Source organism: Stenotrophomonas sp. YJH_SMC_46 (genome assembly GCF_059370315.1).
Genome location: NZ_JCAFTO010000001.1, coordinates 223,440 through 337,729 on the forward strand (window position 1 = coordinate 223,440; position 114,290 = coordinate 337,729).

Consider the following 114,290-nt stretch of genomic DNA (forward strand, 5'->3'; position numbering starts at 1 on the left):
CGACGAGAGCGCCACCACCCCGGCTGCGGCGCTGCTGCTGAAGGCCACCGACACGATCTCCCTCTACACCAACTACATCGAAGGCCTCAGCCAGGGCGCCACCGCGCCGATGACCGCTGCCAATGCCGGTGATGTGTTCGCACCGTTCCGCACCAAGCAGAAGGAGCTGGGCCTGAAGCTGGACCTGGGCCGCTTCGCGCACACCTTCAGCGTGTACGAGATCAAGCGACCGAGCAGCTATACCGACCCGGTCACGAATATCTTCTCGTTTGGCGGCGAGCAACGTAATCGCGGCGTGGAATGGGGCCTCTTCGGCGCACCGCTGGACGGCGTGCGCCTGCTCGGTGGCGTGGCCTATGTGCAGCCGAAGCTGACCCGCACGGCAGGTGGCGTGAATGAAGGGCGCATCGCCACCGCCGTGGCGCAGCGGCAGGCCAAGCTGGGCGTGGAGTGGGATGTGCCGACCTTGCAGGGCCTGACCTTGACCGGCAATGCCACGGCGATGTCCAAGCAGTACATCAGTGCCGACAACAGCCTGTCGGTACCGGGGCGTACGTTGTTCGACGTGGGCGCGCGCTACAGCACCGCACTGGCCGGGCGACCCCTTGCGCTGCGGGCCACGGTGAACAACGTGACCAACAAGGCGTATTGGGGCATGCCGTTGTTGTCGAGCCTGGCGCTGGGTGCGCCGAGGACGGTGCTGCTGTCGGCAACGATGGATTTCTAAGCTGGCGTGGAACCCCTGTAGAGCCGAGCCATGCTCGGCTCCGTTTCGTCCGCTGAGCCGAGCATAGGCTCGGCTCTACAACTCGTCAGGCATTCCGCGAACGGCATCCACGCATGGCGTGGATCTACGTGTCATTCCGGATGCAGGCGATAGATGGCGTGGCTGGTCAACGCCAATGCCGCCAGCTTCAGCCCTTCCATTACGCGATCACCCACGTACTGTTCCGGGCCGCCATTCTGGCGGGCGCGTTCGGCCGCCAGCAGGATCTCCTGCACCACACGCAGCCCGGCCAGCGCACCGTCGGCGTCGGCCAACGCCAGGCACCGGCCCGGCAGCTGGTGGCGCTCGGGCCAAGGCTGGCCGTCAGAAGCCGCGCCCAGCCCGATGCTGTGCAGGAGGGCCGTCAGGTTGTTGCGATCGGGCGGGATGTCGTGCCCCTCATCGGCATTGGCCGGGGCGCGCTGATGGGGGAACTCCGATGCGTTCATGGCAGGTCTCTGTGCAAGGCATGCGGGACCACCGCCCTTAACAAAGGCGGCGGACGGTACGTGTGTGGAAACCGGTAGCTAAGCGTCATTACCCGGTGGGTTCGCTTGCGCGCACCCCACGTACCGCCCGCCATAGAACGCGACCGGAATGCCAGCCGGCGCCGCGCAAGGCGACGCCGGCTGGCAAGCGTAAACAACGCATAGCTAAACGGGTTTCCACACCCGGCCACCCTTTTTCGGTGGCAATCCATCATGTGCACAGCGGGGTGGCAGGCGCCAACAACCCAAGTGCAAAGACAGCAACGTTCACGCAGTGGCAGCATTGTCGCATATCGACAATCGCGCCGAAAATTCAATAACTTGCACCATGCCGATGGCGGCATGCTTCACCCGCATCGGCACCGCGCATTCCTTGACCGCATCCGGCATTCAGGACATGCCACATGCCAGTTCCGACATTACGCAAGCAGATGGGCAACCAATGCCAGCACCGCCAGATGCCCAACGTAGTACCCATAGAACGCCCAACGCCAGCGCGGCAGTTGCCTCGGCACCCGCGTCGCCAGCACGACCATAGGAACAGCCAGCATTGCCCAGCCGTTGTGGTTGGCCCAGCACACCGCTGCAAGCCCAACCAGCAACAGCCACCACGCTCGATGCCGGAACGCGATCCAGGCCAGCAACACGCTGCCGACACCGGCCCACTGGTAATCCACGAACATCGGCAGCACGCCGGCGGCCAGCAACAGCTGCACCGGCCGATTGTTCGCAAGCGCATGCACGGCCACCGCCGCCAAGGTGAAGGTGAGCAGGATGTTGAGCGGCAGCCAGGAACCGAACGCGAAGGCGTGCAACGGCTGCGCGATCAGCCCCCATAGCGCGAGCCGGCGGATCGATTTGCGCAGGTCGGCGCCCGGCTGGGCCAGGTTGCAGGCCATCACCAGCGCGAACAGCGGGAAGGCGATACGCCCCAGTTCGCTGACCACCGGCACGTAGCCCCCGAGCACCACCTTGGCCACGTGGTCGCCGGTCATGGCCAGCAGCGCGATCCACTTCAACAGCTCGCGCGCGCCGCTGCCGAGGCTGAGGTTGAACGTGGACGTCCCGGTCGTGGTCGCTTGCATCGCGGAAGCTTATGCGCATCGGCCAGCGCATTTCCAGCGCCGCGCAGGAGCCCGCCACTGCAAGCCGTAGATGGCGGCGCTATGCTGGCCGCCCCTGCTTGTGAGACACCTGCCATGCGCACCCTGTATCCGGCCATCGAGCCCTACCGCGAATTCACCCTGCCGGTGAGCGATCTGCACACGCTGCATATCGAAGAGTGCGGCACGCCGGAGGGCATTCCGGTGGTGTACCTGCACGGTGGCCCGGGCGCCGGTATCTCGCCGACCCATCGCCGCTTCTTCGACCCGGCGCGCTACCGCATCGTGCTGATCGACCAGCGTGGCAGCGGCCGCTCCACGCCGTTTGGCGAACTGCGCGACAACACCACGCAGGACCTGGTGGCCGACATCGAGAAGGTGCGCGAGCACCTCGGCATCGAGCGTTGGTTGGTCTACGGCGGCTCCTGGGGTTCGACGCTGTCGCTGGCCTATGCACAGGCACATCCCGAGCGCGCCACGGGCCTGATCGTGCGTGGTGTGTTCCTCGGTCGTGAGATCGAGAACCGCTGGTTCGCCGAGGCCGATGGCGGTGCGCGCTGGATCTTCCCGGAGCGCTGGGACCGCTATGAGGCTTATATCCCGGAAGCCGAGCGTGGCGACATGATCGCGGCCTACTGGACGCGCATGGATGGCCCGGATCAGTCAACCCGCATCGAAGCCGCGCAGGCCTGGTTGGGCTGGGAAGACAACGCCGCCACCCTGCAGCACGACGTGGATGCGCAATCCACCGATGATCCGCTGGATACGCTGGCCAAGGCTCGTATTGAAGCGCACTACTTCCGCAACGGCATCTTCCTGGAGCCCGACCAGCTGCTGCGCAACATCAATCGCATCCGCCATCTGCCCTGCGTGATCGTACAGGGGCGCTACGACATCATCTGCCCGCCGCGCAGCGCCTGGGATCTGGCCAAGGCGTGGCCGGAAGCCCGGCTGGAGATGGTGACCTCCGGCCACAGCGCGAACGAGCCGGCCACGGTGGATGCGTTGGTTCGGGCGACGGATGCGTTTGCCGACCGCGTCTGAGCAGATGGGTAGTGTCAGCCGCTGGCCGGCTTCCTGCCGTTCGAGGGTAGCGTCGACTGTGAGTCGACTGCTGTTGGCGACACTGCTTCGAAGCCCGCGCTGCGCGCGATAGTCGACTAACTCTACGGGGCCGGGTATCAGGTACCAGTCACGCCACCGGCTATACCAAGGTATAGCCGGGCTAACCCACGGGCCTCTAGGCCTGCCCCATTCAGGGGCGGACAATAGCGCCACTGGCCAGGGCAACCCTGGCTGGCACCCTCCCCTCATGGAGACGCAGATGGACCCCGACCCTGCTGGGCGCACCGCGCCCCGGATGACCGCTTGTTGCCTGTTCCTGGCGCCTGCCCGCCGGTCCCTGCCTGCCTGAGTGACGGGGGACCGCCAGGCGCCGCCTGCCTGGAGATCGCCCCATGTCCTACAAGATCCTCTACATCACCCTGCGCCGCCTGATTGGCGAACGCGATGTTGCCGCCCTGCGCAGCCAGCTGCTGCAGCACGGCCCGGTCATGTTCGCCCGTTCGCTGTCACTCGGTTCGCCACGCGTGGTGGCCGACGCGCTGTCGCTGCTGCCGATCAGCGAGCGCATCACCGTGCTGCGCCACCTGCCCTATCCCCTGCGCGATGCAATGAAGCCGCTGTGCATCGGCGGCAGCCAGCGCCTGCACATGCAGCCGTGGTCGCCGGCAGTGCTGGCGATGCGCCACGCCTGATCTGCCGCACCCATTCCGTTCGTGTTCCGGCTGCGGCCGGCTCTGACATTCGAGGAGCGTCCCATGAGCCTGCTCAACGCCTGGTTCAACGCCTTCCTGCGCAGCCGTCGCGCAGGCAACCTGTTCCGCCGTCGTGCGATGCCCGAGGCCGGGTTTGGCCCGGGCAGCGCCGAAGCGGCGCCGTTCGCGCTCACCACCGGCCTGGTCACGCTCGCCCAGCAGGACGAAGCCGAGCTGCTGGCCACGCTGGGCTCGCATGCCGATGGCCTCAGTCCGCATGAGGCCGAGGAGCGACTGGCCACGCTCGGCCCCAATGAGGTGGATCACGAGAAGCCGCTGCCGTGGTGGCGCCACCTGTGGCAGTGCTACCGCAATCCGTTCAACCTGCTGCTGACCGTGCTGGCGGCGGTGTCCTGGCTGACCGAGGACATCAAGGCGACGATCGTCATCGGTGCGATGGTGCTGCTGTCCACGCTGATCCGCTTCGTGCAGGAGGGTCGTTCGAACCGCGCCGCCGAGCGGCTGAAGGCACTGGTCGGCAACACTGCGCGCGTGCTGCGCCGCAATCCCGGCACCGAGGCTGCGGATGTGGCAGACCAGTACTTCGGCGCGCGCCTGCACAGCCGTCGCCCTGCACGCCTGCTGGACCTGCCGATCCGTGAACTGGTGCCCGGCGACCACGTCGTGCTGTCGGCAGGCGACATGATTCCGGCCGATTGCCGCGTGCTGAACGCCAAGGACCTGTTCGTGGCGCAGGCGGCGATGACCGGCGAGTCGCTGCCGGTGGAGAAATTCGCGCACCCGGGCGATGGCCTGGCCGGCCTGCTGGAACAGCACAACCTGCTGTTCATGGGTACCAACGTGGTGTCCGGTACGGCCACCGCCATTGTGCTGGCCACCGGTAACCGCACCTACTTCGGCACCCTGGCCCAGCGCAGCACCGCCACCGACCGTGCGCCCACCGCGTTCCAAGCCGGCGTCAACAGTGTCAGCTGGCTGCTGATCCGCTTCGCGCTGGTGATGGTGCCGTTCGTGCTGCTGATCAACGGCTGGACCAAGGGCGACTGGACCGAGGCGTTCCTGTTCGCGCTGTCGGTGGCGGTGGGCTTGACGCCGGAAATGCTGCCGATGATCGTCACCTCCACCCTGGCCAAGGGTGCGGTGCTACTGTCGCGGCGCAAGGTGATCGTCAAGCGCCTGGATGCCATCCAGAACTTCGGCGCGATGGACGTGCTTTGCACCGACAAGACCGGCACTCTCACCCAGGACAGGATCGCGCTGGAGCGCCACACTGATGTGTTCGGCCACGATTCGGAAGACGTACTGAAGTTCGCTTACCTCAACAGCCACTTCCAGACCGGGCTGATCAACCTGCTGGACCGCGCGGTGCTGGAGCACGTGGAGCTGCAGAGTTCGCTGCGGCTGTCGCAGGACTACCACAAGGTGGATGAGATCCCGTTCGACTTCGAGCGCCGCCGCATGTCGGTGGTGGTCTCCGAGCGCGAGGACCACCACGAGCTGATCTGCAAGGGGGCGGTAGAAGAGATGCTGGCAGTCTGCATCACCGTGCGTGAAAACGGCCAGGACATGCCGCTGGACGAGCGTCGCCTGGCGCGGGTGCGGCAGACCACCGAGGAACTGAACGAACAGGGCCTGCGCGTGGTGGCGGTGGCGATGAAGGAGACCGCCGCAAGCCAGACCACCTATTCGCAGGCCGACGAATGTGGCCTGACCCTGTTCGGCTACGTCGCCTTCCTGGACCCGCCGAAGGAATCGGCAGCGCAGGCGCTGCAGGCGCTGGCCGCGCATGGCGTGGAGGTCAAGGTGTTCACCGGCGACAACGAACTGGTGACCGCCCGTGTCTGCGCACAGGTGGGGCTGGACGCGGACACCATACTGACCGGCCCGCAGATCGAGCGCATGGATGATGGCGCGCTGTCGCGGGCGCTGCACCACCATCGCGTGTTTGCCCGGCTGACGCCGCTGCACAAGGAGCGGCTGGTACGCGAGCTGCGTGCGCAGGGCAAGGTGGTCGGCTTCCTCGGCGACGGCATCAACGATGCACCGGCGCTGCGCGCGGCCGACATCGGCATCAGCGTGGACAGCGCGGTGGACATCGCCAAGGAGGCGGCCGACATCATCCTGCTGGAAAAGAACCTGATGGTTCTGGAGGAAGGTGTCATCCAGGGCCGGCGCACGTTCAACAACATGCTGAAGTACATCCGCATGACCGCCAGCTCCAACTTCGGCAACGTGTTCTCGGTGCTGGTAGCCTCGGCCTTCCTGCCGTTCCTGCCGATGCTGCCGCTGCAGCTGCTGGTGCAGAACCTGCTGTACGACATCTCGCAGATCGCCATTCCGTTCGACAACGTGGACGAGGAACTGGTGCGCAAGCCGCTGAAGTGGAACCCGGCGGACATCGGCCGCTTCATGGTGTTCTTCGGGCCGATCAGCTCGATCTTCGACCTGACCTGCTTCGCGCTGATGTGGTACGTGTTCGATGCGCGCACCGCCGGCGGCCAGAGCCTGTTCCAGTCCGGCTGGTTCGTGGTCGGCCTGCTGACCCAGACCCTGATCGTGCACATGATCCGTACGCCGAAGGTGCCGTTCCTGCAGAGCATCGCCGCGCCGCCACTGCTGCTGATGACCGGCCTGATCATGGCCATTGGCGTGGCCCTGCCGATGAGCCCGCTGGCCGGCTACTTCAAGCTGCAGGCGCTGCCGGCCGGCTACTGGCCGTTCCTGGTGGCGATCCTGTTCGGCTATGCGGTGCTGACCACCGCGCTGAAGAAGTTCTACATCCGCCGGTACGGCTGGCAGTAAACGCCCGCCGCTTGTCCAGGGAGAAACACAATGGACATCAATCCGAACCTGCCGGCGTTCAACGCCGGCGCAACCCTGAGTTCGCTGATCAGCCTGTCGGTGGCGTTCGTGCTGGGCACGGCCATCGGCCTGGAACGGCAACTGCGCCAACGCACCGCCGGCCTGCGTACCAACACGCTGGTGGCGGTGGGAGCGGCGGTGTTCGTCGATCTGGCCGTGCGCTTCCATGACCTGTACGGTGGTTCACCCTCGCCGCTGCATGTGGTGGCCTATGTGATCTCCGGCGTCGGCTTCCTCGGCGCCGGCGCGATCATGAAGGACGGCGCCCAGGTGTCCGGCCTGAACACCGCCGCCACCCTGTGGGGCTCGGCGGCGGTGGGTGCGTGTGCCGGTATCAAGCTGCTGCCCGAAGCGGTGCTGGCGGCAGTGTTCGTGCTGGCCGCCAACACCCTGCTGCGGCCGGTGGTGAACCGCATCCAGCGGCAGCCGCTGCCGGAAGCGTTCAGCGAGGCGACCTATGCGATCAACGTGGTCTGCCAGCGCGAGCAGCAGGCCGAGGTACTGGACCGGTTGTTGCTGCTGCTTGAGCAGGCGCAGTACCCGGTGCGCGCGGTGGACCAGCGGCCATTCGGCGAGCGTGACGTGGAGATCGAAGCGGTGCTGTATGCCACCACGGTGGATGCCGGTGAGCTCGATGCCGTGCTGGCCACGCTGGCGACCACGCCCGGCGTACTGCAGGGCTTCTGGAACGCCAGCCTTGAGGAGTAGTGCCGGCCGCCGGCCGGCAACCCCATGATCCCCGGACGCACCGTGCATCGCTTTGGTGGGTGCCGACCGTTGGTCGGCACAAACCCTCATCGCCCCCGCCATTCAATTGCTGTGCCGACCAACGGTCGGCACCTACCAGGAGTCGGCACCCACCGCACGAGAGCACGCCGACCAAGGTCGGCATCCAACGGTGATGGCTTTGCTATCCTTTTCCCCCACACCAGGGAGCTCCCCGATGCCATCGCTGTCGCCCCGCCGCCCGCTGGTGCTGCTGGCCCTGATCGTCGTGATGGCGGCGATCTTCCTGATCGACACCGTCACCGATTATGCGGTTGCCGCGGCCTGCTTCTATGCAGCGGTCATCCTTGCGGCGTCGCGCGTGCTGGGCGCGCGCGGGCTGATCACCCTGGCCATCGCCTGCATCGCGCTGACGGGGTTGAGCTTCTTCCTGACCCGCTTCGGCACCTACCGCATCGGCCTGGTCAACTCGGTGATCGGCATGCTGGTGATCGGCATCACCACCTATCTCGCTCTGAACATGGAAGCGGCCAAGGCCGCAGTGCAGGAAGCGCAGGGCCGCCTGCTGCGGGTGGCACGCGCGTCCACCGTAGGCGAGCTCACCACCTCCATCGCCCATGAAGTCAACCAGCCACTGGCCGCAATCGCCAGCAGCGCCGAAGCCTGCCAACGCTGGCTGGCGCAGGACCCGCCGAACGTGGACAAGGCCCGGCAGACCGTGGCCCGCATCCTCGCCGACGCGCACCGCGCCGGTGACGTGATCGCCCGCATCCGCGGCCTGACCCAGGGCGCGGCACCGGAACGACGCGCCTTCGACCTGAACCAGGCGGTGGAGGAAATGCTGGCGCTGTCGCGCAGCGAACTGAACCGGCATGGCGTGGCCGTAGCCCTGCTGCTGGACCCCGACCTGCCACAGGTACACGCCGACCGCGTGCAGGTGCAGCAGGTGATCGGCAACCTGATCCTCAATGCAGTGGATGCAATGGAAGCCATACCCGCAGGCGACCGGCGTCTGTCGCTGCTGACCCGGCGCGACGGCCAGCGTGTCAGCCTCAGCGTACGCGACCGTGGCGTCGGCCTGCCCGCCGACCATCCCGAACGCGTCTTCGATGCGTTCTGGACCACCAAGTCACACGGGCTGGGCCTGGGCCTCAGCCTGAGCCGTTCGATGATCGAAGCCAACGACGGCCAGATCCGCGCCGAACGGCCGGCAGGCGGCGGTGCCTGCTTCGTGTTCGACCTGCCCATCGTCACGGATGCCCAACATGCGTAGGCCCGCTACCCCTGCCGTCGATCCGGCACCCATCGTGTATGTGGTCGACGACGATCCGTCGGTGCGCGCGGCGCTGGAAGACCTGCTGGCATCGATGGGCTTGCGGGTGCACGCCTTTGCATCCACCCAGGCGTTCCTTGAACACGACCTGGTAGACGCACCGGCCTGCCTGGTGCTGGACGTGCGCATGCCCGGCCAGAGCGGCCTGGAATTCCATCGCACGATGAGCAGCCAGGGCCTGCAGCTGCCGGTGGTGTTCATCACCGGCCACGGCGACATCGCGATGGGCGTCAACGCGATCAAGGACGGCGCCATCGAATTCCTGACCAAGCCCTTCCGTGACCAGGAACTGCTCGATGCCATCCACAGGGGCATCGAGATCGACCGCCAGCGCCGCCGCGACGGCGACGTGCTGGGCGCCCTGCAGCAGCGCTGGGATTCATTGAGCGCGGGCGAGCGCGAGGTGGTCGATGGCGTGGTGCGCGGCCGCCTCAACAAGCAGATCGCCGCTGACCTCGGGGTCAGCGAGATCACGGTCAAGGTGCGTCGTGCGCAGGTGATGCGCAAGATGGGCGCGCGCACCCTGGTTGACCTGGTACGCATGTACGACCGCCTGCAGGCGGGGACGCCATGAACGCCTACGTCGCCTTGCTGCGCGCGGTCAACGTCGGCGGCACCGGCAAGCTGCCGATGCGCGAACTGGTGGCGATGTGCGAGGACGCAGGCTTCGCCGATGTCCGCACCTACATCGCCAGCGGCAACGTGGTGTTCCGCAGCTCGCTCGACGAGGCGGGCGTGCGCCAGGCCCTCGGCGAGCGGCTCAAGGTCTATGCTGGCAAGCCGGTGGGCGTGCTGGTGCGCTCGGCCAGCGAGATCGCCGGCGTGGTGGCGCGCAATCCATTTCCGCAGGCGGCCGGCAACCGTGTGGTCGCCCTGTTCCTCGACGGCAGCCTGCCCGCCGATCCGCTCGACGGCGTGACCGGCCTGCGCGACGAACAGCTCGCACTCGGCACGCGCGAGATCTTCATCCATTACGGAGACGGCATGGCCGGCTCGCGCCTGCGGATGCCCTATGCCCAGCAAGGCACTGCCCGCAACATGAACACGGTGGGCAAGCTTGCCGCGATGGCCGCCGCGCTGGCCTAGCCTGCCAGCACTTCTTGTGCAGCGGTGCTGAAGTCGAGTGTCAATCGACTGCTCAGCGCTTGCGCTCGATGGCGGCTGGAGCGCTTTGCTGACGCAACGGATCACGCCCGCTGCAGGCGACGCTTCAACCGCGTATCCATCAACCCCACGGCCAGCAGCACCGCACTGGTCAGCCAACCGGCGGCCAGCAGATGGCTGTGCGGCAAGACCGCGCCCAACACGACCAGCGCCATGGCACCGAACAGATGCGAATACGGGGCGCGCCCGTACACAACGCGCTTGTAGAGGGCGCTGCCAAGCAGGTAGATCAACGGCCCGGCGGCCAGCACCGCTGCATATACCGGCGTCACCGCCGCTTCCGGGTGATCCATCACCAGGTCGTTGCCCACCGCGGTGGCGATGATGCCGGCGATCAGCAATGCATGCACATAATGGAAGTTGGCCCCCATCCGTCCAGGGTCTTCCGCGTGGGTGATGGCCTCTGTGGCATCGTGGCTGGAGATGCCAAAGTACAGCCACCACATCGCAATCGTGCCGGCGAAGGTGGCCAGCACCGCCGATACCACTTCAAGGCCCCAGTGCTCGACGTCGCTGAGCACACCCCCGGTGGCCAGCAACGTCTCACCCAGTGCGACGATGACGAACAGCTGGCAGCGTTCGGCCAGGTGACCCCCCTCAATGGTCCAGTCGCGAGTGTGCGAACGACCCATGCCCGGGAACGCGAAGCCAAACATCGGCGAGATGTATTCGCAGGCCACCGCCATCGCCCACAGTGCCAGCCGCAGGTGGCCCTCGGCCGCCGCGCCGGCCAGCCAGAAGCAGGCCGACACGCTGACCCAGGCCAGCATGCGGCGGAAGTTCGGCGCCAACGGATGGTTACGGCCGACCTCCAGCAACACGAACGCGGTGCGTCCGACCTGCATCGTGGCGTACGCCCCGGCGAAGATCCACGCACGATCGGCGAATGCCTCGGGAATGGACGAGGACATCAACAACGCCAGCAGCATGGTGGCGAACATCAGGCCCCGGATGCGCGGCGCCTCCGGGTCGAACCAGTTGCTGACCCAGCACGCGTATTGCCAGCCGAGCCAGACCGCGAACCACAGCACCAGGGTCTGCAGCACGCCGGCCAGGTCCAGGTGATGCAGCAGATGGTGGCTGAGCTGGGTGACCGCGAACACGTAGACCAGGTCGAAGAACAGTTCTTCGTAGGTCACGCGGGCATGATGGCCATCGCGGTGGCGCAGCGCGGGCAGGCGCAGTCGGGTACTCATGCAACTCCTTCAGCGCGCCAGGCGCCAGTACAGGAAACCGGCCAGCAGCGCCGGCACGGCGAACACCAGCAGCAGGATCGGCAGCTCTTCGCGTACTGCGTAACCGGCCCTGCTGACCCCCACCCACATGTTGGCCACGGCCACCAGCAGCCAGGTGGCGATGAAGGCGATCAGCGCCGTGGGCAGCTGCGAGGTGCCCACGCTCCAGAGGCGGCCAAACAGCAGGAACACCCCTAGCAGGAGCACGCCACCCAGCATCACCATGAGCACATGCATGGTCCACCTCCTTGAGCCTGAAAGCAGGCTAGCCCCGGCCGATTCTGCGCTCCAGCCTGTGGAGATGGATTCACAATCCACAGCAAGCGAACAATCCCTGCATCGACTGCGGCGGAGCTTATGGCAGCCATGAATTATTCGCGAAACGGCCGGCGCGGCCCGCGTGCTAGCTTCATCGGCCCCAGTCCAGACACCTTTCTGCCATGCGCCTCTGCCTGACTACCCTCGCCCTGGCTGCCACGCTTGCCTTTGATGTCACTGCCGCCGACGAACCGCTGCCCCAGCTCCGGGCCTACACGGTGGACAGTTCATGGCTGCAGCCGATGGCACCGCTGCAGATTGCCGACCACACCTGGCAGATCGGCACCGAGGATCTGACCGCGCTACTGGTGCAGACCGCCGACGGTGCGGTGCTGCTTGACGGCGGCATGCCGCAGATGGCCGGTCACCTGCTGGACAACATGAAGCTGCGCGACGTGGCCCCGCAGGACCTGCGATTGATCCTGCTCAGCCATGCGCACGCCGACCACGCCGGCCCGGTCGCCGAGCTCAAGCGTCGCACCGGCGCGCATGTGGCGGCCAATGCAGAAACGGCCGTGCTGCTGGCGCGCGGTGGCAGCAACGACCTGCACTTTGGCGACAGCATCACCTTTCCGCCGGTCAGCACCGACCGCATCATCATGGATGGCGAGGTGGTCAACGTGGGCGGCATCGCGTTCACCGCGCACTTCATGCCGGGACACACCCCGGGCAGCACTGCCTGGACCTGGACCGATACCCGCGATGGCAAGCCGGTGCGCATCGCCTATGCCGACAGCCTGAGCGCGCCGGGCTACCAGCTCCAGGGCAACGCCCGCTATCCCCGCCTGGTCCAGGACTACCGACGCAGCTTCGCCATGGTGCGCGGCCTGCCCTGCGACCTGTTGCTGACTCCGCATCCGGGCGCCAGCAACTGGAACTATGCTGCTGGCAGCAACGCCAGCGAGAAGGTACTGAGCTGCAAAGCCTACGCGGATGCGGCCGAGAAGAAGTTCGACGCGCAGTTGGCCAAGGAAACGGCCACGGCACGCTGATCCTGTAGAGCCGAGCCCATGCTCGGCTTGCCGGCCAAACACAGCCGAGGATAGGCTCGGCTCTACACAAGACGCGTCGGAGAGTGCCGGTCAGGACAACCGGCACCCTCCGTCCATCAGCCGCCCTGACCGTGCTGGGCAAACGGCTCGGTGCTGCCGTCGGTGCGCACCAGCTCGACGGTGTACGGCTGCACGTAGCCGTCCGGCATTTCCATGCCCGGCGAACCGGCTGGCATGCCGGGCAGCACCAGCCCGCGCGCGGCCGGGCGTTCGGCCAGCAGGCGCTTGATGTCCTCGGCCGGGATGTGACCCTCGACCACGTAACCGCCGATCTCGGCGGTATGGCAAGAGGCCTTGCCGACCGGCACGCCCAAGCGGACCTTGATTGGATTCATGTCATCGGTGTCGCGCACATCGACCTGGAAGCCGGCGGCCTTCAGGTGGTCGACCCAGATGCCGCAGCAACCGCAGCTGGCGGTCTTGTGCACGATGGCGACCGGCAAGGCTGGATCGATCTTGGCCGGGCTGGCCTGGGCCGGTGCCGGTGCTTCGCTGGCGACCGGTGCCGCGGAGGATTCTTCGACGGCACGAGCGCAGGCGGTCGTGGCCAGCACGGTGCCCAGCAGCAGGCCGAGGGAAAGAGTACGGTTCATTGAGTGATTCCTTTGCAGAGGCGGGCAAAGCGGCCCGCCACCCACGCATTGAAGGCGCAGGTAGCGTCGAGAGAAAGTCGAACAGTCATGGCAGGCGCTTGAGGCCTGCAGGAATTCACGCGATGGGGGGACGCAACGGATCCGGCATCAACGGGGGCGCGCGTTGCTGGCTACTGGCTGGAGCGGGCGCCTCGCGCCAAAGGGAGGCTGGTGTCCCGTTCAGCGTTGCCAACATGCCCAAGCACGCCGGCGGGCATTCGCACTGGCCACTCTGGCAAGCCGCCGGACCTGCATCATCGCAACACCCCGCCGAAGCTATCCCGGCCGAGTGCGGTGCCACGCAATGGTCCTGGCTGGCCGGACCGCTGTAGGAAGACGCGGCGAGCGCCAGCGCCGGTGCATTCAGCACCAGGGCAACAAGCAGCATCCATCGCAGCAGCAGGCCAGGCGGGTTCACCCGCCGATGATAGCCGATGCACAACTGCACAGCATGGGGTGGCAGCGCCCACGCCCGCCTGGCAGCCACGCTGCCGACTTGCGCGACGGCCCCTGCTATGGCGAGATGGCGATCGTGGCCCACTGCCTTGCCATGCCCCTTTCCCTGACACGGAGCTTCTCCCATGAATGGATTCATGCGAACACTGCTTGTGATGCTGTTGTTGTCGTGCGCGACCATCGCCCACGCCGATGCATCCGGTGAAGATGAAGCAAGCGAACGCGCCGAAGTCTCCCGGCAGGCAAAGCAACTGCTGGAGAAGCAGGATTTCGCCAGACTGGAGCAACTCGCCAGTCGTTACCGGGATACGGATCGCTACTTCAGCAGCGGTGTCTGGAAGCTCTCGGCGTACTACGTTGGCATCGGCTATGCCTTCAGCATGAGCAACCGTGACCCGGCCTACTGGCAAGGTCGCGAGAAACTCGTGCAGGCATGGATCTCGCGCTACCCCAGGTCGCCGTCGGCGCGCCTGGCCATGGCTGAGATGCTCAGCCGACAAGGCTGGAGCATCCGCGGCCCCGGCTATGCAAATACGGTGAAGGAAGAGGACTGGGCACCGTTCAAGGCGCTGCAGCAGCAGGCCGTTGACTACCTGCTGAAGTACAAGGACATCGCCAGCACGGACCCGTACTGGTACGAGTCGATGGAACACCGGGCGATCGAACAGAGTTGGGATGCAGACCGCTTCTTCGCATTGCATGACGAAGGCATCGCGCGCTATCCGGGCTACTTCCCGCTCTACTTTGCTGCCGTGCGCTATTTCGCTCCGAAGTGGGGCGGCGATCCGGCTGGCCTGGAAGCCTATGCACGCAGGGTCATGGCTGCGGCCCCACCGCAGGACCAATACATGCTGTACGCCCGTATCTACTGGGTCGCCTCGCAGCGGGAGTACGAGGACCGTTTGTTCACCGAGTCGAAAGTGAACTGGCCGACCATGAAACGCGGCTTCGAAGACGTGCTGTCACGTTATCCCTCGCCATGGAACCTGCAATCATTCGCGTACTTCGCCTGCCAGGCCAACGATCCCGTCAAGGCCCGTGAACTGCTGGCGCAGATCCAAGAACCGATCGTTGGCGCCTGGCGGGATACCGCCAACTATTTCCGTTGCTCCTTTGCGCTGGATGAACCCAATCCACATGCCGGAAGCCCATAGGACTGGATTGATCCACTGCTAGGTGACCGCCGGCATCGCCCGCATCCGCACCGGGATCGACTTGGCTGCGGGGGTGCCGCTGATCCGGTCGTGGTAATCCAGCGGCAGCAACGGGTTCAGTTCGGGGTAGTAGCCGGCCAGCGCGCCGCGCGGCATCGGGTAATCGAGCACGGTCAAGCCTTCGATGCGTCGCTGCACGCCATCACTGCTGATCGTCTCCAGGCTGACCAGCGCCTCCTTCCGCAGCCCGCGCGCCAGCCGGTCCTCGATGTTCATGAACAGCACCATGCGATCGTTGTACACGCCGCGATAGCGATCGTTGTAGCTGTAGATGGTGGTGTTGTACTGATCGTGCGAGCGCACGGTGGCCAGCCGCAGCATGTCGGGGTCGTGAACCGGATCATCCACGTCCAGGCCAGGCATCACCAGGATGTTGGCCTTGCCATTGGGCGTGGGCCAGACGCGGCGACGCGGCGGGATATCCAGATGGAAGCCGTGCGGCTGCTGGATGCGCTGGTTGAAGCCGGTGTAGATCTCCGGGTACACGGCCGCGATCAACTCACGGATGTGTGCGTAGTCGTGCATGCAGCCTGCCCAGTCGACCCTGCTCCGTGGCAGCGTGGCCATCGCCATGCGACAGACGATCTCGACCTCGGGCAACACATCGGGGCTGACCGGCTCGAGTACGCCCCGCGAGGCGGTCACATTGGACATCGCGTCTTCAATGGTGATGAACTGCTCGCCGGCCGGCGTGACGATGCGCTCCGAGCGCGCCACCACCGGCAGGATCAGCGCATCGCGGCCATGAACAAGATGCCCACGGTTGAGCTTGGTAGCGATGCCCACGGTCAGGTCCAGGCCGCGCATTGCCTCGTACGCGCGCGGTGTATCAGGCACCGCATGAATGAAGTTGCCACCCAGGCCGATGAACACCTTGGCACTGCCATCCAGCATCGCCTCGATCGACTCGACCACGTGATGGCCATGCTCGCGCGGCGGGTCGAAGCCGAATATCTGCTGCACGCGGTCCAGGTAGGCCGGCTTCGGCTTTTCATCGATGCCGACAGTGCGGTCGCCTTGCACATTGGAATGGCCCCGGATCGGCCCGATGCCAGCACCGGGCTTGCCGAAGTTGCCACGCAGCAACAGCAGGTTGGCGACCTGCTGCAGCAGGCGCGAGCCGTACTGGTGCTGGGTCAGCCCCATGCCGTAGCAGATCACGGTGGCATTGGAGCGGATGTAGATCTCCGCACAGCGACGGATCTGCGCCTGCGAAATGCCGGACACCTGCACGATCTGATCCCAGTCCTGCGCCATCACGTCGTCGCGCAGCGCCTCCAGGCCCACCGTGTGTTCGGCAAGGAATGCATGGTCGAGCACACGCTCACCCTGCGCCTCGCGCTCGAACAACACCTTCATCATGCCCTTGATCAGGGCCAGGTCGCCGCCGATGCGGATGTGCACGAACTCGCTGCTGATCTCTGTCGAACCGAACGTGGCCATCTGCACCACGTCCTGCGGCTCTGCGAAGCGGATCAGCGCGCGCTCGGGCATCGGGTTGACCGCCACGATCGGAATGCCGCGTTTGCGTGCCTCCACCAGGTTGCTCATCATCCGCGGCGAATTGGTGCCGGTGTTCTGGCCAATCACGAAGATGGCCTCGGCGTGATCGAAATCCTGCAGCACGATGGTGCCCTTGCCCACCCCGATGGCCGGCGGCAGCCCGCGGCTGGTCGGCTCGTGGCACATGTTCGAGCAGTCCGGGAAATTATTGGTGCCGAACTCGCGCACGAAGATCGAATACAGGAACGCCGCTTCGTTGGGCGTGCGCCCGGAGGTGTAGAACTCGGCCTGGTGAGGACTGTCCAGTGCCCGCAGGTGACGGCCGATCAGTGCGAAGGCATCGTCCCAGCTGCACGGCACATAGTGATCGGTCGCAGCGTCGTAGCGCATCGGCTCTGTCAGCCGCCCCTGCATCTCCAGCCAGTAGTCGGTCTGCGCCATCAGCTCGGTCACGGTGTGCCGGGCGAACAGCTCACGACCGGCACGGAACTGCGTGGCTTCCCAGGCCAGTGCCTTCGCGCCGTTCTCGCAGAACTCCAGCTTCCTGCGTTCGTCGGCATCGGGGAACGCACAGCTGGGGCACTTGAAGCCACCGGGCTGGTTCATCGCCAGCAGCGCCTTCGACCCCTTGCCGATCACACTATGCTGCAGCAGCACCTTGGCGGTGGCACCAGCGGCACCCCAGCCTCCGGCCGGCTGGTTGTAGGGTTTGTAGCGCGGCGGTTTCTGCTCGGACATGTTCGGGAACCTGGCGGAAGGAACGCAACAACGAACGGCACAACGCGGTCCGGCGGTGCATTCAGTGGCACGACCAGCCGCAAAGTCAAGCACGGCCCGCGGCGCTTCGCCAGAGGGCACAGGCTGTTTTCAGCACAACCTGCCATGGCAACGGTTACAGCCGCGTCTGCGCGCGACCACTGCGCTATCCTCGAAACCGCAGGCGGTGGCCCGCCCGCGTTTCTCCCTTGTCCGGACGCGCTGCATGCCTGATTCGATCCCGCCGCACACCCCGCCTGCCGGCACCGCCCAACGCCCGTTGCAGCGCTGGCGCGGCGGCACGCAACAGCAGCAGGTCGACGTGGTGGCCGAGGAAGTGCCGGTGGCGCTGCGCTACAACGATGCCGCCTTTGCCGTGATGATGGCCACACCCTGTGATCTGGAGGACTTCGCACTCGGATTTTCGCTCAGCGAAGGCCTGATCAGCGCGCCCTCGCAGCTGCTGTCGATCGATATCCACCCACAGCTGGAAGGCATCGAGCTGCAGATGACCGTGGACGAGGCTGCGCCCGGCGCAAACCTCGACCCCGACAAGGGGCGCCTGCTGCCCGGCCGTGGTGGCTGTGGACTGTGCGGCACGCGCCAGCTGGAAGAAGTGCTGCGCCCACTGCCGCAGATCCGCGAGCGCCGCAGCTATTCCGCCACCGCCCTGCAGCGGGCGTTGGCCAGCCTGGCGCAGCACCAGCCGATGAATGCGGCAAGCGGCTCGATCCACGCCGCGGCCTGGGCCGACGCCAATGGGCGCATCGGCTGGGTACGCGAGGACGTGGGCCGCCACAATGCACTGGACAAGCTGATCGGTGCCCTGCACCACAACGAACACGCCATCGAAGGCGGCCTGCTGGTGATTTCCAGCCGGGCCAGCTACGAGATGGTCAGCAAGGCAGTGCGCGCCGGCGCCAGCGTGCTGGCAGCGGTGTCCGCGCCGACCGCGCTGGCGATCGATCTGGCCCGCAGCGCCGGCCTGTGCCTGGTCGGGTTCGCGCGGGAAAGCGGGTTCAATGTGTATACCCATCCGGAGCGGCTGCAGGCGCACGACGGCCACGCCCGCTGAGGATGGCCGGGAGCACTGCGTCCCCCGGCCCGGTACACCTCAGCGCAGCGCGACCTTCGGGAAGTCCACCGGCACGTCGAACGCCACGTTGACGTAGTTGGTGAACAGGTTGAGCGCCACATGCGCGAGGATCTCGACGACCTGCTCATCATCGAAGCCAGCCGCGCGCAGCGCCTGCACGTCGCCGTCGGCGATCTGCGCACGCTGCTCGACCACCTTCAACGCGAAGTCGAGCGCCGCCGCAGTGGCCGGGTCGCTGGACTGGCCGATCTGCGCGGCAGCCATCTGCTCGCTGCTGGCGCCGGCCTTGCGGCCCAATGCCGTGTGCGCCGCCAGGCAGTACTCGCAGGCGTTGCGGTTGGCGATGGCCACGGCGATCTGCTCGCCCAGCAGCGGCGACAGGCGACCGCCGCCCAGCGCGCCGAACGAACCCCACATGCTCTGCAGGGCAGCCGGCGAGTTGGCCACGGCGCGGAACATGGCCGGGGTGGCGCCGAAGGCAGCGTGGACCTGGCCCAGCAGGGCCTGGCGGTCGGCGGTGGTGTTGGCGGCATCGATCAGGGGGACACGGGACATGGTGGATCTCCTTGGGAAAGCGCCCGGGATTGGACGACCCGCTCATCCTAGGTAGACTCCCTGGACGCAACATCCTCAATGCGCCACATATGTTGTCCATACGTCCATGAGCATGCGCGCCGCCACCCCTGCGCCAGATCGACTCTCCTCCCTGCTGGAACGCTTCCGGGTGCAGGCGGCCCTGTTCCACAGTGGCCCGCTGTGCGGGCAGCATGTCTTCGAGCCGCAGCCCGGTCGTGCGTTCCTGCACATCCTGCGCCAGGGTGAGATGGAAGTCCGTCATCCTGGGGGCGATAGCACGCTGCCCCGGTTGAAGATCGATACACCCAGCCTCCTGCTGTATCCGCAGCCGCTGCACCATGTGTTCTTCAACGCTCCGCTGGACGGCCCGGATTTCACCTGTGCCACGCTGGATTTCGATGGTGGCGCGCGCAATCCGATCGTGCAGTCGCTGCCACCGGTGATGGTGGTGCCGCTGGCCGCGATCACCGAACTGGATGACACCCTGCAGCTGCTGTTCGCCGAAGCCGATCGCCAGCGCTGCGGGTCACGGCTGCTGACCAACCGCCTGTTCGAGGTGGCGCTGATCCAGATCCTGCGCTGGGTGGTCGACCACCCGGATGCAGCCGGCGTCAGCCACGGGTTGATGCGGGGGCTGTCCGATGCGCGGCTGGCACGCACGCTGGTGGCGATGCACCAGGCACCGCAGGACGAATGGACGCTGCCGCGCATGGCCGCGACCGCCGGCATGTCGCGCAGCGCGTTCGCGGCCGTGTTCAAGGACGTGATGCAGGCAACGCCAGCCAGCTACCTGCTGGACTGGCGGCTGAGCCTGGCCTGCGCGCAGCTGCGGGCAGGCGTGGCGGTCAAGCAGGTGGCGATCGAGGTGGGGTTTGCCGATACCGCCTCGCTGTCGAAGGCGTTCCGCAAGCGATTGGGGGTATCGCCGAGGGCGTGGCTGGCCGCGAGCGCCGCGCAGGCTGGGCAGACGCGCGAGCGGTAGAGTCGACTGTCAGTCGACTAGCGCGCGAAGCGCGGGGTTTCGTTGTCTGAGCGAAGAGCAGTCGACTGACAGTCGACTCTACAAGTGCGGTGATCCGTCAGACTTCGCCAACAGCCCGGCGATGCGCTCGGCAACACGGGCGCGCACGCCTGCATCCAGCTGGCCCTGGTACATCGCCTCGTAGATCCACAGGCCATCGGCAGCCAGCCGCGCCACGAAATTGTCGAGCGCTGCGCTGTCTTCCGCTGTACCCGCCTCCGGCGGCAGCGGTGCCCAGCGACGCACCGCCGGTCCCCACGGGCGCTCTTCGGCGTCCGGGTCGGCCGATTCGAGCATGAACATCAGCTCGGCACGGGTGGCGCTCTGGGCAGACACGCGCACGAAGGTCTGGTAACGCTCCAACGCAGTGGCCTGCTCGGCGGTCTTGCCCAGCAATGCTTCCATCGACGTCTCCCAGGCCTGTACCAGGTGTTCGTCGATCCCCCGCAGCAGTGCCTCGCGGGACGGGAAGTGATACAGCAGGCCACCACGTGTCAGCTGGGCCTCGGCCGCCACCGACTCGAAGGTCACCGCGCGCACGCCGTCACGATTGATCACGTTGACGGCGGCGTCGAGAATGCGATCGCGCTTGCTGGTTCTCATCGCTTCATTTTACGCGATCGGCCGCGCCCTCGCGGCTGCCGACGCGGCCGCGCAGCAGGCGCGCGATGATCGCCGCACCCAGCGCCAGCACCGCCGTGATCACCAGCAGCACGATCTGGTAGCCACGGTCATACGCGGCCGCAGCCAGTGCGAACCACTCGCCCTGCCCGCTCTCGCGCGCGGCATGCAGCGCCTGGGTGAAACCCTCGCGGGCAAGCGCGGGCATATCGGCCGAGACCGGCAGGAACGCGCTGTACATTGCGGCACTCAAGCTGCCCAGCATCGCCACCGCCAGCAGGCCACCGAACTCATAGGACACTTCTTCCACCGACGAGGCCATGCCCGCACGGTGCGCCGGCACGTTGTTGAGGATGGCGGTGGACGCCACCGAGATGGCCGAACCCATACCGAAGCCGGTGATGGCCATGCCAGCCACCACCCAACCAAGGCCGTGCAGGAAGCCGAACGCCACCACGCCGACGCCCAGCGCACCTGCGGCCAGGCCACCACAGATCAGCGGGCGCAGGCCAACCCGGTGCAGGATGCTGCCGCCGAGCAGCGCACTGGGCAGGCTGCCCAGTGCCGCCACCGACACCAGCAGGCCCGCCTGCAGCGGCGTGAAACCTGCCACCAGCTGGAAGCGCTGCGTGGTGACCAACTGCAGGCCGGCCATCGCGAACAGGGTGAACACCGCCGACAGCGTGCCGGCCAGGAACGCCGGATTACGGAAGATCGCAAAGTCCAGCAGCGGGTACGGCAGCTGCTGCTGGCGGCGTGCGAACACCGCACCGCTGATGACGGCCAACACCAGCGCGGCTGCGCCCAGCGCATATGAGGGCGGCGTGGCGATCAGCGACTTGATCGCCAGCACCAGGCCGGACAGTGCAGCCAATGCCAGCACTGACGACACCAGGTCCCATGGCCGCGAGGTGTCGCGCTGTCCTTCCGGCGCCAGCAGCAGCGTGGCCACGAACGCGACCACCACCACCGGCACGTTGATCAGGAACACCGAGCCCCACCAGAAGTGCTGCAGCAGCCAGCCGCCAATGATCGGGCCGAGCGCCGCACCGACGATGGCGACCGAACCCCAGATCGCGATGGCGATGTTGCGTTCGCGTTCTTCGTGGAAGCTCAGTCCGATCAACGCCAACGTGGCCGGCATCATCGCTGCGGCACCGATCGCCAGGAATGCACGCGCGGCAATCAGCTGCGTTGCGGTGTCAGCGAACGCCGCTGCCAGCGAGGCGACGCCGAACACCACCAGGCCGATCAGGAACATGCGCCGGTGACCGATGCGGTCGCCCAGCGTGCCCGCACCCAGCAGCAGGCCGGCCATCACCAGCGGATAGGCGTTGATGATCCACAGCGCCTGGCCGGCACTGGCCGAGAGTTCTTCGGTAAGGGTGGGCAGCGCGGTGTAGAGCACGGAGTTGTCGAGCGTGACCAGCAGCAGGCCGGCGGCGACGGTGAACAACAGCGCCCAGCGACGGGCACGCGACAGGGCCGGCGCACCGGCCAAGGGCTGGGACAAAGCCATGGGAGAACCTGATCGGGGGTGGAATACGGCCATAACTATACAGGATGTCCTGTATAGTTATGAAAACAGCGCCACCAATTCAGATTGGGGCCCGGGCAATGTTCATGTTGTCGTGCCCCTCATGCCGGGTCGTGCCCGGTGTCAGGGATCATCACCGGCAATCTTCCGGCAGTGCGGCAATCGCCGATACCACCACCGCCTGCATGCCCTTCCCCACGGCCATGTCCAGTTCCCCGCCAGTTCCCCCATGCTGGCGCCGCAGCTCGTCCTCGCACAGGCCGCGCACCCGCGCACGGGCATTCGCGCGCAGGCTGCTGCACCGCCAGTCGGCGCCACCCAGCGGCAGCACCGAATACACCACGCTGTTGCAGGCGTTGCCGGCACGCTGCTGCAGCGACAGTCCACCAAAATCCCGCGGTTCGCTGCTGCGTTGCGGGTCGAAGTAGCTGTCCGGAAACGTGCGCGCATACTGTTCGATGTCCACGGCCATGCTGCGCCCACCGGCCAACGGCATCTGCAGCGGCTGCCCGCACGGCGTCGCATCGGCGCGGTGCTGGATGTACTGGTAGATCGGCCGGTCCAGCGATGGGTCCTGCTGGGTCACCGCGCTGACTGCCGCCAGCACCGGCAGCGATGCACGATTGGCCATGCGCGCCAGCAGCCCCGCCTGCGCCGGCTGGCAGCGGTCGCGCAATGTTGCTGCGAGCAGGAAGAGCACGTCGTTGCGAAACGCGGGGTCATCACCCAGACGCTGTTCGATACGCTGGCTGGCATCGGACGCCGGTGCCGGAAACGCGACCGCAGGCGGCGCGGTGGGTGCGCGCTGCCGCTGCCACCACACCAGCAGCACCACCGCGCCCAGCAGCACCCCGGTAGCCATGGGCCATCGCCTGCGCATCAGTTGCGGATCGCCGTCAGCGTGGCTGCCGCGGCATCGTAGGACGCGCTGGCGATGTCCGCGTCGAAACGCTTCACCTGCAGGCGGCCGGCAAGCCGGTACGGATCCCACAGATCGCCCAGCGCGATCGGTGTCGCCAGGGTCGCGTGGATGATCTGGTTGGGTGGCGGCGGCGGCACATGGATACACGCGCCGTAGAACGGCACGAACAGCAGTTCATCGACCAGGCCGGCATCGTTGGTGCCGAGCGGCACCACGTAGCCATCCAGATCCACCGCGCGACCGTCGACAGCGTCGACCACGCGCGAGGAGCCGAACTGCTTGGCCCGGTCCGGGCTGGAATGGTCGATCTCCAGCCCCGGTGGCGTGCCCGAGCCGGTGTCGTCGATCAGGCCACCCTCGCCCTCCATGCCATTGCGTGACAGGCCGATCTGCGGGGGTGGGCGCTGGTAGCTCACTTCGTCGGGTCGCAACGCGTCCCAACGGTCGATGGGGGCTTCGGCCGTGGCGGAGGGCGCCGGCTTGTCCTGCGGCCCGACCACCAAGGCATCGCCGCCCGGCGCCGTACAGCCTGCCAACCACAGGCATCCCACCGCCAGCAACAGGTGACTACGGTTCATAGGGCCTCAGCTGTGCGTCACGCATGGTGTAGGCCGAACCGGCCAGATCGTCATCCAAGCGTTCGGCGCGCAGGGTGCCGGCCAGGAAGAACGGTGAGTACATGTCCGGCATCTCGATCGGGCGCGGCAGCACTACGTGCACGATCTGGTTCGGTGGTGGTGGTGGCACGTGGATGCAGGCGCCGTAGTACGGCACGAACAGGAATTCGGTCAGCCGCCCGTCCTGCGCGTTGGCCAGTGGCACCACGTAACCCGGCAGGCGCACCGGCCGCTGCAGGACCGTGTCCACCGTGCGGAAGGTACCGAACTGCGGCATGCGCCGGTTGCCGCTGTGCTCGACCTCCGGGCCCTCGCCCCGCTCCAGCGCGGCCAGCTCGTCCTTGGGCATCATCTGCAACCAGTCCAGCTCCTGCTCCACAGCGCCTGCAGGGTCATCGCGGTCGACGACCGGCGAGGGTGGCAAGGCCTGTACGCCGGTATCCACCGGCCGCTCACAGGCGGCCAGCGCCAGCACCATTGCCACTACCCGCATCCATCGCATGCTCAGCCTCCCGGTGAAAGGCCATCGGCCAAGGTGCGCCGGTAAGCGAGCAACGCCGGGACCAGCCCGGCTACGGCGCTGATCAGCAGCACGCCCGCAGCCCATGCCAGTTCACGGCCATCCGGCCAGACATGGGTGATCGACAGACCGAAGGTGGCCAGTACCCAGCCGCGCCCGGCAATGCTGGCGACCACCAGCAGCGACAGGGCCAGCACGCTGGCCACCGCACTGGTCGCCACCGCTTCCACCACGAGCAGGCCAGCGATGTAGCCCGGTCGCGCACCGGTGGCACGCAGGATGGCCATCTCGCGCCGCCGCTCCTGCAGGGTGGAGACCAGCAGCGCCACCAGCGAGACCATGCCCAGCAGCACCACCATTGCACTGATCAGCTGCAGGGCTCGCTCGGCGGTGCCCAGCGACTGCCACAGCTGCTGTAGGGTCACGCCGGGCAGGATCGCCAGCATCGCCTCGTCCGGATACTCGTTGATCCTGCGCTCTACCGAGAACGTGGAGATGCGCGAGTTCAGGCCGAGCATGAAGGCGGTGATGCTGGTCGGGGTCAGGTCCAGGTGGCGCGCCTGCTCGGCGCTGACGCTCTGGCTGCGCAGCTGCACGCCCGATCGCCAGTCAACATGGATCGCCTCGATGGCCGGCAGCGAGACCAGCAGCGACGAATCCACCGGCGTGCCTGTGCGCTGCAGGATGCCGGCAACGCGGAACGGCTTGTCGGCATGCGTGGCCAGCGTGACCGCGCCGGTGCCGTGCGCCAGCACGATCTCGTCGCCGAGGCCGACCTTCTGCGCGCGAGCCACCTCCGCGCCGATCACCGCGTCATACAGATCATCGAAGGGCCGCCCCTGTGCAAAGGCCAGCGCGTGGCCGGAACCATAACGATAGTGTTCAAAGTAGCCGCCAGTGGTACCCACTACCCGGTAGCCGCGCCAGGAATCGCCCAGCGACAACGGCACCGACCACTTCACCTGCGGCAATGCGGACAGCTCCTGGTAGGACTGCCAGGACACGTTGTTGGTCGGGTCGCCGATATGGAACACCGAATACAGCAGCAGGTTCACCGGTCCCGAACGCGCACCGACGATCAGATCGGTGCCCGATACGGTGCTGGCAAACCCCTCGTGCGCCTGCGTGCGTACACGCTCGACGCCCAGCAGCAGCACCACGCTGAGGGTGATGACCAGCACGGTCAGGCCCACGCTCAACGCGCGGCTGCGCATGCTGGCCCAGGCAAGCTCAAGCATGGCCGGCACCTGCCTGGTTGATCTCGGTCAGTGAAATGGTGCGATCGAACAACGGCTGCAGGCTGTCGTCATGGCTGACCACCAGCACCGTGGTGCCGGCCGCCTGGCACTGCGCGGACATCAGCTGCAGGAAGGCGCTCGCCGCTTCGCGGTCGAGCGCCGAGGTGGGCTCATCGGCCAGCAGCAACGTCGGACGGCCGATCAGGGCGCGCGCTGCCGCCACGCGTTGTTGCTGGCCAACACTGAGCGTACCCGCCCGCCGCTGCATCAGCTCAGGATTGAGCTGCAGGGCCTGCAGCAGGCGGGCGATCTCGGCATCCAGCGGCCCGCTGATGCGTGCGCTGCGCAGGCGCGAGAAGCGCAGGCCCAGCGCGATGTTGTCGCGCACGGTGAGGAACGGCAGCAGATTGAACTGCTGGAAGATCACGCCCAACTGGTCGGCACGGAAACGATCCCGCGCCGCACCCCCCATGTCCTGCAGTGCGTGGCCGGCCACCTCGACACGGCCCTTGCCGGGCAGCAGCACGCCCGCCAGCAGGCCCAGCACGGTGCTTTTGCCGCCACCGCTGATTCCGCGCAGCAACACGCTGCTGCCCTGCTCGACCCACAACCGCGGGATGTCCAGCACCAGCCGCGTGCCGTAGCCGAACTGCACGTCTTCCAGCGAGATCACCGGTGCCGCGCTCACGGTGCCAGCACCACGCGCAGGTTGTCGGGCGTCAGCACACTGCGGTTCTGGCCATTGGCGGTTGCGCTGTTGACGATGACTTCGTGCAGGCCCGGGAAAAGTACGGGCAGGCGCACGACGATGGCGCGCAGCGCGGCAGGTTTGGCACAGTGGTACTGCAGCGTTGCGCTGAAACCTGCGTGCCGGTGCTGTCCCGGCGGCGGCGCGGTGGCCGTCGCGCCGAAGCCCTCCGCATCGGCTTTACTGGTGGCCAGACGGCAGCCCGCAGCGGTGGGCAAGGTGACCCAGTTGCCGCCCTTCAGCAATGACGTCGCCCGTGCCAGCGCGGCCTGCTCGGCTGCATTGGCCGGCGGCCGCTCGTAATCGAGGATGCCGATGCCGGGGGCCTGAAGGGCGAATTCCAGGGTTTGCTGGTCAAGCGCAACATCCACTGTTGCCTGGCCATGCACGTGCGGCGCGTGCTGGCGGATGTCATGGGCCTGTGCGGCGCTGGCAGCCAGCAGCAGGAATAGAACACCAGGAAGCTTCATGGGGGAGTCTCCAATTGTTACTATGTAACATTATGGACCATATCCCCACAACGCCCGCAAGGGCCCTGGCCCAGCCGCCAACTTCGGCACGCTGGCACCCCCGCTTCGATCTTGCCGGTGCCTGGCTGTCCCTGGCCTGCGCCGCCCACTGCATCGCCCTGCCCCTGCTGCTGGCCTTCGTGCCGGCAGCGATGATGGCGCTGCGCTCGTTCCAGCATCCCGGCCATGGCGCGATGACATTGCTGCTGATGATGTCGCGCTGGGAGTGGCTGTTCGCGCTGCTGGCCTCCTCGCTGGCCTTGGCGAGCACCTCGGCCGGGGTGCACCGGCACGGGCGCTGGCAGCCCCTGCGGCTGGCCTGCGCCGGCGCCATCCTGCTGCTGTCGGCCTCTCTGTATCTGCCGCTGAAGGAATCGCTGCTCTGGCATGGCGTAGTGACACCCAGTGGTGGCGCGCTGCTGGCGTTCGCTCACATCGGCAATCGGCGCGCGCTGCGCAACCGCTAACACCGACCGCAGGTCGGTTGGAACACGCCATCCACGCATGGCGTGGATCTACCGATGCGCTCGACGCAGCCAACGGTAGTGCCGGGCCGCTGGCCGGCAGCTGCGGTGATCCGGCAGGTGGGGAAAGCCGGCCAGCGCCCGGCTCTACCCTTCTCTATTCGTCGAACGGTCGCTGTCCCAGCGTCTGCGTCACGTGGTCGACGAAACAGGTGATGCGCGCGGCCAGCGCGGTGTTGCGGTAGTACACCGCATTGATCGGCTGCCGCACCTCCTGCGTCTGCTTGGCGAACAGCTGCACCAGGCGGCCCTCACGCCGATCCTGGCGGGTCAGGAAATCAGACAGGCAGGCGATGCCCAGCCCGGCCACCGCCATCTGCCGCAGTGTCTCGCCACTGGATGAAGCGATCGCCGGCGCGATCACGAAAGGCCCACCATCGGCATCGTGCAGCGGCCATTCGTTCAACGAACTGGGCTGGGTGAAGCCCAGCAGGTCGTGCTCGCGCAACTGCTCCACGCGCGTTGGCGTGCCGCGGCGGCGCAGGTACTCGGGGCTGGCCACCACGCGGATGCGGCTGTGGCCGATCGGCCGCGCATGCAGGGTCGAGTCGCGCAACACACCGATGCGGAACGCCACGTCGGTGCGCTTCTCGATCAAGTCGGTGATGCCCTCGTTGGAATTCAGCTCCAGCTCGACCTGCGGGTAGCGCTCGCGGAAGCCCTCCAGCAACGGCACGATCACGTGCAGCATGAACGGCGTGGCGGCGTCCACGCGCAGGCGCCCGACCGGCTGCAGCCGCCGCGCGGCCATCTGGTCCTCGGCCTCGTCCACCGTGGCCAGGATCGTGCGCGCGTACTCCAGGAACGCCGCGCCTTCCTCGGTCAGCTCCAGCCGCCGCGTGGTCCGCCGCAGCAGCGTGGTCTGCAGCTTGTCTTCCAGCCGCGCCAGGGTGCGGCTGGTGGCGGAGATGGTCAGCTCCAGCGCCTCGGCCGCCGCCGTGATCGAACCACTGTCGACCACGGCCACGAAGGCCTTCAGCTCATCCAGGTTGGTTTTCATTTTTTACCTCGGCGCAAAAGCGTTTCCCGTATACACAGCTTAATCAACAAATGTAAAGCGCCCACACTTCGCCCTGTCCCGAGCCCACCGGCTCTCAACGAAGTCCCTGGAGTCCATCATGAGCCTTCCTTCCTTTGGCGTCGGCACCTTCCGCCTGACCGACCAGACCGTCATCGACTCGGTGCGCAACGCCCTTGAGGTCGGCTACCGTGCGATCGATACCGCGCAGATCTATGGCAACGAAGCCGAAGTCGGCCAGGCCATCGCCGAATCCGGCGTCCCACGCGACCAGCTGTTCCTGACCACCAAGATCTGGGTGGACAACTACGCCGCCGACAAGCTGATCCCGAGCCTGCGCGACAGCCTGGCCAAGCTGCGCACCGACTATGTCGACCTGCTGCTGATCCACTGGCCGGCGCCGGGCAATGGCGTTGAACTGCGCGAATACATGACCGCGCTGGCCGACGCCAAGACGCTGGGCCTGACCCGCCAGATCGGTGTGTCCAACTTCAACATCGAGCTGACCCGGCAGGCCATCGAGGTGGTCGGTGCCGGCGAGATCGCCACCAACCAGATCGAACTGAGCCCCTACCTGCAGAACCCGGCACTGACCACCTTCCTGCAGGACCAGGGCATCACCGTGACCTCCTACATGACCCTGGCCTACGGCAAGGTGCTGAAGGATCCGGTGCTGGCCGCCATCGCCGGCAAGCACCAGGCCACCGTGGCCCAGGTTGCGCTGGCGTGGGCGCTGCAGCGGGGTTACTCGGTCATCCCGTCCTCGACCAAGCGCGAGAACCTGGCCAGCAACCTGCTCGCCCAGGACCTGCGCCTGGATGCCGATGACATGGCCGCGATCGCCGCGCTTGACCGCAACGGCCGCGAAGTCGATCCGCTGGGCCTGGCCCCGGCCTGGGACTGAGGAGCCTCGCCATGGGCAGTGCGTTGGCGCGGCTGCAGGCCGGTGGTTTCAGCATCGGCATCGAAGCACCGCTGGACAATGACTGGACGCCGCTGGGCGAACAGGCACGACGCGCCGCGCGACGCCTGCCCGGCGAACCGGACCTGCAGCGCCATGCAGAACTGGCACGCTTGGCCGACCGCCTCGGCTTCCGTGCGCTGTGGGTGCGCGACGTGCCGGTTTACGACCCGGCCTTCGGCGATGCGGCGCAGGTGTTCGAGGTATTCAGTTACCTCGGCTACCTGGCTGGCATCACCAAAGACATCCTGCTGGGTACTGGTGCGGTGGTGCTGCCGATCCGCGAGCCGTTGCTGACCCTGAAGTCGGCGCGCAGCGTGCAGCGGCTCAGCGGTGACCGCCTGCTGCTGGGCGTGGCCAGTGGCGACCGCCCGGTGGAGTACCCGCTGTTCGGCCGCGATTTCGACACGCGGGGCAGCCGCTTCCGCGAGCAGATCGCATTGCTGCGCGAAGGCGCCGCCGCGCACCTGCCGCAGGGCTTGGACGTGCTGCCTGCGGTTGGCCCGGCCCTGCCGTTGTTCGTGGCCGGCCTGGCCCAGCAGCAACCGGCGTGGATCGGCCAGCACATGGATGGCTGCCTGGCCTACCCGGGCACGCCACAGGACCATGCGCAACGCGTGGCGGCCTGGCGCGCCGTGGCCGGCAACAAGCCGTATGCCAGCTTCATCCACCTGGACCTGGTGGCCGATGCCGATGCCCCGCTGCAGCGCTGGCGCTTTGGGCTGCGCGGCGGCCGCAACGCCGTGCTGGCCGAGCTGCACGCCATGCAGGCGGCCGGTGTCGACCACATCGGCCTGCAGTTCCGCCGCAACGAACGGCCGTTGGCCGAGACCTTCCACGAGATCGCCGAGTACGTGCTGCCGCACTTCCCGGCCCATGCCGACGCCACTGCGCCGCATGCCCCGCTTGCCGCCCCCGCGACGGCCTGACAGTTATCGGAGCTTTGCCATGAAGATCAAGACCCTGGCCGCGCTTGCGCTGGCCACCCTGCCGCTGTCCTTCCAGGCCACCGCCGAGGAGTGGCATCCCTCTGCCTACGGCGCCAACGACGAGATCGGCGCGGCCAACCTGCTGACCGCGGACGTGGTCAAGCACGCGGTATCGCTGGTCAGGACCGGCAAGACCTATCCGCTGGCGGTGCCGGTGGACAAGAACCTGCCCGCGTTCCGCCACCGCAGCTTCCGCCTGTACAACGTGCAGGTCGGCCAGCAGGCAGGCAAGTCGCTGGGCCCCAACAGGTTCACCTTCAACGATGAACTGGTGAACGCCTGGACCGGCGTTGGCACCCAGCTCAACGGCATCGGCAATATCGGCATCGACAACGTCTACTACAACGGCAACAAGGCTGCCGACTTCGTCACCGTGGACGGCGTGCGCAAGCTCGGCGTCGAGAAGGTGCCGCCGATGGTCACCCGCGGCGTCGTGCTGGACATGAGCGCGTACTACGGCAAGGCGATCGTGCCCGGCGGCACCGAGTTCACCGTGGCCGACATCCAGGCCGTGCTGAAGAAGCAGGGCCTGAGCCTGCGCAAGGGCGACGTGGTGCTGTTCAACACCGGCTGGCTGGAACTGATCGGCAAGGACGACAAACAGTTCCTGGAAGTGGAACCGGGCATTGGCATGGAGGCGGCGAAGTGGCTGGCCGACCAGGGCATCGTCGCCTTCGGTGGCGACACCTGGGCCTCGGAGGTCTACCCGAACCCGAACGGTGCCGAGGAGTTCCCGATCAACCAGTACATGCTGGCCAAGCGCGGCATCTACAACCTGGAGCTGATCGACAGCCGTGCGCTGGTGCGCGACAAGGCCTGGGAATTCCTGTTCGTGCTCGGCCAGCCGCTGTACGTCGGCTCGACCCAGGTCAACATCAACCCGGTGGCGATCCGATGAACGCCGCCTCCGCCCTGCCATTGTTCGCCGGCCGTCGCTTCCGCGTCCGCTATGACGGCCTGGCTGCCGACAATGTCTACAGCGCCGATGGCCGCCACGTGCAGTACGCCATCATCTCCGGCACCTATGCCGGTGCGCAGGGCGAAGCCGCCTGCGAGTGGCAGCAGATCAGCGAAGGGGTCTATGTCATTTCGTGGCAGGAAGCCGATGGCGCAACGGTCGTGCATGTCGATGACTTCGTGGGCGGGCATTCGCTGGCCTGGTTCACCGCCACCGATGGCAGTTTCCATCGCATGCAGGGGCCACTGCACGCGCTGTGATGCCGGCCAGCGGCCGGCACTACCTTGTTAGTGGGCCGCACATTACAGATCGGTAATGTGCGGGTCAGGGCAGCGAAAGGCGCTGCCCTCCACTCTTGGGGCCACTTCTGCCACAGGCGTTCCGCGCATGATCCGTCCCCTGCTCCGCCCCGCCTCCCTTGCTCTTCTCCTGTCCGGTCTGGCGGTTGCGCCGCTGGCGCTGGCCCATCCCAGTCTGGTGCGTTCGACGCCGGCCGCCGACGCCACCGTAGCCCCGGCGACCGAGATCACGCTGCAGTTCAGTGAGAAGGTGATGCCGCGTGCCACCCGCATCGAACTGAGCATGAACCATGGCCGCATGAAGATGGCCATGCCTACCGTCGCGCAGGACGTTTCCGAAGATGGCCACACGCTACGCGCGCGTTTCGCCAAGTCGCTGCCCGCCGGCAGCTACGCACTGCAATGGCGCGCGGTCGGTCAGGACAGTCATCCGATGACCGGCAGCTACCGCTTCACCGTGAAGTAAGGCTGCCGCCATGGCCGAGCTCTCGCCGTATGTGCTGCGGCTGGCGCTGTACCTGGTACTGATGCTGCTGTTCGGGCGGCTGCTGTTCGTCCGCCCCGGGCTGCCACGCGGCATCTCGCTGGCGCTCGCCGTGGTTGCGCTGATCCTGGTCGTCATCGATGCCGTGAACCGGTTGTCGGGCGTGCTCGGCATCCCGGCAGCCGATATCGACCCAGCAACGGCGCACTGGTTCCTCACCGGTACGCCGGTGGGTAAGGCAGGGCTGCTGCGCATCCTGGCCCTGCTGGCAATGCTGCCGCTGCTGGCAGTCAATCGCCCGGTGCAGGGCCTGCGCCGTCTGGCGTTGCTGATACTCACGGCGGTACCTCTGGCCAGCCTCGCCCGGAATGGTCACGCCGCCGCCGGTGATGGATTCGGCGGCACCTTGCGGCTGGTGGCCGGCATCGTGCACCTGCTGGCCGCCGGTGCCTGGGTCGGCGCGATCGCCGCCATCCTGCAGCTGGCGCTGCGTCCACAGGGCCGGCGCCTGCACGAACGTACCCGCGAACTGTGGCAGGCCGCGCACAGCTTCGCCGTGCCGGGCACGATCATCGTCGCCCTGCTGGCGATGACCGGCACCTACACCTATGTCGATCTCGGCGGTTCCATACAGACCCTGACCGGCGCCGCGCATGGGCGTTGGCTGCTGCTCAAGCTGGCGCTGGTGGGCGGCATGCTGGGGCTTGCCGCGCTGCATCGCTGGCGGCTGGTACCAGCGCTGGCCAGCTCCATCCGCGGCGGCTGGCAACCCAGGCCGCTGCGCTCACTTCGCCACAGCCTGGCCTGCGAATCGGTGCTGGCGGTATTGGTGCTGGCCTGCGTCGCGGTGCTCGGAATGCTGGACCCATTGGCATGACTCATCCGTTCCAGCACGGGCCCAAGCTGCGATGATGGGCACACCATGAAACTGCTGATCGTCGAAGACGAACCCAAGACCGGCAACTACCTGCGCCAGGGTCTGATCGAGGCCGGCTACGTGGTCGATCTCGTCTGCAACGGCGTCGACGGGCTGCATCTGGCCGGCAGCGGCGAGTACCAGCTGGTCATCCTCGACGTGATGCTGCCCGGCCTGGATGGCTGGAACGTGCTGTCGCGACTGCGCGAGGCCGGATGGCAGGTGCCGGTGCTGTTCCTCACCGCGCGCAGCAGCATCGCCGACCGCGTTCAGGGCCTGGAGCTGGGCGCCGACGATTACCTGGCCAAGCCGTTCGCCTTCGCCGAACTGCTGGCGCGCGTGCGTACCCTGCTGCGCCGCGGCCAGGCATTGCCGCAGGCCGAGCGCATCGTCATCGCCGACCTGGTGGTGGATACCCTGCGCCGCCGGGTCGAACGCGGCGGCCAGCGCATCGCCCTCAGCCAGAAGGAATACACCCTGCTGGAACTGCTGGCGCGCCGACGCGGTGAAGTGCTGCCGCGCTCGTTGATCGCCTCGCAGGTATGGGACATGAACTTCGACAGCGACACCAACGTGATCGACGTGGCGATCCGCCGCCTGCGCGCGAAGATCGACGATGACTTCGACGCCAAGCTGATCGTCACCGTGCGCGGCATGGGCTATGTGCTGGAGGCGCCGGACGACGGTGCATTGCACAGCGGATGAGCCTGCGTCGCTCCATCGCGGTACGGCTGACGCTGCTGTTCGCCATCGTGGCTACGCTGGTGCTGGCCGCATTGGGCGTGGCGATCTATGTCAGCGCCCGCCACGACCTGGTGGCCCAGGACTTCAGCGAACTGGAGAACAAGGTTGCGTTGATCCGTGACCTGGCCGGCAACGGACCTGCGTCCGCACGCGGGCAGCGCTTGGCGGACGCACTGGGCCACCATCCGGATATCGCCTTCCACATTGTAGATGGGAGCGGCGCAGTGCTCTTCTCGACCGCAACGGCACTGCTGCGCGAGCATGCACGCAGCCAGCCGATCGACGCCGCGCCACGGCGGCACGACTGGATCCTCGCCGATGGTCGCTGCATGCATGCCCTGCACCTGCGCCAGACCCTGGCCGACGGCAGCGAGCTGGTCACCCTGCTGGCCATCGATGACGACCGCCACGCCGATTTCCTGCAGCGCTTCCGCCATCTGCTGGCGATCGCCATCATCGGCGCCGCCGCGGCCAGCAGCCTGCTCGGCGGCTACGTGGTGCGGCGCACGCTGCGGCCGCTGCGCACGCTGGCCGATGAGGCCCGGCAGATCACCGCCGGCCGGCTCCAGCGCCGACTGAGTGCACGCAGCGCACCGGCCGAACTGGAGCAGCTGGCGCAGACGCTCAACGGCATGCTGGCGCGCCTGCAGCAGAACTTCGCGCGGCTGACCGAGTTCTCCGGTGATCTCGCCCATGAACTGCGCACACCGATCACCAACATGCTGACCCAGGTGCAGGTGGTGCTTGCGCACCCGCGCAGCAATGAGGCCTATCGCGAGACGCTGGCGTCCTGCGCCGAGGAACTGCAGCAGCTGGCGCAGACCGTGGGTGACCTGCTGTACCTGGCGCAGGCCGAAGCGCCGGGTGCACTGCCCTCGCGCGAGCCAGTGGCGCTGGATGCGGTAGTGGATTCGCTGCTGGAGTTCTACGAGCTTCTAGCCGAGGACCGACAGTTGACCCTGCGCCGCGAAGGTGTGGCGAGCGTGGAAGGCAACCGCTTGATGCTGCACCGAGCGATTGCCAACCTGCTGTCCAACGCGTTGAAGTACGCAGCCGTGGGCAGCGAAGTGCGGGTGCGGCTGGTCGAGGCCGATGGCGTGTGCAGGGTCAGCGTGCACAACCTTGGCACGCCGATCGCCAGCGAGGCGCTGCCGCGCCTGTTCGATCGTTTCTACCGCGGCGAGCGTGGCCGCCAAGAAGGTGCCGGACTGGGCCTGGCAATCACACGCGCGATCGCACAGGCGCACGGCGGCAGCGTGAGTGTTGTCTCGGATGACACCGGCACCCTGTTCGAGCTGGTGCTGCCGAGCACCTCAGCCCGGTAGTCCCGGCTGCTGGCCGGCAACCCCGGTCTGATCAAACACCCCGGCCACCCAGTCGATGAACACCCGCAAGCGCGGCGACGGCGTGCGGTTGCGCGGGTAGACCAGGCTCAACGGGCTTGGGGTCGGCGGCGCGTCCGGCAACAGCTCCACCAGCTGCCCGCGCGCGATATACGGGTCCATCCGGTAGCGCGGCGCTTGGATGATGCCCAGGCCCGCCAGCGCGGCGCCGAGGAACGCATCCGCACCGGACACACGCACCCGCGCCGGCAGCGGCACGTAGCGTACCTGCCCGCCCTGCTGGAACTCCAGCGGAATCAGCTGGCCGGTGGCGCTGGAGCGATAGCCGACCATCTGGTGGCCGTCCTGCAGGGCATCGATGCTGCCCGGCGCGCCCCTGACCTGCAAATAGCTTGGCGAGGCCACCGTCACCTCGCGCAGCATCGTCAACCGGCGCGCCGCCAGATCGCTATCGGCCAGCGTCCCCACCCGCAACGCCGCATCCACGCCTTCACGCAGCAGGTCGACATAGCGGTCACCCTCGCTGATGTCCAGTTCGATCTCCGGGTAGCGCTGCAGGAATTCCGGCAGGTGCGGAAACAGCAGGTGCCGGCCCAGCGTGCCATGCACTTCGATACGCAGCGGGCCGCGTGGCGGCGCGTCACGGAACGCGGCCTCGGCATCGTCCATGTCGGCGATCAGGCGCAGGCAACGGCCATAGAAAGCCTCGCCTTCCAGCGTCGGCACCACCAGCCGCGTGGTCCGGTGCAGCAGGCGCACGCCCAGCCGCTGTTCCAGCGCCTTGATCGCATCGGTCACCGTGGCCCGCGGCAGGTCCAGGTCCTCGGAGGCCCGGGTGAAGCTGCGGCGCTCGACGATACGGACGAAGGCGCGCATGGCCGTGAAGCGGTCCATTGTTCGGCTACCCGAATGATGTTGGCGGATTATGCATGATTATCCGGGCGGGAGAGATGACGAAGATGGCCCTGCGCCATTCCGGCGCGCTGTGCTGGAACCGACCATGACCCTCTCCCCCGCCCGCACTGTCGCCCTGGTCACCGGCGGCTCCCGTGGCATCGGCGCCGCCATCTCCCGCCGGCTCGCCGCCGATGGCCACGCGGTCGCGATCAACTATGCGGGCCGCCGCGACGACGCCGAAGCCTTGGCGGCCGAACTCAACGCAGCCGGCGCGCAGGCGATCGCGCTGCAGGCCGATGTCGCCGATCCGCAGGCAGTGCGGCAGCTTTTCGATGCCATCGAGGCGCGTTTCGGCGGCATCGACGTGGTGGTCAACAGCGCCGGCGTGCTGCAGCTGGCGCCGCTCGCCGACACCGACGACGCCCTGTTCGAGCGGGTGATCGGCATCAACCTCAAGGGTGCCTTCAACGTGCTGCGCGAAAGCACACGACGGGTGCGCGACGGTGGCCGGCTGATCACCTTGTCCACCAGCGTGGTCGGCATCAAGCTGGAGAACTACAGCGTGTACGCGGCCAGCAAGGCAGCGGTGGAGACGATGGGCGCCATCCTCAGCAAGGAGCTGCGCGGGCGCAACATCACCGTGAACGCAGTGGCCCCAGGCCCGACCGCTACCGACCTGTTCCTGGACGGCAAGTCACCGGAACTGATCGAGCGGTTGGCGAAGATGAACCCCCTGCAGCGATTGGGTACTCCGGAGGACATCGCCGGTGCGGTGGCGTTCCTGGTTGGTGCCGATGGCGGGTGGATCAACGGCCAGGTGCTGCGCGCCAATGGCGGGATGGTGTAGTCCGCACAGGTGGCATCCACGCATGGCGCGACGCCCTTGTAGAGCCGAGCCCATGCTCGGCTGCTCTTCGCGCAAAGGCCAGAAGCAGCCGAGGATGGGCTCGGCTCTACAGGTAGGTCAGGCGATGCGCGCCTCGCGGCGGCGATGCACCCAGTAGTACAACGTGGGCAGTACCAGCAGGGTCAGCAGCATCGCCGACAGCAGGCCGCCGATCACCACCACCGCCAGCGGCTTCTGGGTCTCGGCACCGATCGCATGCGAGGTGGCCATCGGCAGCAGGCCGAACATCGCCAGCAGTGCGGTCATCAGCACCGTGCGCAGGCGCTGCAGCGAGCCCTGTACCACCGACTGCAGCAGGTCCATGCCCTGCTCGCGCAGCTGCGCGAAGCGACTGAGCATCACCACCCCGTTCAGCACCGCCTGCCCGAACAATGCAATGAAGCCGATCGCCGCCGACACCGACAGTGGAATCCCAGTCAACCACAGGGCGAGGATGCCGCCGATCATCGCCAGTGGCACGTTGGCCAGGATCAGTGCGGCGCTGCTGACGTCCTTGAAGGCATCGAACAGCAGTACGAAGATGATCAGCACCGACAGCGGGATCACCCATCCCAGACGCTTCATCGCACGTTGCTGGTTCTCGAACTCGCCGGACCACTCCAGCCGGTAGCCTTCCGGCAGCTGCACGCTGGCCTCCACGCGCTTGCGCATGTCGGCCACCACACTGCCCATGTCACGCCCGGCGATGAAGATGCTCACCGCCTTTACCCGCTGTGCGTTCTCGCGCGAGATGTTGATCGCGCCGCTGGCCATGCGGAAGTCGGCCACGTCGGCCAGCGTCACGGTGTGGCCATCGCCGATGCCCACCGGCACCGTGCGCAGCCGCTGCAGGTCGCGGTCGGCGTCGTCCAGGCGCAGCGTGATCGGGAACCTGCGGTCGCCCTCCCACAGTTCACCGACCTGGCGCCCGCCCAGTGCGGTCTCGATCACTTCGTCGACGTCGCGTACGTTCAGGCCATAGCGCGCGGCGCGGTCGCGGTCGATCTCGATCTGCAGCTGCGGCAATGACCCGTCGCGGTCGATGAAGGCGCTCTCCACGCCCTCCACGCCGCGTACCTGGCCGAGGATCGCCTGCGCCTGCTGGTTCAACACGTCCAGATCCGAGCCGCTGACCTTGATCACCACCTGGCCCTTGATCTGCGAGATGCTCTCCAGGATGTTGTCGCGCACCGGCTGCGAAATCGAGAACTCGGGGCCCGGAATGCGCTGCTCCAGCGTGCGCTGCAGGTCGCTCACCAGCTGTCGCTTGTCCACGCCTTTCGGCCATTCCTTCTCCGGCTTCAACGCCACCAGCGCCTCGATCTGGTTGGCGCCCTTGGCATCGGAGCCGTCTTCCGGGCGTCCCAGCTTGGCCACCACCGTCGATACCTGCGGGAACGTGCCGACCAGTTCGCGGATGCGCCGCGACTGCTGCTGCGCTTCGGCCAGGCTGGTGCTGGGGTCTAGCGTGGCGGTCAGCCAGATCGAGCCTTCGTCCAGCTCGGGCAGGAACTCCGATCCCAGGCGGGTGCCCAGCGCCAGCGTGCCCACCAGCAGCGCGACTGCGGTCAGTACCACCGCACGCGGGCGGGCCAGTGCGCGCTCCAGGACCGGCCGGTACCAGCCGGTCAGGCGGTCCATCAGCGGATTGCCGTCGCGCATGCGGTCGCGCCGCAGCCACCAGTAGCAGAACAACGGCACCACGGCCAGCGCCAGGATCAGCGCGCCGATCAATGCCGAGGTCACCGAGTACGCCATCGGCGCGAACATGCGGCCTTCCTGGCGCTGCAGGGTGAAGATCGGGATATGCGCCGCGATGATGATCAGCATCGAGAAGAACGTCGGCCGGCCCACTTCCGATGCAGCTGAAAGAACGGTCGAGAACCGTGTCTTACGATCGGCCGCAGGGGGCAGCTTCGACAATCGCGAGACGATGTGCTCGGTCACGATCACCGCGCCATCGATGATGATGCCGAAGTCCATCGCACCCAGCGACAGCAGGTTGGCCGGCACACCCCACAGATGCAGGCCGAGGAAGGTCGACAGCAGGGCCAGCGGCATCATCGCAGCAACGATCAGCGCGGCCCGGGCGTTGTACAGGAACAGCCACAGCACCAGGAACACCAGCACCGCGCCTTCCAGCAGGTTGCGGAAGACCGTCTTCAGCGTGGTCGTGACCAGCCACGAGCGGTCGTAGAACGGCTCGATGCTGACGCCGGCCGGCAACTGGTTGGCCTCGATCTCCGCGATGCGCGCATGCAGGGCGTCGAGCACGTCGGACGGGTTCTCGCCCTTGCGCATCAGCACCATGCCGAACACTGCATCGTCGTTGTCGTCCTGGCCGACCAGGCCCTGGCGCGGCAGGCCGGTGTCGGCGATGCCGGCCAGGTCGCGCACCAGGATAGGCGTGCCCCCGCGCTGCGCCACCACCACATTGCCAATGTCCGCCGGCGAACGCATCAGGCCCACGCCACGGATCAGGAACTGCTGCTGCCCACGCTCCACGTAGCCGCCGCCCGCATTCGAGCTGCCCTTCTCCAGCGCCTCGGCGAACTCACCGAGGCTGATGCCACGGTCACGCAGCTTGTCCAGGTCCGGCTTGACCTGGAAGGTGCGCGCGAAGCCACCGAAGCTGATCACATCGGCCACGCCCGGCACGGTGCGCAGGCTGCGTTCCATTGTCCATTCCTGCACGGTGCGCAGCTGGGTCGGCGTCATGTGCGGGCCTTTCAGCACATAGCGGTAGATCTCACCTACCGCCGAGCTCATCGCCTCCAGTTCCGGCGTTACCCCTTCCGGCAGTTCCACGCCCTGCAGGCGTTCCAGCACCTGCTGGCGCGCGAAGTAGTCATCGGCCTTGTCGTCGAAGGTCAGGATGATCATCGACAGGCCGAACTGCGTATGCGAGAACGCCCGCACCGAATGCGGGATGCCGGACAGCGCCACTTCCAGTGGCATCGTCACCTCGCGCTCGACCTCTTCGGCGGCACGGCCCGGGTGCAGCGACACCACGGTCACCTGGGTGTCGGATACATCCGGGAAGGCTTCCACCGGCAGTACGCGGAACGCGGCAATGCCAGCACCCATGAACAGCAGCAGTGCCAGCATCACCATCAATGGCTGGCGCAGGCAGTAGGCAATCAGGCGATCGATCATGGGGCGGCGTGCCCCGTGCCGGTGCTGGCGGCGGCCGGTGCGCTGTCCGCCAGCTGCTGCAGCAGCAGGCCGCCTTCTACCACCACCCTGGCGCCTGCGGCCAGGCCCTCACGCACCCACAGCCGGCCATCGCCCAGCTCCTCGGCATGCACGGCGCGGCGCACGAAGCGGCCCTTGCCCTCCTCCACGAACACCACCTGCTTGCCGTCGATCAACAACACGGCCGCATAGGGCAGCGAGACACCGCCCTCGGCCGGCAACGCCACCTGGGCGCGCACGTACTGCCCCGCCTTGAAACCGCGTGCGCGGTTGTCCAGCTCGGCGCGCGCCTGCACCACGCGGCGTTCGCTGTCGACGAAGTCATCAACGTGCTGCAGGGTCGCCTGCAGCGGCTGTCCATCGGCCCCGGGCACGCTCACCTGCATGCCCGCCTTCAAACGTCCGGCCAGGCCCTCCGGTACATCCAGCTGCAGCCACAGGCGGTCCGGATCGCCAATCACCGCCAATGGCCGTTCGCTGTCGGGGCTGACCGCCATGCCCGGGCTCATCCGCCGCTCCACCAGCACGCCATCGATCGGCGCGCGCAACGGCAGGCGCTGATCGACGTGCTGGCCATTGCCATAGGCCTTGGCGAAGGCGGTCGCACGCGCGTGATCGGCCTGGCTGCCGGCGAAATTGGCCTCGGCCTCGTCCAGTTCGCGGCCCGACGCCACACCTGCCGCATGCAACTCGCGGGTGCGCTCCAGCTCCTTGCGCGCCTGCTGCAGCTGGGCACGGCCGCGCACGCCCTCCGCCTGGGCCTGGCCGAATTCGGGCGAAGTGATCCAGGCGATCACCTGGCCCGCCTTCACTTTCTGCCCCGGCTGTGCCTCGATACGCGCCACCTGCCCCGCCAACGGCGTACGCAGCGCGCTGGAGCGCGTCTCGTCCCAGACCACCCGGCCCGGCAGCTGCAGGCTGGCGCTGGCGCCGGCGGTGACCGCCTCGCTGCGTAGCACGTCCAGCTGGCGGCTACCGGCAGGAAACTGGATCTGGCCAGCACTGACCTTCGGCGCGTCCTCGGTATACGACGCCGGTTCGCGGCCGCAGCCGCCCAGCAGGGCCAGCGCCAGCAAGGCCGGCAGCACGGCCTGTCGCGCCTGCGGTCGATAAGCGACGGTGGACTTCATCGGGACTCTCCTTCAGCCACGGATGTGGCCGCTTCCCAGCGCGCCAGGGCAATGGCATGGTCGGCACGCGCTTCAATCAACGCGGCCTCGAACTCGCGCCAGCTGCGGCGCGCATCCAGCAGATCGGTCAGGCTGGCGGCGCCGCGGCGGTAGGCCAGCTCGATGCCCTGCACCGCCCTGCGTGCGGCGTCGGACTGCAGTCCTTCGTAGTCGCTGCGGCGCTGCGCGGCGGACTGCGCGCTGGCCTGCAACTGGTCCAGTTCGGCACGCGCTTCGCGCTGCAGCACCTGCAGCTCCAGCGCGGCATTGTCACGGTCGGCTTCGGCACGCTGGATCGCGCCGCGTGCACGTGACGGGCCGCCGAGCGGTATGGTCAATGACACACCCCAGGTGACGCCGCTGATGTCAGCCGGCTCGCGCTCGGCCTCCACACCCAGCTGGATGTCGCGGTGGCGCTCACTGCGCGCCAGTGCCACACCGGCGTCGGCCGCGGCCAGGCGCGAACGTGCCGCGCGCAGATCGGCACGCTGCTGCGGATCGAACGCACGCACGCTGGCCACGCTGCTGGCCTCCGGCCACGGATCATCGGCGCTGAGGTCATGGCTGTCGTCGCGGCCGAGCAGCAGCCCCAGCGCATGCCGTGCATCGCGCAGATCCAGGGCCGCCTCGCGCGCCGCATCGGCCACCGCCAGGTCGTCCACTGCCAGCCGCGCGCGATCCACCGGCGCCATCGCCCCGGTGGCCACCTGCTTGTCCGCCGCCGCCATCTGTTCGGCCGAACTCTGGCGGTTGGCCTCGGCAATCTGCGCCCGCTCCTGGGCGCCCTTCAGGCCGAAATAGGTTTCATGCAGCGCCACCTGCTGGCGGCGCCGCGCATCGAGCATCTCCAGCCCCGCAACTTCCAGCAGTGCATCGGCCTGGCGGATACGCAACGCACGCTTGCCACCGCGCTCCCAGGTCCAGCCCAGGCCCAGCGTGCTGTCCACCCGCTTGTCCTGCCAGCGTCCGGAGCCGATGCCATGCTTGGGGCTGATCTTGCTGGTGCCGATCGACAACTCGGTGGCGGGGCGCAACGCCGCCGTCTGCACATCGCCCTGCACGCCGCGCAGCGCCAGTGCCGCCGCACGCAGGTCCGGGTTGTGTGCTTCCATGGCGCGCTGCGCTTCCTGCAGGGACAGCGCCGAAGCGGTGGGCGCGCACAGAAGAGTGGCCAGCACGGCCGCAAAACGAGGGGAGAAATTCATGCACGTCACGGTAAGGTGATGCACTTGCGCCAAACTTGCCCCAACCTTGCACGAAGCTTGCAATGCGAATCCTGCTGATCGAAGACGACGCCGCGCTGGCCGATGGACTGATCCGCGCCCTGCAGGGCGCCGGCCATCTGTGCGACCACCTCTCGCGTGGGCTGCACGCGCCGGCGGCACTGGCCAGCGCACCGTATGACGTGATGGTGCTGGACCTTTCATTGCCTGACGTCGATGGCCTGGACCTGCTCTCACGCCTGCGCAACGACGGCGTCACCCTGCCGGTGCTGATCCTGACCGCACGCGATGGTGTGGAGGACCGCATCCTCGGCCTCGACCGCGGTGGCGACGACTACCTGGCCAAGCCCTTCGCCCTGGGAGAACTGGAGGCGCGCCTGCGTGCGCTGTCGCGCCGCCGCAGCGATGCACCGGCGCAGAAGCGGCTGGGCCGGTTGTGCTTCGACAGCGTCCGCAATGAAGTGCAGGTGGACGGTCAGCGCATCGAGCTGACCGCGCGCGAGCTGTCGCTGGTCGAGGCACTGATGCAGCATCCCGGCCGCACGGTTACCAAGCAGCGCCTGTTCGACGCGCTGTACAGCTGGGACCACGAGGCCAACCTGTCGGTGATCGAAGTGCATGTCAGCCGCCTGCGCCGCAAACTGGAACAGACCCACGCCGGCGTCGGCATCCGCATGCTGCGTGGGCTTGGATACCGGTTGGAGGCCGTGGGTGACTGAGCGCGTGCACAGCCTGCGTGGCCTGCTGCTGAGACGCCTGTGGCTGCCACTGCTGGTACTGCTGTTGTGCAGCGCAGTGGGTTCATTCGCCTTGGCGCGCTTCTACGCCGGCCAGGTCTACGACCGCTGGCTGCTGGATTCGGCGATGTCGTTGTCCGAGCTGGTGACGGTGCAGGACGGCCGCGCGTCCATCGAGATCACCCCGGCGGTGTCGCGCATGTTCACCTGGGACACCGCCGACGAAGTGCATGGCGAGGTGGTCGACGCCGCGGGTGGGCGCCTGTATGGCGACCTGCCCGAGGCATTGCCACGCCCGTCGATGTCCGCCGGCAGCGACGACCCGGTCTACTATGATGCGCGGCTGCGTGGGCAGGCCGTGCGCATGGTCGAAGTGGTGGTCAGCGCCGGGCCGGGTCATGACATCCGGCTGCGCGTGGCCGAGACACTGCGCAAGCGGCACCGGCTGGAGCGCAAGCTGCTGCTGACCAGCGTTCCGTTCCAGGCTGCGATCCTGGCACTGGCGGCATGGCTGGCCTGGTCCGGTACAGGCGCTGCCGCACGCCATGCCAACCTGGTTGCGCGGAAGCTGGCCAGCCCGCGGCCGGATCCATTGGCGCCGCTGGATCCGGCGCAGGAAGCTCCGCGCGAACTGTGGCCGGCGGTGGAGGCCTACAACGCGCTGCTGCAGCGCCTGGACGCGATGCAGGATGCACAGCGGCGCTTCGTCAGCAATGCCGCGCACCAGCTGCGCACGCCGCTGGCAGCGATGCAGGTGGAGCTTGAGAGTTCATTGCGCCAGCACGATCCGCACGCCCAGCAACTGGCGCTGTCCGGCACGCTGGCCGGGCTGGCGCGGCTGCAGCACCTGGTCAACCAGCTGCTGATGCTCAGCCGATCGGAAGATCCACAGGGCAGCGCACTGCCGCTGCAGCCGCTGGATCTGGCCGCGTTGGCACGGGGCGTGGTCGAGCGCTACGCCGACCGTGCATTGGCGGCGGGCGTGGACCTGGGTTACGACGGACCCGACGATGGCGTGCAGGTACAAGGCGATCCGCAGCTGTTGCGCGAGGCACTGGGCAACCTGCTGGACAACGCGCTGCGCTACGGCGCCGTGCCCGGCGTGATCACCCTGGGACTACAGCGGGATGCCGAGGGCGTGCAGGTGTGGGTGGACGATGACGGTACAGGCATCGCCGAAGCCGAACGCGCGCGCGTCACGGAACGCTTCTACCGGGCGAGCAGCGAGGGCGACGGCTGCGGGCTGGGGCTGGCGATCGTGGCCGAGATCGCGCAGCGGCATGGCGCGACCTTGATGATTGATACCGCCCCGATCGGCGGTGCGCGGGTGGGGTTGCGGTTCCGATGAGCGCTGTTGAACCGCCCTTGTAGAGCCGAGCCCATGCTCGGCTGCTCCTGGCACGATGCCTGGGCCGAGCATGGGCTCGGCTCTACAGGTTCCTGGTCACCCGTGAAGCGTGCCGACCAAGGTCGGCACCTACCGAGTGCGCGTCATCGGCTCATCGAATAGGGCGCCTGCGCGCCCTGCCCCGGCCAATCCTTGTTCGGCTCGGCCTGCATGGTGAAACGCAGCTCGCCACCTGCCAGGATCTCGTCATGGCGCAGGAAGGTGCGCTGCAGCGGCTTGCCGTTGAGGCTCACGTTGCCGACGTAGGTGTGCCTGTCATCCAGCCCATCGGCCACGATGGTGAACGCCTTGCCGTTCGGCAGGCGCATCGCGGTCTTCGGCAGGAACGGGCGGCCGAGGATGTACTCGCCCGAGCCCGGGGCCACCGGATAGAAGCCCAAGGCGGTGAACACGTACCACGCCGACATCTGGCCGACATCATCGTTGCCGGCCAGCCCATCGGGGCGGTCGGCATACTGGGTGTCCATGATCTGCTTCAACCGCGCCTGGGTGCGCCACGGCTGGCCAGCGTACGAATACAGGTAGGCCACGTGGTGGCTGGGCTCGTTGCCGTGCGCATACCAGCCGATCAGGCCGGTGATGTCTTCCATGTGCTCGAAGATCGATGGATCCACCTTGGCGTTGAACACCTCGTCCAGGCGCGCGAGCAGCTTGTCGCTGCCCCCGTGCGCCGCCGCCAGGCCGGCGACGTCCTGCGGCACGTACCACGAGTACTGCCAGGCGTTGCCCTCGGTGTAGTCGGTGCCATAGCCGCTGGCGCTGGGGTCGAACGGCGTACGGAAGCTCCCATCGCGCTTGCGCGCGCGCATGAAGCCGGTGTCCTTGTCGAACGCATTGCGCCAGTTGGCCGCGCGCTTGTCGAAGGTCGCCGCGACATCGGCCTTGCCCATCGCCTGCGCCATGCGTGCGATGGTCCAGTCATCAAAGGCGTACTCCAGCGTCTTGCTGGCCGCTTCGCCTTCCTCGTCGATCGGCACATATCCCAGCTCACGGTACTGCGCGATGCCATCGTACGGGCCGTAGTTGGCAGTCTCGACCATCGCCTTCAATGCCTTGTCGGCGTCGAAGCCACGAATGCCCTTCACGTAGGCGTCGGCGATCACCGGCACGGCGTGGTACCCGATCATGCACCAGTCTTCCAGGCCATGGAACGACCACACCGGCAGCATGCCGTAGGGGCTGTGCTCGTGGTGGGCCAGCATCGAATTGACGAAGTCGCTGTTGCGTTTCTCCGGCTGCACCAGCGTCAGCAACGGATGCAGCGCGCGGTAGGTGTCCCACAGCGAGAACGTCGAGTAGTTCGTGAAGCCATCCGCCTTGTGCACCGCATTGTCCGGCCCGCGGTACTGGCCATCGGCATCCATGAACAGCGTCGGCCCCAGCAGGGTGTGGTACAGCGCGGTATAGGCACTGCGGCGGGCGTGCTCGGGCGCATCGATATCGAGCACCGACAGCGCCTGCGTCCATTCCTGTTTCGCCTGCGCACGCACGCGATCGAAATCAAAGTCGGCCACTTCCGCGTCGAGGTTGGCAATGGCGCCGGCTTCGCTGACCGGCGAGATCGCGACCTTGACCACCAGCGGTGCATCCAGCTTGCCGAATGCGAAGGTACCGACCAGCTGGCGGCCCTCGACCTGTGCGCGCTGCGCTGGATCCTTCTCGCCCGGCGGCGGGAAGCCCTTGTAGACGATGTCCTGCTCGGTGTTGTGCAGCTCATGCCCGGAAAGCGGCCGCGAGAAACGCATCGCGAAGTACAGCTGGCGACCCGGCGCCCAGCCGCGCGTCTCCCGGAAGCCGGTCACGGTACCATCGGCGCGCACCCGCACCCGCGACCACAGCACCTTGCCCGGGTAGTCGTACATGCTGGTGCGCATGTCCAGCAGCACCTTGGCGTCGGCGCCCCTGGGGAAGGCGTAGCGATGCACGCCCACGCGCGCACTGGTGGTCAGCTCGGCGCGCACCTTGTAGTCGTCCAGGGTGACGGCGTAGTAGCCCGGCTCGGCCTTCTCATCGTCATGGCGGAAGCGAGAGGCATAGCCGCTGCCCGGCTTCTCAGGATCGCCACGCTCCAGGCCGGGACTGCCGGTGAACGGCATCAGCAGGATGTCGCCCAGATCGGAATGGCCAGTGCCGGAAAAATGCGTGTGCGAGAAGCCGACGATGCTGCTGTCGTCGTAGCGGTAGCCGGCTGCCCAGCCATAGGCCTTTTCGCGTGGCTGGATGCGTGTGTCCGGGCTGAGCTGGACCATGCCGAACGGCACCGTGGCACCCGGGTACGTGTGGCCTTCACCACCCGTACCAATGAACGGGTCGACCGAGGCATAGGCCTTGTCGGCGGCGGTTCTGGCGGGCGCGGCCGACGCCAGGCCGGAAGCGAGCATCGCCGTGGCGGCGACAGCGATCAGGAGACGACGGTCCAGCGTGGGCATCGGCATTTGGATCGATTCAGGCGATAGCCGGATCCTAGCACCCGGCCTGTCACGCCGCATGCTGCAGTGCGACTGCCCGGTGGCCCGCACCGGGTTCACTCTTCAACCGTGAAGTGCGCTCTGCAACGACATGAGATCCGCGCTGTCCAACGGCCTTACCACCCGCGCGATCTCCTCTCCATCGCGCAGCAGCACCACCGTCGGCCACAGCTTCACCTTGAACGCTCGCCCCAATGGCCTTCCCTTGCCATCCTCGATCTTCCAATGCGGCAGATCGTTCGCTTCGACAAAGGCCTGCAACGCGGGCTGCGCGGCCTGGCAATGACCACACCAGGGCGCACCGAACTCCAGCGCCTGCCAGCCAGGCTGCGCCGCCACCTCCGCAGAGGTGGGCTCGTTCGCAAGGTGATCACGCATGAACGGCATGAGCGCTACGCCGCCAGTGCCTTCTGGATGTCTTCCAGCGGCGCGTTGGTCAGATCCTTGGCAATATCCCCGAGCAATCGCGCCTGGACCTCTTTATGCAGCAGCGGACGAATGCGACCCAGCGTGGTCGGGTCGGCGATCAACACCAGGTGCGCATAGCGGTTCTTCAAGGCATCTTCGTTGAGCTGTTCGGCCACCTGCTTGGCGAACGTGGCCTCATTGAGCTGCGAGACCGACATGTCCTTCGGCACGGCACCCGCAGGCCCCTGCCCGGATACACCCTGCTCGCTGATGTCCTGCAGGCGCAGTTCGCCTTCCTGCTTCAGGGTCAACTGGTGGTTGCTGCCCACGTTGGTGAACACCCGCGCCGAACCACCGTCGGCTACCACGATCAGGGTTCCCTCGGGAATCGTCCGCGCCATTGCATCCTCCATCAATCCGAAAAGTGGGTGTGCGCTCCACCTTATGCACGCCGATGTCACCAGAGCGGGTACAGGATGTGATCCCGTCATCGCAATCTGCAATCAGCGCTAAATTTGTCCGCCTGCCTGCCGCTATGGCCTCCATCATCGCGAGGAACCTCTGTGTACGCTGGCTCACTGTTCCACGTCTGCTTTGCCACCAGCCTGGCCATTGCCGGCTGTGCCGGTTGCATCCACCAGTTCCTGCAGGGCCAACCGTTCTTCGCCCTGGCCATCATGCTCTCGGTGCTCACCATGATCGGCGCCGCACTGGTCACGCGGAAACTGGCACTGCCGGGCGCCTTGGCGATGGCCTGCACGGTGTTCGGTTTGGTGGCGAAGTCGGCCTGAGCCTTCTGAACAGGCGAGGTGGAACACAGCGTGCAGATCAGCCTGCTTCGCTGCATGCTCACGCCAATGCCGTTATGATGAACGGATGATCGACACGACCCACTACGTGACGGGCGCACCTGTTACGTGGGAAGCACTGCCGACCGGCGCTTCGCTTGCCACGAATGCTCCCGCCCTGCATTTCCATCGCCTCGCGCTGGATCCCGGCGGATGACGCCCGCAGGCGCTCTGCCTGCACCCCTACGCTGATGTGATACCTGGCCGCTGACTGCTCGGCCGCTGTGATCCCGTTTTCGCGTCTCCGCCCCTGCGGCGGTGCTTTGCCGTGCGCGTGGCGTTGCGCCTGCACACATTCCCCGGCCCCCACGCCGCCTTCCGATGCCCCTGCGCCACTTGCGCCTGCATCGCCGTTTCCGATTTCCGGGACACACCACAGCACCCATTCCCCTATTCCATACCTACAAGGGAGCCCCTATGCAGGACACGCCCGATTCCCATGCCCACTTCGGCTGGTTCAAACGCCGCCGCCACCTGAAGGTCGATGAGATCACCGTCGTCGACAAGCCCATGCTCAAGCGCGCCGTGGGCGCCGCCGCACTTGGCAATGCCATGGAGTGGTTCGACTTCGGTGTCTACGGCTATCTGGCCGTCACCATCGGCCAGGTGTTCTTCCCGTCCAGCAACCCCACGGCACAGGTGATCGCCGCCTTCGCCACCTTCACCGTGGCATTCCTGGTGCGTCCACTCGGCGGCCTGGTGTTCGGCCCGCTCGGCGACCGTTATGGGCGCCAGAAAGTGCTGGCGTTCACCATGATCCTGATGGCGCTGGGCACGTTCTCGATCGGCTTGATTCCCTCCTACGAGCGCATCGGCATCTGGGCACCGGTGCTGTTGCTGCTGGCACGTGTGGTGCAGGGGTTCTCCACCGGCGGCGAGTACGGCGGTGCGGCCACCTTCATCGCCGAGTATTCCACCGACCGCAACCGCGGCCTGATGGGCAGCTGGCTGGAGTTCGGCACGCTGGGCGGCTACATCGCCGGCGCCGGAACCGTGACCGCGCTGCACATGCTGTTGAGCAGCGAACAGATGCTGGACTGGGGCTGGCGCATTCCATTCCTGGTGGCCGGGCCGCTGGGCCTGCTCGGCCTGTACATGCGCATGAAACTGGAGGAAACGCCGGCCTTCCGCGCCTTCGCCGAGGAAGCCGAGAAGCGCGAGCACGACCGGCCCGGGCTCGCCGCGCTGTTCCAGATACATGGCCGCCAGTTGCTGGTCTGCATGGGCCTGGTGCTGGTGTTCAACGTGACCGACTACATGCTGCTGACCTACATGCCCAGCTACCTCAGCGTCACCATGGGCTATGCCGAGAGCAAGGGCCTGCTGCTGATCATCATCGTGATGCTGGTGATGATGCCGCTGAACATTGTCGGCGGATTGTTCAGTGACAAGCTTGGCCGTCGCCCGATGATCATCGGTGCCTGCATCGCGCTGCTCGTGCTGGCCCTACCCTGCCTGCTGCTGATCGGCAGCGGCAACGACGGACTGATCTTCCTCGGCCTGATGCTGCTGGGGCTGGCGCTGGTGTGCTTCACCAGCTCGATGCCGTCCACGCTGCCGGCACTGTTCTACACCCCGGTGCGCTACAGCGCGCTGTCGATCGCGTTCAACGTGTCGGTGTCGCTGTTCGGTGGCACCACGCCACTGGTGACCGCGTGGCTGGTGGGGCGCACCGGTGATGCGCTGGTGCCGGCCTACTACCTGATGGGCGCGGCAGTGATCGGCCTGGTCACCATGCTGTTCGTGAAAGAGACCGCTGGCCTGCCGCTGCGCGGTTCACCGCCGGCGGTCGGCAGCGACAAGGAAGCCGCCGCACTGCTGAAGAGCGATGTGCCGGTGACGGTGGACCCGAGCCTGCCGCCACTACCGGAGACTGCGGAGCCTGAGCAGGTAAAGCCGGCCTGAGGCTCGCCGAAGCCGGCGTTGTACGGCCAAGCCCGCGCGCGGCTGCCTTTCGGGGGATCAGCCGAGCGTGGGCTCGGCTCTACAACGTACGCGCCCTCAATCGCGCGCAGCGTTTAACCCCATCGCACGCATCACGATGGGTTTGGCCCAGTCCGGCGTGTGCAGCAGCTCGGCCACCGAGACCGGGTACTGCAGCTGGCCGTGCGCCATCGCCAGCACCGGCAGCGGCTCGACGCAGCCGTCGGCGTCGGCGGGAGCGCTGTTGTCGTAGACATGCAGCTCGGCCAGGTGTGGCAGCAGTTCCAGCAGGTTCTCGCGCGCCGAATCGAAGCGGGCGTGGATCTTCTCCACCGGAATGTCGTGGCCGCCGGCGGCCACCCGCGCTGCAACACGGGCAATGTGCAGGTCCACCGTGGCCAGGCCACAGAACCAGATCGCGACGTGATGGTGCTCGCAGGCCTCGCGCAGCAGGCGCGGAATGGTGTTGCCGCCCAGCGTGGTCTCGAAGGCGAAGTCCGTGCCATCGGCCATGGCCTGGCGCAGGCGGCGGGTGCCTTCCTGCCAGGCCTCGGCATTGGCGTCGGGCAGCGGCCAGCCCGCCTCTACCAGGCGGCGGGTGAACGAATCAGGGTTGAACCAGCCCAGCCCTTCGGCTTCCAGCCAGGTTCCCAGCAGCGAACTCTTGCCGGCGCCGTTGACGCCGGCCAGCACCAGGATCCGCCCCATCGGTCAGAGCGGACGGCCGAGGGTGACCTTGCGGCCGCGGCGGATCGGCTGGCCCAGCACCTTGCCCAGCCCCTCACCGCGCTGCAGGCCAGCCAGAGTCTGGTCGAATTCGCCGCGCAGGCGCAGCAGTTCTTCACTGCGCTCACCGGCATCGCTGCCGGCAGCCTTGGCCAACAGCTCTTGGTAGGTGCGGATATCCACGATCACCGCTTCGGGGTGGTTGTGGTTGGTGATGACCAGCGCCTGCTTCTCACGCACGGTACGCATCAGGCTCGGCCAGCCCCTGGTCTTCACAGACGAGGCCGGGGCCTTCTCAAGTCCAGGCAGATCCAGTGGCAGGGTCATGGCACGGCTCCAGGCAGAAGTGGATAATGGCCACTATACCCAATTTGGCCAAATTGGATATAAATGCCGTTTCACGCGCCGGAGCCGGTCTGTGGCGCATCGGTCTGCAGCAGGCTGTCACGCTCGCGCAGTGGGAAGCGGATCCAGGCATCCAGCCCCTGCGGATCGAAGTGCAGTTCACCACTGCCGGCCAGCTCATAGGGCACGCGCTGCTCGATCAGCGCACGGCCCAGGCCGCGCTGGCGCGGCAGCTACCAGTCTTCCACGGCGGCATGGCGTTCACACCAGTGCAGGCCCAGCCATGGCTGTCCGTCCTGCACCTGCAGGTGCCAGGACACGTCGATCCGGCCATCCTCATGGGTCAGCGCACCATGCCGCAGGGCGTTGGTCGCCAATTCGTGGATCGCCAGGGACAGCACTTCGGCCGCCTTCGGTGGCAGCAGCACATCCTCGCCCTGCAGGCGATAGGCGGCGGTGACCGGCGTCTGCGCTGCGATCTCCTCATCGAGCATGCCACGCAGGCAGACCCCGGCATTGGCGCCACGGGTAAGCAGGCTCTGCGTGCGCGCCAGCGACATCAATCGTCCGCACAACCGTTCAGCGTAATCATCCACACTGCTGACCGACTCACGGGTCCGCCAGGCAATGGCATGGATGGTCGACATGATGTTGCGCACCCGGTGCTGCAGTTCGGCCAGCAGTACCGATTGGCGCTCGGTGGCACGCTTGAGATCGTCGATGTCCACAGCGATGGCGAATACGCCCGTCACCTCGCCGTCTGCATCGCGCAGCGGCGCGGCGGCCACACGGGTCCAGCGCGCGCGCCCGTCGTCATGCTTGAACTGGAACTCCAGCCCGGGCACTACCGTCTCACCGCGCAAGGCCCTGGCTATGGCGAAATCCCTGGGTTCGATGCGCGAGCCGTCGGGGTGCCATCCCTGCCAGCGGTGGTGGTTGGGCAGATCCGTGGACGGCACCTTGCCGGTGGGAAGGTAGGTGCGCATCTGGTCGTTGGAGAGCTGCAGGCACCCCTCGGCATCGACGATGCAGACGCCCACCGGCAGTACCTTGAAGGCCAATGCCAGGCGGCGGTCCGCCTCCCGCCGCTTCTGCTCTTCGCGTTCGCGGGCCGACTGGGCCACATGCGCCGCCGTCGTCTCGAACATGGTGACCAGCACGCCGCTGACGCGCCCCTCTTCGCCACGGATGGGGCTGTAGGTAATGGTGAACCACACATCCTCCAACCGCCCGCGGCGCGCGAGGGGATAGAGTTTGTCCTCGTAAGTGATGGTTTCGCCCTGCCAGACGCGCTGGTAGATCGGCCCGTTGATATGCCACACCTCGGGCCAGCATTCACGGGTCGGCTGGCCGAGTCCGCCGGGATGCTTGTCGGCCAGGATCTCGGCATAGCCATCGTTGTAGAGCTGCACCAGCTGCTCGCCCCACAGCACGATCATCGGGAAACCATGCGCCAGCATCAGGTCGACGGTGGCGCGCAGGTGTGGCGGCCACCGCTCATACGCTCCCAGCGGCGTGGATGACCAGTCATGGCGGGCGATCCGCGCAGCCATGCCATCGTGGCGCCCGTGCGGGTGCGCTGCAGGTGGCATGCCGCCACACAGCTCGGTGGCGCGGATGCCTTCAGGACGGCGCGACATGCCGCGCGATCAGGCGATGCCCGCAGAGACCTGCGGCGTCGCCACCAGCCCGGCCAGCTGCTGCACCAGGGCTTCAATGTGATACGGCTTGGTACAGCGCGGCGCGCTGGCGAAGCGGCTTGGCAGGTTGTCGTCGTAGCCGGAGGTCAGCAGGAACGGGGTGCCGGCCTCGGCCAGCCGGTCGGCCAACGGATAGACCTGTTCGCCGCCCAGATTGATGTCCAGCAGCGCCACATCGATGGGATGGGTATCGACCAGCTGCCCCAACGCCTGCAGGTCACCGGCAGGCCCCACCACCTGTGCGCCTTTCAGCTCCAGATAGTCGACCAGGAACATCGCGATGGCGAATTCATCCTCCGCCACCAGTACACGCAGCCCTTTCAGGCCCTCTGGTTTGTTGCCCGCTTCCAGCACGACCGGCGCTCCTCGACACACGCGGCCCACCTCTGCCGCAACGCCCGCAGGATGCGCGAACCGGGCTACAAGAGCGCGTGATGATGGATGAAGGTCGCGGCCACGGCGCGTTCACCGCGGCATTGCAACGCCGCGTTCAGAAGGCCCGTTCCCACTTCAGGCTGAGCAGGCTGCGGTCGTGGCTGTACAGCCAGCCGACGTTGCTGTCGATGCGCGCGTAGCGCAGGCTCAGGCTGGGTACCAGCCCGGCCACGGCCAAGCGCTCGCTGCGCACGATGGCGATCAGGTTCTGTTCGTCGTCCTGCCTGCGCGCCTCCAGCAACGGACTCCAGGTGTCGTAGTCGCGCTGGCGCAGCGACACGAATACGGTGGCCGTGGTGCCACTCCACTGCCGCGCCGCGCCCAGCCGCAGGCCGCGCTGGCGGTAGCCGTTGGCCGGGTCGGCTGCGCTGCTGTCGGTGACATCCAGCCCGGCGAAGACCGTCCAGCGTGGATTGAGCGCGCGGAACCAGGTGGCGTACAGCGATGCCAGCTCGCCGTCGTAGTTGCTGGCAAGGCCCTGCTGGCGATAGCGCTGGCGCTTCCAGTCAGCCTCCAGCTTGAGCAGGCTGCGTGCATCCAGGGCGTACTGCCATTCCGCGTGCACGCCGCTGCCGCCCTGCAGCGCATGGTTGCCCAGGCCCTGGTAGTCATAGCTGGGGGCGAGCATCACGGTCTGCCGTGCACTACGCCAGCTGTAACCCGCCTGCACGTTGGCATTGAGTTCGTTGTACGCACTGTGCCCGCGCCATGCCTGGCCGAAGGCGAGACCGCGCACGTACAGCCCATGATGCCCGCCGAGCACCCAGCGCCGTTCCAGGCTGGCGTCGTAGTCGAGGCCCGCCGCGCGCTGGGCGTCCGGCAGTTTCCGTTCGATGATGCAGGCGTCGCCCACGCCGAACAGGCAGGTGCGACTGGCCGAACTGCGGTTGATGTTGTCACTCCATGCCGGGCCGGCGGACAACGCGCCTTTCCAACGCTGGCGCGCCTGCAGGGCACTCAGGTAACCGTCCACGCGCGCGCGGACGCCGGCCGTGGCCGGATCATCGGCATTGATGCCTGCAGCGATGGCTGTGAACAGCGCGGCCGCATCGCGATCGCGCTGGTCTTCCGCATAGACACGTGCCAGCTCGAGGCGGGCCGGCAGGAAATCCGGCTGCGCCGCCAGCAGCGCTTCGTACTCCATCGCCGCGCGACGATGGTTGCCGGCCACCCGTGCCAGCGCTCCCTGCGCATGGTGGCGCAGCAGGGGGTCATGCCCAGGCAGTTCGATGTACTCGTCGAGAAACGCAGCGGCGGCCTGCCATTGCTGATGCTGCAGAGACAGGTAGAGAGCCTGGCCCAGATCATCGACGGTGCGCTCCACGCGCAGCGTCTGGCCGTCGATGGTGATGGTTGGCCGCTCCGACTCGGCCTGCTGCAGGCGCTGCTGGTCCTGCTGCTGGTGGCGCAGCTCAGTGCCCTGTTCAAGCACACGACGAAGATCGTCCTGCTGGGCGCGCACCTCGGTGGCAGCCAACAGCAGTACGACAAGGAAGATGGAATGGCGCATGGTCGATCCGTGGTGGTGCATGCAGCGGGCCGAAGCAGGGACTGGCGGATCGCGGCTTGTCCCTGCCCTGCCCCGTCAGGGGCGTGGCGATCAGTTCTTGCTGCCGCCGAAGGCGGTGTCGTACTGGCTGTTGCCGCTGAAGGTGGCGATACCGGCCAGGGTGGCCGCGTTGGCGCCGAAGAACTGGCCCTGGGTGGTGCCGGCAACGCTGCCGTTGGCGGTGGCGGTGCCGGCGAACGAGGCGTTGGCGCTGTTGATGTTGGCGTTGACGTTGATCGACAGGCCGCCACCGCTCAGGCCACCGAGCAGGGTGCCATTGCCGAAGTTGGCGCGGAACGTACCCGACAGCAGGTTGCTGCCATTGAACTTGTTCAGGCCTGCCACGCTGTAGGTGGCCACGCCGGCCGGCAGCGTGGTGCCGGCACGGTCACCGACGAAATAGACCTGGCGGTTGTTGAAGCCACCAGCGGCGCCATCCTTGGACCACTCGCCGAACCACACATCGCCGCTGCCGACCTTGACGAAGTTGAAGTGGCCCATGCCGGAATGGCTGCCCGGGGTACCGGTGATCGGCATGGCCAGTGTGCGTACGGTGACACCATTGACGGTGGTCGGGGCCGAGTAGGCCGCCAGGCCCTGGAAATCGACCGGCTTGGCATTGGACACGGTGCCAACGCCGATACCGGCCTTGCCGGCCGAGTGCGGGCCGCCGTTGACTTCCGACGCACCCACCTTGACGTACAACTGCGCATCGGTCGCCGGGCTGGCAGCGCCGACGATGTCGGCCGCCTGCGCAGTGCCGGCCAGGGCCAGTGCAGCGGCGACGGCCAACAGGGAACTGTTGATCATTTTCATGGTATTGCTCCTTGGGTTGAGGGAACTACGGGTACAACACAAAAAGGAACGGCGGCGGATCAGTTGCGCTGACCGCCGAAGGACGTATCGAACTGGCTGTTGCCGGCAAAGGTTGCGATGCCGGTCACCGCACTGGCACCGGCGCCGAAGAACTGGCCGCTGCTGGTACCGATGATCGAACCATTGGCGATGGCCGAACCGCTGAACGCACCGGTGGCGCGATCCAGCGTGCCGCTCGCGGCGAGCCTGTATCCGGTCCCGACCAGGCCGGCGGTGACGGTGCCGGTATCGAAATTCGCCCGCAGTGCGCCTTCCAGCACGCCGCTGCCATCAAAGCGGTTGATGCCAGCCAAGGTGTAGGTCACGATGCCTGCTGGCAGCGAAGTACCGGCACGGTCACCGACGAAGAACACCTGGCGGTGATTGAAGCCCGCCTGCGCGCCGCTGGATGACCATTCACCGAACCAGACATCTGCATTACCCACCTGCACGAAGCTGAAGTGGCCCACGCCAGCGGTGGCGAACGGCAGGCCTGCGTCCGGGTCCAGCGTGCGGACCGTGGTTGCGCCACGCACCACCGTGGTGGCGTAGGGCACAAGGCCGGCGACGTCCACTCGCGCCGCGTTGGCATACGGCCCCAACGAAATGCCTGCGCGACCGGAACGGTGCGGACCGGCATTGAGTGTCGATTCGCCTGCGTTGATGTAATGGACGCCGTCCTGGGCCGGGCTCTGCCCGCCAGCGATGTCGGCAGCCATGACCGGCATGGAAGCCAGCAGGCCGATCGAAAGTACAAGGGTGCGGGGCTGTTTCACGGTTAATTCTCCCTGTCGAATGCGGACTCAGAAGCGTGCGGTGATGCCAAGCTTGATCGTGCGGCCCGGTGCTGGAAGCGTTGAGCGTGTTGCCGGGTCGACGTAATAGCGGTTGCCGAGATTGCTGCCGACCAGCTCGACGCTGGCGTGCTGGTTGAAACGCCAGCGGGCGTAGGCATCCACCGTGGTGATGTTTCCCCAGGTGAAGGGCACGTTCTGCCAGAGCAGGCTGCTGCCCCCGGCGATCAGGCAGTCGCGGTAGGCCTGCAGGTCCGGATTGTCGTGCCGCTGGTAGTGCACGATGCGGCTGCCCAGCTCCAGGCGCTCATCGAACAGACGGGTGCCGAGTGACCAGTTCACCGACAGCTTCGGCGTGGCCTGGGTCAGCAGATAGCCGCTGACGAAGCCATCCTGGACGCAGTTGGGCACCCGCCCCTGGTCCGCATCCAGCCATACCGCCGAGCTTTCGTCGCAGACTTCGTTTTCAAGGATGCGGCTGATGCCCAGATCGGTGAAGAAGCGCCGGTTGTCGAAGCGCGCCTGCAGCTCGATGCCGCGGATGGTCTGCTTGTCGATGTTGTCGAACATGAAGTACGCATCACGCTCGATGACATTGCGGGTCTTGTGCACGTAATAGGCCAGCTTGACGTCGGCATCGGCGGTGTTGCCGAACAGCCCGGAAAGGTTGTGCACGTACCCCAGCTCGTAGTTGTAGGCATGCTCCGGCTTGAGTGGATACAGCGGATTGAGGCTGCTGGAGAACGCAATGGTGCTTTCGAACATGCTGGGGAAGCGCACCGCCTCGCTGTAGCGCAGATAGGCACGAGCGGCCGGCGAGAAACGCACCGTCGCCGAGAACGTCGGCAACCAGGCGTGATCGCGGTGCCGTTCGTTGCGCCCGGCCACCGACTGCATCGCCCCGCCCCCGATCCTGCAGCGGATGTCGGTGCCGAGGACCATCGGCAGCAGCCCGGGGATGGCGGCGACCTGGCCGTTGATGCAGGGATTGGTGGCTCGGCTGTAGTTGCCGTTTGCATCGGGCAACCAGGGAATGCCGTGCTGGACCTCCCTGGGTGTCTCGTACTTGCGCAGCAGGTCGGCCAGCGACTGATCGACGATCCAGCCCATGCCGATGCTGTCCCAGAATTCCCGCTCACTCTCGAGTGCGTCGATCTCGCCCTGCAGGCTGTCCGGCCGCGGCGGCAGTTCATTCACCCGGTACTGCGCTTCGCGCGGCACGATCGAGGTCGTCTGCAGTTCCGGGTGGGCCTGCAGGAAGTCGTCGAACGCCCAGTAACGGCTGTAGCGCACGCCGGCATTGAGGGTCAGGAAGTCGACCGGACGCCATTCCAGCGTGAGGTAGCCCTCGCCCTCCTGGCGACGGCCGGCACGCGGGTACATGCGCCAGCCGTCGGACGGGCCGAAATACGGGTCGCGCGAGCCGAGCTTTTCGTATTGCCAGTTGCCACCCACGGTCAGGTCCAGGGTCGAATGCAGCGCGAAGCGGTTGCTCAGGGTCAGGCCGGTGCGGTCGTTGCGCGCATTGGCCAACGCGGTGTTGCGCAGGATCGGGCTGGCGTCCGGGTTCCATGCCGGGTTGCCTGGCGCGAAGTTCGGGAAGCCGCCTGCAGTGTAGGTATCGCTGTCTGTCTCCGTGCGCCACAGGTTGACGTAGAGGTCCAGCCAGCGGCTGCCGGCCGGCTGGAAGCGGTACTCCAGGTTCCAGGCATCGGACGCAACCCGGCTGAGCGGCCACTGGATGCGCCCATAGTCCGGCGCGGACAGGATGCGCGATGGCATGATCTCGCCGTAGTGCGACAGCGTGCGCCGCCAGGTCGCCTTCAACTGCTGGTCATCGTTGATCTGCCAGCTGCCCTTGACCAGCCAGGACTCCTGTTCGCTGGAAGTATTGGGCACTTCATCGCCGGGCTTGAAGTAGCGCGCCAGCGTGGTGATGTAGTCGATGCCCTGGTACTCGAACTGCTCGCGCCGGTCCTGGTCGTAGTAGGCGCTGCCCTGGGTCCCGGAGAAGTAGTTGCCGCGCTTGCGCCAGGCGTAGGCGGCCATCAGGTCGACGTTGTCGCCACGCACGCCCAGCGCCAGGCGCCAGGCCTGGTCCTCGCCATCGAGGGGGTTGTTGCCACTGCGCGACTTCACCGGCACCACCAGGGTGCGGTCATCGTAGGGCGAGTTCGGCGAGCCCTGCGGAAACCCCGGCACGGTGCGGTAATCCTCGCCGGTGTGCAGCCGCGGCAGGCGTGGCGCCACCGCATTGCTGCTGCCTTCGATCTTCAGCTCCCCGCCGAAGCGCTCACCCGCTTCCACGATGTCATCGACGTCGATGGTCTTGATCACCAGCGCGCCACCGATCCCGCTGTGCACATTGCGCACCAGCCCTGGCCCCTTGATGACCTGGATGCCACCCATCAGGTTGGGATCGATGTAATTGCGGTTGCTGACGCCGTTGTAGCCGCGCCAGACCGTGAGCGCCTGCTCACTACCGTCGATGCTGACCGGCACCCGCCCCGGCCCCTGGATGCCACGGATGTTGATGTCCAGCGCGCCGCTGTTGCGCGCATCGCCACTGAACACACCGACCAGATCCTTGACCACGTCGGCCGGGTTGGAGCCGCGGTAGCGCTCCACCCGGTCGCGCCCCGAATACGCCGTGGTCAGGTCCAGCGCGAACACATCATCGTAGCCGCGCCGATCACGCGCCTCGCCCCGTTCCGACTGCAGGCGACCGGCCACGTCCAGAGTCTCGGTTACCCGCACCCCTTCCCCTTCACCCGCCTCCACTGCGGCCCGCAGGCTCCAAGTGCCGTCCATGCCGCGCTGTGCGCGCACGCCACTCCCGCGCAACAGCTGCTGCAGCGCCTGCATCTGGCTGTACTCGCCTTTCACCGCACTGGAGCGGCGGCCCTCCACCAGGTCACTGCGGAACACCACCTGCACATCAGCCTGGCGGCCAAAGGCACGCACAGCGTCGGCCAGGGGCTGTTCCGGAATCGTGTACTGGCGCAACGGCGCGACGACCGCCGGTTGCGCCTGCACGCCCGGCGCCCAGGCCAGCGGCAGCAATGCAGTGGAGATGGCCAGGGCCAGGGCGGTGACGCGACGATGACAGGCGGATGCCGTGGACGGCATGGACAGGAACTCCTCAAGCGTGGCGGAACCACGGGCACATCCGGTGCCGGTGGCATGTCTGGCTTGAGGAGAAACGGTGTTTCGCTCTGGCTATACCTCTATAGACAGCGCGATGTGGCGATTGCCCACGGTTTTTTCATGTTTTTTTTATGCGACCGGTTCATCCGGGCATTGCGCGAGCCTCACCACACCACCAGCGCGCCGCCGGGCAAGCGCTGCACACGCAGTCCTGCCTGCGCGGCCACCGCATTGATGGCGGTCTCCGATTGCTGCAGGTGGAACAGGCCACTGACCCGTAAGTCCGCGCCCTGCCCGCCCAGTACCCAGACCGGTGCACGACGGTAGCGCGCCAGGTCGGCGATGGCCTGCGCGGCCGGCTGATCGTCGATCACTACCTCGCCACGCCGCCACGGCGCCATCGTCTCGAGATCTTCCAGCTGCACCGGCCGCAGCCAGCGACCGTCACGGAACACCCGTGCCTGCCCGGCATGCAGGCGCTGCACGCTGCCATCGCCTGGGCGAACATCGACCACGCCCTCGCTGACCTGGGTCACGACCGTGGTGTCCCGCATCGACAGGCTGAAGGCGGTGCCGATGTCACGGATCTGGCCACCGCCGGCCTCGACCTGGAACGGTCGCTGTTCATGCACCACCTGGAACCAGGCCTGGCCGCGCAGCAGGCGCAGGTGCCGCCGCTGACCATCGAACTCAACCGCCAATGCGGTGCCCGCATCGAGTGCGGCGGTGCTGCCGTCCTCCAGCTGCACCACGCGCGGTGCATCGCTGCTGCGCAGGTCACTGCGCGCCAGCAGCAACGCCTGCGGTGCGGCCGCGACCACCAGTACCACGGCGGCGGCACTGGCCAACAGCCACGGCAGGCGGCGGCGCGGTGCGATCGGGCGCAACCCTTCGCGATCAGCCGTCAGCACAGGCAGCGCGGCCAGCACCTCCGGCCCGGCGGCATCCAAGCCTTGCCAGAAGGCCTGCTGCTGGCGCCAGGCCAGCGCATGGCAAGGGTCGGCCTGCAGCCAGCGCTGCAGGGTTCGTTGCTGGCGTTCCGGCAGCGGGCCTGCACTGCACCGGATCACCCAGCGCAACGCCTGCCTGGCCTGACGCGGCGAGGGTTCGGACGTGTTCATGGTTGTGGCCTGCCGCACCACGAACGGGTGCGCCTTCCTGTTGTGACAACGGCGGGCGCGATCTGCCCACGGCAATCGCAGCTCATCACTGCACTCCCTGCTGATGCTGCTGGATCAACAGCGCCGCGCGCAGCACATTCTTGCCGACCAGGCTCTTGGAAATACCCAGCCTGGCGGCGATCTCGCGCTCGCTCAGGCCCAGGTAGCGGTTGAGCACGAAGCACTCACGCACCTGGGCCGGCAGCGCGAGGATGGTCTGGGTGATCTCGCGCAGCTGCGCCTGGTCCAGCGCCTGCGCCTCGCCATCGCGGCTGGCCTCGGCCATGTCGAGGGCGTACTCGGCCATCGCACGCCGCTCGCGGGCGTCGGACTGGCTGCGGTTGAGCGCGTGGTGGTAGGCCATCCGGTACAGATAGCCGCGCGGCTCGAGGATGGGCGGATCGCCGGGCACGCTGCTGGCCTTCAGGTACAGGTTCTGCAGGGTGTCCTCGGTACTGGCCGGGTCGAGATAGCGCGCGATGAAGCGAGACAACGCACGGCGCTCGCGGATCAGCAACTCGACCAGCGCCAGGGCATTGGGAGACATAGGTGCCAAGGCCGGACCGGGGAATGATGGGCGTGATGGCGACGGTCCGGACGTGGATTGTGGGCTGCGCGGCCGCAGGCGGCAAGCCGCCGCCGCCCACATCATCCATGCAGGGCAGATCCGAGCATGGCTCGACGCCACAGTGGGATTGGCCGAACATGACTCGGCCCTACAGACAACAGGAGATCCCGATGGCCTACGCACGCATTGTTTCGACCGCCGACAACTACCTGCACCACATCAGCAATGGCAGCTTCGATGTGGATGCGGACGAGCCCGCCTCGCTGGGCGGCCAGGGCAGGGGTTTCGCACCGTTCGACCTGTACCTGGCCTCGCTGGCGGCATGCACCGCCATCACCCTGCGCATGTACGCGCAGCGCAAGGGCTGGGAGCTGGGCGAATTCCATGCCGAGCTGCGCTCGGAACGTGACGCGGATGGACGCTTCCACGTGCACCGCGTGCTGCATGCCAGCGCCGAGCTGAGCGATGCGCAGTGGCAGCGGTTGCTGGAGGTGGTGGAAAAGACCCCGGTGACCCTGGTGATGCGCGAAGGTGCACGCATCTCCAGTGAGCGTGGGGCTGCAGCGTAACCCCATCCACGCATGGCGTGGATCTCCTGTAGAGCCGAGCCCATGCTCGGCTCCGCAGCATGCAGCCGAGCGTGGGCTCGGCTCTACATTCCGCTCAGCGCCGTGAATGCAGCACGGTGCGCTGGCGCATCGCGTTGAATTCCTGCTCCACCTGCTGGATATCCTCGGCCTGGAACCCGGCCGCGTCCAACAGCTGGTCGGCGGCGGCCGCCGCCAGCGGATCGTCGTCACGCTGGCGCCAGCAGCGCGCCGGCAGGAAGTAACCCACTTCGCTGCGCCCGCGCATGATCACCACCGGCCGGCCTGCATACAGCAGGAACTCCGCCAAGTGCTGGCGTAGCCCCTCCACCGAGACATAGGCCGGGCCGATGCCCAGCGATCGACTGGACGGTTCGGAACTTTCAAACAGCTTGCGACGGCTCATCCACTCCTCCTTATGTGCAACGCGTGGTCTCCTTTCCCTAGACGGGCGCATCACTGCGCCCCCGCCACGCACTACGTGATCCACATCACGCCGTCACTCAGAACCCGGAATTGAACTCCAGCTGGAACACGTCGATAGACAGTGGAGCACCGGACACTTCCTTGGCCGCCATCCACTTGCCGCTGATCCAGCTGCGCGCATCCAGCGCGTAGGCGCCGCCCACGTAGTAGCCACGGGCGTTGGTGCCGCCGAGGTGGAAGTTCGGGTCGTTGTACGCGTCCGGCAGCGCATCGGCCTCGATATGCTTGTAGCCCAGCAGCGCCTGCCACTGGCCCTTCTCCTTCAGGTCAGTGGCGCCGAAGGTGGCCTGCACCATCCAGGCGGTGTCGCCACTGCGGAAGGTATCGATGCTGGCGGCGCCACCGGCACCGTAGTTGTTGACGATGCCGTTGTTGGCGCGGCTGAACATGGCCTGCTTGTCGTAGGCCAGGTTGCGGATGTAGTCGCCATCCAGGCGCAGGCCGATGCCCTGGGCCAGCTGCGTATCCCAGCGCAGGTTGAGCGTGGCCAGGCGGAATGCCGAGGCCAGGCCGACATACTGCGGGGTCGGCGTGTTGGCCGGGTCCAGCGGATTGCGCGCGATGTCGCGGATCAGCATCAGGGTATTGCCCTTCTGCATGAACGCTGGGCGCGACCAGTCGGTATCGCAGCCCACCGCGCCCGCATATAGCGCGCACGGCGAGGACAGGCGGCCGCTGATGTTCTTGAAATCGTAGTAGCCCAGTGCGGCACGCAGCGCATTGTCGTCGTTGAAGCGCCAGTTCATGCCGACCTGTGCACCGGACAGCCACTTGTTCTCGTTCGGGGTCTTGACCCGGCTCTGGCTGGGCGAGCTGTCGGAGGTGTACTCCAGCGGTACCACCGCAAGGTTGCCGAACAGCTCGAGATCTCCCCCGTTGAAGTCGTGTTTCAGGTTGGCGGCCAGGCCGTCGAAGTTCAGGTCGTTGGAGAACAGCGTATCGCTGGTCCAGAACGGATTGCCGAAGCGGCCGCCGCGCACCGTCACCCAATCGGCCGGGCTGTAGGCCAGCCAGGCCTGGTCCAGCCACACGTCCTTCTTGCTCAGGCCACCACCCAGCTGTTCGGTGGTTGACACCGGGCCATTGCTGCTGCCGCTGGCCAGGCGCACGCCGGCCGTGGTGTGCTGGCCGATGGTCGCCTCGATGCCCAGGCGAGCGCGGATGCGCCACAGGTTGCGGCGGTCCTGGCGGGTGTTCAGCAGCGGCGGCAGCTGCAGGTTGGTGTTGGTGTTGGTGTCGAAGCCGTTGCCGGAATTGATCGACGACCAGTTGCTCACGATGTCGCTGTTGCGTTCGGAGAAGAAGCGCGACTCGCTGCGCACGCGCATGTCACCGGTGACCTTGATGCGCTTGGTCCACTCAGCCACTTCGTTCGGTGCCGCCCAGCCCTCGGACCTGGCCTGCGCCATCACGTCCTGGCGTACTTCGTCACGAATGCCGTCGCGCACGCTCTGCGGCACGTAGGGCACGCGCACGTCGCCGGCCTCCAGGGCCACGCCACCGCTGGCGGCCGAAGGTGCGGTGGTCGTAGTGCGCGACGCGGCCGCTGCTTCAGCCTCGGCCTGCACCAGCAATGCCTGGCCGTCTTCGGGCTTCAGCGCGCCACTGGCGATCAGGCCCTTGATCAGCTTGACCATGGTGGTTTCTGCGGCCATCGCACCGGCCGGGGCGGCCAGGCTGAGCAGCACGGCGCAGCACAGCAGCGCCCGTCTGGCCGGGCGCGAGCAGCGGGAGTCGGTTCGTGCGCGGACGTGGTCGTTCATCACGGTTCTCATCGAAAGAAGGGAAATCACGGAGGTCGGGAATCAGGCCCCGGGCCGGCGGCCCTGGATCAGCACGCGGGCGGGGAAATCGAGCGACGGCGGCGGTGCCTGGTCGACCTTGCCGATGCGTCGCAGCGCATCGAGCACGGCCGCGTCGGCCTCCTCGTTGCCACTGCCGCGCACCAGCTCGACCTTTTCCAGGCGGCCATCGTTGGACAGCCACACATTCACCTGCAGCTGGAACGCCAGGCGCTTGACCTTGTCGTCGCGCGAGATCGCCTGCTGCATCAGGTATCCGAGGTAGCGCCCGTAGGTGGCATTGCCGGCACCACCGCGGCCGACGCCGGACGAGCCGCCGCCACTGCCGGACTGGATACCGAAGTTGTCACCGCCGGCCTGCGCATCAGCATTCATCGTCACCGGGTCGGCGTTGTCCGGCGTTGGCGTTGGCTCTTCAGCCGGCGTTGGTGGATCCAGAGGTTCCGGCTCTGGCATCGCTTCTTCCGGCGGCGTCTCCGGCTCCGGTGGCTTTTCCGGCGGCGGTGGCGGCGGCGGAGGGGGGGGCGGCAATGCCAGCATCGGCGGCTGCACCACCGGCCGGCGGGTGCTGGCGGTGTCCTTGAACAGCATCCACCACACGGCGATGCCGAGCACCAGCAAGGCGGCCAGTACCAGTGCAATGGTCACCAGCAACTGGCGACCGCGCATGCCGGGCTCCGGCCGAGGGGATTGATGGGCCGTCATGCCTCAGCCCTGCGCCTTGCCGGTGACCAGCCCGACCTGGGCCAGCTCCAGCCGCCGCAGCAGGTCCAGCACCTCGACCACACGGGCGTACTGCACCTGCGCATCACCGCGCACGATCACCGGGAAATCCGGCGTGGTCGCGCGCTCGGTGCGCAGGCGGTCTTCCAGCTCGGCCATCGTCACCGGGTATGCATCCAGGAACACCTGGCCACTGGGGTCAATGGTGATCGCCTTGGTCTTCGCCTTTTCCAGCGCCACGCTGTTGCTGGCCTTCGGCAGGTTCACCTCGATGCCGGGGATGGAGGCGTTGCTGGTCAGGATGAAGATCACCAGCACCACCAGCAGCACGTCGACGAAGGGCGTTACGTTGATGCCCTTCTCGCGCTTCTTGATGCCGAACTTCGCCTTCTGGCCCATGGCGCGCCCCTCAGCCCTGGACCGCGGCCGGGCCGCGCCCGTCCTGCTCTTCGGCCAGGCGCGCGGCGAACTCGTCGATGAACACCGCCATGTCGGCGCCGATCGCCTCGGCACGTGCACCCAGGTAGTTGTAGCCGAACAGCGCCGGAATCGCGACGCCGAGGCCGGCTGCGGTACACAGCAGCGCCGCGGCCATGCCCGGTGCCACCGAATTGATGTCCACCGCGCCGGCCATCGCCGCCACCACGAACACCAGCATGATGCCGATCACGGTACCGAACAGGCCCACGTACGGCGCGCCTTCGATGGTGGTCGACAGCCAGTTCATGCGCCGTGCCATCGCTTCCTGCTCGCGCACCATCACCGCATCCATCGAGGCGCGGATCGCGGCGATGGTGGCGCCACTGAGGTAACCGCTGTTGCCATCGCGCTGGTGGCGCTGCTGCATTTCATCGATGGCCACCTGGTAGATGCGCCACAGCGAACCGTCGTGCATCGCGGTGGGTGCCTTGCCCTGGCGGTCCATGTCGGACAGGGTGCGCAGCGGCACACCGGACAGCTTGCCGAAGCTCTCGGTGAACACTGCATTGGCCTTGCTGGTACGGCCGAAGTGCCGCCCCTTGGCAATCATGATCGCCCACGACAGCAGCATCATCAGGCCGAGGATAGCGACCACCACCCAGGCGTCGAACGGCATCGCCTTGAGGATGAAGGCGAAGTGGCTCTGCCCGGCGGACTGCTCGTCGGCACCGTAGCTGATCAGGCGCGAGTCGGCGCCCTGTGCGGTGGCATCGGCCAGCAGCAGTGCCGCCGGTCGTGCCACGCGCGAGATACGCAGCTCATCCAGTGCGCCCTCGAAATTGGCAAGCGGCTGCACCGCGCCCGGCGCATCAGCGCCCACCACCGGCGCGGTGGTCAGCGCCGGCAGCTCGCCGCTCAGCTGGGCGACCACGCGACCATTGAGGTACAACTGCAGTGCGCCCTTCTCCGCAGTCAGCGCCACATGCGCCCACTGCCCTTCCGGAATCGGCTGCGCCGGCGTGCTGCGCTGGCCATTGAGCTGCACGAACGGCACCCGGTTTTCGATGCCCAGCACCAGTTCGGAAGCACCGTCGCGACGGGCGTAGATCGCCTGTGCAGCGTTGTTGCTGCCTGGCTTGATCCAGGCCGAAACAGTGAGCGGCGCGCCCGCCTCCTGCGCAAGCGATGCGCTGGCCGGCAGCGGCAGCGGGGCTGCACCCAACTGAACGCCGCGGCCGATCACCGAGCCTTCCGATGGCGGCACCACGGCACCGGCATTGTTGCCATAAGCGGTGGTGTCGCGTGCCGGCGCATTGGCCTCGGCGAAGTGGTAGACCAGCGTGTAGTCCGGGTCGAACACCTGCTGGCCATTGCCGCTGGCCGGGGCCTTCTCGTTGCCGTAGTACATCCAGATCGTCTGCGGTGCTGCGGCGCTGACCGCCGGTACGTCCACCCAGACCAGGGCCAGGCCCAGCTTGGGATCGAACTGTTCGATCTGGTGGGCCAGCACGGTGCGGCCATCACCCGAGACGAAGCGCAGGTCGTTGCCCGCGTCCTGGGTGCCGTCGAAACCGAAGTTGCCGGTATGCAGGCGCAGCAGCAGCGGCGTGCGACCCGGGTCACCGGCCAGGCCCGCGCCCTGCGGGCCGGCGTCGACGGTGATCGGCTTGCGGTATTTCCATTCGGCCTGCCACCAATTGGCATCGGCCGCAGCGACCGGCAGCGCAACCAGCGCGGCCAGCAGCAACAACACTCGGGAAAGCAAACGGTCCATGCGAAGGGTCTCCGGAGAACGCATGTTCAAGGGAAGGGTCAGTAACTGGTGCTGATGTTGAAATGCAGGCGCGGGTCGTCCTTGCGCGTGACCGGGCCATCGGCATAAGGCCAGGCGTAGTCCAGGCGCAGTTGCAGGTGTTCGCCGAGGCGCATCTGCGCGCCCAGGCCGACCGAGGCCAGGTTGTACTTGTCGCGCTGTTCGGGCAGCGGCTGGCGCAGGCGCAGGTAGGCCGCATCTGCAAAGCTGTAGACGCGCAGATCAGTGCCGCTCCACAGCGACCACGCCGGGGTGCGCCATTCCAGGCTGGCCAGGCCGCCGTAGTCGCCGATCGCCTCGGCCGACAGATAGCCGCGCACGGTGTACATGCCACCGGCGGCAAACTGCTCGGCCGACACCAGCGGCGCGTCGGTTACCTGCAGCGAGCCACGTGCGTACCATTGCCAGTCATTGCCGAAGGTGTGGGTGTTGGCCACGTCGGCCTTGAAGGCCACGAAGCTCGGGTCGGCCCAATAGCGCTTCTGGCCGAAGGCGGTGGCGTCGCTGCCGTAGCCGAACAGGCGGCGGGTGCCGGCAACCAGCTGTGTGTTGATGCTCAGCTGATCCTGCTCGCCCTGGCGCACGCCCACGAAGGCCAGCGTGATAGGCGCGTACTTCAGCGGCGTCTTCAGGCTGTCCTTGCCCATCTGGGTATCTTCCTCGGTGTCCTTGAAATCCACACCAAGGCTGAGCTGGCGCCACCACTGACTGCTGCCCGCCAGGCGGTAATTCAGCTTGACACCGATTGAATGGCCATTGCCGATCACATTGGTACCGCTGCCGGCGCCGCCCTGCCCACCTGCGTTCAGCACACGGCTGTCGGACTTGTAGCCAGACGCTTCCAGGCTCCATGGGGTACCTTCAAACGGCATCGTGTACGAGGCCGAGAACACCTTGGCCTGTTTGGTGTCTTCCGGTGCCAGATACACGCCGATGTTGGCGCTGTGCCCGCGCTTCCACAGGTTGTCGTAGGCCAGCGATGCACTCAGGCGCAGCTTCTCGGTGTCGGCGCTGTGGTCATTGTTGAGTGACGCGCTGGCACGCCACGGCGACTTTTCTTCGACCTGCAGGTCCACATCCATCGTGCCCGGCACCTGGCCTTCGCGCACCAGCGGCATCACCTGGCGACGCCCGCCCTCATTCAGCGCGGTCAGTTCTTTCTGGGCCTGGTCGAAGTCCGGCACCTTGCCTTCCGCCAGCGCTGGTACGCGTTCGCGGATGCGCTCGGGCGATTCGTGCTTCGTTCCCACGACCCGCAGCTGGCCGATCGGTGTCTGCTGTACCTTCAGCAGCACTACGCCACCACTGACCTGCTGCTCGGGAAGCTCCACGTAGACCGACTGGTAGCCCGCCTGCTGGTACAGCGCATTGACTGCATCGCGTGCCTTCTCGACATCGGCCAGGGTCTTTCCCGGGCCGAGGAAGGGCTCGACCGCGCGCTCGATCTGGCGCGGATCGAGCACGGTATTGCCGCGCACGATGTATTCATTGATGTTCACGCTGGGCGCAGGCGCTGCCTCCTGCGCGAACAACGGCAGCGGCATCGCGGCCAGGGCCAGCACCAGGGGATGCAGGCGCAAGGGAAGGCGGACGGCTCGGCACGGAACAGGAGTCATCGAAGGCATCGCGTCGTATCGAAGGTAATGGCCATGGAGCGGCGCGTGGGTCTACCAACAGGACGTGCACGTCGCGTCAAAACCGCCAACAGTTTTATGACAGCACTGTCATCTTTTGACAGCGCCGCAACGCACGCAGGCGGACCCTGCCTTCGCCACACGTCTTCATTGCAGAACGTCGATTGCTGCGGGAGATTCGAGATGCGTGAATCATTGATGGTGGAACTGCGTGCCGCCCTCACCCTTGCGTTGCTGGTGTTGGCCCCGCTTCGCGCCGACGAGGCGAAGAAGCAGGAAGGCGCCGCGCCCTGTATCGAAGTACAGGTCAATGGCGAGCGTATTCCGGCCTGGGACTGCCTGCAGCGCAAACTTGCGCCGGCATCGAAAACGGCGAAATCACCGGCGCTGCCGGAGGCCGAACGCCTGATGCGGCAGCCCGGCAACCAACTGATGCAGTACAACCTGGAAGGCACACGACAGCGCATGGGCGATGCCTTTGGTCGTTCGGTGGTACCGCAGCGTCCGGCTCGCTGAGCCAGCGCCTTTGTAGAGCCGAGCCCATGCTCGGCTGTCTTTGCATTCATCGGCGATGCCGCGCAGGAGCTGCCGAGCGTAGGCTCGGCTCTACAGTGCGGCCGGCACGATGCCATCGGTCGGCACCGGCGGCAGCTCAGGCACCGGCAGGCTGCGCGATTGCCCGGCCTGGTTCAGTTCCACCGCGCTGGCACTGATGCTGGCCAGCACCGTGCAAGGTCCGAGCCGTTGGCCGGGCGCATACGCTTCCGCCGGGCGTCCATCCACCGAGAGCAGGGCCAATGGCGCATGGTCACCGGCCATCACGCCCAGCACCACCACCTCGGTCTGCACTGCACCGGGGGACAGCAGCCGCACCAGCGGCAGGCTAGCCACTGCATCGAACATCGGCCGTACCGGCGCCACGGCCTTCGCCTCGCTGGCCGCGGCCGCTGGCGCCACGGCAGACAGGGTGACACCCCAATAGGCCACCACGGCCAGCAGCAGCGTCGCCGCCAGCAGGGTCAGTATGCGATTGCGATCCCAGCGCCTGCCATCCATGTTCCGCACCACCGCCACGTTCGTGTCCGCCCACGCTAGCAGCTGTGGCTGACGCTTTTGTTTCATCATGCCGGCCTACGCTGGCAGGTATCGACCCGGACAGGAGGCAACGTCGATGCAGCGCGTGCCGCGTGGTTTCACCCTGCTGGAACTGATGGTGGTGCTGGTGATCATCGGCATCTGCACGGCCGGAATCGGGCTGGGCCTGGGCAGCCTGCTCGACCCGGGCCGGCAGCTGCGGCAGGAAGCCGAGCGGTTGGCGCAGCGCCTGCAGGTGGCGCGCGATGAGGCGCGCATCGATGGCCGCCCCCTGCGTTGGGAGGCCGACGCCAACGGCTATCGTTTCAGCCGCCGCGAAGGCAGCGGTTGGGTGACCGTTGAACACGATGATCTGCTGCGTCCGCAGAAGTGGCAGGCAACGGGCATTGCGGTGCAGCCCGCCAACCCCATTGAGCTGAGCCCGGAGTGGATCGGTATCGCCTGGGAGCTTGGATTGTCGCTGGAGGGTCGCAAACTGCGCCTTCGTGATGATGGCAGCGGACAGTTGCAGGTCGTGCAATGAAGCAGGCGGCGCGCGGATTCACCCTGATCGAAGTGCTGATCGCATTGGCGATCGTATCGATTGCACTGGCGGCGGTGATGCGCTCGGTGGCAGTGGCGACCGACGATCAGTCACGGCTGCGTGATCGTCGCCTGGCACTGTTGTGTGCGCAGGATCGCTGGCAGGAACTGCGCCTGAGCGGACAGGCACCGCAGGATGCCCGGCAACGCTGTGTGCAGGGGCGCAGCAGCTTCCTGGTGCTTCAGCATCTGGGCACGGGCAACGATGGCCAGCCGCAGCTGGAACTGAGTGTGGTTGCCGAGGACGCTCCTCGGCAGTCGCTGGCGCGGATGCAGTTGCCATGGACGGCGGCGCAATGAGGCGCGCCGTCCGCGGCTTCACCCTGATCGAGGTGATGATTGCGATCACCATCATGGGCGTACTGGCACTGATCTGCTGGCGGGCGCTCGACAGCGTGGCCAACAGCGACCAGCGCCTGCGCCAGGCCGATGCCGAGACCACGACGACGCTGCGCGTGCTGCAGCAGTTCCAGCGTGATATCGAAATGCGCGCAGACGATGCGTTGATGAATGGTGCCGTGCGGCCGGCCGATCAACCGCAGCGGCTGCTGCCGCCTTCGCTGGTGAGCGAGCGGCATCCGGATGGGAGCTTCGCGCTGGAGATCACCCGCAGTGTCGGCAGCGATGGGCTGCGCTGGCAGCGGGTGCGCTGGTGGCGGCAGGGAAGTACGCTTTGGCGGGCCAGCGGCGCAGCGACGGATCGGTATCCCCTGCCGGCGCCGGATCTGTCGAAGGGCATTGCCGTGGCGCGCGAGGTACAGCGGTTCGAGGTGCGGGCCTGGCAGCCAGGAACGGGATGGGCCGTGTTGCCGAGCGAAGGCGAGGTAATGCCGGCCACCGGACTTGAACTGCGGTTGGGCCTGCGCGATGGGCGTGGGCCGCTGAGTTACCGGCGGGTGCTGGAGCTTTAGGATTCTTCCCAGGCAAGGCATCCACGCACGGCGTGGATCTACGGTGGGTGCCGACCGTGCCTTGGTGGGTGCCGACCGTTGGTCGGCATTGTTGTTGGCTCCGGAATCCGCGCATTGCATGGATCCCCCCGCCTGCCGCCGGGCACTCTCCTGCACCCGGCGGCGTTGTGTCGGTGGTCCTCACCGCTGATGGCCGCTCCCTGCCCTCCGTGCCGTCCTGGCTGGGGCCGCCACCGCTCCGTGGCGGCTGGCCCGATGCTGTCCGTTCTTCCGGCCCGATCGCATCCACGCAAGGCGTGGATCTACCTTGGTGCCGACCGTTGGTCGGCACGCTTGCAAGAGGCCTACCGGCGCTGCGTTCCCTCGTCGCGACTTGCCTGCGGGAACTGGAAGGCACTGTTGGCGTCATAGCCAGCGTTGGCAGTATTGCCACGCGCCGGCGGGTTGATGCTGCTGGTGCCGCTGCCGAAGCCGAGGATCTGCACACTGATCACCGAAGGCTGGTTGCGCCGCGCATCATCCTGGCTCTTGCGCATCACATCCTGTGCCGCTTGGCTGGCGCTGTTGGCTGCTGCACTGGCCGAGGCCAGCGCGTTGACGTTCACCGTGGCCAGCACGGGCAGGCCCTTGCTTTCACCCTGTACCTGGATGTTGGCGGCATTGAGCACCTGCAGCGCGGCCAGGTTGATGTTGCCCGAGACGCGGATGCCAGCCTCGCCCGCATCGATGGTGCCCAGCGGCGCGATCAGGTCGACGTCGCCCGGTCGTACTTCGGCAATGGGGTTCAACGTTGCGATACCTGCACCACTGGCCGGGGCCTGCGGCGACAGGATCACGTTGCCCCAGCCGTCATAGACGCGACGCGGTGGCGTGTACAACAACGTGGTCTGCGAACCACGACCGGCGTTGATGTCACCCTGCTCCGACCAGGCCAGGATGTCTCCGCCGAACGTTGTCATCACCCGAGACAGCCCCAGCAGAACGCTGTCCTGGCTGAACAGACGGATGTCACCCTGCCCCTGGGTCACCAGCCCGGCACTGGCCGGCGGCACCACGCCCTGCACACCCACCACGATCTGTCCGCCCGGCGCCATCAGCTCGATGTTGCCGCCGGCTTCGGTACGCACGCCGGAGCCCCCGTACATCAGGATGTCGCCGGTGCGCTGGATCGTCGCCCCCGTCGCATCCTTGTCCGGCATCAGCGTGGCGATGGCCTCGCGGCCGCGCAGGTAAGAACCGAAACGCGGACCTTCGGCATCGGTGTACTCGCGGCCACCTTCACGCAGTTCGGCGTAGTAGACCTGGCGCAGGAAGATGCGCTGCTGTTCCTTCGGCAGCCGGTCGAATGCTGCCAGGGCCTCGGCGCCATCAACCGCCAGACCGAAGCGCTGCTGCAGCCACTCCCTCAACTCCTTGTCGTAGATCTTCACCGCCTTGCCCGGCTGCGCAGCCAACGACTGCGAGGAATCGGCGAGGTTGGCCGGATCCAGGTAGTGCGTGCGCAGTGCATCGAAATCAATGCCCTGGTTGCCGGCAGTCACTGCGATGCTGGCGCCGGGACGGGCATCGCCTTGCACGACGCCGCCCAGGCTCACGATGCTTCCGGCCTCTTCCTGGCGCAGCTGCCGGCCCGCACTCACTTCGACGTTGCCGGGGCCGGCAACCGTCAGGTTGCTGCGGATGATGTCCCGGCCCGCTTCGATCCCGCTGATATCGGTACCGCTGGTGTTGAGCGCGGTGACATCCGCGCCGATCACATCGCGACCGGCGCGCAGCTGTACCGCCGAGCCCGCTTCGTACCAGTCGAATACGGTACGCGCGCCGTTCTCGGCATTGCGCGACAGTTGCCGCCTGTCGCCGCTTCCCAGCCCGATGATATCGCCGGCCACTGCATAGAACCGGCTGGCCACGGTCGGTGTGGTTGGCAACAGCACGCCGAGCGCGGTATTGGGACCGAAGGCAAAGTACGGCAGCGTAGTGCCAGGACTGGCGCCGTTCCCGTCCGCGGGTACATTGCTGCGCACGGTTCCCGCGTTTCCGGGGCCTTGCGCGATGAAGCCGGGATTGAATGGCCCGGGGACACGGGCATCACTGCTTGAGCGCACAATCTGAGTGGCCCGGTCGGTAGCCAGGATCGATCCTCCCGCCAATACCTCCAGCCGACCCGACGCCGAGGGCGCCAGCACGATGACGTCCTGGGCATCGGGCACGCTGCCACTGCGCAGACTGGCGAGATTGATGTTCCCGGAGGCCGCGATGGCCGTGAACCGGGAGGGATACAACCAGTAGTTGAGATAGGCATCGCCATTGCTGGGGTTGATCCTGATCACCTCCCTACCCTGGTTGCTGCCGGTCGTGTGCTGCGTGCCAACCAGGCCCGGCGAGAGATTTCCGCCTGCGGAGAACAGGTCGAGCGCGGTGCGCGGCGTCCACAGCGAGAACCAGCTTGTGCCCGACGCGTGACCGCCCCCTTCCAGCAGGATATCGTTGAAATTGGCCACGGGAACCCGGCCGGGATCGGCGGCACTACCCAGTACCACATCGCCGCGCGCCTGCACCTGGGCGGTGGAATCGCCCAGCGCCAGCACCGGCCCGGCCATCGCAACGGGTGCGTCGGCCACGAACGGATTGTGCAGGCCCAACGTGCCGTAGCTGCTTTGTATCGCGCTGAGACCGCCGATGCGCGCCGCCTGCAGCAGCGTGCTGCCGCGTAGATTGGTCACGGTGCCGTTGAGATCCAGATCCTGCTGGAAACCTTCGGGCTGCTGCGCGCTTGCGCGCAGGCCGGGGTTGACCGCTCCGCCGCTTCGCAGCGTCAGGTCTCCGCCCCCCGTCAGATGCAATTCACCGTTGCTGACCCGTCCGGTCGACCCGACCGCCGCGACGATCGCGCTGGAATGGGGCGCCGTCAACAATCCCAGAGCATTGCCCATCGGCGCGATCACGCCCGAGTGGCGGCCTGCTTCCAAGGACAGATTACCGCCGCCCAGCGTGCCGAAACCGGTAAAGCCGACCAGGCGAGGCGTCGCATCCAGCTCAGGGCCCACCGTGCTGTAGGTACCGAAATTGATCCACCAGCTGGTTGCGCTCTGCACTACACCAGCAGTCGTGCCCGATCCCTGGCGCCACAACCAGTTGCCCACCGCGGCGCTGGAATGCCCGGCCTGGTCGCGCTGCGGCGTGCCCGCCTCTGCGCGCGCGCTCCAGGTATCACCGGTGATATCGCGGCCCGCTTGCACGTGCAGATTGCCACCCTGGTCGGGATACCACGCCTGGTAAGTGGCGATGGCGGCATCGTAGCGGCCGGACGCCTGGACCGGGCCCAGCAGCGCGGTGTTCCTGGGCACTGGGGCCCGCCCCGGGGTGAACTGCGTGTCACGGCCATCACCCAGCGCCGTCGGCGCACCTGCGGTGTACACACCGAAACCGGACTTCATGCGCACATCCTGCACGGCCAGCAGCGCCAGGTCACCCTTGCCGGTGCGCAGGACGCTCCAGGCCGGTGCACCCAGGCGCTTGCCATAGGTCGTGACTTCAGTCAACGTGCCGCCGCCATAGCAGTAGCCCATCGCCGCGCAGATTTCTTCCTCCGACATGCCCATCTCGGCCCCGAGCTCCGTAGCCGGGCGGCCGACCCACGATTCATCGCCCCACCATGCCAGCGAGCCTTCCTTGTCGACCAGGCGCGGGGCCGGACCGCAGTAGGGTCCGGAATCACAGACATCGCTCTCGGTCATGCCAAGCTCCCGAGCGAGATCCGCTACGGGTTTTCCGACCCACGACTCATCGCCCCATAGATCCAGCGAGCCATCCACGGTGATCACGCGGTCGCCCTTCCATTCCGTCGTCGTGGTCACCGTACCGATGGTGCTGTAGTGGCTGTCGGCCAGCACGATGCTGCCGTCACTCCCCCAGCGCCGGGTACGCGGATCGGCGGCGGTCGTATCAGCACCGGCCACCGCGGTCAGGTCCCACGAGGTGGTGCCTTCGGGCAGCATGGCCGCCAGCGCCCAGTTGCGGCCCTGGCGTCCGCTGGCATCGGCCGCCCGCAGCTTCACCGGTGCATCGCCTGGCAGCTCCACCTTGGTCATCGACGGGATGATCGCACCGGCATGCAGGTTCAGCGCGCCTGAAAGCTTCATCGCCATGGGCAGGGCGACGCCGGCCGGCCACACCTGTGCGGCCAACGGCGCCGGCGTGCGCAGGCGGAAACCGGCACCCAGTCGGGCACCGGACTGCAACGCCAGCGCCTGTGCCAGCACGGTGCCGGCCACCATCACCTGTCCGCTGTCTGTGGTCACTACCGCGCCCAGCACGGTACCGGCCGGCAGCAGCAGCGGCCCGGACAACACCATCTCCGCCGGTAGCACGGTTCCGGCCGGCAGGGTTACCGCCTCGAAGGGCAGCGCATAATTCAGCGTGGCACCGGCGCGGAACTCGGTGCCGCCCTGGAGCTGGACACCCTCGCCCGGCACGATCAGGTCACCGCCAAACGCGGTGTTCGGTGAACCCGTACTGCGTCCTTCCAGCAACACCCAGCCGTCTTCATCGGGATTGGCAGGCGGTGGCGCGAACCCATCGTTGATGCTGCCGTAGACATTGACGTCGCCCTCGGCACGCAGTACCAGCGCGGCCGACTCACCGAAGCCACGGCGCGCAGGATCGGCCCGGTTCGACTGCGGTCCGTAGCGGTAGCCGGACAGATCGATATCACCGGCCACGACCAGATCACCGCGCGGGTTGTCACTGCTGGTTCGCGCCATGATCTGCACACCGGGGCGCAGGCGATAGCTGCCCAGTGCGGAGATGCGCTGCTGCAATCCGGTATTGGCCAGCGCGGCGTTCATCCATTGGCTGTTGTCCGGATCCACCACCGTATCCAACCATTGCTGGTTGATCACCTGCGGACGATGGCCATGCACGTCCGGAGCGCTGGCCAAAGGCGCCGAATCATAGCTGCGGAAGGCGTTGACCTGCACATCGCCGGCACCGGCGATGCGGATGCCGCTGGCCACCTCGATCGCTGCATCGTTGCTGCCCACGCGGGGCACGTTGAGCTTGACGCTGCCGCGTGCGCGGCCGTCGTTCTGGCCCGGCCCGCTACCGGTGGCCACCGACGTGCCGGCGCGCAGGTCCATCGAGGCAGCCGCACCCAGCTGCAGGCTGCCGTTGGCCGAGGTCAGTTCGATCATGGCCCGGTTCGGGCTGTCGATGATCTTGCCGTAGCTGTCCACGCGCAAGGCGCTGCCATGCGCGTCCAACGTGCCATCGATACGCAGCACGTCGCGGGCGGACAGGCGGATGCTGCCGACCTGTTCGCCACTGGCATCAATGCGGCCATTGACCTGCAGGCTGCCGCCATCGACGCTGATATCAACGTTGCGGGCCTTCACCTCATCGCCGATCACCAGGTCGCCTTCGCTCAACTGGAAGGTCCGGCCACCGGTAATACCATCGGCGGTAAGCCGTGTATTGAGCCCGGAGAAGTCCTGCAACTGGCGTGCGCGCACCACCACTTCGCCACCGTCATAGGGCACTTCGGTGCCACCGGCGTCGTAGCGGCCGCTGGCACCGCCAAGCAACGAACCTGCCAGATCGACACGGCCGTCCTGCGGGCCCAGCGCAGCAACGGTCAAGCGGCCGCCGCGGTTGTTGCGGGCGGAAAGATCGATCCGCGACGCCGCGTCGGCAACGATGTCACCTTCGCGGCTCGACAGCGCCACGTCACCGCCCCAGCTGTACTTGTCCACGTCGAACAGGCTGACCTTGCGCCCTGCCATGTCCAGCACTGCATTGCTGCCAAGCACCACGCCCTGGCGTGCGTTGGCCTCGAACCTGCCGGACGCCAACGCCACCCTGCTGTCGATCACAACGCGTTCGGCCGTGATGGACAACTCGGCACCCAACGCATCGCTGCCCGCGGTCGCCGCGGCGCCGCGCAGCTGCACCGTACCGCCATTGCGGATTGCCAGCTGCGCACCGGCATCACCGGTCAGCAGCGGAGTGACGATGTCCAGCGCGCCGCCACTGAACTGCCAGCCGCTGCCTGGCAGATAGTCGCCCTGCTGCTGGAACACATCGAGGCTGCCCTTGCCCGAGAACAGCATGCGGTCCGACGCTGCCAGGGTAACGCCGGCAAAGCCGAGCACCTGGCGACCGGCCGCCACAGACGAGTTGGGGCGGGTGAACGGCGCACGCCCCAGTTCCAGCACCCGTGTATTGATCTCCAGCTGCCCTTGGCCGAGCCGGCCCACCATCGCCTCGCCGGGCGGTTGTGCCAGCTCGCCGCCGGGCAGGTCGGTGCCGGTCAGTGTCCCATCCCAGGCCAGCGTGTCGGCGAAGATGCGCGCGCGGTCGGTGGCGGCAGCATAGCCGTGGATGGCCGGCGCACCCAGCACCAGATTGCGCAGGCTGCTGCGACCGGTCGCGCCATCGCGCGTATCCAGGTCGACACTGCCGAACACGTTGATGGCATCACGCGCGGTCAGGCTGAGCGCCTCCAGTGCGGGAGCGCCGATGGCGGTGTTTCCGCGCAGCAACCGCTGCAGCACCTCCTGGTTCATGGTCATGCCCGTGGGCAGGCCGCCGGCCGCCGACGCCATCGCAATGGCCTCGGTGCTGCCCAGGTTGAGTGCGGACATGCCCAGGCCGAGCTGGCGCGTGCCATAGCTCAGCGAGTCACCCATGTTCAAGGCGCCGTCGGTGACCACGTTGATGCTGCCCGCCGACAGCAATCGGGTCTGCCCACTGCAGTCCGCCTCGCAACCGCCGATGTCGATCGCTACCGGCCCGCCGGCACTTCCGCCCTGTGCACTGAGCGCCGTCAGGCGCTGGTTGGACACGGCAAGCAGGCCGCCCGCGACCAGGTAGGGCGCCGTGGGCTGCGCCACGCTCGACGGGCCCGACTGGGACAGGGTGTCGATCGAAACGCCCTGCTCGACAAGGATACCCCTGCCTCCGAACGCGGCCGACAGCAGCACTTCCTGCGCCGTCAGGTTGACGCCGTTGCGCACCACGATGTGCTGTGCGCCGCCCTCCAGCGCATAGGTGGTTGCATCGCGCCGCAGCGTGCCGCCGATCAGCATCGTTACCGGACGGAATGCATTGAGCGTGGTATCGGAGACGGTAGCGCCGCGCCCGCTGGCGGCATCGGCGCCCTCGCTGGCGATCTCCAGCGTTGCACCATTGGAGACACGCAGATTGACCGAGAGCGTGCCGCCGAGCCCGTCACTGCTGCCGGCGCCAAAGCGGGACAGGCCGAGGAAGGTTGCCGCCGGGGTACCCGACCGTCCTGCGCCTTCACCGAACACCAGGTTGAGGCTCCCGGCATCCACCGTCCGCCAGCGCAGCGCTTCGCCACGCCGCTCGGCCACGCCGTGCACGAACGCGTTGTAGGATGTTTCGTTGTAGCCGGCGTGGCGGCGAACCGCCTCCGCTGGTGTCAGCACCAGGTCGGTGAGCAACGGCGACACCGCCCCGCCCAGGCCCTGCGCGCGGTGCCCGCTGATGCGCCAGGAGCCGGTGCCGGTCGCCACCGGCGAGACGTTGCCCAGCGCGCTCTCGGCACCGATCTCGACGCGGAATGCGCCCTTCTGCAATGCGTAGTTCGCCGGCAGCAACGTGTAGGTTCCCGCCGGGAGTCCAGGCACGCCGTCCGGAATGACGATCTCCTGGCCGACACGGGGATCGACGCTGCCGTCACCGGTCGCCAGCGGTGCCTGCACGTCCGCTCGGCCCGGCACGATTGCGTAGACCGCATTGCCCGCGCGACTGAAGCCATAGCGTGGATTGGCATCCGCCAACGAATGCCGCAGGACATCGACCGAGCCACCGCGCCCGGCGACGAACGCAGCGCCGGTCAACTCACCTCCGCCGGAGACATCCACGATGCTGCCTGCGGCACCGTTGAAGGCGTTGGCGACGATGTCCACACCGATCGGGGCATCGATCGATCCAGGAACCAGCACATCGAACTCGGCGCCGTTCCGGCGCCATGTCACACCGTCCACGGTACCGCCAAACGGAAGCGCCAGGCCGGCGCCACTGATCGAGGTCACGCTGCCACCCAGCAGGTCGACGCGGCTGGCGCGATTGGTGTTTCTTTCACCGCCACCCAGTTGGACGCGGCCCCACGGCGCCTGCACGTTGCCGCCCTGCACCACCGTCGCCGCGACCAGTTCCAGGCGGCCGAATGCCGAATCCGGTGCCGGTTGCGTGGCACTGCCAACGCCGTGGATGCGCAATACAGCTTCCGGGTTCTGCCAGGCAGGCTGTCCCGACGGACCGATGTCCGCAACGCCAGCGACGATGCGCCCGCGCGCCCGGGCCGCCGGGTACAGACGGGCTGCACTGATATCGATCGAACCCGGGGACGACAACGAAGTTTCCTGGGCGCTGCTGGCTCCCGGTGCCAGCAGGCGGATGTCGCCACGGCTGTCCAGGTTGACATGGTCGAAGCCCGCCAGCCAGCTAACGTCGCGCAGGTCGATCAGGTTCGCCTTCACATCGAAACGATGTTGCTTCCCTTCGTCGAACCGCGCCTCGACCGGCCGCAGCGTGCCCTCCCCCGCCGGCTGCCACCAGCGTCCCTGCGCAAGGCGCACGTAGGGCGCGCTCAGCAACAGGCGGCTGCCCTCGCTGTTGCCTTCCGCAAACCCCAGGGCGCGCTCATTCATGCCATGGATGCGCAGGGTCTGGTCCATGCGCAGATTGACATCTCCCTGGGCGCGGAAGTCGCCGAACAGGGCCAGATGATCGAAACCACCGGCCTCGATCTGCTCCACCGACAGTGCCGCATGGCCGTACTCAAGGCGTGCAGGCAGGTCCGCCGTCTGCGCGGCGTGCTGGGTCAGCGAGATCACCCGCGGCGCCAGCACGTCCTTGCCCACTGCCGTTCTGCCGTAGGTGCCGCCCCCAAAGGCAACACCGAGGGTGCCGCCGCGCGCGCCGTCGCCGCCCGCTGCTGCGTCCAGTTCGCCCTGCAGGTACAGCGCATTGCCCGCGCGCAGCACGATGCTGCCGCCATCGCTGTCCACCCGGGTGCGCCCGCTGCCATCAATGTCCAGCAGCGCCGAAGCACCGGACGCGTCCAGCCGCGCACCGCGCTCCACCACCACGAAGGTATCGGGCGGCAGGTGGCGTACGTTGTCCTGGTCTTCCCAGTCCAGCGCCCCCCCGATCTCGATCGTTCCACCCTTGCGCACCTGTCCGCGCAATGTCCGGCGCGCGTCGGGCAGGGAAACGCTATCGCCACTCACGTCAAGCAGTGCGCCTTCGGCGATTGTCCACTGGCGCTCGCGGCGTGCATCGCCGCGTACGCCCGACGGATCGAATGCCTCATCCAGGCGGATGCGGCCGCCGGCCGCCTTCAGGTTGCCGGCCACCTTCAAGTTGCCGGCGCTGAACAGTTCGATCGACTGGCCCGGGTCGACCTCGATCCTGGCGCCCTTGCCAACGCGCAGATCGGCCGTGGACAGCAGATGCCCGGCGCGCAGTGTCAGGCGCGCACCGCCGCGCTGCGACACACGCCCGCTGCTCGGATCGGCCTCATACAGCGACGGCGTCCAGGCCTGCACGCCCAGCTCGCGGGTCAGTGCCTGCTGTGCGCCTTCGGCCAGCCGCAGCGCCGGTCGTTCCACCTGCAGCTGGGTACCTTCTTCAACCGTCAATCCGTTGTGACCGGCGATGTCATAGCCGGCAAACCCACTCCTGAACAGTGCTGGCTGCAGTCGCAGCGACGCCGCCGATGCATCCGTGCCAGGCGCGCCGATGGACACCACACCGCCGGTTGCCAACGTGAAGTTGCCGCTGCCATTGCCGAGCGCGCTGAAGCGTGCGTCCTCGCCGATACGGATCCGTCCGCTGCCGTCAGTGCCAACCTCGGTGCTGGCCGCGAGCAGGCTGACACTGCCACCCTTGCCTACGCGCCCCTTGCCACTGGCATCGATCGCGCCGCCGCCATCGACCAGAATCGCGGCCCGCTCGCCCACATGGATATCGTGGCTGCTGTTGAAGCGCACCTGTCCGCCGTCGATCCACGCCTGTGCGGGACCGCCATCCGGCGCAGCAAGCGCGTTGCCCCAACCGCCGCCAAGATCGATCCGTGCGCCAGCCGCAACATCCACCGCACCACGTCCGGACGTCAGCAATGCCGTGGGCCCGCCAAGCGCCGCAAGCAGATTTCCGGCTTCCACCTGCCCGCCGGCAATCTGCACCGTTCCACCAAAGTTGACGCGGCTTGCGGTGAGTCCAAGCCGGCCGCCCTCCTGCAACCTGAGCGTGCCATCGAGGTCGATACGACCGGCCGATGCGAGGTCCACCTGCCCCCATCGCTGGGCGCTCAGCACCTCACTGTCCAACCACACGGTATTGCGCTGTGCTTCCCCGACTGGCGCCTGCAGCGTCCACGGCCGGGTGTCGGCCTGGAGCGCTCCAATGCGGACATTCGAGTCGAACACCGCGCTGCGCCCGCTGTTGTCGAAACGCCCGAGCCAGAGCTGGGCGTTGCGGGCCGCCGCCGTCTGTGCCTGCGCGTAGCCCTCCTGCTCCTGATCGGGCCGGCGCGTCTGCTGTGCGCCCTGGAAGGCCACCGTATCCACCTGGCCCTGCAGAACGGCCGTGGGCGCCGAGATCAACAGGCGGCCAGCATCGCGTCCCACGGTATAGCCATTGTCGAAACGCTGGGTGGGTGCCACCAGCGGATTGCGGAACGATTCGGTCACCCCCCACCGCTCCTGCTTCACTTCATAGCCCTGGTACAGACCGTCGTACAGCATCTCGGCCGGTGCATCATCAAGCCGGTACAACTGCCCGTCGCGGCCACGCAGCCAGCTCTGCTGCACCACGCCGGACTGCACATCCAGGCTGCCACCGGCCAGATTGATGCGCGAACCGGCGTGGCTGACCACTTCCTTGCCTGCCAGCTGGACGGTGCCGCCCTGCGCCGCCCATTCGCTGATCGAATGCCCCTGATTGTCCAGGTAGCCACCCACTTCCAGCAGGCCGCCGCCGGCATACCAGCGCGTGCCTTCATAACCGCCGGTACCGGCGGCAACTTCGGTCAACTGGCGGCGGTCGATCCACACCTCGCTGCTGATCAGCTTGCCGCTGTCACGGTTGTCCGGCGAATCGCGCAACTCATTGCCCTGCACCTTCACCTTGACGTTGTTGCTTTCCATCGCCACCTGCACACCCACCGCACCGGAGACGTCCACGCGCGCGCCATCATCCAGATAGCTGCGCCGGCTGGCGTCGGCGATCACCTGGCCGCCGGTGGCCACCGCCAGCGAACCGGCCTGGAAGTTCACATCGCCGCCGGAGACGACTTCGATGCGGGATTGCTCACGGCGGTCCTGCAGGCGCGAGAGATTGTCGAAGGTGCCACTGTTGCTGGAACCGCGCAGCTTGTCCTGCTCGGCCGATTCCTTGATGAGCACGTTGCGCTGGCTGTCCAGCGCCGTGCTCTTGCCATCGTCTTCCAGCAGTACTGCCGTGGTCGAGCCGGCGGCCAGGGTCACGCTGCCGGCCGCATCGGACGCCGAGTTCAACAGGTGCACCGTACCGCGCTGGTTCAACGTGGTGGTCGCAACCGCAACGCCGGCCTGCTCGACGGTGCGGCCGGCCAGCGTGACATCGCCTTCGCGCGCCTGGATCAGACCACTGTTGCGAACACTGCCCGCCGTGCTGTCAGCGACGAAGCGCGGGGCAATCTCATTGCCGCGGGTGGTGGACGCGGTGTTCTGGGCGGTTCCCACGCCGCGACGGATCACGAAACTGTCACCGGCGGCCAGCTGGGTCTGTCCCTTGCGGGTTTCAATCTGGCCCGCGTTTTCCACGCTGTGGCCAGCCAGCAGCACATAACCGCCGCCCCGTGTAGCCGTGGTCGGTTCGTACGTGGTGATGCGCGCACCGCGTTCGACCATGACCTTGCCCACGGCGTCGGTCAGCGCCGAGGTGTTCGCGTCGGCACTGTACAGGCCCTGCTCGCGGAACTGCGCATCGCTGATGCGTGCGGCCGCTGCCACCAGATTGCGGACATTGACCTGGCTGTTGTTGCCGAACACCACACCGTTGCGGTTGGCCACGAACACCGTGCCATTGGCCTTCAGCTGGCCAAGGATCTGGCTGGGCCTTGCGGCGGGATCATTGACCCGGTTCAACACGGCCCAGTCGGGGTTCTGCAGGAAATTCAGTGTGGTGTTGCCACCAATGTTGAAGGTTTCCCAGTTCAGGATCGCCTGGTCGGCGGTCTGCTCGATGTTGACCAGCACCCGCCCGTCGGCCGCCTGCGACTGGATCGCGTCGCGCGCATTGATCCAGCCACGCGTCAACGGATTCTCGTCAACCTTCAGGCCATCCTTGCCCAGGCCATCGGCCACTACGAATCCCGCCTCGCGGCGCGCCTGCCGTGCCTGTTCCTGCAGGCGCTGCTGCAGGGCGATGGCCTGCGCGGCCGTACCAAGGTTGTCGATCGACTGCTGCAGCTTCTGCCGTGCCGCATCCTGCTGCTGCGCGGGTAGCTGGAACTGGATCGGCACACCATTGGGCATGCGCCCGCTCTGTGCGGCCGCGCCCTGCGCCGCACCGCGCTCGGCGAACCAGCCGGGGCTGAACGCCTGTTGGGCCTGAGTGGCCGGAGCCACCACGCTGCCGAGGGCCACTGCGACGGCCCAGGCCATCGGGTGGCTGCGCCACAGGGCAGCAGGGAAACGGGCGGTGGGCGAATGCGGGTGCGACATCGGGGACCTCGTCAACCTGATGGGCCGCGCTGGCGGCGGCGTGTACGGATGGGCCTGCGCCAGGCACGCCCTGCACCTCATAGACGGTGGCGGCGGCGTGAAGGCGACAGGCGCATCACTGTCATGCAGCGGACATACGCAGAAGGCGCCGGCATTGCTGCCGGCGCCCTTGTACGTTTCCTGCAACTACCAAAGCAATCGCAGTTACAGCGGACGGCCGATGCCCGAGCAGGTGCTGGGGTTGTTCACGGCCCCGGCGTTGGTGGCGGTCGCAAAGCGGGTGCGGATCGCATCACGCCAGGCCTTGGTCAGCGGGATGAACTTGTGCGCGCGGATGGCGGCGTCGTTCGGGCCCTGCTCCACGCCGTTGATCACCGTGCTGCCGTAGTGGCGGGTCAGGAAGCCGCGGATGTTGGCGCCCACGGTGCCGTTCTTGTAGCACTGGCCGAACACGAAGTTGGTGTAGCCCGCGATCGGGTAGCCCGCGTTCGGGTTGCCGAACACCGGCACCCAGTTGGCCGGGTTCTCAGCGGCGGCATCGGTCGGCGGAGCGACGGTTTCCAAGGTCGCCTGCACGCTCACTTCGTCCGGCGAGAAACCCTTGACCTTGGCGACCTTGGTGGCGTCGGTCAGGCTCGGGATCACGTCCGGGCCGACGTAGCCGATGCGGCCATCGGCAGCGTACACGGCGTTGTACACCGAGGTGCCGCCGGTGGCCGGGGCAGCGACGAAGTTCGACGGAACCGTGGTGAACAGGTTGGCGAAGGTCGACTGCACCGAGAAAGCCGGCACGCCATTGGTCAGCTTCAGCGCGGTACCGGAGACGTCGGCCGGCTTGCAGGCGCTGGTCAGGAAGCGGGCCAGCAGCTCGGTGGTACCGCTGCTCTCGCCACGGTAGACCACCTGGATGGCACCGCTGCGGGCGCTGTCGATGCTCGACCAGCTGGTGATCTTGCCGGAGAAGATGCCGCAGATCTGGGTCACCGACAGGTCAACGGCCGAACCGGCCTTGTTGAACGGAATCGTGACCGAGGTGGCTACCGACGGGATCTGCACCAGGGCGCCGTAGCGGTTGGCATCGCCGGACACGTTGTAGGTGCTGTTGTAGGTGTTCAGCTCGGTGCTGCTCAGCACCGAATCGCTACCGGCGAAGTGCACGGTACCGGTGGTGGAGAACAGCGCCGAGTTGTTTTCCAGGAAGGCCTTCTTGCCGGTACCCGAGCCGGTCACGGCGTAGCTGAAGTTGGCCGGCAGGATGCTGTCAGCCGAACCCTTGTAGAGGTCGGCCGGCAGCGAGGCGCCGCCGCCGGTGACGGCGGTCTGGGCCGAAGCGGCACCGGCAGTGGCCAGCAGCGCGGTAGCAACCAGCGCGGCCAGGGTCTTGTACTTGTTCATGATCTTCTCCTGAAGGGTTTACTGCGAAGGGAAACACCAAGGGAGGAACGGTCACTACACGCCTGCTGCCGCCGAGGGCCTCCCAGCCCACTCTGCGGCGACGTGTCCATGCTGGTCCGCGCCGATGACAGGCCGCTTAAGAAACCTGTGGAAGATCGGAAAAAGGTGTGGAGGATTGTGTGGAGAATCGAAGGCACGCCGTGCTGCGCGCTCGCCGGGCATGGCCCGGCGCTACCCGTGTTGCGCTTTGCGCATCACTGCACCAGCTGGTTCATTTCCATGATCGGCATCAGCACCGCCAGCACGATCGTCAGCACCACGCCGCCCATCACCAGGATCATGGTCGGTTCCAGCAGGGCGGTCAGCGCCATCGCGCGACGCTCGATCTCGCGTGAGATGGTCTGCGCGGCGCGATCCAGCAGCGGCGCCAGCGAACCGGTCTTCTCGCCACTGGCCACCAGATGCACCAGGATCGGCGGATATACCTTCTGCACCTTCAGCGCAGAGCCAAGCGCGGCACCTTCGCGCACGCGCGCGGACACATCATCGGCACAGCGCGCCAGCAACGCGTTGCCGAGGGTCTGCCGCGCAGCTTCCAACGCGCGCAGCAGCGGCACACCGGCATCCAGCAGGATCGCCAGCGTCGAAGCAAAGCGCGCACTATTCACCCCCAGCACGAAGCGCCCGACCATCGGCACCCGCATGAGCATCGCGTCCCAGCGCAGGCGCAGCTCGGGCCGGCGCAGCGCCAGCCGCCACGCCACCACCAGCGCAGCGATGCCCAGCCCTACCCACACGCCCCAGCTGCGCACGAAGGCGCTGGCCGCCAGCATCACCTGGGTCAGCATCGGCAGCGTCTGCCGCGCCTGCACGAACGCGGTCACCACCTGCGGCACCACGTAGCTGAGCAGGAAAATCACGATCGCCACCGATACCAGGCTGATCGCCGCCGGGTAGATGAAGGCGGTCAGCACCTTGGCCTGCAGCGCGTTGCGCTCTTCGATGTAGTCGGCCAGGCGCTCCATCACTCGCGCCAGGTCGCCGGAGTCTTCGCCTGCCCCCACCAGTGCCCGATAAATCGGTGGGAAATCGCGCGGCCGCGCGGTCAATGCCACGGTCAGGCGCTGTCCGGCACGCACGTCGGCGCGTACCGCGGTGAGTGCCTGGGCCACGTGCGGGCGCTCGGCCTGCTCGATCACCGCACTCAATGCGCCTTCCAACGGCAGGCTGGCGGCCAGCAGACTGGCCAGCTGGCGCGTGGCCCAGGCCAGCTCGCTGGCGGACAGCCGCCGAGCGCCCCAGCCACTGCCGGCACTGCGCGCCGCGCTGACCTGCACAGGCGTCAGCCCACGCCCGCGCAACAGCTGGCGCGCACCGCGCGGGCTGTCGGCATCCAGCTGACCCTTCTCGATGCGGCCCTGCGCGTTGGCAGCCTGGTGGTCGAACAGTGCCATGCAGACCTCAGTCGTCGCCGGTGACGCGCAGGATTTCTTCCAGCGTGGTCACCCCGCTGTCGACCCAGCGCTGGCCGTCCTGTCGCAGGGTCCGCATGCCGGCACGCCGTGCCGCCTCTCGTAGCGCAGGCTCGCCCTGCCCTTCATGGATCAACGCGCGCGCGCGGTCGTCCACCACGAACAACTCATGGATGCCGGTGCGTCCGCGATAGCCGCTGTTGGCGCAGGCCGCGCAGCCCACCGCGCGCCATACGGTGCGACCCTCGCCGTCCACCTCGGCACGACGGCACTGCGTGCACAGCCGCCGCACCAGCCGCTGCGCCAGTACGCCGCGCAACGACGAAGCCAGCAGGAACGGCTCCACGCCCATGTCGGCCAGGCGGGTCACCGCCGAGATCGCATCGTTGGTGTGCAGCGAGGCCAGCACGCCATGCCCGGTCAGCGACGACTGCACCGCAATCTGTGCGGTTTCCAGGTCGCGGATCTCACCAATCATGATCGTGTCCGGATCCTGACGAAGAATCGCGCGCAGCGCGGTGCCAAAGCTCATGCCGATGCGCGCGTTGACCTGGATCTGGCCGATGCCGGCGAAGTCGTACTCCACCGGGTCTTCCACGGTGAGGATGTTGCTGGTGCTGCTGTCGAGCTGGCCCAGTGCGGCGTACAGCGACGTGGTCTTGCCGCTGCCGGTCGGCCCGGTGACCAGCACGATGCCGTGCGGCTGCCGGATCAACCCGGTAAACGTGGCCAGGGTGTCATCGGCCATGCCGAGTCGCTGCAGCTGCAGCCGGCCGGCATCCTTCTCCAGCAGGCGCAGCACAGCACGCTCACCATGCCCCGTCGGCACCGTGGAGACACGGATATCCAGTGGCCGGCCGCCCACACGGATCGCGATGCGCCCGTCCTGCGGCAGGCGCTTCTCGGCGATGTCCAGGTGGGCCATGATCTTGATGCGCGACACCAGCGCCGCATGCAGTGCGCGCCGGGGCTGCACCATGTCGCGCAGCGTGCCGTCCACGCGGTAGCGCACCACCGAATGGGTCTCGAACGGCTCGATGTGCAGATCGCTGGCGCCATCGCGTGCAGCCTGTGCCAGCAGCGCATTGATCATGCGGATCACCGGCGCATCGTCCTGCGCATCCAGCAGATCGGTGACCTCCGGCATGTCCTGCATCAGCCGGTCCAGGTCGACTTCGCTTTCGGCGGCACCGACCACGGCAGCGGCATCACCGCCGTCACGGTACTGCTCACCCAGCCGCTGCTGCCAGGTCGCGGCATCCAGTGTCTGGAACGGCAGCGGTCCATGCCGGCGGCGCAGCTCGGCCACGGCCCACGCCGCGGTGTCGGCGGTGCCAAGCAGCACCGGCTCGCCGCCGGCCTCGGACAGCATCACGCCATGGCTGCGCACCCAGGCGTACGGCAGCGGCGCGGCGGCGCTCACGGCCCAATCACCAGTTCCGGCGTGTAGCCCAGCCCACGCAGCTGCTGCAGTGCCGGGTCCAGCGTTGCCGGATCGCGCGGCAATCGCACGCGCAGGCGCTGCCCGCTCTCGCCCGGCGTCGCTTCGGCATAGGCCTGCAAGCCCAGTGCCCGCACCTGCGCCACGCCCTGGCTGGCACGCGCCGGGTCCAGCCCCTGTGCGAACTGCACCAGCTGAGCATCGCCGTCACCGGCCGGATACAGCGCTGCCAGGCTGGTGTTCTGCAACGGCTGGCCCTGGCCATCGCGCGCATTGCCCTGGCCGAGCACAGACAGGTCCTGCGGCGGCAACTGCGGTGCCGACAGCGCCGGCAACGCCCAGCTCTGCACGGGTTGCGCACCGGCCTGCGCATTGCGCATGTAGTCGTAGCGGTCGCGGGTCAAACGCTGGCCGGCGGCGGGGTCACGCACCACGTGCGGGCGCAGGAACACCATCAGGTTGGTCTTGGAGCGCTTGCGCGTATCACTGCGGAACAGCGCCCCCAGCACCGGGATCCTACCCAGGCCCGGCACCGCATCACGGCCATGGCTGACGTTGTCCTCCAGCAGGCCACCGAGCACCATGATCTGGCCATCATCCAGCAGCACACTGGTATCCAGCGCACGCTTGTTGGTGATGATGCCGGCGGCACTGTTGGCACTCTGCGCGTCGATGCTGCTGACTTCCTGGTAGATGTCCAGCTTCACCGTGCCGCCCTCGGAAATCTGCGGGCGCACCCGCAGCTTCAGGCCCACGTCCTCGCGCACGATGGTCTGGAACGGGTTGTTGCTGCCACCACCGCCGTCGGTGACGTAGCGGCCGCTGACGAACGGCACGGTCTGGCCGACCATGATGCTGGCTGCCTCGTTGTCCAGCGTCATCAGGTTCGGCGTGGACAGGATGTTGGCGCCGCCCTTGCTCTGCAGCGCGTTGGCCAGCGCTTTCATGTTGAGGATCTGGCCGACACCGGGCAGGTTGATGGTGCCGTCGATCACGCCGATCTTCAGGCCATCCTTGGGCAGCACGTCCAGCGTGGTACGCGCGCCGGTATTGAGCCCGCTGCCGCCGGTGGCACCACCGAAGTGGGTGCCACCAAAGGTGCGTCCATTGCCCAGCATCCACTGCACGCCCAGCTCAGCCGCGTCGGTCTGGTTGACCTCCACGATCAGGCTTTCCACCAGCACCTGTGCACGGCGCTGGTCGAGCTGGTCGATCACACGCCGCAGGTTGCGGTACACCGGCTCCGGTGCCGAGATCAGCAGGGTATTGGTGGCCACGTCCGCCTGCACCGAGATGCCGTTCTGGCTGAAGCCGGTGCTTCCCGCATCGATCGGGTCACGGCGGCTCGGGTCCAGGCGCTGCGATTCCAGCGCATTGCCTCCGGTCTTGGCCTGCTGCGGCTGCGACGGCTGCGTTGGCGGGGAACGATTGGCGTCACCCGGCAGTGGCGTGATGCCTTCATTGCTGCCCATCGCTGGTGCATCGCTCTGCCCGGCCACCACGCCACGCAGCACACCGGCCAGCTGGTTGGCCTGGGCATTGCGCAGGTAGACCACATGCAGGTTGCCGGACTCGTCCTGCGCGCGGTCCAGCTTCTCCACCAGCTGACGCGCCAGGCGGGTGCGCCCGGGGCTGCTGGAACGCAGCAGCACGCTGTTGCTGCGCGGGTCAGCCATCACCACCACCTTCTGGGTGGGCTCGGCGCCCTGCGCATCCAGCAGCGGCGCGACCATCGCCGCGACGTCAACGGCAATCCCCTGCTGCAGCTTCACCACATCGGTATCCATGCCGGCCGGTGTATCGACGCTTGCGATCACCCGTGCGATGCGCTCCAGGTTGTCGGCGTAGTCAGTGATCACCAGGGTGTTGTTGCCCGGATTGGCGGTGATCGGATTGTCCGGACTGATCATCGGCCGCAGCACCGCCACCAGCGCGGCTGCGTTCTCGTAGCGCAGCGCGAAGGTGCGGGTGGTCACCTCACCGCCGGCACCACCAGTGCCGACGCGTCCTCCCAACAGCTTGGCATCGGCCTGCGGCACCACCCGGCTGACGCCGCCGTTCTCTACCACGGCGAAGCCACGCATGCGCAGTGCGCCCAGCAGCAACTGGTAGGCCTGGGTACGGCTGACCGGGCCATCGGAAACCACTGTCATCTTGCCGGTCACCCGTGGGTCGACCAGGAACTGGCGGCCGGTGAAGCGTGCGGCCATGCGCAACACGCCACCGATATCGGTGTCGACCAGGTTCAACTGCACCGGCTCATCGCGGGCGTCCTGCGCCAGCACCGACGCCGGTGCGTGGGCCATGCACACGATCAAGGCCAGTGCGGTACTGCAGGCAAGGCTGCGCATCGCCCTCATGGATGGGCACCCACGTTGAGCGCCATCACGATGTTTCCGGAAATCCGTGCCGCCGGCATGTTCGCATCCCCTGTGCGTGTCAGTTGCAGCTGCTGCAGTTCGATGGCCGGATCGGCCAGCACGGGCAGCAGCCAGTTCCACAGCGCGTCAGCGGGCACCGCGTGCACCTGCAGGTGCCAACGCCCGTCGCGCGCTTCGATATGCAGTCCGTCGGCGAGGCCGGCTGACTTGATTCCATCACGCAACCCGGCCATCGTCGGGCGCTGCCCCTGCGTCTGCTGCTGGCGCTCGCGTGCCTGCAGCAGTGGTGCCAGTACACGCGCCTGTGCCTGCAGCCGCGGCAGCTCGGCCTGCCAGTGCGTGCGCTGCTTCAGCAGCGGCTCCAGCCACAACATCCACAGACCCGCCGCGAGCAGCGCCACCACCATCACCCACAGCATCAGCCGGTCGCGCGGTGGCAGGCGTTGCCAGCGCTGCTGCAGGCCTGCCAGTCCCTCGCCCAGTCGCAAGGTTCGGGTGGTCACTGTCCAGCCCCGTTCACCCGCAGGCGTCCACCGGCTTCGCGCGCCAGCTGCAGGCCCTGCGCCTGCACCGCCTGCTGCCAGCGTTCAAGTCGCTGTGGATCATCGGCCAATGCCTGGGCATCGGCATCCAGCTCCATGTCCAGCTGGCCCGGTTGGTAATGCAGGCTGCGCACCTGCCCCGCCAGCTCCGGGACCGCCTGCAGCGTGCTGGCAACCTGGCGCTGCAGCGGCGGCAATGGCGGCGCCGGCGGTGGCACCGCAAGTGCTCGCCTCGCCTGCAACACCGGGTCCACCACATCGGTGACCTCCGGGAAGCGTGCGCTGAACTGGCGTGCCATGTCCTGTTGCAGGGCCTCGCCCTCACTTCGCCACCGCGAGACCTGCAGCTGCAGACCGAGCGCGGCCAGCAACATCGCCGCCAATGCCAGCCCGATCGCAAGCCGCGGCGCTTTCTGGCTCGCCCCGGGCAGCGGCAATGACCAGCCTGGCAAGGGGCCAGAGGCCTGCCGTTCATGGGGGATGGCGGTGGCCGGCAGGCTGTCCGGCCACGTGGGCGGCACACCATCGATCCACTGCACGGCCTGCATGCCGGCCTGTTGCAGGCGCACTGCCAACGCCTGCATCACCGCACAGGCATCACGTCCGCCATACCATTGAACGAAACCCCGGTCGCGCCCGCTGCGTACCAGCAGGTGCTCGCCGCTGACCTGCAGCGTGGCATGACCGTCCTGCCAGGGCAGCAGCAGCGGCGTCGGATACAGCGCCTGCAACCGCAGTGCACACGAAGCCAGCAGCTGCTGCGCCTGCAGGAGCGCCTGCTGGCCCAGCCAGGCCACAGGAACCGTGCCGTCCGTCGCCTGCACACCGTGGGCCAGCGCTACCTCCTGCAGGTCATCCAGCAGCATCGCCTCCACCTCACCCTGCAGCGCCGACTGCAGACGGCGCCCGGACAACGGTGGCAACTGCAGTTCCAGCAGGATCAGGTCGTTCGGATCGAGGCAGGCATGCACCGCAGCCTGCGGATGGCGCAGGCCCAGCGCCGCCAGCGTGTCGCGGCCGTGAGCCAGCACCTCGCCCTTGTGCAGCTGCGCCCAGTCCACCGCGCTGTCGGCGCGCAGACGCTCAAGCGCCGGCAAGCGCACCCGAAGCTGCACGGTCATGCGCCGATCCTCGTCCACACGCGTTGCACACGCACGCCATCGTCGCGGTACTCGCGCCAGAGCAGCGCGCGAAAATCAACCGCGCTGCCGTCAGCCTGCACCTGGCCGACTGCCAGGAACCACTCGCTATGGATACCCAGGGGAAGCACGGCCATCTGTTCGTTGCTCAGTTGAAGTCGATTGGCGATGTCGCCGCGGTTGAGCAGCCAATGACCGCCGTCGCGCTCACCGAGCAGCGCCTGCAGCCGTGCGGGCTCGACCGCAGGCGTCACCGCCTGCAGAACGCTCAGGTCGCTGGTATTGGCGTTGACCAGGGTCTGCGCCGGCAGCACCACGGTGCGTCGCGCCAGCGCCTGCAGTGCCACCGGATCGGCACCGGCCAGTGCCTGCGCGATCAGTGATTCGCGCGGCAGTGGGGCCTGTGCCTGGATGTCACCGTCGCGCAGGCGCGCCTGGATGTGGTCCGCCGCGGATGCGCAGGCACCCTGGCCCAGCCCCTGTGCAGCACACAACGCGATGAACGCGCGCCGCGCCTCGGGGTCCGGCCTGCCATGTGCCAGCAGGTTGCGCAGGTTGAACATCGACTGCGCATCGACCAGTTGCAGCTGCACCGGCAACGGCGCCTGCAGTTCCAACGGGCGCGCCCAGCGCCCGCTGCGCACCGTGGTCAGCTGTTCCTTTACATCCTCACGCAGCTGCTGCGCCGCACGCTCCAGCGTTGCGTCCACCGCCATGCGCACCTGCGCGCGTAGCTGGTCACCACGCAGCGCACGCAACTGGGCCGACTGCCGGGTCAGCAGTGCCGTGGCAATCACCGCCACCAGTGCCACCACAAGCAGGGCGACGATCACCGCCATGCCACGCTGGCGGGTGCACGAGACCGAACGCGTCCGGGCTGTCATCAGCACGCCTCACAGCTGCCAGGAGCCGATATCCGCGTTTCCGGCGTCGCCACCGGGCTTGCTGTCCGCCCCCAGCGAGAACACATCGACGTCGCCATGGGTTCCGGGAATCTGGTACTGGTACGGATGGCCCCACGGGTCATTGGGCAGGCGATCCAGGTACGGCGTCACCGGCAACCCACCGCTGCCCTGCGGCGGCTTCACCAGCGCCTGCAGGCCCTGCTCGGCACTGGGATAGCGACCGTTGTCCAGCTTGAACAGCTTCAAGGCCTGCATCAATGCGGCGATGTCCTGGCGCGCCGCCACCACGCGTGCCTGGTCGGGACGGTCCATCAACCGCGGCACGATCAGCGCGGCGAGGATGCCGATGATCACCACCACCACCATGATCTCGATCAGGCTGAAACCCTTCTGCCGAGCTTTGCGACCACGAACCTGCCTTGCCATTGTTCCGCCCTCGTCATCCTGGAAGAGACCGCTGCGCCATGGTCAGCGGTGCATGTGTCAGTACGATAAACATCCGCCGGCAATTCGCTGCGCGTGTGCCCGTGCGGGCGAACCACGCGCAGCCGGTGCACATGCAGACTCGAACAGATGCCGGGGTACGCTGGCCAGCGCATCGTCGATGCAGCCGCGCAGCAACGGATGCGCGCAGGCCTGCAGCAGCCGCACGCACTGCATCGGAGACCACGCTGTTCCATGATCGAGGCCGATGAACATCCGATAGGCCTGGTGATAGCGCAGGTCGTCGTACACGCGCTGGGCACTATTCAGATCGCGCATGACCACCAGCAGGGCCGCGCGTTGCAGCAGCCGCGCATCGCCTGCATCAAGCGGCAGCGGGCTCATGGCCGCTTCGGGCCAGGGCCGCAGCTGCAGATCGATGGCTTTTCGCAGCGCCACCAGTGGGTGCGCACTACCATCCAGTGCCGCCCAGCGCGCCGCATCTGCCCAGGCATCACTGGACAGCACCCAGACCCAGGAGTGCCCATAGCGCTGCACGTTCAATGGCGTATGCCGCGCCTGCTCCAGTGACTGGCTCAGGTGACGATCCAGCTCCAGCATGCTGATCCTGCGACTGTCTGCCATCGGCGCCGCCCGTGCTCCGCGACGCGTGGTGCGCCGTACTCTGGAGAAGACGTCAGCAAGGCAGGTGAAGCGACAGCGCACATGCAGCTCTGTGCGCTGCGTGGCGCTTCATCGCCAACGTCATCGCAGCGTCATCTGCCTGCAGGCTTCGCGCTCCAGTCGCGGTGCGTCGCCCCCGCAACGGCGCGCCAGTATCGCCACATCGCTGCGCGCGGCGAACGCGGCCAGCGCATCGGTCATCTCCGCGTCATCGCACCATGACCCCATCGCAACGCGCAGCGCCGGCAATTGCCAGCTGTCCATCACACCGTGGGTACCGGCCACGAACCAGTGCCACAGCCGATGGTGCAGCACCTGCTCATGCAGCTGCGCCAGATCCCCGATGCCATGCATGTCCATCAGCAACAGCGCACGAGCAAGCGCTGCAGGCGGCAACGCACCGGTTTCAGCCAGTGGCAACACCTGCTGCTGCAGGCGCAACAGCATCGCCAGCGGGTGCGACTGCGGATCGAAGTCCAGCAGCACCGCCTGTCGCTGCCACTGCGCATCGGACACCACGCACACCCATGGCGAGCCATAGCGATGCACCATCAACGGCCGTCGCTGCGTGGTTTCCAGCAACGCCGACAGATTGCGACGCAGATCTAGCACGCCGATGGTCTCGTTGCGCATCCTTGGCTTCTCCTTGCTTGCAACAGCCCTGCGCGGTGCGCACGGCCAGCGTCTTCATCTATCCAAGGACGGCAATGCCACCCGGAAAGCGACGCAGATCCAGCGACATCGTCAGTCGCAGCTGCTCCAGCGCCGCATCCGGATCATCGATGCGGAAGCGGCCGCTGACCGGGGCGCGCGCCAATGCCGATTCGCCCAGCAGTACCTTGCCGCGGCGGTAACGGTTGATCTCCTCCACCACCTCACGCAGCGGTGCGCGGCGGAACACCAGCATGCCCTCCGTCCAGGCACTCACTTCCGACGCCACGGCCTCGGCCACCACACCACCGAGGCGCTCGTCGTACCGGGTCTGCTGGCCCGCCTGCAGCCGCAGCCGGCCCTGCGGATGCTCGATGCGGGCACTGCCCTGCAGGCAGGTCACCCGCACCTGGCCCTGGGTGTTGCGTACGTCCAGGCGCACCGCGCCCTCATCGGCAATCACGCAGCCCGGGCCCGCGAACAACGCCAGGCGCAGACCGGCCTGGGTCTCGATCGCGGCCTGGCCCTGCACCAGCTCGAAGCCTTCGCCCTGCGTGTGCGCGCGGCGGCGCAGGCTGCTCTGCGTATCCAGTTCGATCTTCAGTTGCGGCGAGGGCGCGATCTGCAGTCGCTCACCGGTGCCGGTATGGAAATCGGCTGCCATGGCTGTCACCGAGGGCCACAGGCCCATCGGCGGGCGGATGGCCGCCACCACCACCAGACTGGCCGGGGCGGCAATCGCGGCGCCCAAGAAGGCGCGTCGGCTCCAGCGCTGGGCCGGCGTCGGCGCGACCGGTTGACGCGCGGCGGCGGGCAGCTGCTCGCCGGCCAGCCGCACCTGCTCCCACTGCCGGCGCGCACGTCCGAACGCTTCACGATGACGCGGGTCGGACTCGCACCACGCGCGGAACCGGCGCCCGTCGGCGGCGGTCGCCTCGCCCGAGGTCAGCCGCACCACCCACGCGTGCGCCTGACGCTCGACGGCATCCAGCGGGCGTTGCGGGCGATCGTCAGGATCCATGGGGGCTCATGCCGGACCCGCACGCTGCGGGGTTCTGCTCGGCGTCAAAGTGTAGACGGATGCCGCCGTTCAGAACCGCACCTGGCGCCCCGTTCCGCTGCGCTCGGCCAGATAGTCCTGGGCGGCCTTCAGCTCACGCTGCACCAGCCGCAGCGACACACCGAGGTGATCGGCGACATCGCGCTGCTGCAGGCCGTCGACACGGATCGCCAGCAGGATGCGGCGACGGCGCTCGGGCATGCGCTGCAGCAGGCCGACCATGTCTTCCAGCGCGAAGTCCAGTTCAGCCGCCTGCGCCGGGCCGGGTGCAGGGTCGGCCATGTCCATCAGCGTATCCACCTCCTCCAGGCTCAGCAGGCGGTGGTCAGCACGTTGGCGGTCGATCACGGTATTCATTGCCATGCGCAGCAGATAGGCCGCAGGGTTCTGCACGGCATCCAGGCGGTCACGCCGCGCGCTCAGGCGCATCCACGTGTCCTGCAGCGCGTCGCCGGCCAGCTCCTCCGAGCCCAGCTTGCGCACCAGCCGGCGCTTAAGCTCATCGTAGGCACCCAGAAGGTGGTCCATCAGGTCAACTGCCCCAGCCGTACCGTTGCTCATGTTCGAATCCTTGAAGTCATGGAAGGGGCGCGCGCCCGCCACAGTCGTGGTCGGTGCCGGAAGGTCGGATCTGCAGCGTTACCGGCTGCGGCAGCGCAGCGGCATCGGGTGCCAGCACCAAGTGCTGCAGCGCCTGCAGCAGGCGCGCATCGCGGCGCTCGCTGCCACTGCCTGACAGCAGCTCGGGCGCATGCACCTGGCCCTCGCTGTCGACACGGAAACGCAGCGTCGCGGCATAGCGGCCGGGAGCGATCTCCGGGTCGTCACAGAACACCGCACGCAGCCGCTGCTGCAGCCCACCATAGCGACGTCGACGTTCCGCATCGGCGAGTTCCGCGCCGACACCGGGTTCGGCAGCCAAGGGCGTGTTCCGGCGCAGCACCACACGCTGTTTGCCGATCACCTCGGCCTCGACGCCGGAGTCCTGCAGCAGCGCCTGCAGGGCGGGCAGCGGCGGCAGGCTGGCGCGCAGCGCACGGCTGCTGCGGCCCGCGGCCAGATCGCCCGGGTACATCACGGACCACCCACTGATGACGCTGAAGCGCTCGACCGCCTGTTCCAGTGGCTGCGCAGGGATGTCGTAGGCATGAACACCGTCCTGCCCGGCAGCGGCAAAGGACAGCAGCAGCCATGCCGCGATGGCCACCTTCCAAGTTCTGACCGCATGGTGTCCATTCAGCCCCCTGACGTAGAACACATGACCCTCGGCAGCGACAGCAGCTGCAGTGGACGCGCGCCAAGACCGGAACCCCGGCCCGCGCGCGACCCGCAAGCGGGCTCAAACCGTACCGGGGTCACATGTCATTGCGATGACCGCCGCCTACAGCCGACCTGAAGCCGGTCACCCATCAGGAATCAATAAATCGAACAGACCACCTCATCCACGCCTGGGGTCAGAGCCCGTTGCGCAGCAACGGGATCCGACCCCGTGCCGACCCAGACGTGTCGACCAAGGTCGACACCCACCAAGAGCAGCTCATGCCGCTCCGGCAGATCGTGGAAATCTGTCGAAGGCGGGGTGGGTCCGGTTGCGGGGGCGTGAGCCGCATGTATGCGGCGACCGAGCTTACATGGACGTACTTGCAGCGTCCCCCGCAACCGGACCAACCCCGCCATCCCTCAGCAGGCCCGCTGTTGCTGTTGCTGTTGAGGTTGCCGGCCAGCGGCCGGCACTACCCGCGGGTGCCGGGTGCAACCCGGCCGCAAACCCCATCCCTCAAAGCGGCAGCTGGGTCGTCTGCTTGATCCGCTGCATCGGAATCTCCGTCTTGGTGTTCTGCACCCCGGCGATCCGGTTCAGATGCTGCATCTGGAACTGCCGGTAGGCATCAAGGTCCGCCACCGCCACCCGCAGCAGGAAATCGCAGTCACCGGCCATCAGATGGCATTCCAGCACTTCCGGGAACGACTTGATGCTGTTGATGAAGTGATTGGTGGTGTCCTCGTCCTGCCCCCGCAGCCACACCCGCACGAACACCGTGAAGCCACGGCCCACCTTGGCCTCGTTCAACAAGGCCACATAGCGGTCGATGTAGCCGCCCTCCTCCAGCAACCGCACCCGGCGCAGACAGGCCGACGGCGACAGCCCGACCAGGCGAGCCAGCTCCAGGTTCTGCAGGCGACCGTCGCGCTGCAGGGCGTCGAGGATGCGCCGATCGAGGTTGTCGAGCTGGTACTGCATGGAATTTCACCCGTTTCGCTTCTGGCCGCATGACATATCAATCATCCAGAATCAAGTGGCATCAACGCAACCCGATTTCGTGATTGGACCGCTAGCATGGGCCACCCCCACCTTGTTGTGCCGTTCCATGGACGCCCGTACCACCCTCCCCCCGCCCGCCACCTGCGATACCGCCCCGCGTGCCGAATTCCTGCGCGGCCTGCGCGCCGCCGTGCCGGTGATGATCGGCTTCATTCCGTTTGCCCTGGTGCTCGGTGCGCAGGCGGCCCAGAAGGGCCTGAGCGCACTGGAAGTACCGCTGATGACCGGTCTCAACTTCGCTGGCGGCTCGGAGTTCGCCGCCGTCGAACTGTGGACCTCGCCACCGCACATCGCGCTGATCGTGGCCATCACCGCCCTGGTCAACAGCCGCCACCTGCTGATGGGCGCCAGCCTGGCCCCGCTGCTCCAGCACCTGCCGCGCCGACGCGTGCTGCCGGCCCTGTTCTTCATGTGCGACGAAAGCTGGGCGATGGGCGTGGCCGATGCGCGCCGGCGCGCGCTTGGCTTCAGCCTGGCCTACTACCTGGGCGTGTCGGCAGGCCTGTACACGGTCTGGGTGGCCTGCACCGCACTCGGCGCGATCATCGGGCCGCTGTTGGGCGACATCCACGCCTATGGTTTCGACATGGCCTTCCCCGCCGTGTTCCTGGTGCTGCTGCGCGGCATGTGGCAGGGCATGAAGGCGGCGCGGCCGTGGCTGGTCAGCCTGGTCGTGGCCGCCGCCACTTATCTGCTGGTCCCGGGCGCGTGGTACGTGGCCAGCGGCGCACTGGCCGGCCTGGCCGCAGCTTGGCTGCTGGCGGAGGACGCAGCATGATCTTCAATGGCCTGATCCACTGGACCTCGGTACTGACCATCGTGCTGATGGCCGCTGCCACCTACCTGACCCGCATCGTCGGCTTCCTGGCGTTGCGCAACCGCACCCTGAGCAAACGTGCGGTAACGGTGATGGAAGCCGCGCCGGGCTGCGTGCTGATCTCGGTGATCGCCCCGGACTTCGTTGCCGACAAACCCGCCGACCTGGCCGCGCTGGCCATTACCCTGCTGGCCGCCACGCGGCTGTCGATGCTCCCGACCGTGCTGATCGGCGTGGTCTCGGCGGGTGTGTTGCGCTATCTGATGGGGTAGCTACCGGTACGCCGGGCAACGCCCGGCGCACCGTAGTGGCGCAGCAGTGCAATCACGCGCTGCTGCTTGCCGCCAGCAGGCACAGGCTGCGCGCCGGCAGCGTCCAGGCGCCTTCCTCATCCGGCTCCAACGGCGTTTCGTCGGTCTGCAGGAGTACGCGCCGGAACGACAGGGCGTCATCTGACACGCAGAACCGCTGCGGCTGCTCCCCGGCGTTCAACAGCAGGGCCAGGCTGACATGCCGTCCGGGCTCGCGCAGGCCGCTGTCGGGGCTGCGGCCGTCCAGCACGATCAGCAGCGCACGCAGCCCTGCGTCATGCCAGTCCGCTTCCTCCATGCTGCGACCGTCAGGATGCCGCCAGTCGATATCGCGCAGGCCCAGCGCCTCATCGTACTCGCCGCGCAGGAACCGGTTCCGGCGCAGCAGGCCGTAGCGCCGGCGCAGTGACAGCGCCCGCCGCACGAACGCCACCTGCGCCTGTGCAGCCGGCAATGCTGCGCGCTCCCAGTCGATCCAGCTCAGTGGATTGTCCTGGCAGTAGGCGTTGTTGTTGCCCTGCTGCGAATGGCCGAACTCATCGCCTGCCAGCAGCATCGGCGTCCCCTGCGCCAGCAGCAGCGTGGCCAGCAGGTTGCGCATCTGCCGCGCACGCAACGAAAGGATCGCCGCATCATCGGTGTCTCCCTCCACGCCGTGGTTGCTGGAAAGGTTGTGCGAGTGGCCGTCACGGTTGTCCTCGCCGTTGGCCTCGTTGTGGCGATCGTTGTAGCTGACCAGATCGTGCAGGGTGAATCCATCATGCGCGGTCACCAGATTGATGCTGGCCGACGGTCGCCTGCCGTGGTGTTCGAACAGGTCGGCCGAGCCGGTGAAGCGCGTGGCAAACTCCGCCAGCTGCCCGCCATCGCCACGCCACAGCGCGCGCACCGTGTCGCGAAAGCGGTCGTTCCATTCGGCCCAGCCCGGCGGAAACTGGCCCAGCTGGTAGCCGCCCGGGCCGATGTCCCATGGCTCGGCAATCAGCTTCACCTGGCTCAGGATCGGGTCCTGGCGTACCGCATCGAGGAAGCTGCCCGAGGCGTCGAAGCCATGCCGTTCGCGGCCGAGGATGGTTGCCAGGTCGAAGCGGAACCCATCCACCCGCATCTCGGTCACCCAGTAGCGCAGAGAGTCCATGACCATGCGCAGCGCACCGGCATTGGTCAGGTCGAACGTATTTCCGGTGCCGGTATCGTTGATGTAGTAGCGGCGATCATCGGCCAGGCGGTAGTAGCTGGCGTTGTCGATGCCCTTGAAGGACAGCGTAGGGCCTAGCTCATTGCCTTCGGCGGTGTGGTTGTAGACCACGTCCAGGATCACTTCGATGCCGGCATTGTGCAGCCGCGCGACCATCTGCTTGAACTCGGCCACGATGCCCAGCGACAGGTAGCGAGGCTGCGGCGCGAAGAAGCCGATGGTGTTGTACCCCCAGTAATTGCGCAGCCCGCGCTCGAGCAGCTGCTGGTCATCGACGTATGCGTGCACGGGTAGCAGTTCGATGGCGGTCACGCCCAGATGGCTGAGGTGGTCGACCACTGCGTCATGGCGCAGGGCAGAGAAGGTGCCACGCTCGGCCTGCGGGACATCGGGATGCTGCATGGTCAGCCCGCGCACATGCGCTTCGTAGATCACGGTCCGGTCCCAGGGCGTGGCAGGTGCACGCTCGACACCCCAGCTGAAGGCCGGGTCGATCACGGCGCAGCGCGGCATGTAGGCGGCGCTGTCGCGACGGTCGAAGCTGAGGTCGCCATCGCGGTGGCCCAGGGTGTAGCCGAACAGGTGGGGGGCCCACTTCAGTTCGCCGACAATCTGCTTGGCGTAAGGGTCCAGCAGCAGCTTGTTGGGATTGAAGCGATGGCCTTCCTCCGGAGCATAGGGACCATGCACCCGGTAGCCATAGCGCTGGCCGGGCCGCACGTCCGGCAGGTAACCATGCCAGATCTCGTTGGTGTACTCGGGCAGCGCGATGCGTTCCACTTCGCGGTTGCGTCCATCGAACAGGCAGAGTTCCACCCGTGTGGCATGCCGCGAGTACAGTGCGAAGTTCACACCCAACCCGTCCCAGGTCGCCCCCAGCGGGAAGGGCCGGCCTTCGCGCACGCGCGAGGTCTGCGTCCACTTACGGCTGGCCATCGGCTCCCTCCTCGTCGCGCGCGGCGGCAATCTCGGCTTCCACCAGCCGCTCGGCCATGTGCCAGTGCCGTTGCTGCTGGTCGTCCGGGCGCCCTTCTGCCTCCCATATCTGGTGGGCAAGTGCCTCAATCCGCTGCCGTCGTTCCCTGCTGTCCATCCCTACCTGTCTCCTCGTTGATCCATATCGCCAACGGGCTGCCAGCCAGAAGCCCGGCCACGTCCGCGGTTGCGTTGAAATGTTCGATGCGCCCGTCCAGGACATTGCGCATGGGGCCTGCCGGCAGCCCACGCAGCGTCACGCCGCTGCCGACGTCGCGCGGAATGTGCAGGCTGGGCCCCGGCATGGTGGTGGGCGAACTTCGCCGTACGACCACCACCAGCACCTGCGCCTGATGCCTGCGCGTGAACGCCAGCCACGGCGAGCGCGCAGGCGCCGACAGCGGCTGCAGCGCGCCGTGCAGGAAAAGATGCGGGTGCCTGCGGCGGCAATCGAGCAACTGCCGGAGCAGGAATGCCTTGATCCCACCGTCCCGCCAGTCATCCAGCAGCGCGGGCCACCCGCGCGCATCACGCAGCCACGCGTGCCGCGCCGGATAGTCCACCGCGCGCCGGTTGTCCGGGTCCACCAGGCTCAGGTCCCAGCCTTCGCCGCCCTGGTAGAGGTCGGGCACGCCGGGCAGGCAGTGCTGCAGGCACAGCTGTGCCAGGCCGTTGCAGGCGCCCGCCGGCGCAATGCGCGCCACGAACGTCGCCAGCGCCTCCCGCACCGGCTGCAATGGCGCTCCATCCAGCAGCGCGTGCAGCCACTGCGCGGCGGCCTCCTCCACGGCCACGTTGGGATCGGACCAGCTGCTGACCCGTTTACCCTCGCGCAATGCCTTGGTCAGCCATTGCACCATCCTCGATGCGAAGTCGGCGCCGGGGGTACCGTGCATCGGCCACGCGGCGACGAGCGCCTGCCATAGCGCATAGGTCTCGGCACCCGGCAACGGCATCGGCGCGCCGGCGTGGGTCGCCATCCGGCTCCAGCGCCGCACCGCGTCCCGCCACTCGACCGTGCAGGTACTGAGAACCGCCAGCCGTGCCCGGCTGTCGGCCCCGCGCTTGTGATCGTGGGTCGCCAGCGCAAGCAGCGCCCTGGGATGGCGCCGCAGGCGCCCGGCTGCATGTTCCAGCAGCTCGCGCCCCTCCATGCCCAGCCGCTGTGGATCACTGCCGACTTCGTTGCGCGACAGCAGCCTGAAATAGCGATAGAACCCGGTATCTTCCACCGACTTGGCATTCAGCGGCGCGGCCAGCTGCCCGAACCGTACGCGCAGCTCGGTTTCAGCCGGCGCCTGGCCGGGAAGTGCCTGCAACAGCAGATCCAGCGCGGCGCGTGCGGCACCGTCCAGCGCCTCGCGCGCAGCACCGGCAGCGTCCACCAGCGCCTTTCGTTCACCCGCCCACTGCAGCGAATAGGGCCGGTAGGTGCGGTAATGCCGCAGCAATGAAGCCAATGCGCGCGCCAGCGCAGCCAGTCCGATATCGGCCTCGGCCAGCCGGGGCTGCAGGACCTGCTGCGCACTGCGCAGCAGCCGCTGGAAGTCTGCGTGAAGGCCTTGGCGCAAGATCATGCCGCGAGCGTCCTGCTGAATCCGGTCAAAGCTGCGCGGGTCACCGCCCAGTGCCTGCCACGTGCGCGAGAGCGCGGGCGCAGCCGCCGGATCGTGCAGCCACGCCCCGGTCTGGTCCATGAAGTCATAGCCGGTGGTGCCCTCGCAGGCCCAGCCGTCGGGCAGCTGCTCGCCCTCGGCCAGTATCTTCTCCACATGCAGGCTCACCGCCTGCGGATCACGGTCGCCGGCCGCGCACGCCGTCCTGATCGATTCACGCAGGCGCTGCAGGTAGGCGCCCGGACGCGACAGGCCATCCACATGGTCGACGCGCAGGCCGTCCACCCATCCCTCGCGTACCAACCGCAGCGGCAGCGCATGCACCGCCTCGAACACGTCGTCGCGCTCCACCCGCAGCGCGGCCAGTTCGTTGATATCGAAAAAGCGCCGGTAATTCACCTGATCGCCCGCCGTGCGCCACCAGGCCAGCCGGTAGTGCTGCCGCTGCAGCAGGGTATGCAGCCGTTCAACGCTGCGGTTGCAGCGCTCGGCCCACGCCGGCCACTGCGCGGGGTCCAGTGGATGGCTGCGCGGCGACAACGGCAACGCCAGCCCATGGTGGCGCAGCACGGGCCGCGCCTTGTCCACCACCACGCGCACGACGCCATCGCGCACCGCGTCGTGCAACGGCCGGTCCAGCACAGGCAGCCACAGCCGGCCCTCGCAGCCCGGCGCCTCCCAGTCGATGTCAAACCAGTCTGCGTGCGGGCTCCGACGCCCGTGCATCAGCACATCGCTCCACCAATGGCTGTGCGGGGAAGCCGCCAGATGGTTGGGTACGATGTCCAGGATCAGGCCCATGCCGTGCGCCCGCGTCGCCGTGGCCAGTTGCCGGAAGGCTTCTTCGCCGCCCAGTTCCGGATTGATGCGGGCCGGGTCGATGCCATCGTAGCCATGCGTAGACCCGGGCAGCGCGGCGGCGACAGGCGACAGGTAAAGGTGGCTGACGCCCAGCGCGGCGTAATACGGCACCTGCGCCGCGGCGGCCCCGAGGTCGAAGCCTGCATGCAATTGCAGGCGCACGGTGGCACGCAACGGAGTCATCGCTGCTCCTTCCTCCGCGTGGCGCTGAACCGGGCAATACGCGCGTCGGCCGCGTCCTGGTCCCACGCAAGCGGCAGCCGTCGGCGCCAATTGGGATGGCCGTCGACGGTGCCCGGCAGGTTAACCTGCGCGCGACTGCCCAGGGCGTCTTCCAGCGGGAGCAGCGCCAGCCGTGACGATGCGTGCGCGACCAGCGACAGCGCACGCGCTTCAAGCGTGGCCCCCTCGCCCCGGGCGACTGCGGACAGCGCCTGGACCTCTCTGGAGCGCGCGTGCAGCGCCGACGGAAGCCTGCTCAGCTCACCCAGGCGGGCACGCCAGCGCAGGTCGCGCCCGTGCAGCCAGCCGGACAGCGGTGGCAGATCATGGGTGGAGGGCATAGCCACCGCATCGCGGCGCCACCGTGGCGCCGGCAGGAAGCGCTCACCGTTGCGGGCGAACGGCAGCACCTCGATGCCCAGGACGCCGCGGGCTGCCAGCCGCTGGCGAACGCCCGGCGGCACCACGCCCAGGTCTTCACCAATCAGCACGCAGCGATGCCGCCACGATTCCAGCACCAGCAGGTTGATCAGATCATCGAACGGATAGCGCAGGTAAACGCCCTGCCCGGCGCCCGCCCCGCGGGGAAGCACCCACAGGCGCTGCAGGCCAAGGATATGGTCGATGCGCAGCCCGCCACGGCCGGCCATCACAGCGCGCAGCACGCGGATGAACGGCTCAAAGCCCTCGCGCTGCAGGGCGAAGGGTGACCAGCTGGTGATACCCCAGGCCTGGCCCAGCGGATTGAACGCATCCGGCGGCGCGCCCAGTTCAAGGCCCTGCAGCAGTTGGTCGCCGCCGGTCCGCGCCTCGACGCCCTGCGGTGCGCAACCCACCGCCAGATCCGCGATCAGCCCGATCGACGCGCCGTCGTTGCGCAATCCCGCCTGCACCTGCGCCCAGCCCTGCCGCGCCAACCATTGCGCAAACGCATGGTCGTCGGCGCTTCCAGTGAACCGGTCGGCGGCGCGCTGGCAATAGCGCAGCAGGGGTTCGCCTTGCGCATCGCGCCACGTCTGCATCTGTTCGCACTGTGCCGGCGCCTGCTGCCGCAGCCACTGGTGCACCTGGCGCAGCCAGCGCCACTTCAACGCCGCCGAGTGCGGCCAGTCGATGCGGCGCGCTGCGGTGGCGGCTGCAACTGCCGTCGCCAGTGCTTGGTCTTCAGCCAGCACGGCGTCGGCTGCCTCCGGCAGTACCTGCGGCAGGGACACCTGCAGTGGATCGAGCCAGTGCCGGTCGCTGGGCGAATAGGGGCTGTAGCCTGGCCCAGGTGGCAAGCCGGCATGCAGCGGGCTCAACGCCACTGCATCGCCGCCGTAACGGTGCAGCAGTTCGCTCCATCGTGCACAGCCGGCGCTGTCACCGATGCCAGCGTCGCAAGAGGCGCGAAGGCTGTAGACCTGCGCCGACAGGCCCCAGCCGCGCAGCGTGCCCTGCGGCCACCAGGCACGTTGTGGCGCCACCGCAACCGCCTGTTGCCGGTCGCCCCGGCGCCACTGCCAGTAACCCGGCTGGTCCGGCACGCGCCAGCGCCCTTGCGCATCGGCGCGTGCCGGCAGCACTGCGCCATGCTCATCCACCCAGCACGCTGCGCCGGCTGCGTCCGGCATCGCCAGCAGCTGTCCACAGCAGGCCGTGCGCAGGCCACCGTGCTCGGGCGCTGCATCGCCCTGCAGCCCCTCCAGCACCGCGCGCAGCACGTCCGGTGCGACCTCGCGCTCGACACCGGCCACGTCGGTCCAGCGAACCAGCAGGCCCGCGCGCCGTGCCGCCTCCAGAACCGCCGCATCGGTACTCATGCGGCAACCCAACAGGCAAGCACGCCGCCGCCTGCGGGCAGCAACGTGGCAGCGTCCGGCCCTACAACGTGCTCCCCGGCCGGCATCGCATGCACCACCGGCGACGGGCCGACATTGACCGCGATCCACCACTGGCCCGACGGCAGCTGCCAGCCCGCCTGCACCGCGCCTTCGCCCAGCACGCGCGCACCCAACGACCGCGCCTGCAGCAACCCGGGCTGCAGATAGCGCCTGCGCAGTGCCAGAAACCCGCTCGTGCAGCGCAGCCAGTCCTGCGACCAGTGATCATCGCCGGGCGGCGACGTGTAGGACGCCTGCAGGGTGGCCGGGTCGTTCGGGTCGGGAATACGCGCGCGCGCGGCGGCGTCGGCAAAGGCGCTGAAACCAGCGAACTCGCGGCGACGCCCTTCGCGCACCGCCTCGTCCAGCGGCGGCGCGTAGTCGGTGAAGAACAGGAACGGCGATTGCGCCTGCCACGGTTCGCCCATGAACAGCAGCGGGATCATCGGCGTCAGCAGGGTCAACGCCAGCGCCGCACGCAGCCGCGCAGGATCGGTCAGCATCGACAGGCGCTCGCCGAGAGCGCGGTTGCCTACCTGATCGTGGTTCTGCGCGAATACCACAAAACGCGCGGGCGACAGGTCGGCGCTGGGTTCGCCGCGGGGATCGCCGCGCAGGTCCGGTTCACCCTGCCAGGCGAATCCTTCGGCCAGGCAGCGCGCCAGCAGTGCTTCGGCGCGACCGGCATAGGCCGCGTAATAGCCCTCCTGCTCGCCGGTCAGCATCACGTGCAGCGCATTGTGGAAGTCATCGTTCCACTGCCCCTGGTAGGCGCCGCGCAGCCACCGCGCCTGGTTGCGCTCGTTCTCCAGCACCAGGTGCGCGTGCGGGGCCACCGCACGTACCTCATCGGCCAGCTGCTGGAGGAAACGGTTATCGTCAATGGCGTGCACCGCGTCCAGGCGCAGGCCATCGAAGCCGTAGTCGCGCAACCACATCAGCGCGTTGTCGATGAAAAAGCGCCGCACCCAGGGCTGGCGGAAGTCGATGGCCTCGCCCCACGGCGTGCTGCGGTCGTCACGGAAGAACCCGCGCGCGTAGTCGCGCAAGTGGTTGCCCTGTGGTCCGAAGTGGTTGTAGACCACATCCAGCAGCACCGACAGCCCTGCATCGTGCGCCGCTTCGATGAAGGCCCTCAGCGCTGCCGGCCCGCCATAGGCATGGGCCGGCGCATACGGGAACACGCCGTCGTAGCCCCAGTTGCGCTGGCCGGGAAACTGCGCGACCGGCATCAGTTCAATGGCGGTGATGCCCAGCGCGGCCAGCATCGGCAGCTGCGCGGTCAACGCCGCGAAGCCGCCGCCGGCCTCGATGTGTGCTTCATAGATCACCAGATCCTGCCAGGCATGCCCGCGCCAAGCGGGTTGCGTCATGGCCGTGTCCAGCACCACCGCGCTGTCTCCGTCGATGCCGTCCGGCTGCCAGCGCGAGGCCGGGTCGGGCACGTCCTGACCGGAAGGAAGGCGAAAACGGTAGCGGTCGCCATGCGATGCCGGTGTCCGCAGCCAGTGGCAGCCGTCCGGGTCACATTGCATCGGCTGTTGCGTGCCGCGCAGGCACAGCGCCATCGTCCTTGCGTCCGGTGCCCACACGCGGAACTCCACCCCGTCACCGGCCACCGGCCAAGCGCCCAGGCGCGGGGCCATTGTGGTCATGCATCAACCTGCAGGTACAGCGTGGAAAGCGGCGGCAGCGTGAGCCGCAGCGACTGCGCGTGGCCGTGCATCGGCCTCGGCTCGGTATGCACTGCACCGAGGTTTCCCGCATTGCCGCCACCGTAATACGCGCTGTCGGTGTTGAGCCGTTCGCTCCAACGCCCCGGGTGCGGCACGCCGACCCGGTAGCCGTCGCGACGTACCGGAGTGAAGTTGCTCACCACCAGCAGGGTGCGGCCGCTACCGGCCGGATCCCGGCGGATGAACGCGTAAACGCTGTTGCGGCTGTCGTCGGCCACGCTCCAATCGAAACCGCGTTCGTCGCGCTCGTCGCGATGCAACGCGGGTTCGGCGCGGAGCACGCTGTTGAGGTCTCGCACCAGGCGCGACAGGCCCTGGCCCTCACTGCTGGCCGCCTGTGCCCAGTCCAGTACCGCATCGTGCGACCACTCGTGGCCCTGGCCGAACTCGCCGCCCATGAACAGCAGTTTGCTGCCCGGGTGCGCCCACATGAAACCGTAGTACGCGCGGAGCTGGGCCAGCCGCTGCGCCGGCTCGCCCGTCATCTTGGCCAGCAGCGCTCCCTTGCCATGCACCACCTCGTCATGCGACAGCGGCAACACGAACCGTTCGGAGAAGGCGTAGACCAGGCCGAAGCTGATCTCGCTGTGGTGATGCTGGCGATGGACCGGATCGCGCCCCAGGTACTGCAGGGTGTCGTGCATCCAGCCCATGTTCCATTTGTGGGTGAAGCCAAGCCCGCCCTCCTCCACCGGCGCGGTCACCCCCGGCCACGCGGTGGATTCCTCGGCGATCACCAGCACATCCGGGAAACGCTCACGCAGCGCCTGGTTCATCCGCCGCAGGAACGCGACCGCCTGCAGGTTCTCGCGCCCGCCCTGCTCGTTGGGTATCCACTCCCCCTCGGCACGGCTGTAATCCCGGTACAGCATCGACGCCACAGCATCCACGCGCAGACCGTCGATATGGAACCGCTCCACCCACTCCAAGGCACTGCCGATCAGGTAGGCAGCCACTTCGTTGCGGCCGTAGTTGTAGATCAGCGTGTCCCAGTCGGCGTGCACCCCTTCGCGCGGGTCGGCATGCTCGTACAGCGCGGTGCCATCGAACCCGGCCAGGCCATGCGCATCGTTCGGGAAGTGCGCGCTCACCCAGTCCACGATCACCCCTACGCCGGCCTGGTGGCAGCGGTCCACGAAGCGCACGAAGGCCTGCGGCGTGCCATGGCGCGCCGTCGGCGCGTAGATGCCCAGCGGCTGATAGCCCCAGGAACCGCCAAAGGGATGCTCGCTGACCGGCAGCAGCTCGATGTGGGTAAAGCCGAGTCCGGCCACGTACGGAATCAACCGGTCGGCCAGGGCGTCCCAGTCCAGCGGCGCACCCTCGTCGCTGCGCTGCCAGGAGCCAGCATGTACTTCGTAGATGGACAGCGGTGCGCAGGTTCCGGCCTGGCGTCGGGCCGCCAACCATGCGTCATCGTGCCACTGCGTCGGCGCCGCCGAAGGCACCCGCGAAGCGGTGGCCGGTGGCAGCTCGGCCCAGCGCGCCATCGGATCGAACTTGTCGGGCATCACCCGGCCGTCGGCGCCGACGATGCGGAATTTGTAGCGGGCACCGGCCTGCACGCCCGGCAGGAACAGTTCCCACACGCCGGCGGTGTGACGCAGCCGCATCGGATGGCGTCGGCCATCCCATCCATTGAAATCGCCAACCACCGCGACCCGCTGGGCATTGGGTGCCCACACCGCGAAGCGCACGCCCGCGATGCCCTGCACCTGCATCGGCACCGCCCCCAGCTGCCGCGCCGCATCGGCATCACCGGCATGGAACCGCTGCAGCAGTGCTTCGTCCAACAGTGGACCGAACGCATAGGCATCATGCACCTGCTCCACGCCCTGTTCGAAATGCAGGGCAAGCAGCGGTATCGCCGCGTCACCGGCCGCGCCCTCGAACAGGCCGGGCAACGGGCCAGGAGACAGGTCCCAGCGTTGCCCATCGTCTGCAATCACCTCGACGCGCTGCGCGTGCGGCACCAGCACGCGCAGCTGGCGTCCGCCTTCTGGCTGGCGATGCGGGCCCAGCCAGGCAAATGCATCGGCCGGGCGCGCGTGGACGAGGTCCTGCAGCGCCGGGGCGATACGCTGATCCAATCCCGTCTCCGTGATCGCTTCATCCTCCAGGGCGGCCAGATGCAGGCTGTCGTGGCTCATGCGGCCACCTGGCAGGTCTGCTGGTACAGGGCCAGATACGCGCGACCGGCCGCATCCCAGCCACCCGGCCGCAGCATGGCGGCGCGGCGCATGGCCTGCAGCAGGCCGGGCAGGCGGAAGGTGCGCATCGCCCGTTCCACGCAGCGGCGCAGGCCATCGGCATTGGCACCATGGAACAGGAAACCGGTCACGCCGTCCTCCACCGTATCCACCAGCCCGCCGGTCGCGTGTGCGATGGGCAGGCAGCCGAAGCGCTGCGCGTACATCTGGCTCAGCCCGCAGGGTTCGAAGCGTGAAGGCATCAGCAGGAAATCGGCGCCGGCAAACATCTGGCGGGCCAGCGCTTCCTCGAACCCGATGAAGGCGCCCACCCGCCCCGGGTAGCGGCGGGCCAGCGCCTGCACCTGGGCTTCCACCTGCGGCTCGCCACCGCCGATGATGACCAGCTGGCCGCCGGCCGCCACGATCTGGGGTGCCACGTCGCAGGTAATGTCCAGGCCCTTCTGGTGCACCAGCCGCGAGACCACCGCGAACAGCGGGCCGGTCGACGGCGCCAGGCCGAACGCCTTGCGCACCGCATGCGCGTTGGTTGCGCGCCCGGTCCACTCACCAATGCCGAAGTGGGCCTTGAGATGGATATCGCGGCGCGGGTCCCAGCTGGCGTCGATGCCGTTGACGATTCCACTCAGGTGCCCGCCGGCCGCGCGACGCGCCAACAGATCATGCAGCCCGCAGCCGTCATCCGGGGCGGTGATCTGCTGCGCGTAGCGCAGGCTGACCGTGTTCAGGCGCGTGGCGTTGGTGATCCCGCCCTGCAGGAACGACATCTGCCCGTGGAAGTGCAGTTCATCCAGGTGTTCGGCCGGCACGCCCAGCACGGGTGCAAGCGCGTACGGAAACAGCCCCTGGTAAGCCAGGTTGTGGATCGTCAGCAGGGTCGGCACGGCCGTCCGGTCCCAACGCACGTAGGCGGCCGCCATGGCCACCGGCCAATCATTCAGGTGCAGCAGTTGCGGCGACCAGTCCAGCCCGGCACGCCCGGCCGCAATCTCCGCAGCCGCATGCGAAAGCGTGGCGAATCGAACCGCGTTGTCCTTCCACTCCTGTCCCTGCCCGTCCACGTAGGGCGAGCCCTCACGCTCGTACAGCTCCGCCGACAGCAAGACGTAGATCGGAAGGCCGTCGGCCTGCACCGCCATGCCGATCGTGCACGCTGGCAAGCCGGCCCGCGCGCTGACGTGCCCCACCCGCTGCAGCTGTGGCAGGCGCTGCAGTACCTCCGGGTAGCCGGGCAGCAGCACGCGCGAATCACACGCACCGCGCACCGCACGCGGCAGGGCCGCAGCTACGTCGCCCAGGCCACCGGCCTTGACGAAGTCCGCCATCTCGGTGGCAACGAACAACACCCGCTGCACCAGTTCCGGCAGCTCCAGCGGTTGCGAATGGCCGCGGCGGGTGCCGATCGGCACGGGCGTGACCGGAGCGATCGCAACGGGTGAAGCGGACTGGGTGGCGCGGGCCATGGGGATGATCTCGGATGCTTCAGGCAGACAGACGCCAGCGGCGCCCGGACGGGCGCTGATGCTGGGAAGGAAGTCGACGCAGGACGTGGGGGACGCCAGCGAGAGGCTCAGGACGACAATATCCCTCCATGCGATCAATCAACCGTGAAGCCATGGCGATTTCTTTGTGACAAGGCGTCATGAGCTCAGTACGCATGAGGTACGCCCGCCAGCCGCCCGTGCCTCTCCTGTAGAGCCGAGCCCACGCTCGGCTGCGGGCAGTCCCGTTGGCGCTCGAGCCGAAAATGGGCTCGGCTTTACAGAGATTCTCCCTGCGACACCCGGTCGCAGGCCTTCGCGCCACGCGCTTGACCAATGTCAAATCGCCCGCCGCCACGCGGGCGTATTCCTATGCAGGACCCGAACACACCGGCGCTGCCGGCCTCTACAAGGACCCCCGCGATGAACTACTCCCCCGACAACGACCAGCTCGTGAATGCCCTGCAGAACGTCATGGTGATCTCCACCACCGACCTGCAGGGCAACATCACCTACGCCAATGACCTGTTCTGCACGCTGACCGGCTTCGCCCGCGAAGAGCTGATCGGCCAGCCGCACAGCATCGTGCGCCATCCGGATGTGCCCAAGGCCGTCTACAAGGACATGTGGGACACCATCAAGGCCGGCAAGACCTGGACCGGGATCGTGCCCAACCTCGGCAAGGGCGGCGTGCTCTACGTGGTCGACACCACCGTGCAGCCGCTGTTCGACGCCGACGGCAACATAACCTCCTACATCAGCATCCGCCGCGTGGTGAACGACCTGATGCAGAACTACGACCTGGTCGAGTTCAGCAAGGAAAAGTTCGACGACTTCTACGAGGCCGCGTGAACGCTCTCCCGACCAGTACGCCCTTCAGCCGCCTGCTGGTGGGTTTCGCGTCCGAGTCGGGCAACGCCCGCGCCCTGGCCCAGCGTCTGGGCGCGGACCTGCAGCCGCATGCGCCGCAGGTGCTTCCGTTCAACGACATCGACGTGGCCAGTCTCGGCCAAGGCGACGTGCTGCTGGCGATTTCCAGCTCGTTCGGCGATGGCGAACCGCCGGCCAATGGCGAGCGGTTCTTCGAAACCCTGAGCCAGACCCCGACGCTGAGCGGCCTGCGCTATGCCGTGTTTGGGCTCGGTGACACCGGCTACCCGAGCTTCTGCGGCTTCACCAAGGCGCTGGATGCCGCGCTGAGCGAGCGCCAGGCGCAGCCGCTGCTGCACCGGGTGGATGCCGACCTGGGCTACGAGCAGTTCTTCCAGCAATGGCAGCCGGTGCTAAGCCAGGTGCTGGGTGGCGACCTCAGCGCTGGCCAAGACCTGCACCTGCAGGTCACCGCCTATGGTGAAGACAACGCCTTTGCCGCGCGCATCCTCGAACGCCGCCGCTTGAACAGCAGCGACCCGGCCGCGTGGCACCTGCAGCTGGACATTGCTGGCAGTGGCATGGTCTATCGCGCGGGTGACACCCTGCACGTGGTGCCGGAGAACGACCCAACCCTGCTGCACGCATTGGCCCGCTGGTACGGCGACACCACGGCCGTGGCCGCCCTGCGCGACCGCGAGCTGCGCCTGCTGAGCAAGAGCGTGCTGCGCGAGCTGGCCCGGCTCGGTGGCAGCGAAACGCTGAAGGGCCTGCTGAAGGTCAGCCAGAAGCGCGAGCTGGACGCCTACCTGCACGGCCTGGACCTGCTGGACGTGCTGCAGGACCACGCCACCCCGGACAGCATGCCGCTGCCCCGGCTGCGTGAACTGCTGTCACCGCGGCTGCCGCGTGCCTATTCAATCGCCTCGCACCCGCGCGACGACCAGCTGAGCCTGTGCGTGCGCGAAGTGCATTACACCCTGCGCGGCCGCGAGCGCTTCGGCACCGCTACCGGCAGCCTGCTGCACGGTGGCGACCACGCCCGTGTGTACTGCCGCTCCAACCCGGGCTTCCATCTGCCCGATACCGGCGAGGCACCGCTGCTGCTGGTCGGTACCGGTACCGGCATTGCACCACTCATGGGACTGATGCAGGAGCTGCAGGCCAACGGCTGCGAACGCGAGGTGCACCTGGTGTTTGGCGAGAAGCACAGCGAGCGCGACTACCTGTACCGCGACCAGCTGCAGGACTGGCATACCCGGGGCGTGCTGGCCGGCCTGCATACCGCGTTCTCGCGCGATGGCGCCGAAAAGGTCTATGTGCAGCATGTGCTGCAGCAGCGCGCCAGCGAGGTGCGCGACGTCCTGGCCCGCGGCGGGCATCTGTACCTGTGCGGCAACAAGAACCACCTGGAGGGTGCGGTGCGCGAGGCCATCGATGCCATCGGTGGTGAAGGA

The 114,290-nt window shown here is 67.4% G+C and carries 97 protein-coding genes and 1 pseudogene (2 of these 98 cut by a window edge); 36 read left to right on the top strand and 62 right to left on the bottom strand.

Going from position 1 to position 114,290, the window contains the following annotated elements:
• On the top strand, positions 1-727 hold the 3' portion of the coding sequence (locus AC5P8C_RS01070; protein ID WP_495218240.1) for a TonB-dependent receptor. Its footprint begins 1,472 nt before the window's first position; only the last 727 of its 2,199 coding nucleotides appear in the window; the start codon falls outside the window, past its left edge; its stop codon occupies positions 725-727.
• Between the two features lie 131 nt (positions 728-858).
• On the opposite strand, the gene AC5P8C_RS01075 is transcribed toward AC5P8C_RS01070, so the two are convergent.
• Together AC5P8C_RS01075 and AC5P8C_RS01080 are read right to left on the bottom strand one after the other, a co-directional pair.
• On the bottom strand, positions 859-1,215 hold the full coding sequence (locus AC5P8C_RS01075) for a hypothetical protein (RefSeq protein WP_019659801.1): 357 nt from the start codon (positions 1,213-1,215) through the stop codon (positions 859-861).
• Between the two features lie 458 nt (positions 1,216-1,673).
• A complete protein-coding gene (locus AC5P8C_RS01080) occupies positions 1,674-2,339 on the bottom strand; it encodes a TraX family protein (protein ID WP_019659802.1) in 666 nt (221 codons plus the stop codon).
• 114 nt (positions 2,340-2,453) lie between these two features.
• On the opposite strand from AC5P8C_RS01080, the gene pip reads away from it, so the two are divergent.
• From pip to AC5P8C_RS01115, 7 genes are all read left to right on the top strand, one after another.
• Complete coding sequence (gene pip, locus AC5P8C_RS01085; protein ID WP_019659803.1) at positions 2,454-3,401, top strand: prolyl aminopeptidase; 948 nt, start codon at positions 2,454-2,456, stop codon at positions 3,399-3,401.
• A gap of 413 nt (positions 3,402-3,814) precedes the next feature.
• Entirely contained in the window at positions 3,815-4,114 is a 300-nt protein-coding gene (locus AC5P8C_RS01090; protein ID WP_005413574.1) for a hypothetical protein, read from the top strand.
• A gap of 63 nt (positions 4,115-4,177) precedes the next feature.
• Positions 4,178-6,937, top strand: coding sequence for a magnesium-translocating P-type ATPase (mgtA, locus tag AC5P8C_RS01095; protein ID WP_495218243.1), 2,760 nt, complete (start codon positions 4,178-4,180; stop codon positions 6,935-6,937).
• Between the two features lie 30 nt (positions 6,938-6,967).
• The gene (locus AC5P8C_RS01100; RefSeq protein WP_019659805.1) at positions 6,968-7,705 is read left to right on the top strand and encodes an MgtC/SapB family protein; all 738 of its coding nucleotides are present in this window, start codon (positions 6,968-6,970) and stop codon (positions 7,703-7,705) included.
• A gap of 235 nt (positions 7,706-7,940) precedes the next feature.
• Positions 7,941-8,996 (top strand): sensor histidine kinase, encoded by a 1,056-nt coding sequence (locus AC5P8C_RS01105; protein WP_019659806.1) that lies wholly within the window; start codon positions 7,941-7,943, stop codon positions 8,994-8,996.
• Entirely contained in the window at positions 8,989-9,630 is a 642-nt protein-coding gene (locus AC5P8C_RS01110; RefSeq protein WP_019659807.1) for a response regulator transcription factor, read from the top strand. Before AC5P8C_RS01105 ends, AC5P8C_RS01110 begins: the two co-directional genes overlap by 8 nt.
• Positions 9,627-10,142, top strand: coding sequence for a DUF1697 domain-containing protein (locus AC5P8C_RS01115; RefSeq protein ID WP_019659808.1), 516 nt, complete (start codon positions 9,627-9,629; stop codon positions 10,140-10,142). Before AC5P8C_RS01110 ends, AC5P8C_RS01115 begins: the two co-directional genes overlap by 4 nt.
• Before the next feature lie 101 nt (positions 10,143-10,243).
• On the opposite strand, the gene AC5P8C_RS01120 is transcribed toward AC5P8C_RS01115, so the two are convergent.
• Both AC5P8C_RS01120 and AC5P8C_RS01125 read right to left on the bottom strand, forming a co-directional pair.
• Positions 10,244-11,416: a low temperature requirement protein A gene (locus AC5P8C_RS01120; protein ID WP_019659809.1), complete on the bottom strand. Its 1,173-nt coding sequence runs from the start codon at positions 11,414-11,416 to the stop codon at positions 10,244-10,246.
• Positions 11,417-11,425: 9 nt separating this feature from the next.
• Positions 11,426-11,692, bottom strand: coding sequence for a hypothetical protein (locus AC5P8C_RS01125; protein ID WP_019659810.1), 267 nt, complete (start codon positions 11,690-11,692; stop codon positions 11,426-11,428).
• A 203-nt stretch (positions 11,693-11,895) separates the two neighbouring features.
• Here AC5P8C_RS01125 and blaL1 point away from each other — a divergent pair, with 203 nt between their 5' ends.
• A complete protein-coding gene (gene blaL1, locus AC5P8C_RS01130) occupies positions 11,896-12,765 on the top strand; it encodes a L1 family subclass B3 metallo-beta-lactamase (protein WP_495218245.1) in 870 nt (289 codons plus the stop codon).
• A 116-nt stretch (positions 12,766-12,881) separates the two neighbouring features.
• Here the strand turns inward: blaL1 and AC5P8C_RS01135 are convergent, their stop codons facing one another.
• On the bottom strand, positions 12,882-13,418 hold the full coding sequence (locus tag AC5P8C_RS01135) for a DUF411 domain-containing protein (RefSeq protein WP_495218246.1): 537 nt from the start codon (positions 13,416-13,418) through the stop codon (positions 12,882-12,884).
• Between the two features lie 632 nt (positions 13,419-14,050).
• Between AC5P8C_RS01135 and AC5P8C_RS01140 the strand changes: the two genes are divergently transcribed.
• Entirely contained in the window at positions 14,051-15,067 is a 1,017-nt protein-coding gene (locus AC5P8C_RS01140) for a DUF4034 domain-containing protein (protein WP_233652783.1), read from the top strand.
• Between the two features lie 18 nt (positions 15,068-15,085).
• Here the strand turns inward: AC5P8C_RS01140 and AC5P8C_RS01145 are convergent, their stop codons facing one another.
• Positions 15,086-17,368: an FdhF/YdeP family oxidoreductase gene (locus AC5P8C_RS01145; protein WP_495218247.1), complete on the bottom strand. Its 2,283-nt coding sequence runs from the start codon at positions 17,366-17,368 to the stop codon at positions 15,086-15,088.
• A 244-nt stretch (positions 17,369-17,612) separates the two neighbouring features.
• Between AC5P8C_RS01145 and fdhD the strand changes: the two genes are divergently transcribed.
• Positions 17,613-18,461, top strand: coding sequence for a formate dehydrogenase accessory sulfurtransferase FdhD (gene fdhD, locus AC5P8C_RS01150; RefSeq protein ID WP_495218248.1), 849 nt, complete (start codon positions 17,613-17,615; stop codon positions 18,459-18,461).
• Positions 18,462-18,500: 39 nt separating this feature from the next.
• Here fdhD and AC5P8C_RS01155 read toward each other — a convergent pair whose 3' ends face one another.
• Positions 18,501-19,037 carry a carboxymuconolactone decarboxylase family protein gene (locus AC5P8C_RS01155; protein WP_019659816.1) on the bottom strand — a complete coding sequence of 179 codons (537 nt, stop codon included), beginning with the start codon at positions 19,035-19,037 and terminating at the stop codon, positions 18,501-18,503.
• A 106-nt stretch (positions 19,038-19,143) separates the two neighbouring features.
• Between AC5P8C_RS01155 and AC5P8C_RS01160 the strand changes: the two genes are divergently transcribed.
• Positions 19,144-20,040: a cupin domain-containing protein gene (locus AC5P8C_RS01160; protein WP_164143815.1), complete on the top strand. Its 897-nt coding sequence runs from the start codon at positions 19,144-19,146 to the stop codon at positions 20,038-20,040.
• Between the two features lie 78 nt (positions 20,041-20,118).
• Here the strand turns inward: AC5P8C_RS01160 and AC5P8C_RS01165 are convergent, their stop codons facing one another.
• The 8 genes from AC5P8C_RS01165 to AC5P8C_RS01200 all read right to left on the bottom strand — a co-directional run bounded on the left by AC5P8C_RS01165 (position 20,119) and on the right by AC5P8C_RS01200 (position 26,752).
• Entirely contained in the window at positions 20,119-20,682 is a 564-nt protein-coding gene (locus tag AC5P8C_RS01165) for a TetR/AcrR family transcriptional regulator (RefSeq protein WP_019659818.1), read from the bottom strand.
• A gap of 4 nt (positions 20,683-20,686) precedes the next feature.
• Complete coding sequence (locus AC5P8C_RS01170) at positions 20,687-22,219, bottom strand: MFS transporter (protein ID WP_019659819.1); 1,533 nt, start codon at positions 22,217-22,219, stop codon at positions 20,687-20,689.
• Positions 22,220-22,370: 151 nt separating this feature from the next.
• Complete coding sequence (locus AC5P8C_RS01175; protein WP_329760876.1) at positions 22,371-23,117, bottom strand: hypothetical protein; 747 nt, start codon at positions 23,115-23,117, stop codon at positions 22,371-22,373.
• Positions 23,117-23,737, bottom strand: a complete 621-nt coding sequence (locus tag AC5P8C_RS01180) for a DUF3299 domain-containing protein (protein WP_019659821.1) — start codon at positions 23,735-23,737, stop codon at positions 23,117-23,119. The genes AC5P8C_RS01175 and AC5P8C_RS01180 overlap by 1 nt, the downstream gene beginning before the upstream one ends.
• The gene (locus tag AC5P8C_RS01185; protein ID WP_019659822.1) at positions 23,727-24,278 is read right to left on the bottom strand and encodes a DUF3299 domain-containing protein; all 552 of its coding nucleotides are present in this window, start codon (positions 24,276-24,278) and stop codon (positions 23,727-23,729) included. Before AC5P8C_RS01185 ends, AC5P8C_RS01180 begins: the two co-directional genes overlap by 11 nt.
• A 2-nt stretch (positions 24,279-24,280) precedes the next feature.
• Complete coding sequence (locus tag AC5P8C_RS01190) at positions 24,281-25,534, bottom strand: ABC transporter permease (protein WP_495218249.1); 1,254 nt, start codon at positions 25,532-25,534, stop codon at positions 24,281-24,283.
• Positions 25,527-26,222 carry an ATP-binding cassette domain-containing protein gene (locus AC5P8C_RS01195; RefSeq protein ID WP_495218250.1) on the bottom strand — a complete coding sequence of 232 codons (696 nt, stop codon included), beginning with the start codon at positions 26,220-26,222 and terminating at the stop codon, positions 25,527-25,529. Before AC5P8C_RS01195 ends, AC5P8C_RS01190 begins: the two co-directional genes overlap by 8 nt.
• Positions 26,219-26,752 carry a ZrgA family zinc uptake protein gene (locus AC5P8C_RS01200; protein WP_495218251.1) on the bottom strand — a complete coding sequence of 178 codons (534 nt, stop codon included), beginning with the start codon at positions 26,750-26,752 and terminating at the stop codon, positions 26,219-26,221. Before AC5P8C_RS01200 ends, AC5P8C_RS01195 begins: the two co-directional genes overlap by 4 nt.
• A gap of 32 nt (positions 26,753-26,784) precedes the next feature.
• Here AC5P8C_RS01200 and AC5P8C_RS01205 point away from each other — a divergent pair, with 32 nt between their 5' ends.
• Positions 26,785-27,258 carry a MerC domain-containing protein gene (locus tag AC5P8C_RS01205; protein WP_197597234.1) on the top strand — a complete coding sequence of 158 codons (474 nt, stop codon included), beginning with the start codon at positions 26,785-26,787 and terminating at the stop codon, positions 27,256-27,258.
• A gap of 154 nt (positions 27,259-27,412) precedes the next feature.
• Here AC5P8C_RS01205 and AC5P8C_RS01210 read toward each other — a convergent pair whose 3' ends face one another.
• The gene (locus tag AC5P8C_RS01210) at positions 27,413-28,315 is read right to left on the bottom strand and encodes a LysR substrate-binding domain-containing protein (RefSeq protein ID WP_495218252.1); all 903 of its coding nucleotides are present in this window, start codon (positions 28,313-28,315) and stop codon (positions 27,413-27,415) included.
• A 118-nt stretch (positions 28,316-28,433) separates the two neighbouring features.
• On the opposite strand from AC5P8C_RS01210, the gene dkgB reads away from it, so the two are divergent.
• The 8 genes from dkgB to AC5P8C_RS01250 all read left to right on the top strand — a co-directional run bounded on the left by dkgB (position 28,434) and on the right by AC5P8C_RS01250 (position 35,009).
• On the top strand, positions 28,434-29,237 hold the full coding sequence (dkgB, locus tag AC5P8C_RS01215; protein WP_495218253.1) for a 2,5-didehydrogluconate reductase DkgB: 804 nt from the start codon (positions 28,434-28,436) through the stop codon (positions 29,235-29,237).
• An 11-nt stretch (positions 29,238-29,248) separates the two neighbouring features.
• Positions 29,249-30,223, top strand: coding sequence for a TIGR03571 family LLM class oxidoreductase (locus tag AC5P8C_RS01220; protein ID WP_495218254.1), 975 nt, complete (start codon positions 29,249-29,251; stop codon positions 30,221-30,223).
• Positions 30,224-30,242: 19 nt separating this feature from the next.
• The gene (locus tag AC5P8C_RS01225; protein ID WP_495218255.1) at positions 30,243-31,181 is read left to right on the top strand and encodes a cyclase family protein; all 939 of its coding nucleotides are present in this window, start codon (positions 30,243-30,245) and stop codon (positions 31,179-31,181) included.
• Positions 31,178-31,501, top strand: coding sequence for a MoaF-related domain-containing protein (locus tag AC5P8C_RS01230; RefSeq protein ID WP_010485417.1), 324 nt, complete (start codon positions 31,178-31,180; stop codon positions 31,499-31,501). The genes AC5P8C_RS01225 and AC5P8C_RS01230 overlap by 4 nt, the downstream gene beginning before the upstream one ends.
• A 127-nt stretch (positions 31,502-31,628) precedes the next feature.
• Positions 31,629-32,006, top strand: coding sequence for a copper homeostasis periplasmic binding protein CopC (gene copC, locus AC5P8C_RS01235; protein ID WP_495218256.1), 378 nt, complete (start codon positions 31,629-31,631; stop codon positions 32,004-32,006).
• Between the two features lie 10 nt (positions 32,007-32,016).
• Positions 32,017-32,901 carry a copper homeostasis membrane protein CopD gene (copD, locus tag AC5P8C_RS01240; RefSeq protein ID WP_495218257.1) on the top strand — a complete coding sequence of 295 codons (885 nt, stop codon included), beginning with the start codon at positions 32,017-32,019 and terminating at the stop codon, positions 32,899-32,901.
• A gap of 45 nt (positions 32,902-32,946) precedes the next feature.
• Positions 32,947-33,645 carry a heavy metal response regulator transcription factor gene (locus tag AC5P8C_RS01245; protein WP_049455139.1) on the top strand — a complete coding sequence of 233 codons (699 nt, stop codon included), beginning with the start codon at positions 32,947-32,949 and terminating at the stop codon, positions 33,643-33,645.
• Positions 33,642-35,009: a heavy metal sensor histidine kinase gene (locus AC5P8C_RS01250; protein WP_495218258.1), complete on the top strand. Its 1,368-nt coding sequence runs from the start codon at positions 33,642-33,644 to the stop codon at positions 35,007-35,009. The genes AC5P8C_RS01245 and AC5P8C_RS01250 overlap by 4 nt, the downstream gene beginning before the upstream one ends.
• On the opposite strand, the gene AC5P8C_RS01255 is transcribed toward AC5P8C_RS01250, so the two are convergent.
• Complete coding sequence (locus AC5P8C_RS01255; protein ID WP_392420875.1) at positions 34,998-35,921, bottom strand: LysR family transcriptional regulator; 924 nt, start codon at positions 35,919-35,921, stop codon at positions 34,998-35,000. The two genes, AC5P8C_RS01250 and AC5P8C_RS01255, sit on opposite strands and share 12 nt — an antisense overlap.
• 106 nt (positions 35,922-36,027) lie before the next feature.
• On the opposite strand from AC5P8C_RS01255, the gene AC5P8C_RS01260 reads away from it, so the two are divergent.
• Positions 36,028-36,771: an SDR family oxidoreductase gene (locus tag AC5P8C_RS01260; protein WP_019337203.1), complete on the top strand. Its 744-nt coding sequence runs from the start codon at positions 36,028-36,030 to the stop codon at positions 36,769-36,771.
• A 117-nt stretch (positions 36,772-36,888) separates the two neighbouring features.
• Here AC5P8C_RS01260 and AC5P8C_RS01265 read toward each other — a convergent pair whose 3' ends face one another.
• The 3 genes from AC5P8C_RS01265 to AC5P8C_RS01275 are packed head-to-tail and all read right to left on the bottom strand — an operon-like array spanning position 36,889 to position 42,379.
• A complete protein-coding gene (locus tag AC5P8C_RS01265; RefSeq protein ID WP_019659834.1) occupies positions 36,889-39,966 on the bottom strand; it encodes an efflux RND transporter permease subunit in 3,078 nt (1,025 codons plus the stop codon).
• Positions 39,963-41,135, bottom strand: coding sequence for an efflux RND transporter periplasmic adaptor subunit (locus tag AC5P8C_RS01270; protein ID WP_495218259.1), 1,173 nt, complete (start codon positions 41,133-41,135; stop codon positions 39,963-39,965). Before AC5P8C_RS01270 ends, AC5P8C_RS01265 begins: the two co-directional genes overlap by 4 nt.
• Positions 41,132-42,379: a TolC family protein gene (locus AC5P8C_RS01275; protein WP_495218260.1), complete on the bottom strand. Its 1,248-nt coding sequence runs from the start codon at positions 42,377-42,379 to the stop codon at positions 41,132-41,134. Before AC5P8C_RS01275 ends, AC5P8C_RS01270 begins: the two co-directional genes overlap by 4 nt.
• Positions 42,380-42,441: 62 nt before the next feature.
• On the opposite strand from AC5P8C_RS01275, the gene AC5P8C_RS01280 reads away from it, so the two are divergent.
• Complete coding sequence (locus AC5P8C_RS01280; RefSeq protein WP_019659837.1) at positions 42,442-43,116, top strand: response regulator; 675 nt, start codon at positions 42,442-42,444, stop codon at positions 43,114-43,116.
• Positions 43,109-44,482 (top strand): sensor histidine kinase, encoded by a 1,374-nt coding sequence (locus AC5P8C_RS01285; protein ID WP_019659838.1) that lies wholly within the window; start codon positions 43,109-43,111, stop codon positions 44,480-44,482. The genes AC5P8C_RS01280 and AC5P8C_RS01285 overlap by 8 nt, the downstream gene beginning before the upstream one ends.
• 143 nt (positions 44,483-44,625) lie before the next feature.
• Here the strand turns inward: AC5P8C_RS01285 and AC5P8C_RS01290 are convergent, their stop codons facing one another.
• The 3 genes from AC5P8C_RS01290 to AC5P8C_RS01300 all read right to left on the bottom strand — a co-directional run bounded on the left by AC5P8C_RS01290 (position 44,626) and on the right by AC5P8C_RS01300 (position 47,819).
• Complete coding sequence (locus AC5P8C_RS01290; RefSeq protein WP_019659839.1) at positions 44,626-46,977, bottom strand: GH92 family glycosyl hydrolase; 2,352 nt, start codon at positions 46,975-46,977, stop codon at positions 44,626-44,628.
• A gap of 96 nt (positions 46,978-47,073) precedes the next feature.
• On the bottom strand, positions 47,074-47,397 hold the full coding sequence (locus AC5P8C_RS01295) for a thioredoxin family protein (protein WP_495218261.1): 324 nt from the start codon (positions 47,395-47,397) through the stop codon (positions 47,074-47,076).
• Between the two features lie 5 nt (positions 47,398-47,402).
• Positions 47,403-47,819 (bottom strand): baeRF12 domain-containing protein, encoded by a 417-nt coding sequence (locus AC5P8C_RS01300; RefSeq protein WP_019337746.1) that lies wholly within the window; start codon positions 47,817-47,819, stop codon positions 47,403-47,405.
• Positions 47,820-47,981: 162 nt separating this feature from the next.
• Here AC5P8C_RS01300 and AC5P8C_RS01305 point away from each other — a divergent pair, with 162 nt between their 5' ends.
• The 3 genes from AC5P8C_RS01305 (at position 47,982) to proP (ending at position 50,171) form a co-directional block, all read left to right on the top strand.
• A complete protein-coding gene (locus tag AC5P8C_RS01305; RefSeq protein WP_019337747.1) occupies positions 47,982-48,209 on the top strand; it encodes a hypothetical protein in 228 nt (75 codons plus the stop codon).
• Between the two features lie 85 nt (positions 48,210-48,294).
• The gene (locus tag AC5P8C_RS01310; protein WP_256202341.1) at positions 48,295-48,423 is read left to right on the top strand and encodes a hypothetical protein; all 129 of its coding nucleotides are present in this window, start codon (positions 48,295-48,297) and stop codon (positions 48,421-48,423) included.
• A gap of 260 nt (positions 48,424-48,683) precedes the next feature.
• Positions 48,684-50,171: a glycine betaine/L-proline transporter ProP gene (gene proP, locus AC5P8C_RS01315; protein WP_019659841.1), complete on the top strand. Its 1,488-nt coding sequence runs from the start codon at positions 48,684-48,686 to the stop codon at positions 50,169-50,171.
• A 96-nt stretch (positions 50,172-50,267) separates the two neighbouring features.
• Here proP and AC5P8C_RS01320 read toward each other — a convergent pair whose 3' ends face one another.
• From AC5P8C_RS01320 to AC5P8C_RS01365, 10 genes and pseudogenes are all read right to left on the bottom strand, one after another.
• On the bottom strand, positions 50,268-50,897 hold the full coding sequence (locus AC5P8C_RS01320; protein WP_495218262.1) for an ATPase: 630 nt from the start codon (positions 50,895-50,897) through the stop codon (positions 50,268-50,270).
• A 3-nt stretch (positions 50,898-50,900) separates the two neighbouring features.
• Positions 50,901-51,242 (bottom strand): type II toxin-antitoxin system prevent-host-death family antitoxin, encoded by a 342-nt coding sequence (locus tag AC5P8C_RS01325; RefSeq protein WP_010485378.1) that lies wholly within the window; start codon positions 51,240-51,242, stop codon positions 50,901-50,903.
• Between the two features lie 71 nt (positions 51,243-51,313).
• Positions 51,314-52,900, bottom strand: a pseudogene (locus AC5P8C_RS01330) (sensor histidine kinase).
• Between the two features lie 9 nt (positions 52,901-52,909).
• Positions 52,910-53,314, bottom strand: coding sequence for a response regulator (locus AC5P8C_RS01335; protein ID WP_019659844.1), 405 nt, complete (start codon positions 53,312-53,314; stop codon positions 52,910-52,912).
• 136 nt (positions 53,315-53,450) lie between these two features.
• A complete protein-coding gene (locus AC5P8C_RS01340) occupies positions 53,451-54,905 on the bottom strand; it encodes a surface lipoprotein assembly modifier (RefSeq protein WP_019659845.1) in 1,455 nt (484 codons plus the stop codon).
• Between the two features lie 90 nt (positions 54,906-54,995).
• Entirely contained in the window at positions 54,996-55,760 is a 765-nt protein-coding gene (locus AC5P8C_RS01345) for a Slam-dependent surface lipoprotein (protein ID WP_495218263.1), read from the bottom strand.
• Positions 55,761-55,819: 59 nt separating this feature from the next.
• Positions 55,820-56,575, bottom strand: coding sequence for a Slam-dependent surface lipoprotein (locus AC5P8C_RS01350; RefSeq protein ID WP_019659847.1), 756 nt, complete (start codon positions 56,573-56,575; stop codon positions 55,820-55,822).
• A 27-nt stretch (positions 56,576-56,602) separates the two neighbouring features.
• Complete coding sequence (locus AC5P8C_RS01355) at positions 56,603-59,722, bottom strand: TonB-dependent receptor (RefSeq protein ID WP_495218264.1); 3,120 nt, start codon at positions 59,720-59,722, stop codon at positions 56,603-56,605.
• Positions 59,723-59,904: 182 nt separating this feature from the next.
• Positions 59,905-60,861: a FecR family protein gene (locus AC5P8C_RS01360; protein WP_019659849.1), complete on the bottom strand. Its 957-nt coding sequence runs from the start codon at positions 60,859-60,861 to the stop codon at positions 59,905-59,907.
• An 85-nt stretch (positions 60,862-60,946) separates the two neighbouring features.
• Positions 60,947-61,447 carry an RNA polymerase sigma factor gene (locus AC5P8C_RS01365; RefSeq protein ID WP_019659850.1) on the bottom strand — a complete coding sequence of 167 codons (501 nt, stop codon included), beginning with the start codon at positions 61,445-61,447 and terminating at the stop codon, positions 60,947-60,949.
• Between the two features lie 191 nt (positions 61,448-61,638).
• Between AC5P8C_RS01365 and AC5P8C_RS01370 the strand changes: the two genes are divergently transcribed.
• On the top strand, positions 61,639-62,037 hold the full coding sequence (locus tag AC5P8C_RS01370; RefSeq protein ID WP_019659851.1) for an OsmC family protein: 399 nt from the start codon (positions 61,639-61,641) through the stop codon (positions 62,035-62,037).
• Between the two features lie 94 nt (positions 62,038-62,131).
• Here AC5P8C_RS01370 and AC5P8C_RS01375 read toward each other — a convergent pair whose 3' ends face one another.
• The 6 genes from AC5P8C_RS01375 to AC5P8C_RS01400 form a co-directional block, all read right to left on the bottom strand.
• Positions 62,132-62,461 carry a hypothetical protein gene (locus tag AC5P8C_RS01375; RefSeq protein ID WP_005416760.1) on the bottom strand — a complete coding sequence of 110 codons (330 nt, stop codon included), beginning with the start codon at positions 62,459-62,461 and terminating at the stop codon, positions 62,132-62,134.
• Positions 62,462-62,558: 97 nt separating this feature from the next.
• Positions 62,559-64,304 carry a putative porin gene (locus AC5P8C_RS01380; protein ID WP_019659852.1) on the bottom strand — a complete coding sequence of 582 codons (1,746 nt, stop codon included), beginning with the start codon at positions 64,302-64,304 and terminating at the stop codon, positions 62,559-62,561.
• Between the two features lie 42 nt (positions 64,305-64,346).
• The gene (gene tolA, locus AC5P8C_RS01385) at positions 64,347-65,012 is read right to left on the bottom strand and encodes a cell envelope integrity protein TolA (protein ID WP_019659853.1); all 666 of its coding nucleotides are present in this window, start codon (positions 65,010-65,012) and stop codon (positions 64,347-64,349) included.
• Positions 65,013-65,051: 39 nt separating this feature from the next.
• Positions 65,052-65,465, bottom strand: coding sequence for an ExbD/TolR family protein (locus AC5P8C_RS01390; protein WP_019659854.1), 414 nt, complete (start codon positions 65,463-65,465; stop codon positions 65,052-65,054).
• 10 nt (positions 65,466-65,475) lie between these two features.
• A complete protein-coding gene (locus tag AC5P8C_RS01395) occupies positions 65,476-67,260 on the bottom strand; it encodes a DUF2341 domain-containing protein (protein ID WP_019659855.1) in 1,785 nt (594 codons plus the stop codon).
• Positions 67,261-67,298: 38 nt separating this feature from the next.
• Entirely contained in the window at positions 67,299-68,915 is a 1,617-nt protein-coding gene (locus AC5P8C_RS01400) for a ShlB/FhaC/HecB family hemolysin secretion/activation protein (protein ID WP_019659856.1), read from the bottom strand.
• A gap of 201 nt (positions 68,916-69,116) precedes the next feature.
• On the opposite strand from AC5P8C_RS01400, the gene AC5P8C_RS01405 reads away from it, so the two are divergent.
• The gene (locus tag AC5P8C_RS01405) at positions 69,117-69,449 is read left to right on the top strand and encodes a hypothetical protein (RefSeq protein WP_495218388.1); all 333 of its coding nucleotides are present in this window, start codon (positions 69,117-69,119) and stop codon (positions 69,447-69,449) included.
• A 90-nt stretch (positions 69,450-69,539) separates the two neighbouring features.
• On the opposite strand, the gene AC5P8C_RS01410 is transcribed toward AC5P8C_RS01405, so the two are convergent.
• On the bottom strand, positions 69,540-69,989 hold the full coding sequence (locus AC5P8C_RS01410; protein WP_019659857.1) for a general secretion pathway protein: 450 nt from the start codon (positions 69,987-69,989) through the stop codon (positions 69,540-69,542).
• Positions 69,990-70,104: 115 nt separating this feature from the next.
• Between AC5P8C_RS01410 and gspH the strand changes: the two genes are divergently transcribed.
• From gspH to AC5P8C_RS01425, 3 genes are read left to right on the top strand one after another with little or no spacing between them, the layout of a single operon-like run.
• Positions 70,105-70,551, top strand: a complete 447-nt coding sequence (gspH, locus tag AC5P8C_RS01415; protein ID WP_019659858.1) for a type II secretion system minor pseudopilin GspH — start codon at positions 70,105-70,107, stop codon at positions 70,549-70,551.
• A complete protein-coding gene (gene gspI, locus AC5P8C_RS01420; protein WP_019659859.1) occupies positions 70,548-70,910 on the top strand; it encodes a type II secretion system minor pseudopilin GspI in 363 nt (120 codons plus the stop codon). Before gspH ends, gspI begins: the two co-directional genes overlap by 4 nt.
• A complete protein-coding gene (locus tag AC5P8C_RS01425; protein WP_019659860.1) occupies positions 70,907-71,521 on the top strand; it encodes a prepilin-type N-terminal cleavage/methylation domain-containing protein in 615 nt (204 codons plus the stop codon). Before gspI ends, AC5P8C_RS01425 begins: the two co-directional genes overlap by 4 nt.
• A 344-nt stretch (positions 71,522-71,865) precedes the next feature.
• On the opposite strand, the gene AC5P8C_RS01430 is transcribed toward AC5P8C_RS01425, so the two are convergent.
• The 15 genes from AC5P8C_RS01430 to AC5P8C_RS01500 form a co-directional block, all read right to left on the bottom strand.
• Entirely contained in the window at positions 71,866-84,258 is a 12,393-nt protein-coding gene (locus tag AC5P8C_RS01430) for a filamentous hemagglutinin family protein (RefSeq protein ID WP_495218265.1), read from the bottom strand.
• 204 nt (positions 84,259-84,462) lie between these two features.
• Positions 84,463-85,653, bottom strand: a complete 1,191-nt coding sequence (locus AC5P8C_RS01435; RefSeq protein WP_010485337.1) for a substrate-binding domain-containing protein — start codon at positions 85,651-85,653, stop codon at positions 84,463-84,465.
• Positions 85,654-85,907: 254 nt separating this feature from the next.
• Entirely contained in the window at positions 85,908-87,107 is a 1,200-nt protein-coding gene (gspF, locus tag AC5P8C_RS01440) for a type II secretion system inner membrane protein GspF (RefSeq protein ID WP_495218266.1), read from the bottom strand.
• Positions 87,108-87,114: 7 nt separating this feature from the next.
• The gene (gene gspE, locus AC5P8C_RS01445) at positions 87,115-88,548 is read right to left on the bottom strand and encodes a type II secretion system ATPase GspE (RefSeq protein ID WP_019659863.1); all 1,434 of its coding nucleotides are present in this window, start codon (positions 88,546-88,548) and stop codon (positions 87,115-87,117) included.
• Positions 88,545-90,926: a type II secretion system secretin GspD gene (gene gspD / locus AC5P8C_RS01450; RefSeq protein ID WP_019659864.1), complete on the bottom strand. Its 2,382-nt coding sequence runs from the start codon at positions 90,924-90,926 to the stop codon at positions 88,545-88,547. Before gspD ends, gspE begins: the two co-directional genes overlap by 4 nt.
• A complete protein-coding gene (locus AC5P8C_RS01455) occupies positions 90,923-91,450 on the bottom strand; it encodes a type II secretion system protein M (RefSeq protein WP_019659865.1) in 528 nt (175 codons plus the stop codon). The genes gspD and AC5P8C_RS01455 overlap by 4 nt, the downstream gene beginning before the upstream one ends.
• Positions 91,447-92,610, bottom strand: a complete 1,164-nt coding sequence (gene gspL / locus AC5P8C_RS01460; protein ID WP_019659866.1) for a type II secretion system protein GspL — start codon at positions 92,608-92,610, stop codon at positions 91,447-91,449. Before gspL ends, AC5P8C_RS01455 begins: the two co-directional genes overlap by 4 nt.
• Positions 92,607-93,512 carry a type II secretion system minor pseudopilin GspK gene (gene gspK, locus AC5P8C_RS01465; protein ID WP_032955269.1) on the bottom strand — a complete coding sequence of 302 codons (906 nt, stop codon included), beginning with the start codon at positions 93,510-93,512 and terminating at the stop codon, positions 92,607-92,609. The genes gspL and gspK overlap by 4 nt, the downstream gene beginning before the upstream one ends.
• 9 nt (positions 93,513-93,521) lie before the next feature.
• Positions 93,522-93,959 carry a type II secretion system major pseudopilin GspG gene (gene gspG, locus AC5P8C_RS01470; RefSeq protein WP_019337773.1) on the bottom strand — a complete coding sequence of 146 codons (438 nt, stop codon included), beginning with the start codon at positions 93,957-93,959 and terminating at the stop codon, positions 93,522-93,524.
• Between the two features lie 57 nt (positions 93,960-94,016).
• Positions 94,017-94,577, bottom strand: a complete 561-nt coding sequence (locus tag AC5P8C_RS01475) for a hypothetical protein (RefSeq protein WP_026347003.1) — start codon at positions 94,575-94,577, stop codon at positions 94,017-94,019.
• A gap of 144 nt (positions 94,578-94,721) precedes the next feature.
• Positions 94,722-95,273 carry a hypothetical protein gene (locus AC5P8C_RS01480; RefSeq protein WP_019659869.1) on the bottom strand — a complete coding sequence of 184 codons (552 nt, stop codon included), beginning with the start codon at positions 95,271-95,273 and terminating at the stop codon, positions 94,722-94,724.
• A gap of 58 nt (positions 95,274-95,331) precedes the next feature.
• Positions 95,332-96,312 (bottom strand): FecR family protein, encoded by a 981-nt coding sequence (locus AC5P8C_RS01485; protein ID WP_019659870.1) that lies wholly within the window; start codon positions 96,310-96,312, stop codon positions 95,332-95,334.
• A 69-nt stretch (positions 96,313-96,381) separates the two neighbouring features.
• Positions 96,382-96,912, bottom strand: coding sequence for an RNA polymerase sigma factor (locus AC5P8C_RS01490; RefSeq protein ID WP_026347004.1), 531 nt, complete (start codon positions 96,910-96,912; stop codon positions 96,382-96,384).
• Between the two features lie 16 nt (positions 96,913-96,928).
• The gene (locus AC5P8C_RS01495) at positions 96,929-97,609 is read right to left on the bottom strand and encodes an STN domain-containing protein (protein WP_019659872.1); all 681 of its coding nucleotides are present in this window, start codon (positions 97,607-97,609) and stop codon (positions 96,929-96,931) included.
• A gap of 519 nt (positions 97,610-98,128) precedes the next feature.
• Positions 98,129-98,593, bottom strand: coding sequence for an Lrp/AsnC family transcriptional regulator (locus tag AC5P8C_RS01500; protein WP_005413654.1), 465 nt, complete (start codon positions 98,591-98,593; stop codon positions 98,129-98,131).
• A 127-nt stretch (positions 98,594-98,720) separates the two neighbouring features.
• Here AC5P8C_RS01500 and AC5P8C_RS01505 point away from each other — a divergent pair, with 127 nt between their 5' ends.
• Both AC5P8C_RS01505 and AC5P8C_RS01510 read left to right on the top strand, forming a co-directional pair.
• Positions 98,721-99,452, top strand: coding sequence for an AzlC family ABC transporter permease (locus AC5P8C_RS01505; RefSeq protein WP_019659873.1), 732 nt, complete (start codon positions 98,721-98,723; stop codon positions 99,450-99,452).
• A complete protein-coding gene (locus tag AC5P8C_RS01510; RefSeq protein ID WP_005409898.1) occupies positions 99,449-99,763 on the top strand; it encodes an AzlD family protein in 315 nt (104 codons plus the stop codon). The genes AC5P8C_RS01505 and AC5P8C_RS01510 overlap by 4 nt, the downstream gene beginning before the upstream one ends.
• Before the next feature lie 52 nt (positions 99,764-99,815).
• On the opposite strand, the gene glgX is transcribed toward AC5P8C_RS01510, so the two are convergent.
• From glgX to glgA, 7 genes are read right to left on the bottom strand one after another with little or no spacing between them, the layout of a single operon-like run.
• Positions 99,816-101,936, bottom strand: a complete 2,121-nt coding sequence (gene glgX, locus AC5P8C_RS01515) for a glycogen debranching protein GlgX (protein ID WP_021204323.1) — start codon at positions 101,934-101,936, stop codon at positions 99,816-99,818.
• A complete protein-coding gene (locus AC5P8C_RS01520; protein ID WP_021204322.1) occupies positions 101,923-102,093 on the bottom strand; it encodes a DUF2934 domain-containing protein in 171 nt (56 codons plus the stop codon). The genes glgX and AC5P8C_RS01520 overlap by 14 nt, the downstream gene beginning before the upstream one ends.
• A complete protein-coding gene (gene treY / locus AC5P8C_RS01525) occupies positions 102,062-104,635 on the bottom strand; it encodes a malto-oligosyltrehalose synthase (protein ID WP_019659877.1) in 2,574 nt (857 codons plus the stop codon). The genes AC5P8C_RS01520 and treY overlap by 32 nt, the downstream gene beginning before the upstream one ends.
• The gene (locus AC5P8C_RS01530; RefSeq protein ID WP_495218267.1) at positions 104,632-106,476 is read right to left on the bottom strand and encodes a 4-alpha-glucanotransferase; all 1,845 of its coding nucleotides are present in this window, start codon (positions 106,474-106,476) and stop codon (positions 104,632-104,634) included. Before AC5P8C_RS01530 ends, treY begins: the two co-directional genes overlap by 4 nt.
• Positions 106,473-108,191, bottom strand: coding sequence for a malto-oligosyltrehalose trehalohydrolase (gene treZ / locus AC5P8C_RS01535; RefSeq protein WP_026347006.1), 1,719 nt, complete (start codon positions 108,189-108,191; stop codon positions 106,473-106,475). The genes AC5P8C_RS01530 and treZ overlap by 4 nt, the downstream gene beginning before the upstream one ends.
• The gene (locus AC5P8C_RS01540; RefSeq protein ID WP_019659880.1) at positions 108,188-110,422 is read right to left on the bottom strand and encodes a 1,4-alpha-glucan branching enzyme; all 2,235 of its coding nucleotides are present in this window, start codon (positions 110,420-110,422) and stop codon (positions 108,188-108,190) included. Before AC5P8C_RS01540 ends, treZ begins: the two co-directional genes overlap by 4 nt.
• Positions 110,419-111,945, bottom strand: coding sequence for a glycogen synthase GlgA (gene glgA, locus AC5P8C_RS01545; RefSeq protein ID WP_019659881.1), 1,527 nt, complete (start codon positions 111,943-111,945; stop codon positions 110,419-110,421). Before glgA ends, AC5P8C_RS01540 begins: the two co-directional genes overlap by 4 nt.
• A 441-nt stretch (positions 111,946-112,386) precedes the next feature.
• On the opposite strand from glgA, the gene AC5P8C_RS01550 reads away from it, so the two are divergent.
• Both AC5P8C_RS01550 and AC5P8C_RS01555 read left to right on the top strand, forming a co-directional pair.
• Positions 112,387-112,815 carry a PAS domain-containing protein gene (locus AC5P8C_RS01550; protein ID WP_026347009.1) on the top strand — a complete coding sequence of 143 codons (429 nt, stop codon included), beginning with the start codon at positions 112,387-112,389 and terminating at the stop codon, positions 112,813-112,815.
• A protein-coding gene (locus AC5P8C_RS01555) for a diflavin oxidoreductase (protein WP_495218268.1) crosses the window boundary here: on the top strand, positions 112,812-114,290 show its 5' portion. Its footprint extends 51 nt past the window's final position; only the first 1,479 of its 1,530 coding nucleotides appear in the window; the start codon lies at positions 112,812-112,814; the stop codon falls past the right edge of the window. Before AC5P8C_RS01550 ends, AC5P8C_RS01555 begins: the two co-directional genes overlap by 4 nt.

Bases quoted from the DNA above. Each gene is read 5' to 3' on its own strand.
- AC5P8C_RS01075 (WP_019659801.1), bottom strand. From the start codon at position 1,215: ATGAACGCATCGGAGTTCCCCCATCAGCGCGCCCCGGCCAATGCCGAT.
- AC5P8C_RS01080 (WP_019659802.1), bottom strand. From the start codon at position 2,339: ATGCAAGCGACCACGACCGGGACGTCCACGTTCAACCTCAGCCTCGGC.
- pip (WP_019659803.1), top strand. From the start codon at position 2,454: ATGCGCACCCTGTATCCGGCCATCGAGCCCTACCGCGAATTCACCCTG.
- AC5P8C_RS01090 (WP_005413574.1), top strand. From the start codon at position 3,815: ATGTCCTACAAGATCCTCTACATCACCCTGCGCCGCCTGATTGGCGAA.
- mgtA (WP_495218243.1), top strand. From the start codon at position 4,178: ATGAGCCTGCTCAACGCCTGGTTCAACGCCTTCCTGCGCAGCCGTCGC.
- AC5P8C_RS01100 (WP_019659805.1), top strand. From the start codon at position 6,968: ATGGACATCAATCCGAACCTGCCGGCGTTCAACGCCGGCGCAACCCTG.
- AC5P8C_RS01105 (WP_019659806.1), top strand. From the start codon at position 7,941: ATGCCATCGCTGTCGCCCCGCCGCCCGCTGGTGCTGCTGGCCCTGATC.
- AC5P8C_RS01110 (WP_019659807.1), top strand. From the start codon at position 8,989: ATGCGTAGGCCCGCTACCCCTGCCGTCGATCCGGCACCCATCGTGTAT.
- AC5P8C_RS01115 (WP_019659808.1), top strand. From the start codon at position 9,627: ATGAACGCCTACGTCGCCTTGCTGCGCGCGGTCAACGTCGGCGGCACC.
- AC5P8C_RS01120 (WP_019659809.1), bottom strand. From the start codon at position 11,416: ATGAGTACCCGACTGCGCCTGCCCGCGCTGCGCCACCGCGATGGCCAT.
- AC5P8C_RS01125 (WP_019659810.1), bottom strand. From the start codon at position 11,692: ATGCATGTGCTCATGGTGATGCTGGGTGGCGTGCTCCTGCTAGGGGTG.
- blaL1 (WP_495218245.1), top strand. From the start codon at position 11,896: ATGCGCCTCTGCCTGACTACCCTCGCCCTGGCTGCCACGCTTGCCTTT.
- AC5P8C_RS01135 (WP_495218246.1), bottom strand. From the start codon at position 13,418: ATGAACCGTACTCTTTCCCTCGGCCTGCTGCTGGGCACCGTGCTGGCC.
- AC5P8C_RS01140 (WP_233652783.1), top strand. From the start codon at position 14,051: ATGCGAACACTGCTTGTGATGCTGTTGTTGTCGTGCGCGACCATCGCC.
- AC5P8C_RS01145 (WP_495218247.1), bottom strand. From the start codon at position 17,368: ATGTCCGAGCAGAAACCGCCGCGCTACAAACCCTACAACCAGCCGGCC.
- fdhD (WP_495218248.1), top strand. From the start codon at position 17,613: ATGCCTGATTCGATCCCGCCGCACACCCCGCCTGCCGGCACCGCCCAA.
- AC5P8C_RS01155 (WP_019659816.1), bottom strand. From the start codon at position 19,037: ATGTCCCGTGTCCCCCTGATCGATGCCGCCAACACCACCGCCGACCGC.
- AC5P8C_RS01160 (WP_164143815.1), top strand. From the start codon at position 19,144: ATGAGCATGCGCGCCGCCACCCCTGCGCCAGATCGACTCTCCTCCCTG.
- AC5P8C_RS01165 (WP_019659818.1), bottom strand. From the start codon at position 20,682: ATGAGAACCAGCAAGCGCGATCGCATTCTCGACGCCGCCGTCAACGTG.
- AC5P8C_RS01170 (WP_019659819.1), bottom strand. From the start codon at position 22,219: ATGGCTTTGTCCCAGCCCTTGGCCGGTGCGCCGGCCCTGTCGCGTGCC.
- AC5P8C_RS01175 (WP_329760876.1), bottom strand. From the start codon at position 23,117: ATGCGCAGGCGATGGCCCATGGCTACCGGGGTGCTGCTGGGCGCGGTG.
- AC5P8C_RS01180 (WP_019659821.1), bottom strand. From the start codon at position 23,737: ATGAACCGTAGTCACCTGTTGCTGGCGGTGGGATGCCTGTGGTTGGCA.
- AC5P8C_RS01185 (WP_019659822.1), bottom strand. From the start codon at position 24,278: ATGCGATGGATGCGGGTAGTGGCAATGGTGCTGGCGCTGGCCGCCTGT.
- AC5P8C_RS01190 (WP_495218249.1), bottom strand. From the start codon at position 25,534: ATGCTTGAGCTTGCCTGGGCCAGCATGCGCAGCCGCGCGTTGAGCGTG.
- AC5P8C_RS01200 (WP_495218251.1), bottom strand. From the start codon at position 26,752: ATGAAGCTTCCTGGTGTTCTATTCCTGCTGCTGGCTGCCAGCGCCGCA.
- AC5P8C_RS01205 (WP_197597234.1), top strand. From the start codon at position 26,785: ATGGACCATATCCCCACAACGCCCGCAAGGGCCCTGGCCCAGCCGCCA.
- AC5P8C_RS01210 (WP_495218252.1), bottom strand. From the start codon at position 28,315: ATGAAAACCAACCTGGATGAGCTGAAGGCCTTCGTGGCCGTGGTCGAC.
- dkgB (WP_495218253.1), top strand. From the start codon at position 28,434: ATGAGCCTTCCTTCCTTTGGCGTCGGCACCTTCCGCCTGACCGACCAG.
- AC5P8C_RS01220 (WP_495218254.1), top strand. From the start codon at position 29,249: ATGGGCAGTGCGTTGGCGCGGCTGCAGGCCGGTGGTTTCAGCATCGGC.
- AC5P8C_RS01225 (WP_495218255.1), top strand. From the start codon at position 30,243: ATGAAGATCAAGACCCTGGCCGCGCTTGCGCTGGCCACCCTGCCGCTG.
- AC5P8C_RS01230 (WP_010485417.1), top strand. From the start codon at position 31,178: ATGAACGCCGCCTCCGCCCTGCCATTGTTCGCCGGCCGTCGCTTCCGC.
- copC (WP_495218256.1), top strand. From the start codon at position 31,629: ATGATCCGTCCCCTGCTCCGCCCCGCCTCCCTTGCTCTTCTCCTGTCC.
- copD (WP_495218257.1), top strand. From the start codon at position 32,017: ATGGCCGAGCTCTCGCCGTATGTGCTGCGGCTGGCGCTGTACCTGGTA.
- AC5P8C_RS01245 (WP_049455139.1), top strand. From the start codon at position 32,947: ATGAAACTGCTGATCGTCGAAGACGAACCCAAGACCGGCAACTACCTG.
- AC5P8C_RS01250 (WP_495218258.1), top strand. From the start codon at position 33,642: ATGAGCCTGCGTCGCTCCATCGCGGTACGGCTGACGCTGCTGTTCGCC.
- AC5P8C_RS01255 (WP_392420875.1), bottom strand. From the start codon at position 35,921: ATGGACCGCTTCACGGCCATGCGCGCCTTCGTCCGTATCGTCGAGCGC.
- AC5P8C_RS01260 (WP_019337203.1), top strand. From the start codon at position 36,028: ATGACCCTCTCCCCCGCCCGCACTGTCGCCCTGGTCACCGGCGGCTCC.
- AC5P8C_RS01265 (WP_019659834.1), bottom strand. From the start codon at position 39,966: ATGATCGATCGCCTGATTGCCTACTGCCTGCGCCAGCCATTGATGGTG.
- AC5P8C_RS01270 (WP_495218259.1), bottom strand. From the start codon at position 41,135: ATGAAGTCCACCGTCGCTTATCGACCGCAGGCGCGACAGGCCGTGCTG.
- AC5P8C_RS01275 (WP_495218260.1), bottom strand. From the start codon at position 42,379: ATGAATTTCTCCCCTCGTTTTGCGGCCGTGCTGGCCACTCTTCTGTGC.
- AC5P8C_RS01280 (WP_019659837.1), top strand. From the start codon at position 42,442: ATGCGAATCCTGCTGATCGAAGACGACGCCGCGCTGGCCGATGGACTG.
- AC5P8C_RS01290 (WP_019659839.1), bottom strand. From the start codon at position 46,977: ATGCCGATGCCCACGCTGGACCGTCGTCTCCTGATCGCTGTCGCCGCC.
- AC5P8C_RS01295 (WP_495218261.1), bottom strand. From the start codon at position 47,397: ATGCCGTTCATGCGTGATCACCTTGCGAACGAGCCCACCTCTGCGGAG.
- AC5P8C_RS01300 (WP_019337746.1), bottom strand. From the start codon at position 47,819: ATGGCGCGGACGATTCCCGAGGGAACCCTGATCGTGGTAGCCGACGGT.
- AC5P8C_RS01310 (WP_256202341.1), top strand. From the start codon at position 48,295: ATGATCGACACGACCCACTACGTGACGGGCGCACCTGTTACGTGGGAA.
- proP (WP_019659841.1), top strand. From the start codon at position 48,684: ATGCAGGACACGCCCGATTCCCATGCCCACTTCGGCTGGTTCAAACGC.
- AC5P8C_RS01320 (WP_495218262.1), bottom strand. From the start codon at position 50,897: ATGGGGCGGATCCTGGTGCTGGCCGGCGTCAACGGCGCCGGCAAGAGT.
- AC5P8C_RS01325 (WP_010485378.1), bottom strand. From the start codon at position 51,242: ATGACCCTGCCACTGGATCTGCCTGGACTTGAGAAGGCCCCGGCCTCG.
- AC5P8C_RS01340 (WP_019659845.1), bottom strand. From the start codon at position 54,905: ATGCGCCATTCCATCTTCCTTGTCGTACTGCTGTTGGCTGCCACCGAG.
- AC5P8C_RS01345 (WP_495218263.1), bottom strand. From the start codon at position 55,760: ATGAAAATGATCAACAGTTCCCTGTTGGCCGTCGCCGCTGCACTGGCC.
- AC5P8C_RS01355 (WP_495218264.1), bottom strand. From the start codon at position 59,722: ATGCCGTCCACGGCATCCGCCTGTCATCGTCGCGTCACCGCCCTGGCC.
- AC5P8C_RS01360 (WP_019659849.1), bottom strand. From the start codon at position 60,861: ATGAACACGTCCGAACCCTCGCCGCGTCAGGCCAGGCAGGCGTTGCGC.
- AC5P8C_RS01365 (WP_019659850.1), bottom strand. From the start codon at position 61,447: ATGTCTCCCAATGCCCTGGCGCTGGTCGAGTTGCTGATCCGCGAGCGC.
- AC5P8C_RS01370 (WP_019659851.1), top strand. From the start codon at position 61,639: ATGGCCTACGCACGCATTGTTTCGACCGCCGACAACTACCTGCACCAC.
- AC5P8C_RS01375 (WP_005416760.1), bottom strand. From the start codon at position 62,461: ATGAGCCGTCGCAAGCTGTTTGAAAGTTCCGAACCGTCCAGTCGATCG.
- AC5P8C_RS01380 (WP_019659852.1), bottom strand. From the start codon at position 64,304: ATGAACGACCACGTCCGCGCACGAACCGACTCCCGCTGCTCGCGCCCG.
- tolA (WP_019659853.1), bottom strand. From the start codon at position 65,012: ATGCGCGGTCGCCAGTTGCTGGTGACCATTGCACTGGTACTGGCCGCC.
- AC5P8C_RS01390 (WP_019659854.1), bottom strand. From the start codon at position 65,465: ATGGGCCAGAAGGCGAAGTTCGGCATCAAGAAGCGCGAGAAGGGCATC.
- AC5P8C_RS01395 (WP_019659855.1), bottom strand. From the start codon at position 67,260: ATGGACCGTTTGCTTTCCCGAGTGTTGTTGCTGCTGGCCGCGCTGGTT.
- AC5P8C_RS01400 (WP_019659856.1), bottom strand. From the start codon at position 68,915: ATGACTCCTGTTCCGTGCCGAGCCGTCCGCCTTCCCTTGCGCCTGCAT.
- AC5P8C_RS01405 (WP_495218388.1), top strand. From the start codon at position 69,117: ATGCGTGAATCATTGATGGTGGAACTGCGTGCCGCCCTCACCCTTGCG.
- AC5P8C_RS01410 (WP_019659857.1), bottom strand. From the start codon at position 69,989: ATGGATGGCAGGCGCTGGGATCGCAATCGCATACTGACCCTGCTGGCG.
- gspH (WP_019659858.1), top strand. From the start codon at position 70,105: ATGCAGCGCGTGCCGCGTGGTTTCACCCTGCTGGAACTGATGGTGGTG.
- gspI (WP_019659859.1), top strand. From the start codon at position 70,548: ATGAAGCAGGCGGCGCGCGGATTCACCCTGATCGAAGTGCTGATCGCA.
- AC5P8C_RS01425 (WP_019659860.1), top strand. From the start codon at position 70,907: ATGAGGCGCGCCGTCCGCGGCTTCACCCTGATCGAGGTGATGATTGCG.
- AC5P8C_RS01430 (WP_495218265.1), bottom strand. From the start codon at position 84,258: ATGTCGCACCCGCATTCGCCCACCGCCCGTTTCCCTGCTGCCCTGTGG.
- AC5P8C_RS01435 (WP_010485337.1), bottom strand. From the start codon at position 85,653: ATGAACAAGTACAAGACCCTGGCCGCGCTGGTTGCTACCGCGCTGCTG.
- gspF (WP_495218266.1), bottom strand. From the start codon at position 87,107: ATGGCACTGTTCGACCACCAGGCTGCCAACGCGCAGGGCCGCATCGAG.
- gspD (WP_019659864.1), bottom strand. From the start codon at position 90,926: ATGAGGGCGATGCGCAGCCTTGCCTGCAGTACCGCACTGGCCTTGATC.
- gspL (WP_019659866.1), bottom strand. From the start codon at position 92,610: ATGACCGTGCAGCTTCGGGTGCGCTTGCCGGCGCTTGAGCGTCTGCGC.
- gspK (WP_032955269.1), bottom strand. From the start codon at position 93,512: ATGACAGCCCGGACGCGTTCGGTCTCGTGCACCCGCCAGCGTGGCATG.
- gspG (WP_019337773.1), bottom strand. From the start codon at position 93,959: ATGGCAAGGCAGGTTCGTGGTCGCAAAGCTCGGCAGAAGGGTTTCAGC.
- AC5P8C_RS01475 (WP_026347003.1), bottom strand. From the start codon at position 94,577: ATGCTGGAGCTGGATCGTCACCTGAGCCAGTCACTGGAGCAGGCGCGG.
- AC5P8C_RS01480 (WP_019659869.1), bottom strand. From the start codon at position 95,273: ATGCGCAACGAGACCATCGGCGTGCTAGATCTGCGTCGCAATCTGTCG.
- AC5P8C_RS01485 (WP_019659870.1), bottom strand. From the start codon at position 96,312: ATGGATCCTGACGATCGCCCGCAACGCCCGCTGGATGCCGTCGAGCGT.
- AC5P8C_RS01490 (WP_026347004.1), bottom strand. From the start codon at position 96,912: ATGAGCAACGGTACGGCTGGGGCAGTTGACCTGATGGACCACCTTCTG.
- AC5P8C_RS01500 (WP_005413654.1), bottom strand. From the start codon at position 98,593: ATGCAGTACCAGCTCGACAACCTCGATCGGCGCATCCTCGACGCCCTG.
- AC5P8C_RS01505 (WP_019659873.1), top strand. From the start codon at position 98,721: ATGGACGCCCGTACCACCCTCCCCCCGCCCGCCACCTGCGATACCGCC.
- AC5P8C_RS01510 (WP_005409898.1), top strand. From the start codon at position 99,449: ATGATCTTCAATGGCCTGATCCACTGGACCTCGGTACTGACCATCGTG.
- glgX (WP_021204323.1), bottom strand. From the start codon at position 101,936: ATGGCCAGCCGTAAGTGGACGCAGACCTCGCGCGTGCGCGAAGGCCGG.
- AC5P8C_RS01520 (WP_021204322.1), bottom strand. From the start codon at position 102,093: ATGGACAGCAGGGAACGACGGCAGCGGATTGAGGCACTTGCCCACCAG.
- treY (WP_019659877.1), bottom strand. From the start codon at position 104,635: ATGACTCCGTTGCGTGCCACCGTGCGCCTGCAATTGCATGCAGGCTTC.
- AC5P8C_RS01530 (WP_495218267.1), bottom strand. From the start codon at position 106,476: ATGAGTACCGATGCGGCGGTTCTGGAGGCGGCACGGCGCGCGGGCCTG.
- treZ (WP_026347006.1), bottom strand. From the start codon at position 108,191: ATGACCACAATGGCCCCGCGCCTGGGCGCTTGGCCGGTGGCCGGTGAC.
- AC5P8C_RS01540 (WP_019659880.1), bottom strand. From the start codon at position 110,422: ATGAGCCACGACAGCCTGCATCTGGCCGCCCTGGAGGATGAAGCGATC.
- glgA (WP_019659881.1), bottom strand. From the start codon at position 111,945: ATGGCCCGCGCCACCCAGTCCGCTTCACCCGTTGCGATCGCTCCGGTC.
- AC5P8C_RS01550 (WP_026347009.1), top strand. From the start codon at position 112,387: ATGAACTACTCCCCCGACAACGACCAGCTCGTGAATGCCCTGCAGAAC.